This window comes from Candidatus Leptovillus gracilis (assembly GCA_016716065.1).
GTDB lineage: Bacteria > Chloroflexota > Anaerolineae > Promineifilales > Promineifilaceae > Leptovillus > Leptovillus gracilis.
On the sequence record JADJXA010000001.1, the window covers coordinates 519,042 to 634,384 of the forward strand.

The 115,343-nt window shown below is 58.3% G+C and carries 82 protein-coding genes (2 of these 82 cut by a window edge); 40 read left to right on the plus strand and 42 right to left on the minus strand.

All coding sequences use genetic code 11. The annotated features are described in order from the left end of the window. The 6 genes from IPM39_02260 to IPM39_02285 form a co-directional block, all read left to right on the plus strand. Positions 1 to 169, plus strand: the 3' end of a protein-coding gene (locus IPM39_02260; protein ID MBK8984895.1) for a MoxR family ATPase. 782 nt of this gene lie to the left of the window's left edge; the window shows 169 of its 951 coding nt (coding positions 783-951); its start codon lies beyond the left edge, outside the window; the stop codon is at positions 167 to 169. 44 nt (positions 170 to 213) lie between these two features. Further along, positions 214 to 1,677, plus strand: coding sequence for a DUF58 domain-containing protein (locus IPM39_02265; protein ID MBK8984896.1), 1,464 nt, complete (start codon positions 214 to 216; stop codon positions 1,675 to 1,677). Next, positions 1,674 to 3,218: a DUF4129 domain-containing protein gene (locus tag IPM39_02270; GenBank protein ID MBK8984897.1), complete on the plus strand. Its 1,545-nt coding sequence runs from the start codon at positions 1,674 to 1,676 to the stop codon at positions 3,216 to 3,218. The genes IPM39_02265 and IPM39_02270 overlap by 4 nt, the downstream gene beginning before the upstream one ends. 162 nt (positions 3,219 to 3,380) lie before the next feature. Further along, positions 3,381 to 3,749, plus strand: a complete 369-nt coding sequence (locus tag IPM39_02275; GenBank protein MBK8984898.1) for a roadblock/LC7 domain-containing protein — start codon at positions 3,381 to 3,383, stop codon at positions 3,747 to 3,749. A 112-nt stretch (positions 3,750 to 3,861) separates the two neighbouring features. Then, positions 3,862 to 5,535 carry a CTP synthase gene (locus tag IPM39_02280; GenBank protein MBK8984899.1) on the plus strand — a complete coding sequence of 558 codons (1,674 nt, stop codon included), beginning with the start codon at positions 3,862 to 3,864 and terminating at the stop codon, positions 5,533 to 5,535. A 108-nt stretch (positions 5,536 to 5,643) separates the two neighbouring features. Continuing rightward, the gene (locus IPM39_02285) at positions 5,644 to 7,035 is read left to right on the plus strand and encodes a tryptophanase (protein ID MBK8984900.1); all 1,392 of its coding nucleotides are present in this window, start codon (positions 5,644 to 5,646) and stop codon (positions 7,033 to 7,035) included. A 542-nt stretch (positions 7,036 to 7,577) separates the two neighbouring features. On the opposite strand, the gene aroF is transcribed toward IPM39_02285, so the two are convergent. The 4 genes from aroF to IPM39_02305 form a co-directional block, all read right to left on the minus strand. Continuing rightward, positions 7,578 to 8,594 carry a 3-deoxy-7-phosphoheptulonate synthase gene (gene aroF / locus IPM39_02290; protein ID MBK8984901.1) on the minus strand — a complete coding sequence of 339 codons (1,017 nt, stop codon included), beginning with the start codon at positions 8,592 to 8,594 and terminating at the stop codon, positions 7,578 to 7,580. Positions 8,595 to 8,727: 133 nt separating this feature from the next. Beyond that, positions 8,728 to 9,744 (minus strand): hypothetical protein, encoded by a 1,017-nt coding sequence (locus IPM39_02295; GenBank protein ID MBK8984902.1) that lies wholly within the window; start codon positions 9,742 to 9,744, stop codon positions 8,728 to 8,730. 9 nt (positions 9,745 to 9,753) lie between these two features. Beyond that, complete coding sequence (locus tag IPM39_02300) at positions 9,754 to 11,337, minus strand: extracellular solute-binding protein (protein ID MBK8984903.1); 1,584 nt, start codon at positions 11,335 to 11,337, stop codon at positions 9,754 to 9,756. Positions 11,338 to 11,378: 41 nt separating this feature from the next. Beyond that, positions 11,379 to 12,164, minus strand: coding sequence for a type III pantothenate kinase (locus IPM39_02305; protein MBK8984904.1), 786 nt, complete (start codon positions 12,162 to 12,164; stop codon positions 11,379 to 11,381). A 363-nt stretch (positions 12,165 to 12,527) separates the two neighbouring features. Between IPM39_02305 and IPM39_02310 the strand changes: the two genes are divergently transcribed. Together IPM39_02310 and IPM39_02315 are read left to right on the plus strand one after the other, a co-directional pair. Then, positions 12,528 to 13,835 (plus strand): carbohydrate binding domain-containing protein, encoded by a 1,308-nt coding sequence (locus IPM39_02310; protein ID MBK8984905.1) that lies wholly within the window; start codon positions 12,528 to 12,530, stop codon positions 13,833 to 13,835. A 67-nt stretch (positions 13,836 to 13,902) separates the two neighbouring features. Next, entirely contained in the window at positions 13,903 to 14,412 is a 510-nt protein-coding gene (locus IPM39_02315) for a hypothetical protein (protein ID MBK8984906.1), read from the plus strand. A 45-nt stretch (positions 14,413 to 14,457) separates the two neighbouring features. On the opposite strand, the gene IPM39_02320 is transcribed toward IPM39_02315, so the two are convergent. The 7 genes from IPM39_02320 to IPM39_02350 all read right to left on the minus strand — a co-directional run bounded on the left by IPM39_02320 (position 14,458) and on the right by IPM39_02350 (position 30,307). Next, complete coding sequence (locus IPM39_02320) at positions 14,458 to 15,021, minus strand: metalloregulator ArsR/SmtB family transcription factor (GenBank protein ID MBK8984907.1); 564 nt, start codon at positions 15,019 to 15,021, stop codon at positions 14,458 to 14,460. Positions 15,022 to 15,153: 132 nt separating this feature from the next. Beyond that, positions 15,154 to 16,434, minus strand: a complete 1,281-nt coding sequence (locus tag IPM39_02325) for a sugar ABC transporter substrate-binding protein (protein MBK8984908.1) — start codon at positions 16,432 to 16,434, stop codon at positions 15,154 to 15,156. Between the two features lie 751 nt (positions 16,435 to 17,185). Continuing rightward, the gene (locus tag IPM39_02330) at positions 17,186 to 18,013 is read right to left on the minus strand and encodes a carbohydrate ABC transporter permease (protein MBK8984909.1); all 828 of its coding nucleotides are present in this window, start codon (positions 18,011 to 18,013) and stop codon (positions 17,186 to 17,188) included. Beyond that, positions 18,006 to 18,911 (minus strand): sugar ABC transporter permease, encoded by a 906-nt coding sequence (locus tag IPM39_02335; GenBank protein MBK8984910.1) that lies wholly within the window; start codon positions 18,909 to 18,911, stop codon positions 18,006 to 18,008. Before IPM39_02335 ends, IPM39_02330 begins: the two co-directional genes overlap by 8 nt. Positions 18,912 to 19,134: 223 nt before the next feature. Then, positions 19,135 to 23,508, minus strand: a complete 4,374-nt coding sequence (locus IPM39_02340) for a DUF4397 domain-containing protein (GenBank protein MBK8984911.1) — start codon at positions 23,506 to 23,508, stop codon at positions 19,135 to 19,137. Positions 23,509 to 23,831: 323 nt separating this feature from the next. Continuing rightward, positions 23,832 to 24,347 carry a DUF4397 domain-containing protein gene (locus tag IPM39_02345; protein ID MBK8984912.1) on the minus strand — a complete coding sequence of 172 codons (516 nt, stop codon included), beginning with the start codon at positions 24,345 to 24,347 and terminating at the stop codon, positions 23,832 to 23,834. Next, entirely contained in the window at positions 24,296 to 30,307 is a 6,012-nt protein-coding gene (locus IPM39_02350) for a choice-of-anchor J domain-containing protein (GenBank protein ID MBK8984913.1), read from the minus strand. Before IPM39_02350 ends, IPM39_02345 begins: the two co-directional genes overlap by 52 nt. An 825-nt stretch (positions 30,308 to 31,132) precedes the next feature. On the opposite strand from IPM39_02350, the gene IPM39_02355 reads away from it, so the two are divergent. Continuing rightward, on the plus strand, positions 31,133 to 32,680 hold the full coding sequence (locus IPM39_02355; GenBank protein ID MBK8984914.1) for an L-lactate permease: 1,548 nt from the start codon (positions 31,133 to 31,135) through the stop codon (positions 32,678 to 32,680). 21 nt (positions 32,681 to 32,701) lie between these two features. Here IPM39_02355 and IPM39_02360 read toward each other — a convergent pair whose 3' ends face one another. Continuing rightward, positions 32,702 to 33,328: a guanylate kinase gene (locus tag IPM39_02360; GenBank protein ID MBK8984915.1), complete on the minus strand. Its 627-nt coding sequence runs from the start codon at positions 33,326 to 33,328 to the stop codon at positions 32,702 to 32,704. A gap of 203 nt (positions 33,329 to 33,531) precedes the next feature. Between IPM39_02360 and IPM39_02365 the strand changes: the two genes are divergently transcribed. Beyond that, positions 33,532 to 33,903, plus strand: a complete 372-nt coding sequence (locus IPM39_02365; GenBank protein MBK8984916.1) for a zinc ribbon domain-containing protein — start codon at positions 33,532 to 33,534, stop codon at positions 33,901 to 33,903. A 58-nt stretch (positions 33,904 to 33,961) separates the two neighbouring features. Here the strand turns inward: IPM39_02365 and IPM39_02370 are convergent, their stop codons facing one another. The 4 genes from IPM39_02370 to IPM39_02385 all read right to left on the minus strand — a co-directional run bounded on the left by IPM39_02370 (position 33,962) and on the right by IPM39_02385 (position 38,980). Beyond that, complete coding sequence (locus IPM39_02370; protein MBK8984917.1) at positions 33,962 to 34,606, minus strand: dTMP kinase; 645 nt, start codon at positions 34,604 to 34,606, stop codon at positions 33,962 to 33,964. 89 nt (positions 34,607 to 34,695) lie between these two features. Next, on the minus strand, positions 34,696 to 36,432 hold the full coding sequence (locus tag IPM39_02375; protein ID MBK8984918.1) for an AAA family ATPase: 1,737 nt from the start codon (positions 36,430 to 36,432) through the stop codon (positions 34,696 to 34,698). Further along, the gene (locus IPM39_02380) at positions 36,404 to 37,489 is read right to left on the minus strand and encodes a hypothetical protein (GenBank protein MBK8984919.1); all 1,086 of its coding nucleotides are present in this window, start codon (positions 37,487 to 37,489) and stop codon (positions 36,404 to 36,406) included. Before IPM39_02380 ends, IPM39_02375 begins: the two co-directional genes overlap by 29 nt. A gap of 150 nt (positions 37,490 to 37,639) precedes the next feature. After that, positions 37,640 to 38,980, minus strand: coding sequence for a glycoside hydrolase family 1 protein (locus IPM39_02385; GenBank protein ID MBK8984920.1), 1,341 nt, complete (start codon positions 38,978 to 38,980; stop codon positions 37,640 to 37,642). Positions 38,981 to 39,262: 282 nt separating this feature from the next. Between IPM39_02385 and IPM39_02390 the strand changes: the two genes are divergently transcribed. The 6 genes from IPM39_02390 (at position 39,263) to IPM39_02415 (ending at position 48,348) form a co-directional block, all read left to right on the plus strand. Beyond that, a complete protein-coding gene (locus IPM39_02390; GenBank protein MBK8984921.1) occupies positions 39,263 to 39,880 on the plus strand; it encodes a 4-vinyl reductase in 618 nt (205 codons plus the stop codon). 207 nt (positions 39,881 to 40,087) lie between these two features. Next, positions 40,088 to 40,957, plus strand: coding sequence for a response regulator (locus IPM39_02395; GenBank protein ID MBK8984922.1), 870 nt, complete (start codon positions 40,088 to 40,090; stop codon positions 40,955 to 40,957). Positions 40,958 to 41,067: 110 nt separating this feature from the next. Then, positions 41,068 to 45,369: an oligosaccharide flippase family protein gene (locus IPM39_02400; GenBank protein MBK8984923.1), complete on the plus strand. Its 4,302-nt coding sequence runs from the start codon at positions 41,068 to 41,070 to the stop codon at positions 45,367 to 45,369. A gap of 73 nt (positions 45,370 to 45,442) precedes the next feature. Continuing rightward, entirely contained in the window at positions 45,443 to 45,712 is a 270-nt protein-coding gene (locus IPM39_02405; protein ID MBK8984924.1) for a UPF0175 family protein, read from the plus strand. 9 nt (positions 45,713 to 45,721) lie between these two features. Beyond that, positions 45,722 to 46,210: a DUF3368 domain-containing protein gene (locus IPM39_02410; protein ID MBK8984925.1), complete on the plus strand. Its 489-nt coding sequence runs from the start codon at positions 45,722 to 45,724 to the stop codon at positions 46,208 to 46,210. A 20-nt stretch (positions 46,211 to 46,230) separates the two neighbouring features. Further along, positions 46,231 to 48,348, plus strand: coding sequence for a glycosyltransferase family 39 protein (locus tag IPM39_02415; protein MBK8984926.1), 2,118 nt, complete (start codon positions 46,231 to 46,233; stop codon positions 48,346 to 48,348). Positions 48,349 to 48,364: 16 nt separating this feature from the next. Here the strand turns inward: IPM39_02415 and IPM39_02420 are convergent, their stop codons facing one another. From IPM39_02420 to IPM39_02455, 8 genes are all read right to left on the minus strand, one after another. Next, on the minus strand, positions 48,365 to 50,017 hold the full coding sequence (locus IPM39_02420; protein MBK8984927.1) for a Na/Pi cotransporter family protein: 1,653 nt from the start codon (positions 50,015 to 50,017) through the stop codon (positions 48,365 to 48,367). Between the two features lie 341 nt (positions 50,018 to 50,358). Further along, positions 50,359 to 52,725 (minus strand): helicase-associated domain-containing protein, encoded by a 2,367-nt coding sequence (locus IPM39_02425; protein MBK8984928.1) that lies wholly within the window; start codon positions 52,723 to 52,725, stop codon positions 50,359 to 50,361. A gap of 79 nt (positions 52,726 to 52,804) precedes the next feature. Next, positions 52,805 to 55,147, minus strand: coding sequence for a helicase-associated domain-containing protein (locus IPM39_02430; protein MBK8984929.1), 2,343 nt, complete (start codon positions 55,145 to 55,147; stop codon positions 52,805 to 52,807). A gap of 29 nt (positions 55,148 to 55,176) precedes the next feature. Continuing rightward, positions 55,177 to 56,910: a DEAD/DEAH box helicase gene (locus tag IPM39_02435; protein MBK8984930.1), complete on the minus strand. Its 1,734-nt coding sequence runs from the start codon at positions 56,908 to 56,910 to the stop codon at positions 55,177 to 55,179. Positions 56,911 to 57,028: 118 nt separating this feature from the next. Then, complete coding sequence (locus tag IPM39_02440) at positions 57,029 to 58,831, minus strand: hypothetical protein (protein ID MBK8984931.1); 1,803 nt, start codon at positions 58,829 to 58,831, stop codon at positions 57,029 to 57,031. Beyond that, a complete protein-coding gene (locus tag IPM39_02445) occupies positions 58,821 to 60,197 on the minus strand; it encodes a hypothetical protein (GenBank protein ID MBK8984932.1) in 1,377 nt (458 codons plus the stop codon). The genes IPM39_02440 and IPM39_02445 overlap by 11 nt, the downstream gene beginning before the upstream one ends. A 41-nt stretch (positions 60,198 to 60,238) precedes the next feature. Beyond that, positions 60,239 to 62,047, minus strand: a complete 1,809-nt coding sequence (locus tag IPM39_02450) for a hypothetical protein (GenBank protein ID MBK8984933.1) — start codon at positions 62,045 to 62,047, stop codon at positions 60,239 to 60,241. Positions 62,048 to 62,080: 33 nt separating this feature from the next. Further along, positions 62,081 to 63,832 (minus strand): DEAD/DEAH box helicase, encoded by a 1,752-nt coding sequence (locus IPM39_02455; protein ID MBK8984934.1) that lies wholly within the window; start codon positions 63,830 to 63,832, stop codon positions 62,081 to 62,083. A 336-nt stretch (positions 63,833 to 64,168) separates the two neighbouring features. Here IPM39_02455 and IPM39_02460 point away from each other — a divergent pair, with 336 nt between their 5' ends. The 3 genes from IPM39_02460 to IPM39_02470 all read left to right on the plus strand — a co-directional run bounded on the left by IPM39_02460 (position 64,169) and on the right by IPM39_02470 (position 66,545). Then, positions 64,169 to 64,966 (plus strand): glycerophosphodiester phosphodiesterase, encoded by a 798-nt coding sequence (locus IPM39_02460; GenBank protein ID MBK8984935.1) that lies wholly within the window; start codon positions 64,169 to 64,171, stop codon positions 64,964 to 64,966. Between the two features lie 183 nt (positions 64,967 to 65,149). Next, entirely contained in the window at positions 65,150 to 66,142 is a 993-nt protein-coding gene (locus IPM39_02465) for a uroporphyrinogen decarboxylase (GenBank protein ID MBK8984936.1), read from the plus strand. A 34-nt stretch (positions 66,143 to 66,176) separates the two neighbouring features. Next, positions 66,177 to 66,545 carry a response regulator gene (locus IPM39_02470; GenBank protein ID MBK8984937.1) on the plus strand — a complete coding sequence of 123 codons (369 nt, stop codon included), beginning with the start codon at positions 66,177 to 66,179 and terminating at the stop codon, positions 66,543 to 66,545. 6 nt (positions 66,546 to 66,551) lie between these two features. On the opposite strand, the gene queG is transcribed toward IPM39_02470, so the two are convergent. Then, on the minus strand, positions 66,552 to 67,703 hold the full coding sequence (gene queG / locus IPM39_02475) for a tRNA epoxyqueuosine(34) reductase QueG (GenBank protein MBK8984938.1): 1,152 nt from the start codon (positions 67,701 to 67,703) through the stop codon (positions 66,552 to 66,554). 126 nt (positions 67,704 to 67,829) lie between these two features. Between queG and IPM39_02480 the strand changes: the two genes are divergently transcribed. The 7 genes from IPM39_02480 to IPM39_02510 all read left to right on the plus strand — a co-directional run bounded on the left by IPM39_02480 (position 67,830) and on the right by IPM39_02510 (position 75,575). After that, positions 67,830 to 68,174: an STAS domain-containing protein gene (locus IPM39_02480; protein MBK8984939.1), complete on the plus strand. Its 345-nt coding sequence runs from the start codon at positions 67,830 to 67,832 to the stop codon at positions 68,172 to 68,174. A gap of 65 nt (positions 68,175 to 68,239) precedes the next feature. Beyond that, complete coding sequence (locus IPM39_02485) at positions 68,240 to 68,680, plus strand: ATP-binding protein (protein ID MBK8984940.1); 441 nt, start codon at positions 68,240 to 68,242, stop codon at positions 68,678 to 68,680. Between the two features lie 4 nt (positions 68,681 to 68,684). Continuing rightward, the gene (locus tag IPM39_02490; GenBank protein MBK8984941.1) at positions 68,685 to 69,026 is read left to right on the plus strand and encodes an STAS domain-containing protein; all 342 of its coding nucleotides are present in this window, start codon (positions 68,685 to 68,687) and stop codon (positions 69,024 to 69,026) included. 87 nt (positions 69,027 to 69,113) lie between these two features. Continuing rightward, positions 69,114 to 71,558 carry a GAF domain-containing protein gene (locus IPM39_02495; GenBank protein ID MBK8984942.1) on the plus strand — a complete coding sequence of 815 codons (2,445 nt, stop codon included), beginning with the start codon at positions 69,114 to 69,116 and terminating at the stop codon, positions 71,556 to 71,558. Continuing rightward, positions 71,486 to 72,034, plus strand: a complete 549-nt coding sequence (locus IPM39_02500) for a serine/threonine-protein phosphatase (GenBank protein MBK8984943.1) — start codon at positions 71,486 to 71,488, stop codon at positions 72,032 to 72,034. The genes IPM39_02495 and IPM39_02500 overlap by 73 nt, the downstream gene beginning before the upstream one ends. A 250-nt stretch (positions 72,035 to 72,284) precedes the next feature. Then, complete coding sequence (locus IPM39_02505) at positions 72,285 to 73,043, plus strand: TIGR00730 family Rossman fold protein (protein MBK8984944.1); 759 nt, start codon at positions 72,285 to 72,287, stop codon at positions 73,041 to 73,043. A 30-nt stretch (positions 73,044 to 73,073) separates the two neighbouring features. Then, positions 73,074 to 75,575: a serine/threonine protein kinase gene (locus IPM39_02510; protein ID MBK8984945.1), complete on the plus strand. Its 2,502-nt coding sequence runs from the start codon at positions 73,074 to 73,076 to the stop codon at positions 75,573 to 75,575. A gap of 235 nt (positions 75,576 to 75,810) precedes the next feature. Here IPM39_02510 and IPM39_02515 read toward each other — a convergent pair whose 3' ends face one another. After that, positions 75,811 to 76,803 carry a phosphatase PAP2 family protein gene (locus tag IPM39_02515; GenBank protein MBK8984946.1) on the minus strand — a complete coding sequence of 331 codons (993 nt, stop codon included), beginning with the start codon at positions 76,801 to 76,803 and terminating at the stop codon, positions 75,811 to 75,813. Between the two features lie 310 nt (positions 76,804 to 77,113). Here IPM39_02515 and IPM39_02520 point away from each other — a divergent pair, with 310 nt between their 5' ends. Then, positions 77,114 to 77,791, plus strand: coding sequence for a response regulator transcription factor (locus IPM39_02520; protein MBK8984947.1), 678 nt, complete (start codon positions 77,114 to 77,116; stop codon positions 77,789 to 77,791). Between the two features lie 13 nt (positions 77,792 to 77,804). After that, positions 77,805 to 79,268, plus strand: a complete 1,464-nt coding sequence (locus IPM39_02525; GenBank protein ID MBK8984948.1) for a HAMP domain-containing histidine kinase — start codon at positions 77,805 to 77,807, stop codon at positions 79,266 to 79,268. Between the two features lie 50 nt (positions 79,269 to 79,318). Here IPM39_02525 and IPM39_02530 read toward each other — a convergent pair whose 3' ends face one another. Then, complete coding sequence (locus IPM39_02530) at positions 79,319 to 79,741, minus strand: PspC domain-containing protein (GenBank protein MBK8984949.1); 423 nt, start codon at positions 79,739 to 79,741, stop codon at positions 79,319 to 79,321. Between the two features lie 205 nt (positions 79,742 to 79,946). On the opposite strand from IPM39_02530, the gene IPM39_02535 reads away from it, so the two are divergent. The 4 genes from IPM39_02535 to IPM39_02550 all read left to right on the plus strand — a co-directional run bounded on the left by IPM39_02535 (position 79,947) and on the right by IPM39_02550 (position 84,400). Then, complete coding sequence (locus tag IPM39_02535) at positions 79,947 to 80,207, plus strand: hypothetical protein (protein MBK8984950.1); 261 nt, start codon at positions 79,947 to 79,949, stop codon at positions 80,205 to 80,207. Continuing rightward, on the plus strand, positions 80,204 to 81,691 hold the full coding sequence (locus IPM39_02540; protein MBK8984951.1) for a serine hydrolase: 1,488 nt from the start codon (positions 80,204 to 80,206) through the stop codon (positions 81,689 to 81,691). Before IPM39_02535 ends, IPM39_02540 begins: the two co-directional genes overlap by 4 nt. A gap of 109 nt (positions 81,692 to 81,800) precedes the next feature. Beyond that, positions 81,801 to 83,411: a serine hydrolase gene (locus IPM39_02545; GenBank protein ID MBK8984952.1), complete on the plus strand. Its 1,611-nt coding sequence runs from the start codon at positions 81,801 to 81,803 to the stop codon at positions 83,409 to 83,411. 23 nt (positions 83,412 to 83,434) lie between these two features. Then, positions 83,435 to 84,400, plus strand: a complete 966-nt coding sequence (locus IPM39_02550) for an aldo/keto reductase (protein MBK8984953.1) — start codon at positions 83,435 to 83,437, stop codon at positions 84,398 to 84,400. Between the two features lie 304 nt (positions 84,401 to 84,704). Here IPM39_02550 and IPM39_02555 read toward each other — a convergent pair whose 3' ends face one another. The 9 genes from IPM39_02555 to IPM39_02595 form a co-directional block, all read right to left on the minus strand. Beyond that, positions 84,705 to 86,492: a long-chain fatty acid--CoA ligase gene (locus tag IPM39_02555; protein MBK8984954.1), complete on the minus strand. Its 1,788-nt coding sequence runs from the start codon at positions 86,490 to 86,492 to the stop codon at positions 84,705 to 84,707. Between the two features lie 172 nt (positions 86,493 to 86,664). Then, complete coding sequence (locus IPM39_02560; protein MBK8984955.1) at positions 86,665 to 87,714, minus strand: hypothetical protein; 1,050 nt, start codon at positions 87,712 to 87,714, stop codon at positions 86,665 to 86,667. Further along, positions 87,675 to 88,136 (minus strand): hypothetical protein, encoded by a 462-nt coding sequence (locus tag IPM39_02565; protein MBK8984956.1) that lies wholly within the window; start codon positions 88,134 to 88,136, stop codon positions 87,675 to 87,677. Before IPM39_02565 ends, IPM39_02560 begins: the two co-directional genes overlap by 40 nt. 60 nt (positions 88,137 to 88,196) lie before the next feature. After that, the gene (locus IPM39_02570) at positions 88,197 to 90,215 is read right to left on the minus strand and encodes a S9 family peptidase (GenBank protein MBK8984957.1); all 2,019 of its coding nucleotides are present in this window, start codon (positions 90,213 to 90,215) and stop codon (positions 88,197 to 88,199) included. A gap of 82 nt (positions 90,216 to 90,297) precedes the next feature. After that, complete coding sequence (locus IPM39_02575) at positions 90,298 to 91,473, minus strand: MFS transporter (GenBank protein MBK8984958.1); 1,176 nt, start codon at positions 91,471 to 91,473, stop codon at positions 90,298 to 90,300. 37 nt (positions 91,474 to 91,510) lie between these two features. Next, on the minus strand, positions 91,511 to 92,668 hold the full coding sequence (locus IPM39_02580) for a response regulator (protein MBK8984959.1): 1,158 nt from the start codon (positions 92,666 to 92,668) through the stop codon (positions 91,511 to 91,513). A 128-nt stretch (positions 92,669 to 92,796) separates the two neighbouring features. Beyond that, positions 92,797 to 95,787, minus strand: a complete 2,991-nt coding sequence (locus IPM39_02585) for a response regulator (protein ID MBK8984960.1) — start codon at positions 95,785 to 95,787, stop codon at positions 92,797 to 92,799. A 77-nt stretch (positions 95,788 to 95,864) separates the two neighbouring features. Next, positions 95,865 to 96,506, minus strand: coding sequence for a hypothetical protein (locus IPM39_02590; protein ID MBK8984961.1), 642 nt, complete (start codon positions 96,504 to 96,506; stop codon positions 95,865 to 95,867). A 215-nt stretch (positions 96,507 to 96,721) separates the two neighbouring features. Further along, on the minus strand, positions 96,722 to 97,429 hold the full coding sequence (locus IPM39_02595) for a hypothetical protein (protein ID MBK8984962.1): 708 nt from the start codon (positions 97,427 to 97,429) through the stop codon (positions 96,722 to 96,724). A gap of 117 nt (positions 97,430 to 97,546) precedes the next feature. Here IPM39_02595 and IPM39_02600 point away from each other — a divergent pair, with 117 nt between their 5' ends. Together IPM39_02600 and IPM39_02605 are read left to right on the plus strand one after the other, a co-directional pair. After that, positions 97,547 to 98,611 carry an NAD-binding protein gene (locus IPM39_02600; GenBank protein ID MBK8984963.1) on the plus strand — a complete coding sequence of 355 codons (1,065 nt, stop codon included), beginning with the start codon at positions 97,547 to 97,549 and terminating at the stop codon, positions 98,609 to 98,611. A 16-nt stretch (positions 98,612 to 98,627) separates the two neighbouring features. Next, on the plus strand, positions 98,628 to 99,134 hold the full coding sequence (locus IPM39_02605) for a hypothetical protein (protein MBK8984964.1): 507 nt from the start codon (positions 98,628 to 98,630) through the stop codon (positions 99,132 to 99,134). 42 nt (positions 99,135 to 99,176) lie between these two features. Here the strand turns inward: IPM39_02605 and IPM39_02610 are convergent, their stop codons facing one another. The 5 genes from IPM39_02610 to IPM39_02630 all read right to left on the minus strand — a co-directional run bounded on the left by IPM39_02610 (position 99,177) and on the right by IPM39_02630 (position 107,219). Then, positions 99,177 to 100,019 carry a carbohydrate ABC transporter permease gene (locus IPM39_02610; protein MBK8984965.1) on the minus strand — a complete coding sequence of 281 codons (843 nt, stop codon included), beginning with the start codon at positions 100,017 to 100,019 and terminating at the stop codon, positions 99,177 to 99,179. Continuing rightward, the gene (locus IPM39_02615; protein MBK8984966.1) at positions 100,016 to 100,912 is read right to left on the minus strand and encodes a sugar ABC transporter permease; all 897 of its coding nucleotides are present in this window, start codon (positions 100,910 to 100,912) and stop codon (positions 100,016 to 100,018) included. Before IPM39_02615 ends, IPM39_02610 begins: the two co-directional genes overlap by 4 nt. A gap of 85 nt (positions 100,913 to 100,997) precedes the next feature. After that, the gene (locus IPM39_02620) at positions 100,998 to 102,188 is read right to left on the minus strand and encodes a carbohydrate ABC transporter substrate-binding protein (GenBank protein ID MBK8984967.1); all 1,191 of its coding nucleotides are present in this window, start codon (positions 102,186 to 102,188) and stop codon (positions 100,998 to 101,000) included. A 1,585-nt stretch (positions 102,189 to 103,773) separates the two neighbouring features. Then, positions 103,774 to 105,024: a response regulator gene (locus tag IPM39_02625; GenBank protein ID MBK8984968.1), complete on the minus strand. Its 1,251-nt coding sequence runs from the start codon at positions 105,022 to 105,024 to the stop codon at positions 103,774 to 103,776. Next, positions 105,021 to 107,219, minus strand: a complete 2,199-nt coding sequence (locus IPM39_02630; protein ID MBK8984969.1) for a response regulator — start codon at positions 107,217 to 107,219, stop codon at positions 105,021 to 105,023. The genes IPM39_02625 and IPM39_02630 overlap by 4 nt, the downstream gene beginning before the upstream one ends. A 410-nt stretch (positions 107,220 to 107,629) precedes the next feature. Between IPM39_02630 and IPM39_02635 the strand changes: the two genes are divergently transcribed. The 6 genes from IPM39_02635 to IPM39_02660 all read left to right on the plus strand — a co-directional run bounded on the left by IPM39_02635 (position 107,630) and on the right by IPM39_02660 (position 114,825). Continuing rightward, positions 107,630 to 109,894 (plus strand): S8 family serine peptidase, encoded by a 2,265-nt coding sequence (locus IPM39_02635; GenBank protein ID MBK8984970.1) that lies wholly within the window; start codon positions 107,630 to 107,632, stop codon positions 109,892 to 109,894. Between the two features lie 117 nt (positions 109,895 to 110,011). After that, positions 110,012 to 110,908 (plus strand): quinate 5-dehydrogenase, encoded by an 897-nt coding sequence (locus tag IPM39_02640; GenBank protein ID MBK8984971.1) that lies wholly within the window; start codon positions 110,012 to 110,014, stop codon positions 110,906 to 110,908. A 53-nt stretch (positions 110,909 to 110,961) separates the two neighbouring features. Further along, positions 110,962 to 111,735, plus strand: a complete 774-nt coding sequence (locus IPM39_02645; protein ID MBK8984972.1) for a nucleotidyltransferase family protein — start codon at positions 110,962 to 110,964, stop codon at positions 111,733 to 111,735. A gap of 22 nt (positions 111,736 to 111,757) precedes the next feature. Continuing rightward, positions 111,758 to 112,735, plus strand: coding sequence for a deoxynucleoside kinase (locus tag IPM39_02650; GenBank protein ID MBK8984973.1), 978 nt, complete (start codon positions 111,758 to 111,760; stop codon positions 112,733 to 112,735). Between the two features lie 190 nt (positions 112,736 to 112,925). Further along, positions 112,926 to 113,804, plus strand: a complete 879-nt coding sequence (locus tag IPM39_02655; protein MBK8984974.1) for an alpha/beta hydrolase — start codon at positions 112,926 to 112,928, stop codon at positions 113,802 to 113,804. A 262-nt stretch (positions 113,805 to 114,066) separates the two neighbouring features. Then, positions 114,067 to 114,825, plus strand: a complete 759-nt coding sequence (locus IPM39_02660) for a TVP38/TMEM64 family protein (protein ID MBK8984975.1) — start codon at positions 114,067 to 114,069, stop codon at positions 114,823 to 114,825. Between the two features lie 27 nt (positions 114,826 to 114,852). Here the strand turns inward: IPM39_02660 and IPM39_02665 are convergent, their stop codons facing one another. After that, positions 114,853 to 115,343: the final stretch of a G5 domain-containing protein gene (locus IPM39_02665; GenBank protein MBK8984976.1), read on the minus strand. Its footprint extends 655 nt past the window's final position; only the last 491 of its 1,146 coding nucleotides appear in the window; its start codon lies off the right edge, out of view; it ends in the stop codon at positions 114,853 to 114,855.

The following is a 115,343-nucleotide window of genomic DNA, read 5'->3' on the forward strand; positions in this document are numbered from 1 at the left end:
TGGCTTTGTCATCCCCGACGACGTCAAACAGATGGCCCCTCACGTCCTCACCCACCGCCTCATCGTCAACCCACAAACCCGTCTGCGCGGCCGCAGCCCAGAGCAGGTGATCGCCGAAGTCGTGGCCACCGTGCCCGTGCCTGTAGAGGATGGCGCAGGGGACTGGTAGCAGTTTTCAGTTTTCAGTGTTCAGTGTTCAGTGGTCGGTGTGCCATGCAAAACTACGAGACGATTGAACTCATCGCGCGGGAAAACCGGCGCGACGTGCAGAAAAAAGCGCGGCGTAACCTGATGCAGGCGGCAGCTACCGGCCAAAACCTGGATGTGGCCGATTTTGCCAGAGCGCGGGGCATGGTGGTGCGTGAACGAGAAAATTCGATCTTTAGCGACGCCTGGCCGCTGTTGGCGGCCGTTTTTGTATTGATCGGTTTGGCCGCCGGACGTAACCCGGACTGGCTGGCCCTGGGCCTGGCGCTGCTGCTCATCATCGCCGTCAGCTACGTGTGGAAAAACTTGTCGCTGCTGGGCGTCACCTACGAGCGCAGCTTCGACCGTACCCGCGTTTTCCCCGGTGAACCTATCACCATGACCCTGACCGTTGGCAACCACAAACCGCTGCCCCTCGCCTGGCTGCAATTTCAGGATGAGCTGCCCATCGCCCCCGGTGAAACCGACGAAATTGCCCGTCTGGCCAGCGAAATGGCCGGCAAACATGTGTATCAGAATACTTTTTCGCTGCACGGCCGTGAAAAAACCCAGCGCCACACCACCCTCACCTTCCCCCGGCGCGGCTACTACAAACTCGGCCCGGTCACTTACCGCTCTGGCGACATTTTCACCCTGTTCACCCGCGACCAACAGCGCCAATACATAGATACCTTGGTGGTCTATCCGCAAATCTGGCCGCTCAGCGAATTGGGCCTGCCGGCCAAAGAGCCATTTGGCGACGCCCGCGTCCGCCGCAGCCTGTTCACCGACCCCATCAAAACCCAGGGCATCCGCGACTACCAGCCGCAAGACCGCTTCCGCGATGTCCATTGGAAAGCCACCGCCCGACACGGCCGTTTACAAACCAAAGTCTACGACCCGGCCGTGGGCATGACCCTGGCCGTCTTCCTGAACGTGGCGACCTATGCCAAACATTGGATGGGCTATAACCCCGATCTGTTGGAACGGGCCGTCAGCGTGGCCGCCTCCAGCGCCCATTATGGCGTGCAGCAAAAGTGGGCTGTCGGCGTTTATGCGAATGGGACCGTGCCCAATTCTGACCAACCCATCCGCATCTTGCCAGGCCGCAGCCCTGACCAGATCAACCATTTGCTGGAAGGATTGGCCGTCGTCACCGAATTTGCCACCGGTTCCATCGAGAAGATGATCTTGCGCGAAAGCCCCGGTCTGCCCTGGGTGGCAACGGCCGTGTTGGTAACAGCCGTCGTCACCGACGAGATCATGATCACCCTGCTGCGCCTTAAAGAAGCCGGCCGCCGCGTCGTCCTCATCTCCCTGGCCGAAGAGCCGCCGCCAGCGTTTGGCGACATCCTCACCTACCACATCCCGGCCACCGCGCTCGCCTTCCAGACCGGCCAGCCAGCGCGCACAACCACCGAAGCCGCCCTCAGCGCCATCCCTGTGCCGCAGCCAGTGGTGTTAGAGCTGGAAACGGCCGTCCACCCATGACCACGCCCGCCCTTCCCTCAACCGCCTCGGCGGCGCGCCCATCGGCCAGACTCCTGTGGGGCCACACCCACCACGAACTCATCTACATCACCTGGGGCGTAATGGAAATTGCCCTGCTGACGCCCTTTGCCTTCGCCTTGCTGCGCTGGGCGCAGTTCTGGCCGCCCACGCTGCTGGCGCTCTGCCTGCTGCTGCTCATGCTGCTGCCCTTTAATCTGGCCCGGCTGATGAGCGCCCTGGATTGGGACCGCGAACGACAGCGCCGGATTCTGGTGGTGGCCCTGCTAATCACCGTGCTGGTGGCCTGGCGCGCACTGTTTTACCGGCCCGCTTCGCTGCTCGATTGGGCCTGGCTGGGCGAATTTGCCGCCAACCTGGCGGACATCAACAATCGGGGGTGGCTGCGCGATTTGTCGCTGTTTTTGTTGATTGCCCTGGTCTGGTGGCGCGGGCTGCTGCTGGTGGACAAAGATTTCTCCATTGTGGGCGCCGGGCTGCGCCTGCGCGTAGGTGGCTTGATCGTCGCCCCACTGGTGGTCTGGTTTGCCAACGGCCGTCTGCTCTGGAGCATCGTCCCGTTCCTGCTGCTCTTCTTCCTGGCCGGGTTAACGGCCGTCGCCCTCATCCGCGCCGAAGAGGTGGAACAGGCCCGTTCGCGTCGCTCCGCGTCGCTGCACCCACGCTGGTTGACGGCCGTTTTTCTGGCGGCCCTGCTCATCATCCTGGCGGCCGGCCTGCTGGCGCTGTTGGTGGCCGGCGAATCGGCGTTAACGGCCGTGCGCTGGCTGACCACACTGCGGCAGGCGCTGGTCGTTGGCGGCGCAGTCATCGGCAGCACCCTGTTCCACCTGGCGCTGCCCTTTCTGAAACTCATTGGCTGGCTGGTGGAGCTATTGATCGCCTTGCTGGCCCCGTTGATGAGCCAACTGGCAACTCCCACGCCCCGGCCAACCCTCGACCCCCTCATTTTACCGCCCGAAGCGACGCGCATCGTCAACCCCACGGCAATTGGCATCGCCGGACCGAAACTCATCACCGTCTTGCTCATGGTCGCCGTTATCCTGCTGGTGACATTGGCCCTGGGGCGGCTGTACCGTCAGGCAGAACTGGCCGCGCGCAGCAGCGAGCAAACCGACAGCGCCACCCGCCCACCGCAAAATGCCAGTTTGGGCCGTCGGCTGCTGCACCGGTTGGGGCTGCTACGCAATTGGCGCACGGCCGTTTCCATCCGCCGCATCTATGCCCAGTTGTGTCGGGCTGCCGCCGCCAATGGCTACCCCCGCGCCGCCGCCGAAACCCCCTTTGAATACCTGGCGACGCTGGCGCTCGCCTGGCCCAATCACATTTCTGAAAGCCAGCTCATCACCCAGGCTTATGTCAACATCCGCTATGGCGAACTCCCCGAAAACCGCGCCGAGCTAGACGCGATTCAGACAGCCTGGAAACGGCTGGAGGCAACCAAACCGATGGAAACGGCCGTTGCCAATGCCACAACTGTCAACCTGACCAAACGAGTCAAAAGCGACAACAGCAGCGGTTAAAACAGCCTTGTCTGCCCAGACCCGACGCCTCTTTTAGACCTGTCGGGTCTCAAATTGCCGCCCATTCTTCGTTTGACAGCCCTAGATAGTTATGTTATGATTTTTTCGTTCTAACTAACATAAAATCAAGCTGCAAACAAGCGTGACTAAGGAGATTTCAGAATGAGATCCCGTACCGAAATGATGGTTGACCGCCTTCGGGACTTACAAGCAGGAACGCCAGACATCGAAGCCTCAGCAGTTGTCAGTGTTGATGGCTTAATCATGGCCTCCTCACTACCGGCCGATGTGGATGAAGACCGCATCTCGGCCATGTCCGCCGCCATGCTCTCTCTAGGCGACAGAATTTCCAGCGAACTGCGTCGGGGCACACTCAAACGTGTGTTTATTGATGGCAGCGATGGGATCATCGTGTTGATGGCTGTCGGGGAAGACGCCGTATTAACGGTTCTGGCCCGCGCCCAGGCCAAATTAGGTCTTATCTTCCTGGATATGAGCCGGGCCGTGGAGGACCTGACGCGCCTCCTCTAACTGCAAGGGAATTATGCGAAAGCCCTTTTCGCAATAAACGCACAGATCATTTTTGAGCGGAGGGGCATGTCACCCTGGATGACATGCCCCTCCGCTTTTTTTGGGGTGACAAATGGATACAAAGTTTATTTTTTTCACGGGTGGTGTGGTTAGTTCTGTGGGCAAAGGCGTTACGGCGGCAGCCCTGGGACGCTTGTTAAAAGCTCGGGGCCTGAGCGTGGCCGTGCAAAAGTTGGACCCTTACATCAACGTGGACCCCGGTACGATGTCGCCGTATCAGCATGGCGAAGTGTTTGTCACCGACGATGGCGCGGAAACCGACCTGGATTTAGGACATTACGAGCGCTTCATAGACATCAACCTGAATCAGGTGTCCAACGTCACCACCGGGCGGGTATACGCCGAAGTGATTGCCCGCGAGCGGCGCGGCGATTATCTGGGCGGCACGATTCAGGTCATCCCCCACATCACCAACGAAATTAAACGCTGCATCTTCCTGGTGGCCGAAAAGAGCCGGGCGGACGTGGTGTTGGTGGAAGTAGGCGGCACGGTGGGCGACATCGAAAGCCTGCCGTTTATGGAAGCGCTGCGCCAGATGCGCTCCGACGTGGGGCGGCGCAACACGTTATACGTCCATGTCACGTTTTTGCCGTACATTGGGGCCAGCCATGAATTGAAGACCAAACCGACACAGCACAGCGTGCGCGAGCTACGCAGCATCGGCATCCAGCCAGACATGATCATTGCCCGCGCCGACCACCCCATCCCTGAAGACCACATCCGCAAAATCGCCCTGTTTTGCGACGTACCCAAAAAAGCGGTAATTCCGGCCGTCACCAGCGATATCCTTTACGCCATCCCCCTGAAATTAAAGGCCACCAACATGGACAACTATGTGGTGGAACGGCTGAAAATTAGAGACACCAACGAGCCAGACCTGAGCCAATGGGCGGCGCTGATTGACGAAATTCGCTGCCCCAAACCAACGATTCGCGTGGGTATTGTGGGCAAATATGTGGAGCTGCACGACGCCTATATGAGCGTGCGCGAGGCGCTGTACCACGCGGGCATCCCCAACAATCGGCAGGTGGAAATTGAGTGGATTCATTCCGGCGACCTGGAAAAGGGCAAGGGCTGGGAGTTGTTTGATGGATTGGACGGCGTGATTGTGCCCGGCGGATTTGGCGAGCGCGGGATTGAGGGCAAAATTGCCACGGCGCGTTGGGCCAGGGAAAATCGGGTCCCGTACCTGGGTTTGTGTTTGGGGATGCAGGTGATGTGTATTGAGTTTGCCCGCCACATCCTGGGCAGCGATGAACCGAACAGCACCGAATTTGATTCACAAACCGAGCATCCGGTCATCAGCCTGATGCCCGACCAGCATCACCTGAGCGACATGGGCGGCACGATGCGCCTGGGGTCTTATCCCTGCCAGTTGGTGGCAGGCACGCAGGCGGCGGCCGCTTATGGCGAAACCTTGATTCAGGAGCGGCACCGCCACCGGTGGGAGTTTAACAACAGTTACCGGGAACTGCTGCACGACGCGGGCATGGTGTTTAGTGGGCTGTCGCCCGACGGCCGTCTCGTGGAAATCGCCGAACTGCATGACCATCCGTTTATGCTGGGCAGCCAGTTCCACCCAGAATTCAAGAGCCGGCCCAATCGGCCGCACCCACTGTTTAAGAGCTTTATAGAAGCGGCCGTGCGCCGGCAAGAAGCGCGCCAGATGGTTGGCGCTAACGGCCTTGCGCCTGTGATTGAGGAGATTCCGGCAGCAATGGGCTAGAACTTTTTGACAACCCTTTTTGGTTCTGGCTTGTCCAGGTTAAAAGCAGCGAGTTGCGGGGCATCCCACACTCCGCACTCCGAAATCCGAAATTCCCACGGAGGTCCCATGCAGTTCAAAACCATTATCGAACCGTTTCGCATCAAGGCGGTGGAACCCATCCGCCATACCACCCGCGCCGAACGCGAAGCCGCTTTGCGTGCGGCCGGTTATAACCTCTTCCTGCTGCGGGCCGAGGACGTACTCATTGACCTGCTGACCGATTCGGGCACGGGGGCGATGTCGTCGGCCCAGTGGGCCGGCATGATGCTGGGCGATGAGAGTTATGCCGGGGCCAAGTCATTTTATAAATTTGAAACGGCCGTGCGCCACATCACCGGCTTCAAACACGTCATTCCCACCCATCAGGGACGCGCCGCCGAACGCATCTTGTTCGGCTCCAGCCTGAAGCCGGGCGACATCGTGCCCAACAACACCCACTTCGACACCACCCGCGCCAACACCGAATATCGCGGCGCGACCGCGCTGGACATCCCCATCGCCGCAGGGCGTGATCCACAGATCATCCTGCCGTTCAAAGGCAATATAGACCTGGACCGGCTGGAAGAAACCCTGCGCGACAACCCCGGCGGCGTGCCGTTGGCGATGATCACTGTCACCAACAATTCCGGCGGCGGGCAGCCGGTGAGCATGGCCAACATCCGCGCCGCCAGCGAGATTTGCCATCGTCACGGCGTGCCCTTTTTTCTGGATGCCTGCCGCTTTGCCGAAAACGCCTACTTCATCAAGCTGCGTGAGGTAGGCTACGCCGACAAAACGCCGCTGGAAATCGCCCAAGAGATGTTCAGCTATGCCGATGGCTGCACCATGAGCGCCAAAAAAGATGGCATGGCTAACATCGGCGGCTTTCTGGCCCTGAACGACGATGCCCTGGCAGAGAAGTGCAAAAATCTGCTCATCCTCACTGAGGGTTTCCCCACCTACGGCGGTCTGGCCGGCTATGATCTGGAAGCCATCGCTGTTGGGCTGGAAGAGGTGCTGCACGAGGATTATTTGCAATATCGCCTGCGCTCGGTGGCCTATCTGGGCGACATTCTGACAAACGCGGGTGTGCCGATCATGCAGCCGCCTGGCGGCCACGCCATTTACATAGACGCCAAAGGGATGCTGCCCCACATCCCGCAGAGCGAATATCCGGCCTGGGCGCTGTCGCTGGCGCTGTATCTGGAGGGCGGGATTCGCTCGGTGGAAATTGGCTCGGTGATGTTTGGGCAGCAGCCGGACGGCAGCGAAAAGCCGGCGGCGATGGAGTTGGTGCGTCTGGCTTTTCCGCGCCGTGTCTATACGCAGAGCCACGTGGATTATCTGGCCGAAGTGATTTTGTATGTCAATACGCTGAAAGAGCAAATTCGCGGGGTGCGTATGGTGGCTTCGCCGCCGGTGCTGCGCCACTTTTCGGCGCGTCTGGAGCCGGCGCATGGCGCGTTGTTTGCGGCGTAGGCGTGACGGAGTGACAAGGGTGACAAGTGGCAGGGTGACGGGAAGAGGGGTGATGATGGTTGATGGGATTGATTTGGTGGTGGGTGAGAACAATGAGCGGGAGATTCGGCAGCGGGTGACGTTGTTTATCCGGCGGCGGGATGAGTTGTTGGTGATTCGGCGGAATCAGAACGGCCGTTTCTTTTGTGTCATTCCCGGCGGTGGTGTGGAACCGGGCGAAAGCCCGGCGCAGGCTGCCCTGCGCGAAGCGTTGGAAGAAACCAGCCTGGCTGTCACTCTGGGTCCGCAGTTATGGACCCGCCCCTTCAGCACACCATTGGGCAGCGGCGACATGCTGCACCAGATCGAACATGCATACTTGATCACCCAATTTTCGGGCACGCCCAGGCTGGACCTGACCGAGTTCCCGCACCAATCGCCAGACAACCGGTACGAGTTGGCCTGGATTCAGGTGGCAGAGCTGCGGCAAACGGCCGTCTACCCCGGCCCTCTCGATGAATCCGCCCTACGAACCATCTACACCATCGAACACCGAACACTGATCACGGCACTCTACGGTCCACCGCCTCGGCGATGCGCCGCATCTCCCGCACCAGGGCGGCAAACTTCTCCGGCTTCAACGATTGCAGCCCATCAGACAACGCCTCATCCGGGCGCGGATGAACCTCGATAATCACGCCATCAGCGCCAGCGGCAACGGCCGCTTTGGCCGCCGGGGCCACATATTCCCATTTGCCCGTCGCGTGGCTGGGGTCGGCAATCACCGGCAGATGAGACAAATGTTTGGCGACGGCAATGGCATTAATGTCGAAGGTATTGCGCGTATACTTCTCAAAGGTACGAATGCCGCGCTCGCACAACATCACCCGCGTATTGCCATGACTCAGAATATATTCGGCGCACATCAGCCACTCCTCAATGAAGCTGCTCATACCCCGTTTTAGCAAAACCGGATGCTGCGACTTACCCACCGCATGCAGCAGGGCGTAATTTTGCATGTTACGCGCCCCAATCTGCAAAATGTCGGCGTATTCACACACCAGGGGAACCATCGCTGGTTCCATCACTTCAGTGATGATAGGTAAGCCGGTTTCTTCCCGCGCTTCTGCCAGATATTTCAGCCCCTCTTCGCCCATGCCTTGAAAGGCATAGGGGGAAGATCGCGGCTTAAACGCGCCGCCGCGCAGCACATGCGCCCCGGCTTCCTTCACCGCGTGGGCCGTCTCGATGATCTGGCTGCGGCTTTCAACAGAGCAAGGTCCGGCCATGATGATCAAATCTGTGCCGCCAACGCTGTGTTTGCCAAGGGAAAAGGTGGTGTTTTCCGGGTTGAATTCGCGGCTGGCAACTTTGAATGGCTTTAAAACAGGCACAACCCGCTCTACGCCAGGCATCCGCTCAATCTGCTCTTTATCTAGCTGCCGCTCATCGCCAATAACGCCGATGATGGTGCGCTCTTTGCCGTCTGACAGGTGAATCTTAAAGCCCAACGATTCCGCCCGCGCGATCACGGCCGATTTTTCCTTCGTCGTCGCCTGGGCATCCATGATTACAATCATCATTTTTTGGCCTTTGGTTTTTTGATTGACATAACACTCTTTAGCCGCGCTGTCCCTCTACCCCGGCAATTCGCGGAACACTGCCTACTGAACACTGAACACTGAACACTGAACACTGAACACTATGACCCGACTAACCGGCCGCCAACGTCACACTTTGCGTCCAGGACAACATTCTGAGCAAGAACGAATCGGTGACTTCGTTCACCGTTTCCAGGCGATGGGGTTCCTGGCTGCTCTGAAAGAGCGTCGTCAACTCCTCATCCTCGCCGCCCAGGGGATGCCCATTCTGCCGCACGATGACCAACGGCCGTGCTGATAATCTGCCTATATGCCGTGACAGCATAAATGTATAAGGATTCTCATTGGCAAAAATATGGGGCGGCTGCAATCCGGCCTGGGCACGGCCAATGGCAATCACCGCCTGCACCTTGTCTGTGCCCGCGCTCCACAAAAGCGCCAGCCCGGCGCTCATCGGCTGACCGATGACAATGGGCTGGCCGGGCAGCATTTGGATAAAGAGGCGCAAATCTTCCCACAACATTTGCGGCGTCAGGCGCTCCGGCACACTGGCGTGCAGCAAATAGCGCAGCGGGTCCAGGCCATAGACGGCGTACCCATCCTGGGCCAATTGGCGGCACATCTTCTCATCACTCTGGCCAAAATGGCCGTAGGTGGACAGGTAGACCACTGTCGGCGGGACGAGATCCTGCGTCCCAACGGCCGGATAATAATAGGTTTCCATCACCGCGCCAGAACGCAGCGGCCAGACGTTCACCCGCCCTTCGCGGATGGTGGGCGTGCCCAGAAAACCGAAGTTTATTTTGCCAAAACGCTCTTCGGACCAGGCGGCGATGGCGCTGAGGTCCAGTTTGAAGTTGTGGCGACCCAAGACGCCATCACTCTCGCCGGTTCCACGCAGATCGAACACCAGATGGGCAATACGGCCGTCTGGCCCATAAGACTTTACTTCCTGCCGGGCACAGGTAATGACGCTGCTTTTTGTCAGGGGAAATTTGGGGACCCAAACACGCAGCACGCGCAGTTTTTCATCTGTCAGGTTAACTGGTTTGACCAGAATTGCATCCAGATAGAGGTCATCATCGGTGAGAATGCCAAAATTTTCTTCGACGTAGGGAGGCGTGTTCATCAATGATCCTTACTCGTTTTCCGGCGTTGGCTCCAACGTGGGTTCCAGTACAACAGAGAAGGCATAATTGGGCATCAGGTCTACCACCCGGTTGTAAGCCTCAAAAATGGTCTTGTCCACGCTGAAGTAGCCGCTCAACATTTCCTGTAAAACAACGGAAAAGGTCAACTTCTGATACAACATCGCCATCAGGCCGCCCTGCCCCTCACGAAAACCCCAACGCTGCGATTCGGCGATGCCATCCCGCAGTTGCGACACGGTGTCCTGGTCAAAAATATCGGCCAGACTTAGATCGCTGCCGGCCAAAGGAAGCTCAGCCCAGGCGTTGATGAAGCGCTGCGGCTCAGCGGCGGTTCCCAGGCGCATGGGTACTTTGCGCTCCGGCTCTACAGCCAGCCAGGTTTCGTACCCTTCGTTAAACCAGTATTCGGCAAAGGCAACGGCCGTTTCCGGGTCTGCTGCGCTGGTAATTCCCAGGTAGACAATCTCGCCAAACTCTGCGGCCGTCGTCCCACTCCCCCGAATGGCGGTGATGATACCACTATTTTCGGCCAGATGCTCAGGATTTGCCAGACACTCGGGGCAGGTGGGCCGATAGGCGGCGTCCAGCCCGGCCAGCATCGGCAAAATGCGCGGCGAGGCCATGATCATGCCGGTGCGCCCCTCCAGGTAAGCGTTGCGGGCGCTGGTATCGGTTTGTACGCCAATGGGGCTGAATTGATGGACGATGTTGTAATAGAAATTGATGGCTTCCTGGCAGGCCGGCTGCAATAGAAGAACTTCGCCGGCGGCGTCCAGCAGTTGGCAGCCGTTGGCCGCCGCCAGATGCTCAAACGCCTGATGGGTGGTCACCAGATTCGATTCGGTGGGGATGACAAAGCCAGAACGTAAATTCTCGCGGTCGTAAATGGCTTCGGCGGCGGCCAGCATGGCGGCGTAATTGTCGGGGGTGGCCAGACCGCGTTCAGTAAACCAGTCCTGGCGGTAAAGCAAAAGTTGATGGTAGCCGTCGCTGGGCAAAGCGGCCGTTTGCCCGTCTACCTGCACCAGCGCCAAAGCCTCCGGGTTGAACGTGTCGCGGCCGATGCGTTCCAGAGCGGCTTCGGCCGCGGCCGTATTCAACGCGCCGCGCTCGGCCCAGCCAACGGTGTATTCCAGTGGGTGGATGATGATATCGGGCAGGGCATAGCTGTCGGAGACGATGGCTGTTTCTACCAGTTCAGGCAGCAAGCCGGGCGCGACAAAACGCAAGACGACGTCTACCCCGGCGGTCTGGCTAAAGCCGGCGGCGATGGCGCGCACGGCCGTTTCGTGGTCTGGCGAGGTCTCATTGACCCAGACGGTGAGCGCGGGGTTGGGTTGGGCTGGTGGGCGGGTGGCGGCGGTGGGGACAACGGCCGTATCTCCGCCCAAAGAAAGCACCAGCGGTTCCGGCGTCGCCAGTGGCGTTAGCTGGGCCTGGGCGGTGGCCGTAGCCAGGCGCGGCGGATCGCCCATCACCTGGCAAGAAGTCGCCATCAACAGCAGCACAAACAATGAAATCCAAAAGCAGGGCGAGCGTAGGGAAGTGGCAATCGGTGCAAGCAGCGCCATGGGTGGATCATGTTTCCCGTTGGATGGATTGGGGCAGCAGGTCATAAAGTCTCCTTTGTCAGCCGGTCGCTCACCAGCCGCAGGCCGGTCAGCGTCAGCCAGGGGTCCACCGCATCCAGCACCGACAAATGGTTAGCCACCAGGCTGATGTTGCCGCCCGTGCCGATGACCGTGATGGGAACACGGCCGTTATCCGGGTGCTGCTGCCGCAGTCGGGCGACCATCGTGTCTATCATCGCCGCATAGCCGAGGATGAGACCGGATTGTATGGCATGGATGGTATTGCGGCCAATCAGGTGGGGTGGCGCTTCCAGCGGCACACTGCGCAATTGGGCTGCCCGGCTGGCTAAAGCGTCGGCGGCCAACCGCAGGCCGGGGGCAATGACGCCGCCCATGAACAGACCGTCGGCCGTCATCACTTCAAACTTGGTCGCCGTGCCCATATCCACCACAATGGCCGGTCCGGGGAACAGGTGGTAAGCGGCAACCATATTGGCGATGCGGTCCGCGCCCACTTCGGCCGGGTTGTCGTGGCCCATGCGAATGCCGGCGTCTAACTGGTAAGTCAGGTTCAGCGCCTCTACCCCCAGGTAATGTTCGCATACGGCCAGAAAGGTGGCTGTCAGCCAGGGGACCACGCTGCATAAAACCACGCGCTCCACCTGCCCCTCTAGCTGAAACTCGCGCAGCAGCGATTTAAGGGTCAGGCCCAGTTCGTCCAGGGTGATTTCAGCGGCGGTGCGTAAGCGCCATTGTTGGCTCCAGGCACGGCCGTTCCACATCCCCAGGGTAATATTTGTATTGCCAATATCAATTGCCAGTAACATAACTGCTGGATTTTATAGGGCGGGCGGGGGTGGGGCAAGGTTATTCAGGTACGGTTTACAATTGATCGTCCATCGGATACACTCCCATTTGTTGTTCTTGGGGACTGTATGGCATTTTCGGAATAATAAATAAGCCTTCAATGCGAAAATGCCTCAAGCGAATTCCGAAATACATCGAATTTTCACTCGATTATTTCTCGGAATTCGCCTATGAGGTTTGCAGTCGAGGGCAGCGAGCGGCGGATGGCGCCTCCAGAGTTTGAAACCGCTGCTAACAAGAATGAAACACAACCGTGGGAGCGCAGGCGTCTCGCCTGCCGAGGCGGACGGGACGTCCGCACTCCTATTTTCGAGGGAGGGAACATGAAAAGTCAGGTTTTTCGTTGGCTAGGGTTCGTTCTGTTGCTTGCTTTGGTCGGCTGCCGCCCGGCCGCGCCGACGCCCTCGGCGCCGGAATCTGCGGCGCAAATTCCGGCGGCGACAGCCACCGCTGCCCCCACTGACACAGCCACACCGTCACCGACCAATACGGCTGTGCCCACAGAAACGGCCACGCTCAGCGCGACAGCCACCGAAATCCCCACCGACACGGCCACGCCCACCAGCACCGCCACCACTGCGCCAACGATGACCGCAACACGGCCGTTGCCTACCGCCCCGACCACCACCGCCCCGGCCACCACCGCCCCCGTGGCCACCGCGCCGGTGGCCCAGCCCATCGTCTCCGGTCCCATTCCCAGCGGCCCCAATTTGCTCATCAATCCCAGCTTTGAAGAGGGTGGGGCCGGATGGTCTTTCCGTGAATCACCTACCTCGCCATTGAACATATACACGACAAACGGTGACGCGCAGTTTGTCCATTCTGGCAGTCAATCTGCCTTCAATCAGGGAAACAGGACTATTTATCAAACCGTTTCCGGCGTTGCGCCAGGAACAACCTACCGCGCTGGTGTATGGTTAAAATTGTGGTCTAGCAACAACAGCAATCACACAGTCTCGGAAAATCCAGGAGACTTCGCCGCCCGCATCTGTTTGAATACCGTCGGCGACGATGATCCGAAGCTGCCGACAACTATCTGCGCCTTTGGCGTACAACCCTTTGACGTCTGGCAGTTCATTAGCGTGGACGCCGTTGCTCAGGGAGATCGGATCACGGTGGTTTTGCAGAGCTATTTCACCGGACCCAACAGGCCGCGGAATAACGAAGCAATTTGGGACGATGTTGTCTTGGGATTAGCGCCAACTGCGACCACGGCCACCCCGCCGCCGCCCGGACCACCGACTGTGCCCAACCCTGGCCCCTTCACGCCTCAGGGGCTGCGCGATGGAATGGTCCACGCCCGCTCTATGCTGGAGCAGTTGGGTGGTGTGCTGGACCGTCTGTATAACGGAACCGGGGCCACCTGTGCGGACTACAAGAGGTTTTATCGCGGCGTTGTCGAAAGCCCACGTTTCGATGGCATTCCTGGCGAATGGCAGGCCATTTATAACGACTATGTCTTTGCCGTGGAGAACGGCAAAGATACAAACTACCCCATCTACGATCTGTGTGATAAAGGCGGCGGCACTGTCTCCTGGCAAAATTACGGCGCCGCCCGCGCTGGCATCAACGACAGCCTGAACCGCCTGATACCGGCATTGGAAACGGCCAATTTATTGTTAGGCCAATAGCCTATAAAAGAGCCTCAGGGTTGGCCCGCCCTGAGGCTCTTACGCATCAACTGCAAAGGAGAGATTCATGCAGGATTTACGCTTTGAAACGTGGAAAATAGAAGTTGCCATCCCCAATTTTTTGCTGCGGGCTTCATTTCAGCCACGCGGTGATATGATGATTTATCTGAACAATCAGACCTATACCAGCTTTAATTTCACCGAGGTTGAATTACTGCCGTTGGCCGCCGACTACCAGGTAAAGGGCATCAAGCAGCCGCTCTTTAACGTCAATCGCAGTATGATGGAATTTGTTTCGATCCTGGAGGCGGACAAAGCGTCGCAAATTCAACTTTTGCAGTCCAAACGGCGCGTCGTTTTTTACACCAGTTGGTTTGCCGTGCGCGGCGATTTGCATGTGAACAGTGAAGCCCCGGATGAAAGCCTATTGGACGACAAATTTGACTTCTTCATGCTGACCGACGCCACGATTTTTCCGTTACGGCCGTTAAACGCCCCCATCACCCAAAAAGCCCCGGCCGTGGCCTTCAACCGCAAGGCCATTTTGGCCCACCACACGCACAAGTCTCAGACATGATAACGATAGACGGATGAATGGGTGAGCGCTCACCCGTTCATCCGTCTATTCATCAATCCGCCAGTAAACGCCGTTTTCGCGCTGCATCAACCGCTCTTCCACCATGTAGCGCCGCAGCGCCGCATAGTCCAGATGGCGCTGCTTCAGCGTTTCACTGACTTCTTTCTCCGTATACGTTTTACCCTTCTCAAAGTCTTGCAGCAGCCAGCGTAGAATGACCATTAGCTTTTTGCGCTGCGTGGGAATTTGTTTTAAGGTCTGCCCATCCACGTAGGTACGGAACACCTTGCGTTCCCACACATCGCCGCTCTCGTCGTCTACCAGCGTTGCCAGGTTTTTTTGCGAGAAGAGGTCTCGGTTCATGCGCTCTAATACGGCCGTGTCCAGCCGATAAATGCGCGTATTCCCATCCGCCCGCACATCCACCAAACCCAGTTCCTTCATGGCCGCCAGATGATGCGACACAGTCGGCTCACGAAGTTCCAGATATTCAGCCAACTCGCCCACACTGCGCTCCTGGTTCGCCAGCAAACCGAGCATCTTCAGCCGACTCTCGTTGCCCAGCACTTTAAAGAACTGTAACAAGCTCTCAAATTGTTCCTCAGACATGTTTTAATGCCTCCTATTTCGATATTCTTCTAATTAGATGCGCATCTAATTAGAAGAATATCGAAATAGGTGTTGTTTGTCAAGAGGCAAAATGGCAAAACCCGTAACTACGGCTGGATTCATCCCCTATCCTTATCGCGCATGGGTGCCCAAAACAAAATACTCCTCCGTCCGCATCATAGACAACTGCGCCGCTTCTTCGGCCGAAATGTCACCATAAAAGGCAAGCTCAACCTCTTCGCTGGCCGTCCGTTCAATCTCCTCCCAGGTGCTGATCACCGGAACAAGCTGCAAAACCGGGATGGTCTCCAGAAAAACCCGCGACCGCGCCGGTGGCAAACCTGATTCTAAAAAGACCTCAGACTCGGCCACTTCTATCAACGAGGGCACCGTCCGGCCGCTTTGGGCAATGAAAGATTGCCCGGCAACAGAGTTGGCGAACTCAATAAAACGCCAGGCCGCCGCCTTATCTGGCGAAACGGCCGACAAACAGTAAGCGTCACTATGCAAAATGCCAGCCTCGGACTTGCCTGCCGGCAAAGGGGCAATATCCCAACGAAAACTTTGGATCTCCCGGTAGGTGGGTGTACCGCGACGGCTGTTCAAATACATCGCCGTCGTCCCGGCAATAAAGCGGCTTTCGCTGTCCAGCGCCGCTTCCTCCACCCGGCCAGGCGCCACGCCATGCACCTGGCGCAGATCCACAAACCACTGCAAAGCCGCCAACGCCGGCGGGCGGGTAAGCGTAAGGCGAGTCGGCGTGGTCATGCTGTCCACCAGCGGCGCATCATTTTGCCAGACAAAGGGAGCCAGACGGAACAATGAAGGTTCAGTACCCAAACCGTACTGGTCAATTTGCCCATCATCATCCCTGTCCAACGTCAGACGGCGCGCTGTGCTGACAAACGCAGCCCAATCCCAATCATCGGCCGGATAAGGCAGCCCCGCCTCATCAAACAAATCCTGATTGTAATAGACGACCAGGCTGGAGATATTCTGCGGGATGCACATCAACTCACCTTGCCAGGTAAATGCCTCCAGGGTGATAGGGTAAAAGTCGGCCGGGGCAATTATCGGACTTGCGTCCAGGTAAGCGCCGAGCGGCTGCAGCATCCCCTTGGCGGCAAAACTGGCGTAGCGCCGGTAATTCATCAGGCTGATGTCCGGCGGGCTGCCGGCCGCGTACTCCGTCGCCAGACGTTTGCGGTAATCAGTAACGGATGGAACGTGGATCAATTCCACGCGCACATCGCTTTGTGTTTCATGAAAAGCGTCTACCAGGTTGCGGTAAGCCAGGTATTCGGCCGGATCGCCAAAGACCATAAAACGCACCGAGGCGGTCTCTTTCTCCTGGCCGCGGCAGCCGGCGAAAGCGATGAGCAGAAGAAGGCAAAAGATAACTTTGAACTTCATCATCACAACCATTCTCCCTTGAAAATGGGAGCGCGGATGTCCCGTCCGCCCCGGCAGGCGAGACGCCTGCGCTCCCAGGGTTTTCATTCGTGGTGGTGGGTGCAGCCCACGCATGATGTCTCCTGTGAAAATTTCGGATTTCGGGCATGGTTCATCGAGCAAAATATCATCTTTACAAATTTACGCGGGCATTGTCATGCTGAGCGGAGTCTTCGGAGCGAAGCATCCCGCTCCCGCCAGAGGAGGGGGATGCTTCGGGGGATGCTTCGGCGGCCTCAGCACAGGCTCTCAGCATGACACCTCTTCTTGTTAAATTTGTAAAGCACCATTAGCTTTAAATGAACCATGCCGGATTTCGGATTGATGTAGCGCCAGCATCTTGCTGGCGTCGTCGCCTTCCAGGTGGCGTTACGATTTTCATTCGTGGTGGTGGTGCAGCCCACTCATGAAATCTCTTATTAAATAAAGTAGGGGTGTGTTTCATTTCAGTTATGCCTTGTGTAGGGGCGGGATGGCGCGGGTTGCTATTCGCCGCAGCGGACAGCATCTTCTCGCGCCATCTCGCCCTATAAACGCCTGCACCGGGCAAAGAAGAGGGCGAGACAGCGGGCAGCGCGGCATTGGTGATTGGCAAAGATGATGCCCCGCCTGTCCCGCCCCTATCTGCTCAACTCCTTTGAAACACACCCATTGAGAATTGCTGAATTTGTATAGGACCGTTTGCTCAAAATGAACCATGCCAACAACATCTTTATGTTCTCTGCGCCCGGCGAAACGCCGAACGGCTTTGCCGGTTAAAATAAGGCATGAACACCAAAAACAGCGCCACCGGAACGGCCAGAGCAACAACAACCCCAGCCATGAGCAGCGCCCAATCAGAGCGGGACAACTGCTGCAAACTCTGCAAAGCGATAGGCAAAGTGGCATATCGTTCTGAGTTAAGATAGAGCAGTGGGCTGAGAAAATCGCCCCAGTATAACACGAAGGTTAACAGGCCGATGGCTAAGGAGGTGGGCAAGGCAATCGGCAGGGCTACTCGCCACCAGGTTTGCAGAATACCGGCGCCATCCAGTCTGGCCGTCTCATAAATTTCGCGTGGGATACGGCGAAAAGCGCGATAGTACATCAGGATAAAAAAAGGGCTGGTTCCTATCCAGGCAGGCGCCAGCAGCGCCAGCGGCGTATCCAGCCAGCCCAATAACCGGTAGAGCAAAAAACGGGTGGGCCACAGAGCAATTTCCGGCAGCATCAGCAGCGCCAGCAGCAGGATCACCCAGCGCTGCTGGTACCGTTTGGGCAGCAGGGCAATGGCAAAGGCCACCAACGAGGCGGTCAACAAGGTGAGGCCAACGGCCGTCAGCGTGATCCACAGGCTGTTGAAGGTGAGCCGGCCAAGCGGGAAGTAGCTGCTTAACCGGCCAAAATTCGCCAGCGAAGGGGCTGTGGGCAGCAGCGACAGGCTGCGCGGCAGGGGCACCCCCGGTGGGTGCAGCGCCGCGCTAACGACCCAAATCAGTGGCAGCACAAAAAAGAGGGCGACCAGCAGACGGGCAGCCAGGCGGACAATTTGACTAGACAATGAAGGTTTCATCGGTAATGCCAATATCCCAGGCGCGCACAATGTAATAGAGGCCAATGACCAGCAGACCAGTGAGCACGTACAGAACCCACAAACCAGCGCCGGCGACGCCAAAAGCGAGCAGATCGAAGGCCTGTTCGTGAATGAACAAAGGGAGGGTAAAGGTGGCGTAATAAGGGCCGCCGCCGGTGGTCAGGGTGATGGTGACAAAGGCATTTTGCAGCGTCAGGATGATGTCACGAAAGGCCAGCAAGGCCAGGGTGGGGGCCACCAGCGGCAGGGTAATGGTGACGAAGGTGGTCAATGGTCCGGCCCCATCCACTTTTGCCGCGTCGGACACTTCGGCGGGGATGTCTTGCAAGGCAGCCAGACAAACCAGGAATCCTTCGCCGATGGACCAAAACGTCAGCAAAATCAAGGCGGGTTTGGCCCATAGGGGGTCTACAAACCAGGCGGGTGGGGCCAGGCCAACGGCCGTTAACAGCAAATTCACCGGCCCATACAACGGGTTAAAAATCCACAACCCGGCGACGGCAAAAGCGGCCACGGGGATAGTATTGGGCAAATACACCGCCGCCCGAAACCAGCCAATGAACCGGCTTTCACGCTGCATCAGCCGGGCCACCAGCAGCGCGCCAAAGACACGCAGCGGCACAGGCAGGATGATCAGCGCCAGGGCGTTTTGGATGCTCAACCGAAACAGTTCATCGCTGTAAACCAGCATGAAGTTAAGCGTGCCCATCCAGCGCGGCGGAGACAGGCTGTCGTACTGAAAAAAAGCCAGGGCAAAGGAGAGAACGGCTGGCACAAACAACAGCAGCCCCACCCCTACCAGATAACCACCCAATATTAAACGTACACCGGTGTTGTAGCTGAGTAAACGACGGATTGAAGACAAGAGTAGAAATCCTTAAAAGGTGATGATGGGCAGAGAAAAACGGCCGTTTCCGGGGAAACGGCCGTTTTCATTTCAACGTCTGGTACCCGTATTCGGTAATCCGTATGCCGTATTCCGTAGGGCGCGGCCTCTGGCAAATGCCCATGGAAAACGGCTTACGGACTTCAGTTTACGGCTACCAGCCAGAAGCGCATCCCTCTGGCCAACCCACTGTACCCAAAGATTATTTGACAATAATCGGCAGGAACAGTGTGTACTCTTCAAACAACGGCAGGAAGAAACCTTCCACGTCCACCGGCCAGGCAAACACGCCCAACGGCTGGTTGCCGCCGTTACCGGTGGCAAACGCTGTCACGATGTCGCCAGCGGCAAATGTCACCGGCAGCGGATCGATCAGCGTCGTCAGCCCATCGGCCGAGGTGATCTTCAGGTCATACGTGCCCGCATCCAACGGGATGAAGGCCGTCACGTCGCTAAAGTCCACGTCGTCCGCCACAATGGTGCCGTCTTGCAGGCGGATGTCGGCCGTGGCCGCGCCCGCCGCAAACGGCGCCAGGTGGCCCAGGCGCAGGTGGAATTTACCGCCCGCCGGCGCGCTGTTGTCGTCGGCCAGGGCCAGCAGAGCCAGGTCCTGGTTGACGCCATCGCCGATGGCTGCGGCCGAATAATATATGCCCGCCGCCAGGTTCACCGTGCCAGTGATGGCCGCGGTGGCGCTGCTGCCGGGGAAGACAGCCACGTCATACGACCCTTCCGGTAGCTCAATGTAGCTGGTGGAATCGCCGTAGGCGAAGTTGGTCAGGGCTGGGGCGCCGTTGAGCGTGATGGTAACGGCCGTGCCCGGATCCGCCGCAAACGGGGCCAGGTGGGCCACGCGCAGGTAGGTCGGGTCAGCCACCGTCAGCGTCACCGGGACTGTTACCAACGGCGTCACCGGGTCGTTGCTGCTAACGCACAGATTGCCGGTGTAAGTACCTACGGCCAGACCGGTGGAGTCATACGTCACCATGACGTCCGTGCTAGTACCAGCGGCGTTCGTGCCGGAAGCCACATCCAGCGACAGCCAGGGGATGTCCGTGGGACTGTTGCAGATTGGCGCGCCCGCAGTACCTTCGATCACGAAGGGCAGGTCTTGGACCACGGCATTACCGGTGTCAATCAACGCATTCCACGTTGCCGGTGTCGGGTCAAACTGTAAGCCGTTGGCTCCCGGTTTGCCTGTCTGTCCAAGAATGGTCACCGGGGCAGCCCACGGACCGGAGGCCAGCGTGCCGCCCGTCTGCCAGTCCAACCAGTAAGTGCCAGGAGGCAGATAAACCGGAACAGCAGCTGTGTTAGCCATCAACGGCCGTTGGTTATCGGTCAAAGCCGTGTCTAGGGCGCGGTAGATGTTGGTGAAAGCCGAACCGGTCAACAGGTTCGTGGTCGTGTCACCGAACACGATGCTGCTGCCGCCCGCTCCAGGTGGACCATCCCAGATGCGCAAGTTCAAGGCATTGATGGTTGAAGTGGTTGTCGAGCCAGTCTGGTAGGCCAGGAAAGTGATCGTGTCAATGGTCCAACCAGGGCCGGCCGGGACGGTGAAGTCATCGGCCACGCGGAAGCCGCTGGTAACGGCATGACCAAAGCCAAAGGTGCTGTTAAGCAGAGCCGTCTGCAGCGAGCTGGCGTCTGCGCCACCGGCGCCGCCGCCGGGATGGGTTATGAGAGAGCCGTTGTCATAGAGAACGGCCGTTGGCCCACGCCAGATAGCTGTCGGTTCACCGGCTGGAACAACAACCGCCGCCGCCGCCCCCACATCCTCGGTGGCCGGAGCCGGAACCAACGTAAACGCCGGTATCTGAGGCCCCGCAGGAACGGTATTGTCTTCGTCAATTTGCCAGTTCAGGTCACCCGTCCCCTGGTTAGCCACATTGAGCGGCAGCGTCACCTGGGCATCAGCCAATTGCAGGCTGTTCTGCTCGGCCGGGTCTACGGCAATGACCGGGGTCAAGACATTCACGGTGGCCGAGGCGGAAGCCGAAGCCGTGTCCGTGGGCGTCCACAAAATCGCCAACCCATTGCTGAGCACGGCCGAATTGAAGGAATACTGCACGGCCGTCGCGCCGTCCTTATTCAGCCCCACAGTAGCCGAGACGCCAAAGTTGAGCAACGGATCGCCAAAGTCCAGATCGGCGTATTGGAAGAGGATTGCGTTTGTGCCTTCATACAAGATGGCCTGGAACGTTGCGTTACCCGCACCAGGACCGGGAAAATGCGGCCGTTCGTGCCACTGCACGATGAACTGGCGATTCGGCGCCGCGCCAACGGTTTCATAATAGACATTACCCGTCTCGTCATCCAGGTCGTCCCAGAAGGGGAAGATCGTCAGCGGGTGGGCAGCATCGGGCAGCGCCCCATTGGTGACGCCCACATCCCCGGTCGTGGTGGCAAAGCGGATACCGCCATTGTTGCCAACACGCACCATGTCGGAGGTAGCGCCATAGAAAGTGAATTGGAACGGCATGGTGACATTGGCTTCGCCATCATCCGTCAGATTAAGCGGCGCGCCGGTAGCGCTGATGTCCAGGAAGTTATAGGGCGCGGTATCATCAAACGTATAAGACGCATTGGCATTATAGGCGGTCCAGGTGGCGGTGTTCGTCGTCGCTGCCACGATGTTGGTCGTCGCCGTCAGGAAAGCGCTGGCGCCGGGCGTCAACGCATATGAGAAGGCGTTCAGGATCGTGCCCAGTTCTGAGTCGGACAGATCATGCAGGTTCAGCGTGGCTTGACCGTCATTGGTCACTTCATAGCAGTAAGTGACATCCGTGCCGGCCGTCACGGTGATAACGTCCGTCGTGGCGCAAACAGCGGCGTCTGTGCCCACTGTCTTGGCAAGCGTAATGCTGGCGTTCAGGCTGGTTGTACAGTCCGGGTAAGTGAACGAGCCAATGTAGGTACCCCAGCGGGCGTTGCCGGTAATATTTTTACTATACTGCCCCAGATACCAGAATGTCAGCCCATCGGGGTCAATCGTCATACCCGTATAATCGCCCCACCGGTATGGCGGCGTATCAAAAGCGGTGTAAGTGATCTCGCCCGCTTTCAGCAAAGCCTCGGCTTGCAGCGTGCCGGTCGCATCACCGCTCTGCCGCCCGGTATACCAGATGCCGGGGAAGGTGGAGCTGCTAGATTTGGTGTAACCAACCGCCATATCGTCACAATGATTCACGGCCAGATCCGGGAACGTGCGATATTCGCCGTTGCTGGCGTAGACGCCAGCCTGAGTCAGGGTGGGCGCTGCGCCGGTCAGGTCCACCTGATGCCAGCGGACACAATTCACCGTACCTCCGCCTGGGTTACAACCGATGCTGTCGGCAATCCAACCATAGCCGTTGCGGTATTCAAACTCGCGCATACGCAGGTCATTACCCTGGATGCTGCTGCCGCCTGACTGCGGGAAATTAACCGGAAAACCAGCAGCAACACCGCTGGCCGTACACAGGTTATAGGTGGAGACAATTGTGGGGGCGGCCGGGATGTTCCAACGCCAGATGTTGACCGTGCAGCCATCATAGGGGTCGGTGGCAAAATAATGGGTGGAGCCGAGGCTGGGCCACGTACCCTGGTTAAAACCATGCAAGTGCAGCGGTTGGGGCGTGCCTTCATCACCGGTGCTAAAAGTGACGGGAGTCAGAGCGCCACCGGCATACATCACCGCTTTGTCCATCGCCCAAACCCGCCCTTCAAAACCATTGGGAACGGAGCCGCCAAACTGATTGGCCCCGGCGACGATGTAGCTGTCGCCGACGCCGGTATGCGGGTAGTCATGGAACTCACCGCCGACCGGCTGCGCCGGAATGGCGTAGATGTTGTAAGCGCCAAGCGGGCTGCTTGTCTGGCTGACGGCGATGCAATAATGGGTCCCATTGCCATCAGCCGCAATAACCCAGCGATCTGCTTCTTCGTCGTATACGACGTTGGGATCGAAGGGGTTGCTGGCGCAGCCGGTTCCAACAGATGCAAAGAAGCTGGCCAGGGTAGTTGGGCCGGCCAGGGTAACGCCAGTTTTGTCAAAAATTTTCAGGGCCACATTCACCGTAGCCACCAGATGATTCGGACCGGCGGCCATGATGGGATCCGGCGGCACACTGCTGCCGCCGCCACAACATTCGCTCCGATCAATCGCGTCGAAACTGACGCCCAGAACTGGCGCATCAAGTCCTGGTCCGCTCTCAGCGATCTGGATGTCGGCGTCAGGCGACAGCGCCAGGGATTCTTGCTGCCGTTGGGCAACTTCGGCGGCGCTGACGAGATATTCGCTTTCGTCCAGGTCTATTTCGCCGCGCTGCCAACGGTCGTACATATTGTTCGGGTCATAGACGTTGGTGGGAATATCGGCCAGAACAACCGTAACCGGTTCGATGGGTGTATACGCAGCGGCAGCGGCGTCGCTGGCTGCGCTTCCAGAACCTATTGGCGCCAGGCTTTGGCGCAAAGCCTGGTTCCGCGCCGCCGATTCTACCTGAAGTTGGGGAGGGCTGCTGAGAAGCAGGGTTCCGGCGATGAACAAGAGCAAAACGAAGGTAATACGTTTAAAGTGGGTCGGTAACATGCTTTTCTCCTAAAATTGTGGCGTTTATAGCCAATGAAGAGATGCAATCAAACGGGGTTTTTGAGCAGATCAAAAGGGACTTGTATCACCTCCTTGTCTTTGTCGTTGTGAGTGCGTGGGGATTATGGGTATGCTGCCCGGAAGCAGCATATATATCATAATCGGAAACCTCATTTACCACAACCCTTGTTTTGTCACTGGCCCCCATAAAATGATGCGCGCTGTTGTTTGAAAGAAAAACGGCCGTGTCCCAGGACACGGCCGTTTTCTTAATCAACACTTAGCCAGAAGCAGCGCCCCTGGCTAACCTGCTGCCAAACCGATTACTTGAAGATAACCGGCAGGAACAGTGTGTACTCTTCAAACAACGGCAGGAAGAAACCTTCCACGTCCACCGGCCAGGCAAACACGCCCAACGGCTGGTTCGTGCCATCACCGGTAGCAAACGCCGTCACGATATCGCCAGCGGCAAATGTGACCGGCAGCGGATCGATCAACGTCGTCAGCCCATCGGCCGAGGTGATCTTCAGGTCATACGTGCCCGCGTCCAACGGGATGAAGGCCGTCACGTCGCTAAAGTCCACGTCGTCCACCACAATGGTGCCGTCTTGCAGGCGGATGTCGGCCATAGCCATGCCCGCCGCAAACGGCGCCAGGTGGCCCAGGCGCAGGTGGAATTTACCGCCCGCCGGCGCGCTGTTGTCGTCGGCCAGGGCCAGCAGAGCCAGGTCCTGGTTGACGCCATCGCCGATGGCTGCGGCCGAATAATACATGCCCGCCGCCAGGTTCACCGTGCCAGTGATGGCCGCGGTGGCGCTGCTGCCGGGGAAGAGAGCCACGTCATACGACCTTCCGGTAGCTCAATGTAGCTGGTGGAATCGCCGTAGGCGAAGTTGGTCAGGGCTGGGGCGCCGTTGAGCGTGACGGTAACGGCCGTGCCCGGATCCGCCGCAAACGGGGCCAGGTGGGCCACGCGCAGGTAGGTCGGGTCAGCCACCGTCAGCGTCAGCGGAACCGTCACCAATGGCGTCACCGGGTCGTTGCTGCTGATGCACAACGTGCCCGTGTACACGCCCGTCGTCAGGCCAGTGCTGTCGAAGGTTACGCCCAGATCAACATTCGCGCCACCCGCCAGCGTACCGCTGATCGGCGACACAGTCACCCAGGGAATGCTCACCGGGGCATCACAAGTTGTTGGCGCTGCGCTAACGTATTCCACACTGTCTATGCCGATGTAGTCGGAGTTACTGCCGCTGGGACCACCATTGGTCACGAAGTAGCGGAAGGCAAAGCGTCCGGTTGCGCCGTTGGGGACACCGCTCAGTGTTACAGTGAACTGCGTCCACACATTCGGATAGCCAGATGTGGTCAACGTCGGGTTGACTTCCAGCAGCAGCGTGGTGAAGTCACCAATATCGGTCGGCGCTGTGCCAACGTTGGTGCTGGCTCCGGCCGTACTCAGGCGCAGCTCCAGGCGATCTGGGAACGCCGGTGTATCCACCGTGCGCGTCCAGAAGCTGAAGGTATCGCCATTGTTCAGCGTTAGCTCTGGCGTCAGCAGCCAGTTGCTAATGGTGCCCGCGCCAGTCGTGTTGTTGAAGTTAGCGCCAATATAGGCTGTGGCAGCGCCCGCGTGCGCCGGGAAGACCGTGCTGTTGCCCTGGAACCAACCCGTAGTCCCAATCGTCGTGCTGTTGTTTTGCGCGAACCAGCCCGGCAAGTTGGTGATGTCGTCAAACCCTTCGGTAAAGTCACCTAAGAGGGCGTCGCTGGCTGTGGGCGCTGCGCTGGCGGCGGTGTTCGCCCCGCGCTGCCCATTCTGCCCGGCCGCCGGGGCAAACTGCGGGCTGAGGCCCGTCCCAGCTACCACCGGATTCCAGGTGAACGCATCCCAGTTCAAGTCGCTCGACCCGTCATTGGCTATGTTCAACGGCAGCGTCGCCTGGGTATCAGCCAATTGCAGGCTGCTCAGGTCAGCCGGGTCTACGGCAATGGTGGGAGGATCGCCAGCAACCGTCAGCGCCAGAGGCACAACGACCAGGTCGGTCCCGTTGCCGGGGCCAGCGTCTGGGTCGTTGCTGGCAACGCACAGGTTGGCGTTGTAGCTGCCGTCAGCCAGACCGGTGGAGTCCAGAGTCACGGTCACATCAGTCGCATTACCCGGTGTGGTCGTGCCATTGCTCGGCGCAAGGCTGGCCCAGGGAATATCCGCCGGCGCATCGCAAATCGCCGGAGGAGTCACATCCACCAGGCTCAAGTCGTCGTAGTAGATAACCGACGCGCCGCTGGCGAACAGGTCCACCGCGCCAATGCGCACCGCGCCGCCGCCGCTCACCTGCCCGCTCCAGGTACCCTGGTAGAGCAGTTGATTGTTGTAGTAGACAGCGCCGGTGTCAGCGTCGAGGTTAATCTCCAGCCGCAGTTCAACCCACTGTCCCTTGATGAGCGGCAGTGTGCCAGGATTGACGCCACCATCATTCGATACCAGGTTGGTGGCGCTGTCGAACTTCAATTGGGCAGACCAGTTGAGGTTCGAGCCGGCGTCATCATACGAGTTGAGCATGATGAAGTAGGACGCACCGGCGAAATCGGTGGGGATGTACTGCCAGGCAGTGTACACCCACTGTCCACTGGTCTCGTTATACTCGTGTACCAGGTCACTGGTAGTTAGAATAGCCACCGAGTTGGGCGTGCTTTGCGCCTGGGCGCTGCTGATCAGGGCGCCGGCCGTTGGGTCATTGAACCAACCCTTCCAGCCGCCTTGTCCATGCAGTTGGCTGCCGGTGGCGTAACTGTCGAAGTTATCGTCCCAATCGGCCAACGGCGCCAGCGTGGCGTCTTCAAAGATATTCCAGGTCAGGTCTGCCGTACCGGTGTTGCCAATGCTCAGCGCTTGCTGGGTCGTGGTATCGCCCGCCTGCGTGCTGGCAATGGTCAACGGGTCTACGTTGATGTTGGGGACGTCGGTGATGACTTCTACCGTCAGGCTGACCGGCACTTCCACCAACGGTGTGGTTGGGTCGTTGCTGTTGACGCAGAGGATGGCGGTGTAGGTGCCCAGCGCCAGACCGGTGGAGTTGAAGCTGACAGTAACCGGCGAACTACCGCCACCGGCCGTTGTGCCGCCGGTGGGAGCCAGGCTCAACCACGGCACATCGGCCGGGGTGTCGCAAGCCGCATTCGCCGTGCCAAAGCCACGCACCAGCCAGTTACCGGCAAAGTTTGCGCCAAACGAGTCAATAATGCCGAAAGTCGGCAATGGCAGTGTCGGGGGATTGCCCGGTACTGCACCAAAGCCCGCCCAAGAACGCAGTTGGCTGCTAGAAGATTGGTCAATCACCGCCGGGAAGGTACCTGCGGTCACACCGGCCGTGCGGTTGACGACAGCGATGAGGATGTCGCCAGGGCCGTTGAAGGTGACAGGCGCCGCCAGGTTATAAGTGGACCATGTCGTGCCGTTTACCGCCTGCACCGCCTGGCCCGTCAGCGAAGCGCGATGAACAGCGCCGTTAGCCGGGTTACCATCGGCGTCCTCGTAGAGGTAGATGTCTACCAATTCACCCACGTTGATGCCGCCCGTGCTGGCCGGATAGCCAAACATCACGTCTACCTGGTCCAGGACCACGGGGAACTGGCCGGCGCTGGGGGTGAAGCGGTTGAGCCAGAGGAACTGCGAGCCGCCAACACCAATGGCATTTTCGCCACTGCCATCATCAACAGACAAAATGATGGGCGCATCTGGTGCATCGGGCGCGTCTGGGCTTTCGCCGTTCAGTTCCAGGCGAATGGCCAATGGCGCTTCAGCAATGTTCCAGATGAGCGGGGCCGTGCCAATGTTGCCGATGTTCAGCGTCTGGTTGGTGGTTGTATCCGGCGCCTGGGTAGCCGACAGGCTGGTGGGGGCTACGTTAATGTCGGGAACCGCGTTGGTGGGCTTAACTACCACCGGAATGTTGGTGTCGGCCACCGACAATGCACCTGCCGGTTCGCTGTTCACCACCACATCATCAATCCACCAAGTGTGAGCAAAATCGCCACTGTAGCGGAAGGCCAAACAAACTGTCTCCTCAGCATAAGCGCTTAAGTCAAGCGATATGGGCGCGCCACGCCAGATAACAGTTACGCTGGGACCGGGAGTGTCATCAATTTCTGCCACTTCCACGAAATCACCAACGGTTGGATCGCAGCTAGCAGTAGAAATCAAGACACCGCTATATCCATAATCAGCCATCCATTGGCCTGCATCAATAAAGGTCAAGGCGCTTACGCCAGAGTCAAGCGTGATCTGCGGCGTTACCAGCCAACTATCCTGGTTGCCATCGCCCGATCCACCAAAAACGCGGCGCGCGGAGGCTGGTGCGCTGCTGGACTGAGCCGTATCACGTTCCCATGTAGTCGCGCCAGCGCCTGCAAGCTTATACACAGCCCAGCCTGCGGGTGGGAAGGTAGCATCGGTGAACTGCTCGTTCAGCAGTTCAGCCGTCGGCGCAGCAACAGGCGCGGATGGGAACACTGCATCCGTTTCCAGGGCAATGCTGCCAAAGGCAAACACGTTCACCGGCAAAGCGGAAACTTCAGCACTGATGGTCAGGACCTGTTCGGCTCCCGGCGCAATGGTGAAGGTGCTGGGTGTCACGGTGATGTTCAGGCCAGCCGGGCCGGAAACCGTCGCCGTGTAGGTAGCCGAGAAAGGCAGCACGCTCTTCGCCGTGCGCGTCCAGGTGCAGTTAGTGGCGCAGTTGTAGTTCACCACACTCGGCTGGTTCAACGTTTTGGGATCGCCACCGATGGCCGGGTTGGCCGCCAGGTAATTGGCCCCGGTCTCGTTGAAGACCAGGCCGCTGGTGCTGGCCAGCGACAGATCGAGCAAGCCAGAGCCAACATCGAAGGGATCGGCCGGCGTAACGCCGTCTTCCTTCGTCAGGCCGCCTACAGCCGAGGTGGCCATAGCCGACTTAATTTCTGTCGGCGACCAGGTAGGCTGCAAAGCCACCATCAGCGCCGCCGCGCCCGCGCCGTGCGGCGAGGACATGGACGTGCCCTGGTAGAAGCCATATTGCACCACATTGGCGCCATCGGCGGCCACGGCCGCCAGAATGTTTACGCCAGGGGCAATGTAGTCTGGCTTGAGCAGTTCAAACTGGCTGGGGCCGCGCGAGCTAAAGCCAGCGACGATGTCTTCCCAGGCATTATCCACCAGATAGCTGGTAGCCGCGTTCACGCGGGCTGTCGCCGTGGGGTTGGCAATGATGTAATCACGCAGCGCAATGCCACCATCCAGCGTCAGCATGAAAGCCGGGGGTGTACCGGTCAGGCCGCCACCCATGCTGATGGGCGGGCCACCAACGCTGTTGAAGACTACCACGCCGGTGGCGCCGGCGTTGGCGGCATTGGTCACCTTTACCAAAAAGGTGCAGCCACCGCGTTGAATCAGGGCCAGAGCGCCGTTGAAATAACCAGGCGCAAAAGCGGTGCAGCCATCGTTGTTGGCCGGGTCATAGCGGATGGGTCCAGTCACATCGGTCGGGATGGAGGTGAATTCGCCGGGCACGGCCGCCAGCCCTTGCAGTGCTGCGGGCGTGGTCGGGCCGGTCACATCCAGGGTGTTGGCGACGACACGGTTGATGGTGCTGGCGGCAACGGCCGCATTCCACGGACCGGTCTTGGCCACTGTGCTGGCGCCGGGGCCAGCATTACCGGCTGAGGCGGAAACGAAGATACCGGCGTTGCTGGCATCCAGGAAAGCGATGTCCACCGGATCGTTCCAGGGGCTGTCGCTGCCGGAGATAGAGTAGTTCAGCACATCTACCTGGTCGTTGGCAATGGCCGAGTTCACCGCGGCTACGCTGGCGGTGCCAGGGCAGCTGGGGTTGCAGACCTTGTAGGCCACGATGTTGGCGCGGGGGGCAACACCCTGAATGCTGATGTCGTAGCTGGATGTCCCCACATCGAAGATAGCATCGTGACGATTGCCGCCGGAGGTGCTGGCGGTGTGGCTGCCATGCCCATCTAAATCTTCAGGGGAACCGCCCACCGGGTTGAGGCCGTAGGCGGCAATCAGCTTGCTGTTGCAGAAGCTGGGATTGGCAACGCACCAGCCGTTGTAAACACCAGCGCCGTAGGGATTGGTATGGCTGTAGGCATCACCATCGGTGGCGGCAAACGCCGGGTGCTGCGAATTGATGCCGGAGTCAATGACGCCGATGACCACGCCTTCACCACGAGTAGCGACGCCAGAACCCGTGTCGCCATTCCAAACAGCCGGCGCACCGATATGAAGGGGGCCAACGTCGGTGGTGAGTTCACGCAAGGTGTCGCCGTAAACAGCCAGAACACCGGGCAGCGCCGCCAGACGCGCCGCTTCCTGGTGGTCTACGCGCACGGCTACACCGTTCAGAGCGGCGGTGTAATCAAACGCAACCTCAATCGAACGGCCCAGAGTCTGCTCCGCGCTGGCGGCAAAGGCGCTGTGCTGTTGGCTGAGGTAATCGGTATAAGCTTTGGACGCGGGCGAATTGGCGTCCAGCCGGCGCGCGCCGGTGGCTTGCGGGCTGGTGGCTTCCAGGCCAGCAATGCCGCCTGTGTAGCTGGCCAGAGATGGCTCGCTAAATTGAACGATATACAGCCCTGTTTCACTGACGCCATACAAATTATCTACGGTTCTTTCGGCGGACAGTTGGGCCGTAGGCAGCGCCGTACCGCTGCCTTGCGTGTCGGCCAATGCAGTGTAGGCGACAGCAAATGAAGCTATTAGTATCATCACCGTCAAAATCGTGAAAAATCGCGATTTGCTTCTCATGAATTTTTTCCCTTTCCTATTGTTTTGGTTGCCTATCAGCCAATTGAGGTATGTGAATGACATGCGGACAGGCTTTTGTAAACCAATTCACTTGGTCGCCGGGTCAAACTGACCGGGCTTGACTATTCAGGTACAACAGCAACGGATCAACCCATATAGTCTCCTCCTTAATGAGATATGGCTCAGCTTGTTTTCGATGTTTAACCAGTTATCTACCACTTAAATACAGGCTTCTGTATTGGCGACAAACGGCTAGTAGCCGTAAACCGTAATCCATATCCCGTTTTCCGTTGGCATTTGTCAGAGGTAGCGGCCTACGGAATAACGGTCACAAAGTGGTCGTGCAACGACATTGCGGATTACCGAATACGTACACTAGAAACCCGGTCCACCAACAAGAATAAGCGATCAGAGGAAAATCAAATAGATAACGATTGTTTTCCGGTCTACTGCCCGAAAAAGCTTCGCCTGACATCACGAGATTGCAGTTAGGGCTACCTCGAAAGAAAAAGAAACATTGGAGAAAATACCTGATTGAGAATTTTGCTAAATCTCTGTGTCATGATAGGGTTTGTGTTGGAGTCTAAAACCCAATTTGTTTGGGGATTGAAAGACACTGCATAAAAAGTTGAATTTTAGAAACATCCATGCCTGCGTCTTCTTGAAATGCGCGTGGTGAAAGGTTGACACTGTGTCAACTGCTTATCTGACTAGTTGATTTTAAGCCTTTTGCCGTTCATCGTCAAATCAAATTGTCTGAAAATACAGGTAACGGAGGAGCAGAAATCAGGCATCAATCACCCTGTTGGACTGTAATGCTTTGTTATGGACCTACCATTTCTCACAATCCCTAACGTTTTAGCGGCGGCGGCGCCGATTCTGGTTGTGTTGTATTTGATGGTTGGACGCCACTGGCCTGGGGAGCGGGCGGGGGTGGTGGGTTGGGTTACGGCCGTTTGCCTCAGTCTGCTCTTTTTTGGGGCCAATCTGCCCCTGCTGTGGGTGGCCGTCGGCCGCGCCGTGCTGCTGTCGTTGTTCGTGTTGTACATTATCTGGATGGCTTTGCTGCTGTACCACACGGTGAATGAAGCGGGGGCCATCGAGGCCATCGGCCGTGAGCTGCCGTTGTTAACCCAGGATAAAGCGGCGCAGGCGCTGCTGTTGGCCTGGATTTTTGGCTCTTTTTTGCAGGGCGCGTCTGGTTATGGCGTGCCGGCGGCGGTGGTTGCGCCGCTGCTGCTGGCGTTGGGGTTTGGCGCCACCGAAGCGGTGACGATGGCTCTGATCGGCCACGCCTGGGCGGTGACGTTCGGCTCGCTGGGGTCGTCGTTTTTGTCGTTGGTGGCGGCCACAGGGCTGCCGGGCGAGGAATTGGCCGGGCCGACGGCCGTGATGCTGGCCGTGTGCTGCCTGGGCAGCGGCTTGAGTGTGTTGTGGCTGGCGGGTGGCTCTACGGCCGTGCGCCAGCGCGGCCTCTTTTTGTTGGGCATGACGGCCGTGATGGCCGGGACACAGTGGGCGGCCGCCCGCGCCGGGTTGTGGACGCTGGCCGCATTTGGGGCCGGTTTGGCCGGGTTGGTGGCGGCTATCTTCCTTTTTACGCGTCGGCGGCCGGCGCAAACGGCGGGTTTTCAGGCCCGGCGGTTTGCCGCCGCCTTTGCGCCTTACGCCATTTTAATTGGGGTGGTGCTGATTGGGCAGTTTGTGTTGGGCGATTTTTTGGGTCAGGTGCAGATCAACGCCTGGTTTCCGGGCGTGACGACTGATTTTGGCTGGCAAACGGCCGCCGGACCAGGCCGTTCGATTGACCTGTTTGGACATGGCGGGGCGCTGCTGCTGTATGCCAGCCTGCTGGCTTTTGCCTGGTTTCGCTGGCGGGGAGTGTTTCCGGCAGCCGATGGCCGACTGCGGGTGTATGACGGCCGTACCATGCTGCGCCGCACCTGGCGCGGTTCATTGAAGCCAACGGTGGGCATCTTCACGCTGGTGGCCATGGCCACGGTGATGCAGCACGCCGGGATGACCCAACTGTTAGCCGTCGCCCTCAGCAGCGTCGCCGGGCCGGTTTACCCGCTGGTTAGCCCGTTTATCGGCGCGTTGGGGGCGTTTATGACCGGCAGCAATACCAACAGCAATGTGGTTTTTGGCGAATTACAACGGCAAACGGCCGTTACCCTGGGTTTGCCCGTGCCCATCATTCTGGCGGCGCAGACAGCCGGTGGGGCTGTCGGCAGCACCTTTGCCCCGGCCAAAGTGATTGTGGGATGCAGCACCGCGCCGGGCGCTGATGACGGCCGTGTGCTGCGTTTGACGGCCGTTTATGGGCTGGGCATCATTCTGGCTGTCGCCCTGGTCGCCTGGCTGTTGGCCTGATGATTGGCGATTCGTTGGCCGCTACAAAACCACTGGCGACTGCTGCACCCGGCAGTGATGGGCCTCGATAATGCTCAAAATCTGCTGCACGGCGCGCTCCTGCCCCCCCTCGGCATTGACGACAAAGTAATCAAATTCATCGGTGCGCTTCATTTCCTGGCGCGCTGTGGCAATCCGCAGGCTCAACCCCTCGCCCGTTTCCGATTTGCGCTCGCGCAAGCGCCGCTCCAACTCATCTTCCGATTCCGACATCAGGAAGACGTGGACGACGTTGGGCACCAGCTTGCGAATAGTAGCCGCGCCCTGCACGTCTACGCGCATAATCACGTCGCGGCCGCTGGTCAGGGCATCGCGTATCTGCTGCTTGGGAATTCCTTTATAGTCGTTATAAACGATGGCGTACTCCAGCAGTTCGTTCTCTTCGATCATGCGGGCAAATTCATCGTTGGACACAAAAAAATAATCCTGCCCATGCACTTCCCCAGGACGTGGCGGGCGGGTCGTGGCCGTTACCACAAAATAGAAGTTGTCCGGCCGCCGATCAATCAACTGCCGGGCGATGGTATCTTTGCCCACCCCGGAAGGCCCCGAAATGACCATGAGTACCGGATAGCTGGGTCTTTGATAGAGGTTCTCTTCGGGAATCATAGTTGCACCTGTTTTCGACGAAAGTATAATGTTTTGCAGTCTGGCGCGATTTGCCACCACTTCTGGCAGCGCAACACGATTAGGCAAACCGCGCTGCACTGGTGACAGCAAAAAACGCCGATGTCCAGTAATATGTTGCATCTGTGGCGCACTTTTGGGAGTGCGCTACAGCATTAACCTCGAAGAGTCAATGAAGGGATATTATGCCTGTTTATGAATTTCGCTGCCAGGATTGCCGCCGGCCGGTGCGCCTGGCTTTTACCTTTGCTGAATACGGCACGGTCCAACCCACCTGTCCCCACTGCCACAGCAGCAACCTCAAACGGCGCATCGGCCGTATCGCCGTCGCCAAATCGGAAGACGCGCGGCTGGATTCGATGATGGACGACAGCGCGTTGGCCGGCCTGGATGAGGAAGACCCGCAGGCTATCGGCCGTTTCATGCGTAAAATGAGCCGGGAGATGGGCGAGGACATGGGTGACGAGTTTAACGAGGTGGTGGATCGACTGGAAAGCGGCGAGTCGCCGGAAGCCATCGAATCTGCCCTGCCAGATTTGGGTGGCGATCTTGCGTAAGCCGTGTTCCGTGTTCCGTAAGTCGTTAGACAACTGTATACGGATTACGGATTACGGATTACGGATTACGGATTACGGCCAAAAGCGGCTGACGTAAACGCGACAACACGGCCGTACACAATTCCCCACTTACTTCCTCTACCGAACGGTTGGCGTCAACTGTTAGCCAACGCGACGGCTCGGCGGCGGCCATCGTGTGGTAGCCCTGCCGCACCCGCTGATGAAAGCTGACCGCCTCCAGGTCCAGACGGTTCATCTCCTCACCGCCCACCTGGCGGCGGGCCAGGCCGCGTTCCACGTCTATATCCAGCAAAATCGTCAGGTCAGGTTGCAGGCCACCGGTGGCAATGTGAGTCAGGCTGTGCAGGTCGGCCAGAGGCAGGCCACGGCCGTAGCCCTGGTAGGCGATGGTGCTGTCGGCAAAGCGGTCGCATAAGACCACCTGCCCGGCGGCCAGAGCCGGCCGAATCAGTTCAGCCACGTGTTGGGCGCGGGAAGCGGCATAGAGCAGAACTTCGGTGACGGCCGTCATCTCCCCATTAGCCACATCATGCAAACAGGCGCGAATCTGGTCGCCGATGCGCGTGCCACCCGGCTCGCGGGTTTGCCGCACAACAAAGCCTTGCCCGCGCAAAAACGCGGCCAACAGCCCAATCTGGCTCGATTTGCCGCTGCCTTCTGGTCCTTCGAGGGTGATGAACATATGGTGGTGGGGAGTCAGTGTTCAGTGTTCAGTGTTCAGTGTTCAGTGTTCAGTAAACTGAAAACTGAACACTGAACACTGATTACTGCTCACGGATTACGTCGTTCGTTGAAAATACGCACAAAGCGCTGCGGCTCTTTGCCGTAGCTGTGCGACACCAGGTTGGCCTGGCGGGCCATCTGGTGCTGGTAGCGGCGCACGGCCGAATTGACCGGCGTCAGGTCCACCGAGTTTTGGCCGGTCAGCACCTGTTGGATGGCCCGCTCGGCTTCAGACACGGCCGTGTCGAACGGGTCCTCTGGCTTCATTTCCAGGTCCAGGGCCTGGACCAAAAAGCTCTCCATTTGGGCTACCGTGTTGGCCCGCAGCACATACACCGGAATGCGCAGGTGTTCCGCCTGGCTGACCAGTTTGCGCTGCTTACGGTAATAGCTTTTGAGGGTCAAAAAAACGTCGGCCTCGGCCAGACTTTCCACGATGTCTACGCGGGTTTTGAGCTGCTTGGCCGCCTGATACAGCCGGTTACGGGCAATGCCAAAGACGTAGACGTTTAACCCCTGACGTTCCGTGGGGGGTTGTTCGACCACCATATCGGCGGGGGCGGCGTCCAGACGGATACGGCCGTTGCTGCCATTGTACGGTTTAGGCGGCGGCTCGCTGCTGCGGCTTCTGGGCGGTCCCGGCAAAGTACGGCCGTCTCGCGCCCCCTCACGCGGGCTGCGTGGGTCACGGTCCATACGCGGTTCGCGCTCGGCGCGCGGGTCACGGTCCAGGCGCGAGTCGCGCCGCCCCGTCACCGCCGAAGAGGTCACCAGCATCGTCTGCTGCTCGCGGTGGATCGCCCCCTGCTCGTCGCGGGAGAGCATGTCCACGTCAAAAGGCTGGCCGCGCAGCATCGCATCCACAGAAGTCGTCACGTCGCGGTGAACCAACAGTTCGCGGCGGCTCTGAATTTCGATGAGTACGTCGAAGGTGGGCGGCGCGCGCCGCTCCAGCACCGTTTTTTGCGTGCCGCGCCGTCGCGCTTCCTCGTCGGACAGGGTGACGCTTTCAATGCCGCCGACCAGGTCAGACAACGTGGGATTGAGCAGCAGATTTTCCAGGCTGTTGCCGTGGGCTGTGCCGATCAACTGCACGCCGCGCTCGTTGATGGTGCGCGCCGCTTCCGCTTCCCGTTCCCGGCCGATTTCATCAATGACGATGACTTCCGGGTTGTGGTTTTCCACCGCCTCGATCATCGTCTCGTGTTGGTGAGAGGGTTTGGGGACCTGCATCCGCCGGGCGCGGCCCACGGCCGGATGAGGAATATCACCATCGCCGCCAATCTCGTTGGAAGTGTCCACGATGACCACCCGTTTTTGTTCGGCCAGGACGCGGGCCATTTCGCGCAGCATGGTGGTTTTGCCCACGCCGGGGCGGCCCAACAGCAAGATGCTGTGCCCTTCGGCGACAATGTCGGCGATGATGTCTATGGTTCCATAGACAGCGCGGCCAATACGGCAGGTGAGGCCGACCACCAACCCGCGCCGGTTGCGAATGCCGGAGATGCGGTGCAGGGTGCGGGCGATGCCGGTGCGGTTGTCATCGTCGAAATTGCCGATACTGGCGACGACGCCATCAATCTCTACCTGGGTGATTTCTTTGGAATTGAGCAGATATTCGCCATCTACATAGCGCGCCGTCGGGATGCGGCCTAAATCCATGACGATTTCTAACAATTCGTCGAGTCGTCCGATTTCTTCAACTTTGTGGCGGACCCGTAAGGGTAAAATCGTAAGCAGGGCTTCTAAATCTTCTCTAGCTTGTGTGTGTTCGTGTTCTGTCATGAACGCTTGTTTTTCCGTTGTGCTTTGGGCGCTGGTAGGGCTGCACCATAGGCGCTGATGGCGCTGAGGCGTGGATACCTTGCGCTTCCATAACGGCCGTTGGCTCGACCAACGACTTTCGCTGTTGTTTGACCGTATGCTTTACCATGACGGCCTGGCTGCCCCATAAGCTAAACCCGGCGCGGTTCAACGCACCTTGCAACCAGCTCTGATAGCGGCGCACACAGCAAAAAACCGGGCAAGAAACGGCCGGTTTTGCCAATTGCAGCGCCGCCGTGACAATCTCGTCCACCCGCGATTCGGCGTGGGGGTGAATAAACAGGCGCAGCCAGGATGCCAATGGGCCTTTTTGTATGTGGATAAAGGCAGTTAGTTCATCTTCTTCACGTAAAATCCAGCTCTCGCCGCTGCTCAACGGCGGCAGCGGCTCGACCATTTGCACCAGTCTGGGGACGGTATTGGCGTACAAAATTTGAATATCCCAATCATCGGCCGGTTGGCGCGGCGTCAGCAGCGTGGCCGGCGCGACACTGCGGCTGTTCACATCTTCCACTACCCAAATGTCCTGGCGCGTGTAGACGGCAAAACCGGCGCGGCGCAGAATAGGCAGTTCACTGCCGATTTCGCTGACCTCGGCGACCAGACTTTGTATGCCCCGGTAGCCCACTTCGACGACTGCCTGGTCTAACAAAGCCAGCCAACCCGTTTCGTTGAGAATGGGTTCAGCGATACGGCCGTTGCGCTTATCGGCATCTGGTGATGGGGAAACGGCCGTGTCCCCACCATTGGCCTCCAGCGCATACATCGGCGTCGTGCCCATAAAAAAAATGTGCGCGTGGGGCGACTCTTCACGGACTTGCAGTTGGATAAATCCAGATGCTTCCCGGCCAGACGACCGCCAGACAAACGTTGGATAATCGCCGCTGACCATACTAACCAGGGCATCCCGCACCGGATGGGAATGATTGGTAAGCGCGGACTCCGTATGCAGCGAAACCGCATAGTCGCTCAATCGGTGAACCAGCGTCAGATCCCGCAGCGTAAATGGACGTATCATAGCTCAAGTTTAACTATCGCCAGAAAGCAAATCAAGTTACAGATTAGGATTATACAACAAACGTTAAGATACAAGGGACCGACGGCTAAGATGTCCGCTATTTGGGCGATGTGGTCCTTGCATGGTAGATGGTAGACCAGGCTGGTTTTGTCAGGCTTGCAAAACCGGCGACTGGCCGGGGAACAAAACGTCCATCAGCTCCGGCGCATAGCGCGCCGCCATGGCGCTGTTGATGCTGTTGCTCTGGCAGATTTCCTGGTATAGATGGGCGCTGGGCCGCCAGCGGCGGGCCTGGGTGTCCGGGTCCATCTCGATGAGGCCAAAGCGCTGGGTCCAGCCGTTGTGCCATTCAAAATTGTCTAGCAGGCTCCAATGGTAATAGCCCATCACCGGGAAACAAAAGCTGATGGCGCGCCACACTTCGCGCAGGTGTGTCAGGATGAAAGACGGCCGTAACCGGTCTGCTTGGTCCGGCAGCCCATTTTCGGTGATGTAAATGGGCTTGTTATAGCGGGTAGCCCGTTTGATCATCTGGTATAGGCCGGCCGGATATACCTCGCCATACGCGCCATCACTCACCACTGCGTCGTCGCCCCAATCACGTACAATCAGATCTTTGCCCGGCGGGAATTTAACGCGGAAGCGGGTGTAATAGTTGATACCCACAAAGTCGAAGGAGTCTGCCAGGTGGGGGATGCGGCCGCGGCCAAACGGCCGTTTCAACTGCCCGCTTACCAGACTATCCAGCCACAAATCGTTAAAAACGCTGTCGGCGCGTTTCGCCATCCAGTTATCCAGCCGGCTGCCATCCAGCCGCGGCGCAAACACCTGCATACTTTTGGCAATGCCCACCTGCGCCGCCGGGTATTTGTCCTTGATGGTGTGGTAGGCGGCCGCGTGGCAGTGCATCATGTGGCGTACTGCCTGAAAGCCAGGGCCAATTCCCTGTTTACGCGGCGCAGGAAAATCACCGGTCAGGTAGCGGGCAAACATGTATACCATCGGTTCATTGAAGGTGATCCACTTGGGAACCAGGTCGCCCAGGGCGTCTACCACTTTGGCGGCGTAACGCTGGAAATAGTCCACCACCACGTCCACGTTAAAGTCTCCTTTTTCCACCAGCCAGAGCGGGTTGCTGAAATGGTGCAGGGCGACCATTGGCTCAATGCCCCTGTCGCGCATGGCGCTGAGCATGTCGCGGTAGCGGTCCAGAGCGGCCGTATTAAAGACGCTGGGTTCCGGCTCCACCCGGCTCCACTCAATGGAGATGCGCTGGGCGTTGATGCCAATCTCGGCGGCGGCGTCCAGGTCGGCTTCGGCGTTTTGCCACCAGTTACAGGCCAGGCCAGATTGGTGGTGGTGCAGGATACGGCCGTCTGCCTGTTCCCAGGCCCACCAATCGTTGTTGGTATTGTTGCCCTCGACTTGATGAGAGGAAACGGCCGTGCCCCAACGAAAGTCAGGTGGAAAAATCATTTGTGCCTGCGCCATGCCCATATGCTCCTTATTCACCGCCAACGGCAGACCCAACCCATGCGCCCACCACTCTACCGTTCGCCATTATAACAGAATCCCCCACCACCTCAGTCGCTTTGACAAGGCAAAATCGCTGTGGTATCTTTCGCAGCCAGGGATACTCAACATTACCTTATTCCTAAATTGCCCTTCTGAAGCCCAATAACTGTTGGTGAATTGATACGCAGTTGCTATACTTATGTCATTCTACCACCTGAAAAGCAGTGTCTGGAGGTTGTTGTGAGAGACTTAGTTCCCATGAGTGGTTATTATTACCCCAATAAGATGGCGCGTATCTTATTGATTTCCATGGAAGAGGTAATGGGTCGCAATGGCTTAAATGCCCTGCTCAACTTAGTGGAAATGCGCCAGTTCATTACTGATCTACCACCTGACAATCTGGAACGAGAGTTTGATTTTGCCTACATCTCCAATTTGAATCGCGGGCTGGAAGATATTTATGGTCCACGTGGTGGTCGGGGTTTGGCCTTACGCGGCGGCCGGGCCATCTTTTCGCGTGGCCTCAAAACCTTCGGTGCGTTGGCCGGCGTCGGCGACCTGGCTTTTAAAGTCCTGCCCCTACAAACCAAACTCAGAATCGGCATTCCGGCCGTTGCCCGCATTTTTACCCAATTCAGCGACCAGACCAGCCGCTTTGAGGAATTTGATGACCACTTCCTCTACTATATTGACCGTTGTTCGATGTGCTGGGGAGTGCAAGCCGATCACCCAGCCTGCCATATTGCCGTCGGTATCCTTCAGGAAACCCTGCGGTGGATCAGCGGTGGGCTGGAATTTCGCGTCAACCCCGTGGAATGTATTGCCATGGGCGCAAAGACCGGCGTTATCCGCATAGACAAAGAGCCGATAAAATAGACGGCCTATTATCCGTAGGCCGAAGTCCGTATCCCGTTTTCCGTTGGCATTTGCCAGAGGTGGCGCCTACGGATTACCGATGACGGATTACCGCTTACGGGTACTACCAATCAGTGAGATTCCAGGAGCAGCGGTTCTGGCTGCTGTTCCGACACAGAATCCTTTTCGTTCTGGTTTGTTCTCGTCAAAACCCAAGGAAGTATTCAAGTGGCTGACGGACTAAATGAGAAGCAGCAAAAAATCTTCATTGTTGAAGACGATGTGGATTTAGCGGAAATGTTAAGCGCCTACTTTCGGGCGCAGGGCTATCTGGTAAGCAATGCGATGCGCGGCGAGGATGCTATTGCCTCCATCAGCGCCGATGTGCCCGACGTGGTTGTGCTGGACATTCGCTTACCCGATATTGATGGCTATGAAGTGTGCCGCCGGATGCGTCATGCGCGCCGTACCCAAAATATCCCTGTTATCTTCTTAACCGAAAAACGTGAGCGTGAAGACAAACTGGCCGGTTTGGAATTAGGCGCGGTTGATTATATTACCAAGCCATTTGATATTCAGGAACTGCGGCTGCGGGTACGCAATTCACTGCGCCGGGCGCGCTTGAGCACGCTGCTCAACCCGGTCACCGGGCTGCCGGAGGGGCAGTTGGTGGTCGAGCGCCTGGAACAGATGGTCCGCCAGCCAGATTGGGGCATTATCCTGGCCGGTATTCATGGTCTGGATAAATTCCGGGACCGGTATGGCTTTGTGGCCGCCGACGATGTTTCGCGGGCGGTGACGCTGATGATCACCAATGCGGTGCAGGAAAGCGGCGGCAACGATTTTGTCGGCCATACGGACAACGGCGATTTTGTGGTGATTACCACGTCCGACCGCTGCAAAAAGGTGGCGGAACGCTGCCTGGTGCGTTTGCAGCCCTCTATTCAATACTTTTACCCGGCTTTGGAGCGCCAACGCTTGCATGAAATGCCGGAATCGGAGCGGTTGATGGTACGGGTGAACAGCGTCTCGTCGCGCGAACATCGGTTTACCGACATGGAATCGTTGTTTGTTTCGTTGCAGGAACGTGTGGGATAAGTTGTGAAGGCCCGGCGGCTTTCAGATACAATTCCGTATGGTCGGCTTTACCGGCTCATCAATTTAGAAAGGTAATCAGGGCTAGGAATAGCCCTGATTTTGTTTGTGGCATGAAACGTTTAAGCGCCTATACGGCCGATTTCCTGATTCTGGCGGGTTTTTTGCTGCTGCCACTGCTGCTGTATGGCAGTGTTACGTTAGGCGGGCGCACCATGCTGCCGGCCGACAATCTGTTCCAATGGGCGCCCTGGTCGGCTGCCGCTGCTGCTTTGGGCGCCGAAGTGCCGCAGAACCACCTCATCACCGACCTGATCATCCAGAATTACCCTTGGAAGCGCTTTGTCCTCACTTCTTTGCAGAGCGGGGAAATTCCGCTGTGGAATCCCAATTTGTTTGCCGGCGCGCCCTTTTTGGCGGCCGGGCAGCATTCGGCCTATTACCCGCTTGGTCTGTTGTTCCTGATTATGCCATTGGCGAAGGCGTATGGTTGGTTTGCGCTGAGCCAGTTGTGGCTGGCCGGGGCGTTGATGTATGTGTTTGGGCGCATTTTGCACATGCGGCGGGGCAGCGCGGCGTTGGCCGGGTTGGTGTATCAGGGGGCGGGGTTTATGGTGATCAGCACGGCCGTTTTCCCCATGATTATCGCCGCGGCGGTGTGGCTGCCGCTGCTGCTGGGCTGCATCGAAAAGATCGTTCAAGATGTCCGATTTAAAATTGTCTGGTTAACTATCGGCGCGGTGGCGCTGGGGATACAAATCTTCGCCGGGCATGTGGAGATTACCTATTACACCCTCTTGTTGATGGCCTTGTACGCGGCGTGGCGTATGGCGTATGCCGTGTTCCGTAAACCGTATGCCGTAGGCCGTGAGCGCGACGGGGAACCAACGGAACACGGACCACGGAACACGGAACACGGTTTACGCCACACCCTCCTCAAACCAGCCATTTGGTTATCGGGCATGGTCCTCATCGGCCTGCTGCTGGGGGCGGTGCAGTTGGTTCCCCTGTTTGAAGTGGGACAAATGAACTTCCGCGAAGGGTCGGCTTCTTTTGCCGAAGTGCGCAGTTGGGCCTTCCCGGCGCGCCGTATTCTGACGCTGGCCTTGCCCAATTTCTTCGGCAATCCAGCTTACCACAGCTACCAAGATGTTTTCAGCGGCGAGCAGGTGGCTTACACTGCCGATTATTACGGCAATCCACGCGCCCACAACGAATGGGGCTTTAAGAATTATGTCGAAGGGGCAATTTATTTAGGGATTTTGCCGTTGTTCCTGATGATTTTGGGATTTCGGATTTCGGATTTCGGATTTCGCAATACGGATCACGGATTACGGTTCAGGGAACGGAAAAGCCAGACAATCTTTTTTGCCGGCATCAGCTTTTTTTCGCTGGCGTTTATTTTTGGCACGCCGTTGTATGGATTGTTGTATTATGGGCTGCCGTTTATCAATCAGTTGCACACGCCGTTTCGCTGGATTTTCCCGCTGACTTTGTGCGTGGCAGCGCTGGCCGGGTTTGGCGCCGACCATCTGGCGGCGACGCGCCGTTGGTCGGGTTGGGAGGATTGGCGGGCTTCGCGGCAGCCAGCAGGCGCGGTGGAAACGGCCGTGCTTCTCTTTACCAGTGATGTGTCTGTGGCCCGATGGAAACGGCCGTTCTTCCTCTGGGGAACGCCCGGATTGATCACTGCTCTGGCCGCGGGGGCGTTTTGGGGTGGGCTGCTACTGCTTGGCGGTCTGTGGGCGTCTAAATTGTTCTACCCGCAAATTGAGCCATTTGTGGAACACATCTTCCTGGGCCTGGCCCTGGCAGCCAACGGCTTCGACAGCGCCCGCGCCTTTTACAGCTTCGAATACCGTCAATTCTTCACCCTGGGGCTGATGCTTATCGCCAGCGGGACGGTGCTGCGCGTGAGCCGCTGCCCCATTTACGTGCCCGTCCCCGGCGTGGGCAAACGGCCGTTATGGGAACTCTTAGCCGCCATCATTATCGTGCTGGATTTGTTCCTGGCGAATTGGGGCTTTCACGCCGCCGTCGATCCCGCTTTGTTGGACTACAAACCGCAAATGGTGCAGTGGCTGGAACAGCAGCCCGGCTTATGGCGCATTACCAGCTTCAATCCCAGCGGCGACATCCCGTTTAACGCCAATTCCGGCTGGCTGTACGATTTTCAGGATATTCGCGGCTACGATTCGATCATTCCCAAGCAGTACACGGAATTTATGGCGGCCATCGAGCCGCAAGGGGCGCTGCCCTACAATCGCATCCAGCCGATTGCCACCTGGGAGGCGCTCAATTCGCCGCTGCTGAGTGTGTTGGGCGTGAAGTACGTCATCACCAGCGAGCAGATAGACCTACCGCAGTTCGTCCTGGCCTGGGAAGGGGAAGGGGTGCGGGTGTATGAGAACACGGCCGTTGCCCCCCGCGCCTACACCCTACCCCTCAGCAGCCTGCTGCTGGCCGATGACGCCCTGGCCGCCCTGCGCACCTACGACCCGCGCCAATTCGCCGTGGTGGAGACTGGAGATTGGAGATTGGAGATTGGTGATCTCCAATCCGAAATCCGAAATCCGAAATCCGAAATCTACACCCCCGCCACCATAGACGCCTACGGGATCAATGAGGTGACGGTAACGGCCGTTACCGCCACCCCCACCATCCTCATCCTCAACGACAGTTACTTCCCCGGCTGGAAAGCCTTTGTACGCCCGGCCGGAACCGGGGAAGATCAAGAGCAGCAGGTAGATATTTTTCGCGTCAACGGCAATTTTCGCGGCGTGGTGCTGCCAGAAGCAGGCCAATGGACAGTCCGCTACAAGTACAGCCCCACCAGCTTCCAATTGGGTGGTTTGGGCAGCTTCATGGGGGTGATCCTGCTGCTGTTTGTCGGCCTGGTCTGGGGCTGGCGCATCATGGTTAAACCCGATGCCCAAATGACCACCACCCGCAGCCTGGCGAAAAACAGCATGGCCCCCATGGCCCTCAACCTGTTCAACAAGGGCATTGATTTTGTCTACGCCATGTTCTACCTGCGGGTGCTGGGGCCGGCCAACGCCGGCAGCTTTGCCACAGCCATCGCCGCCGCCGGTATCTTTGAGATCGTCGCCAACTTTGGGCTGGACATTTTGCTGGTGCGCGAGGTGTCGCAAGATCGCCAGCGCGCCAGCAGCTATCTGCTCAACACTTCAATTTTGCGCGTGCTGGCCGCATTTGTGGCGGCCGCGCCGGTGGCGGCGCTGGTCCTGGGAGCCAACCTGTTTAGCAATCCGTTCACCCCGGCCGAAATTGCCGCGATCATCTTTATCATGCTCGGTATGCTTTTTTCCGGTATGTCCAAAGGGGTGACGGGTCTGTTTTACGTCTACGAAAAGGCGGAAATCCCGGCAGCCATGACCACCCTGACAACGATTTTGCGCGTCGGGCTGGGCGTGGCGGTGCTGCTGCTCGGTTTTGGCTTTGTGGGCTTAGCGGCCGTGTCCATCGCCATCAACATTGTCACGCTGACTATTTTGGCGATCCTGGCGCGGCGTAATTTTGCGCTACCGGGTCCCTGGCGCGTGGATTGGGGCTTGCAGCGGCGTATGGTGCGCCTGGGCTGGCCGTTGATGCTCATCCATCTGCTGCAAACCATCTTCATCTCGATTGACGTATACTTGCTGCGGGTGATGTTGGACAACGGCGATGAGGTGGTGGGCTGGTATAACAGCGCCTATAAATGGTTCAACGCCCTGCAAATTGTGCCGTCGTTTTTCACATTGGCGCTGTTTCCCATCATCTCGCGCGAGATTCAGCGTTCGCTGGACGCAGCGCGACGCATGTACAGCCTGTCGCTGAAACTGATGCTGCTGCTGGCGCTGCCCATCGCCGCCTCAATCACCTTTTTGGCTGAACTTCTCGTGCGCATCGTCGGCGGGGCGGAATTTTTGCCGCACGGGGCGATTGCGCTGCAAATTGTGATTTGGGCCATTCCTATCGGCTGGTTGAACAGCGTGACCAATTACGTGCTCATTGCTTTGGGTCTGGAGCGGATGCAGCCGCGGGCATTTTCGGCAGCGGTGGCTTTTAACGTGATTACCAATTTCCTATTTATCCCGTATTTTACCTATCAGGCGGCCGGGGTGACGACGATTTTGTCGGAGGTGGTGTTGATGGGGGTGTTTGCCTACTATTTGCGGCAGCGGATGCCGGGTGTGGATTGGGTAGGCTTGTTGGCGAAACCGTTGGGGTTAACGGCCGTTGTTGTCATCGTCATGGCCCTCGGTTCGCGGCTGCACCCGGTGGTTGGTGTGGTCCTGGGGTTGGTCGTCTACGCCGTCGGCCTGCCCCTCCTCCGCATCGTCGGCGAGGATGAGCGGCAAGTTTTGCGGGCTATCTTGCCGGCGTCCATTGCGCGGCGGTTACGACTGGTTTAAGATAGAACTTGATTGTGGTGTTCAAGGGTAATGGATAGGTTTGTTGGTTTGTTCGTTTGTTGGAGGCGCGTTTATGGCCGACACCGTGTTAGAAATTAAGGTATCGTCGCCGTTGTTGCAATTAGGAATCAATCGGGAAGAAGTGCAGCGCCGGGTCAACGAGTGGCTGGTATTGTCCCTATTCACCGAGGAGCGAATTTCTTCCGGCAAAGCGGCTCGCCTGCTGCACATGAGCCGCGTGGAGTTTTTGGCCCTGCTTCGCCAACGGAGCATTGCTTTTATTGATTATTCCGAAGACGAGTTAGGCGAAGAATTTGCTGCGGTTAACAAGCTGACCCTCTAAAATACCCCCGTGATTGTCGTTTCCAACACAACGCCCTTGATTGGTATGGCCGTAACGGGTCACTTTGACCTGTTACGGCAAATGTTTGGTCGTGTCACCATTGCTCAAGCCGTATTTGATGAAACTGTTGTGTATGGGCGTGACGAAGGCGGCGCTAAAGCCGAAGTCTTGGAAGCGGATTGGTTAGACATTGTTCCGGTGCGTGACCGATTGGCGGTTGATGTGTTGCTGGATGAGTTGGACCTGGGCGAAGCAGAAACCATCGTTTTAGCTCGTCAGATAGGGGCTGATTGGGTGTTGATGGATGAAAAAAAGGGCCGTCGTAAACTTAATGAACTGCGATTAAACAAGATCGGCACTGTCGGACTTTTGCTCAAAGCGAAGGAACTTGGTTTGCTGCCGCACATCAAATCGGATTTAGCGTTGTTGCGGGAACGTGGATTTAGCATCAGCCAGCCCGTCATCGAAGCTGTTCTGCGCCAGGCTGGGGAACAGTAAGCTATCTGCCGTAACACAAAATGACATCCCCCACTCCGAAATCCGAAATCCGAAATCCGAAATCTGCCCTCTGGCCCATGACGGCCGTTCTCCTCATCGCCGCCGCCCTGCGTTTCATCGGCGTTGTCCACCAATCGCCGCCCGGCCTGGCCCACGACGAAGTGGCTAACTGGTTGATCAGCCGCCTGATTTTGTCGGGTGAACACGCCATCTACATCACCCGCGCCTACGGCCACGAGGCCGGTTTCCATTACTGGCAAACCCTCATGGTCGCCCTGATCGGCGACAATCCCCTGGCGCTGCACGTCGCCTCGGCCTACATGGGCGTGTTAGGCGTGGCGGTGGCTTTTGCCCTGGCGCGTCAATTGTTTGGCTGGCGGGTGGGGCTGATGGCGGCGGGGATAACGGCAGTTCTCTTCTGGCCGGTGTTTTACGGCCGTCTGGCCCTGCGCGCCATCTCCCTGCCCGTCTTTTCTGGCCTCTCTGCCTATTTTTGGTGGCGAGCGTGGCGAGAGGGAGATAGGGAGACAAGGAGAGAGGGAGACAAGGAGACAAGGAGAGAGGGAGACAAGGAGACAAGGAGACAAGGAGACTCCCGGTCTCCCGGTCTCCCGGTCTCCCCGTCTCCCCCTCTCCCCCTCTTCCTCCTATCTGGGTTATTCGCCGGACTTAGCTTGCACACCTATCTGGCAGCGCGAGCGGCGCCGATTTTTTATGGGCTGTTTGTACTTTATCTGGCGCTGTTTCATTGGCCGGAATTGAAGGCGCGCTGGCGGGGGGTGGCGCTGTTTGCGGTGGTGTTTACGGCCGTTGTCGCTCCGTTAGCCTGGTTCTTATGGCAAAATCCGGGGGCAGAGTTTCGTGTGGCCGAAGTGGCTGCGCCGCTCAACGCGCTGCGCGCCGGCGATGTTGGCCCGGTGCTGCAAAACGCCTTGAAGATTGCCGGCATGTTTGGACTGACTGGCGTGGCTATTTGGCGCGAGGGCATTCCCGGCCAGCCGGTGTTTGGGCCGCTGTTAGCGCTCTGTTTTTATGGCGGGGTGCTGTTGAGTGCCTGGCGCTGGCGGGATGCGCGTTATGCTTTTTTGTTGTTGTGGGCGGGTACGGCCGTTTTGCCCAGCGTCGTCACCATCAACGCCCCCAGCACGATCCGAATTGTTAACATATTACCCGTTCTGGGGCTGTTCCCGGCCCTGTTTATACACAATTTACCCCTCTTATCCACCGTTTATCCCAGGTTATCCACAGGCGCGGCCAGATTTCGCCCAGTTTTGTTAACAATTTTGTTCGCCTTTTATGTCGGCCGGACGGCATGGTCCATCTTTGTCATCTGGTCCAATGGGGGCGATATTCCCTTTGTGTGGCAGGCGGCGCTGCGCGAAACGGCCGTTGCCCTCGACGGTGATTTTGACATAACGGCCGCTGCCATCGGCGGTTGGTCGCCCGACACGCTGGACGGGCCAACCATGGCCCTCTATCTGCGCCGCAGCGATTTGCCCTTGAGCCATTTTGGCGTTCAGGCCGGTGAGGACATAATCTATACGTTACTTATCCCCAACCGTGCGCCCACCGGCGTGCCCGGCAGCGCAGCGGGCGACGCCCGCCACGTCTTTCACCCGACGGCGCTGCCGCTGCATCCCCATTGGCAAAGCCAACTAAAGGCCTGGGGCGCGGCCACGCAAACCAACAAAAGCTTCACCCAGCACGTCTTGCCGGGCGCACCGATTATCCAACCCCAATTCCCGGCCGCCGTCACTTTTGGCGTCCAGCTCCGCTTCCTGGGCCACGACCTGAACCCGGACTGCTCGCCAACCCCTTCGCCCTGCCTGATCACCTACTGGCAGGTCAGCAGCCCCATCACCCAGCCCTTGCGCCTGTTCATTCACGCCCTGGACGAGAGCGGCGAGATAGTCGCCGAAGATTACCGCTGGGACACTGCCGAACCGCAGCAGTTGTGGCAGCCTCATTGGCAGCCGGGCGACCTGATCATGCAGATTCATCCACTGCCGCTGGACAACGCGGCGCAGCTGCGCCTGGGCCTGTTCGACCCCTATTCTTGCGCACCCGGGCCATGCCAAAACGTGCCGACAGAGACGGGGGAGAAATTTATTCTACTTGGCGCGAAAAAGAATTCCTGAGTCCACCGACCCATTGTCAATTGTCAACGGCCTCGGGTTCCTCGTAAACGGCCGTTTCCAATGTCTCTGCCAGGGCTGGCGACCCGGCCAGGTGGTGGAACGCGCGCCAGGTATGGTAGCCGATCCGGTCTACCCAGCGCATAGATTCTAGCTGCCGCTGTGCTTCATCAGGTTGGATGAGGCCGGCGGCCGTTTCTTCCAGACGGGTGGCGCGCTGCGCGCGTCGGCTTTTTGCCTGGCGCGACGACGCTTTTTTCAGGTGGCGGATCAGGTCTTTCGCTTCGCCTGTGGGGGTTTGCAGCCAGGAAACGGCCGTCGCCAACTCATCCGCCAACTGCTGCGCCGCTGTCTGGGCGTCCGCCCCATAAATCGGCGATTCTGACTCCAGGCACGCCTCGATCAACCGGTCCACGTGGTCGCCGGCGTGCAGCAGCGCCAGCCGCCGGTCAAACACAGCCTCCCGGCCGCCGCCAAAACGAATCTTCCCTAGAAACTGGCTGGTCTCGCTCATCGCCGCCTGCGCCGCCCACAATTGCTCCCTCATCTGGCGGGTCTGCGCCCCCTGGCGCAGCAGGCCGATGGCCTCTGTCATGGTCAACGTTGTGATCTCCTGCAGGGCGCGGGCGGCCGCCTCCACGGCCACATGTGGCAGGTTCAGCAGCGATTTGTCCAGGTGGCGCGTCAGCCTCGGTCCCCGCTCCGGCACAAGCCGGACAACGTAGCGGCCAAATTGCGCCACGAATGGCAGGAAGATAATCGCCCCCAGCAGGTTAAAGATAGTGTGGAAGATAGCCAGGGCCACCGAGGGGTCGGCTGTGTCGCGTAGGCTGCTGAGAAAAACGGACAATGCCAGCAGGTAACGGGCGAAAATGAAGGCGAGAACGGCCGTTACCAGGTTAAACAAGATATGGGCGACGGCCGTGCGCTGGGCGGCGATCGTCGCGCCAATGGCGGCCAGGACCGCCTTCACCGTCGTGCCCAGATTTTGCCCGATGACCAGGTAGGCTGCTTGCTCCAGGCCGATGGCCCCGCTGTGCAGCGCCGTTAGCGACAGGGCAATGGCCGCGCTGGACGATTGCAGCAGCACCGTCATCAGCGCCCCAAGCAGCACCAGGGCGATGTGGTCCAGCAGCGTCTTCTGCGACAATCCGGACATATCAATGTTTTGGGCCAGCCCTCCCATGCCCTCCTGCAAAAACTCGATGCCCACAAAAATGAGGCCGAAGCCGACCAGCGCCATGCCGAATTGGGCGCGACGGCCGTTGCCCAACAACCACAGCACCGCCCCCACGCCAATAAATGGCAGGGCAATCGTGCCCACATTCAACTTAAAACCGAGCAGCGCCACAATCCAACCGGTACTGGTTGTGCCCACATTCGCCCCAATAATCACCCCGATGGCCGAGGTGAAGGCGAGCAGCCCGGCGCTGACAAAGCCGATGGTCGTGATCGTGGTGGCGCTGGACGATTGCAGCAGCGCCGTCAACCCCACGCCGAAGAGGAAGGCGGCCGGCGTCGTCCTCGTCCAGCGCTCCAGGACGTTTTGCAAACTGCCCCCGGCTGCCGCCTTCAGGCCGTCGGACATCAAAATCATGCCCGTCAGAAACAGGCCGACGCCGCCCATCAAATAGGGCAGCACGGAGAACAGGGTCGGGGCAGAATCATTCATCAGGTCTTTCACCGCTCAGAGCCTATGAATTCATTCATAAGCTGCTGATACGTAACTGCTTACCACAGAGACACGGAGGGCACAGGGATTGACCCTGTAAAAACTTCAGGTTCTCCATGGTGAAATCCCAGAGGTAACCGTTTACCTTCCCGGAGGCTGAAGCCAGCGAATTTATGCCTGTCTTGTCAGCCTTTGGGAGGATTTGCCAGGGGGAGTGAACGGGTACTCCCAGAGAGGCTTCGCAGTTACGAGAAACAGATGTTGGATAACTTGCCCATCTATAAGTTCAACTTCTCCGCCGCAGTTGGACTTTTGGACGGGCATAAAGTCTCGTTGCCGTATTAGTGGGCGACGACTTTTACACCTAAGCGCGCTAGAATGGCTTGCACGGCCGTTACCTGTCCCCCCGCCACCACTGCCAGCGCCCGATCACCGGCGGCAAAGGGTTGCAGCAGCTCTTTTAGTTCCGGCAGTTCGCGCAGTTCGGCCAGCGTCTCCTGGTCGCGGAACTCAAACAGGGTCATCGTGCCCACCGTCGCCGAGCCGTAATAGCCGCCCCAGGCGCGTATTTGCGCCACCAGGCTTTTGGGCAGCCGCCCCCGGTTTAACTTGCCCAACTCATCCACGATGCTTTGCGCCTTCTTTTTGCTGCCGCCGGCGCGGCCCACGCTTTGCGCGGTAAGCTGCCAACCGTCCTCTGTTTTGATGGCAAAGCGGGCTAGACGCCCATGCAGGTGCAGGCTGGGCACGGCGTGAACGGGTTGGATACGGCCGTCTTCCCCCACCACCACGCTCTTGTCGGCCGCTTCCGGATTGGCCCCGGATACGGCCGGCAGCAGACCGATTTCTTGCAAGGCGCTGACCAGTCTGGCCTGCTGTTTACTTTTAACCAAAGCCACCTGATTGCCCACCGGGCGCGCCAGCAGCTTGCCGGTTTCTCCCTCATTGAGCAGCCGTTCCAGCAGCGTTTCGTCGGCCGCTTGCAGCAGGGTGACGTTGCGCCGGAAGACAATGCGGTCGTGGTGGGCGGCCCATTCGTCCAGCGAGCGGCGGATGTTTTGCGGCAGGTCGTTGGGCGAGGCGGTTTCCAGGAAGCGCTGCACTTCGGCCACCGAGTAGCCCATCTGCTGCGCGGCGTAGACAGACTGGCGGGAGAGGTGGTATTCAAACGCGCCCCGGTCTACTTTTTGCCGTTCGGCGAACAGATCGAGCTGCGCCAGCACGTTCAGCGGTACCGGCCCCATCGCCAAAATCTGAAAATTGGGCTGGATGATGACCTGACCGGTAAGGGCGGCGTCGTTGGGGAGGGGTGTGCTGCGCAAAACGGCCGTGCCCAGGGCCGTCAGCCGGTAGGCGTGCCACTTCACGGGGTTGGCGAGCGGGTTGTTGAAGCCCAGTTCCACCAATCCCAACTGCAACAGGAAATTGGCGGTTGCCTCAGCCACAAACATTTGCTCCAGCTTATCCATTTCGGTCATCGCCTGGGCGCGATTGCCGTAGTAGTAACTTTGTCGCCCGGTCAATTGCTGGCGCAGGGCAAAAAGAAACCCACTGTTCCGCTCTTGCAGGCGATCTAAAACCTCATCCGGTTCATTCCAGGTATTGGCCGGTAGTTCGGCCAACACCTGGAGCAGTAGTTGGCAAGCCTGGCGCGGGTTTGCGCCATATTCATAAAGGGTTTGCCGGTTAGTGAAACGGAAGGGCAGGCGGATATTGCGCCAGGCTGCGAGAACGGCCGTTACCTGTTCAACCGTCGTTTTCTGCCAGAAATCGGGGACAGCATGGCCGCTTTTTACGTTTGTCGTTAATGACCCGTTTTGCGACTTAACCAGTTTCAACTCTTCCAATATCTGGCGCAGCAAATAGAGGCGGCTGGTTTCATCTTCTTGTTTCACGCTGTCCAGGGTAGGATCGGGCGTCAGCAAAACGGAGTTGAGCTGTTTCAGTCCCCGTTTGCCCACCAGCCCCGATTGGATCATGTCTATGGGATGGCGGCGCACGGTGTCCCAATAGAGATACAGATCACGCAGAAACAACTGCGGGTCGCCGTGCAAAACGTGGGCCGGCTGCCACTGGTTGACTTCCACGGGAATCGGTTGTGGCTCCGGCAAGCAGCGGCGCACAAAAGCCGGAACGTACAACGTGTCGCCAGGATGGAGTTGTAATTTGTAATTTGCGCCGCTGGTGGCGTATTCGGTCCCATCGCTAAAGAGCAGCCCATGTAGGGTCAGGCGAGCCATCACATCTTCAAAAATGGTGGATTTGGCGTTGTTGGCGCTGCCAATGTGGGGAACGATACTGCCGTAGATAGAACGCCCGCGTGTGTACCAATAATCTTGTTTCTTTGGTTCCGGTGCTGGCGGCGCTTCGGTAGCCAACCCGGCGCGGATCAATTCTCGCGCCAACACGCGGCTGGAGACTTTGCCATTGTGCAGCAGCAGCCGGTTCAATACGTCGCGCTCCGTTTTGGTTAATTTTTGGTAGGCGGCCTCGATGCGTTCTGGCTTAAAAAACTCCTGCGCCATAAGCGCCAGCAGTTCGCTCTTGGGAAGTTTTTTGCCGGTTGTGTTCGGCAGCTGCGCCGCGCGGGCCATCTCCCAGAGGGTGTTGCTGTTGTAACTGTCCAGAAGCGCAGCAATCTCTTTATTCATCGCTGCCTGGTCGAATGGTTGTTTAGTCAAGTAATCAAACATCCGCTTAATTGCCATTTGAACATCCTGGTGTAGAGGGTAGAGGGTAGAGGGTAGAGATAGAGTGCGTCTTGGAGTTACTTCTTATCTCTACCCTCTATCTCTCCACTCTGTCCGTTTGTTTGGGCGTGTAGCCTGCTTTTTCCAGTTCGGCCACCAGCACGTCCACAGCGTTGGTGGGGATGATGACCAGGGAGGGCGAGATTTCGGCGACCATGTGTTTTTCCAGGGAGGTGGCCGCTTTCATTTCGGCCAGGGCGTATTCGTCGCCAAATTCGATGACGGTGACATGTTCGTACAGGCGCACCTGCCCGTAAGCCTGCCACCAGCCGGTTAACTGGCGCTGGATGGCGTCGGGCATGGGGACGGGCAGCCATTGTTGCCAGCCGTCTAAAAGCTGGTCCAGAGTTTGGCCGCTCTCAAATATCTGATGAATGGCGGCGCTGGACAGCCGATAGACAAAGCGGGTCGGCGTGGTTTCTTCCAGTTTGGCGAGATTGTCCAGGTAGTTGTGGGTTTGGGCGCTAACGGCCGTTGGCTGCACAATGATCACGTCACCTTCAATGGAAACGGCGTCGGCGGCGGATGCTGAGGAGACGGCCGCTGCCGTCTGTTCAACCACCGCACCTATCAGCGGCACAGCTTCCGTCTTATCGAAATACAAATCGCCCAGGCTATGCAGCCGGAAAGCGACCAGTTGGCCGTATTCTACGCTGACATCGGCCAGACCCAGCCAATGCAGCGGCCCCTGAATGACGTGTTGGATGAAAGCGCCCTGGGCTGTGTTCCAGTCGGCTTTGTTGGTGGCGGTGTCCAGGAAACGGCCGTTAAGGGCCAAATACCAATCCGGCTTTATATTGCCGCTGGATCGGGGTTTGTTCCAGCCCCAGGAATTGAAGTTGGGCCAGAAGGAATGCAGCAAATCGGTCACCTCGCGCAGGCTGAACCAACGGTCGCCGGGCAGGCAGGCCAATAGATGCAGCACCTGGGCGCGAAAGAGAGACAGCATGTTGACCATTTCTTGCGGCTGCAAGATCGTATAATAGCCGCTGCGACGACGTTTGACTTGTATAGACGGCCGTTCTGCCAACATTAGCCACATCTCGCTCCAGGGCACAGCCATCGAGAAATAGGTCCGCACCAAAATGGCCCACTGCGCCGCTTCGTCGCGCTGCAAAAACTGCTCTTTCATCTGTCGCCATACCGTTACCGGGCTGCCTGGTTGTAACAGGCCGGCCGCCAGCAGCAGGTGATAGAGAAAGTTTAGCTGCGTCTCGCCCCCGGCCAGCGGCGCCAGGCGGATGATGTTTTCATCGAGCAGCGCCGGTTGGGGCGGCGGCACGGTGAAGCTTTGTTCGGGGTCGTAGCCTTTGAGTTTGTTGGCCTGCTGCGCCTGGGCAATTTCTTCCGGCAGATAATCCCATTCACGTAAAAATTGGTGGAATTTTTCCTGGCGGGGGCGAGGCATAGGTGGGCGCAGCGGTGGGCTGCTTTGTTCCAGGAGCAGGAGGATTTGGTGGAGGCGCTGCAGAAACAGCCCTGCCTGCCCCATTTGCACGCCGCTCTCCGTGTGTTCCGGCAGGGTCACTTCTGGGATACGGTCGGCCAGCAAGGGGGGCAGTATACGCTGGAGGCTTGTAGGAACAAAAGGGAGGTGCGGCGGGTATGAATTGATCACGTGCCCAGGGATAGCTAAACTCGTGCGGCATAACGCTTGTGCATACACGTCGGCGGCGGCATTGAATTGGGTTAGCGGTCCCCACAACTGCGCCAGAGCTGCCAGATGGGCTGTCTGGTGAGTAATGCTCGGATGCAGGACAGCCAGCGCGTCGTAAACCTGGCGATGTTCGCTGTCCAGGCTGTGCAGGATTTTAAGGGCGATGCCCGGCTGAGTGATCTGTTGGGCAATTTGTTGGATGATCTCTTCTTTGCGTGTACCGCTGATGCCCAACCCCTGCCGTTTGGCTAATTGGCGCAACTCCTGAACTTTGTGGCTATAGTCTAGCCAGGTATGCAGATTTTGCTGGTATTGCTGCTGGCGGTTGGCGTAGGGTGTGGTGAGCCAGGCCGGTTTTTGTTTGGGAACGGCCGTTGCCGGCGGGGCAATGGCAAAGGTCTCAATGACGCTGTTGGCCGGCCTGGGCGCAGGCTGTTCACCGGCAAAACTACCTGGGGACTCCAGCCACAGCAGCAAGACCGCACCAACATGCTTGCAGTAGCCACCCCAATCGTAGGGGCAGCTGCATACCGCGTGGATACCATCTTCGGCCACGTCAATTTCTACGGTGTAAGATTTGCTGCCCCGGACTTGGGCGTGCAAGGTATGGCCGCTGCGCACCCCCTGACTCACCCGACTCATATAACTCCTGGCTTTTTTCAGGGGATTGTTGTTTACAACCTGCTTAATGTCTTTTTCAGTTAATGATTCTAATGTTGCCATACGCGAGGAATTCCAGACCGTAAGGGTTTTCAGAGACCCTTACGGTCTAAGACTGCCGGTTCATAATCCGCCACTTCATCTTCGTAGAGGATGGTGTATTGGTAGCCCTGTTCCGTCAGGAAAAGCTGGCGGTTGGCGCTGTACTGTTGGTCTACCGTGTCTTTGGTGACGATGGTGTAAAAATGAGCCATCTGGTCATCGTGGGGGCGCAAAATACGGCCGAGCCGCTGCGCCTCTTCCTGGCGGCTGCCAAACATGCCGCTGATCTGCACCATCACGTTGGCGTTGGGCAGGTCTACGGCAAAATTTCCCACTTTCGACACAATCAATACCGGGATTTCGCCCGTTTTGAACTTGGCGTACAGTTCCCGCCGCTGCTTCACGCTGGTTTTGCCGGTAATCAGCGGCGCGTTGTAGCGGCGGCACACTTTGTCTAGCTGGTCCAGGTACATGCCGATAATCAGTACCTGGTCGCGGCGGTGTTTGATGAGCAGTTCGTCTAAAATTTTGAATTTGTCTTTGTTTTCGGCGGCGATGCGGTATTTGTCGCGGTCTTCGGCGATGGCATATTCCAGGCGCGTTTCGTGGGGCAAGGGTATGCGCACCTCCACCACGTCGGCGGTGGCGATCCAACCCTGGCGCTCCAAATCTTTCCAGGGCACGTCATACTTTTTGGGGCCGATGAGCGAAAAGACGTCTTCCTGGCGGCCGTCTTCCCGTACCAGCGTCGCCGTCAGGCCCAAGCGCCGCCGCGCCTGCAATTCGGCCGTGATGCTAAAGACCGGGGCGGGCAGCAAATGCACCTCGTCGTAAATAATCAGCCCCCAGTTGTGATCGTTGAACAGGCTGAAATGGGGGTACTGCTCCTGATAAGGGGCCGTTTTTTCCACGCCGCGCTTGCGGTAGGTCATCGTCTGGTAGGTGGAAATGGTGATGGGGCGGATTTCCTTGCGTTGGCCGGAATATTCGCCCACCAACTCCGGCGTCAGGGTGGTTTTGTCCAGCAGTTCGTCAATCCACTGCCGCACCGACACCGTGTTAGGCGTGAGGATGAGCGTACTGCACTGCATCTCGTTCATCACCGACAGGCCGACGATGGTTTTGCCCGCGCCGCAGGGCAGCACAATCACGCCGGAGCCGCCATGGTCGGCGCCATCGGCATAAAAGACAGCGCCGGCTTCTTGCTGGTAATGGCGCAGGGCAAACGGCTTGCCACTGTTGGTCAGCAGGGGCACATCAAAATGCACCACATCGCCAGAGACGTACCCGGCCAAATCTTCCGCCGGGTAGCCGATGTTGACCAGCGCTTGTTTGATGTGGCCGCGCCGCCCCGGATTGACACGCAGGGTGTTGGCGTCTTCCTGGGTGATAATATAGGGTTGTAACTCTTTGCGCCGCTGGAGTTCCAGGATGAGAGGCACATCGGTGGAGCTGAGCAGCAGGTCTTCGTCGCGGCGGGTGAGGCGGACACGGCCGTAGCGCCCGATGTACTCCCGAATATCCACCTCTACGTTGCCGGGCAGGGGATACTTACTGTAACGCCCTAAGCCTGTGATGATGGCGTCGGCCGCCATGCCGGAAGAGGCGGCGTTCCACAACGAGAGCGGGGAAATGCGGTAGGTGTGGATGTATTCCGGGCTTTTTTCCAACTCGGCGAAGCGTGACAGCACATCGCGCGCTTCCTGATAGAGCGCGTTGTTCACTTCCAGCAGGACGCTTTTATCCCCCTGGACGATGATGGGGTTCTGAGGATTATATTGCATACGTGTTTAACCGTTTCTGTTTGAAACGCCTGATTATGCAAGGTCTGGCAAAGTCTGGCAAGTCGTATTCATGAAAGCGAGAGAAAGAGGGGAGGTCACTCTCGCTCTGGCTCTCGCTCTAGCTGTTCTTGTCAGCGGCGGCGATTTTCAGGGTGTACTGCTGGCGTAGGGCGTCCAGGGCAGCGTCTACCTGGGGCTGGTATGGACGGCCGTAGGTGATGGCTAAACGGGTGGGGTCGGCGGTGAAGAGGCAGCGTTGGGCCACCAGGGCGGCGCGCAGCTGCTCAAAGGTTTCGGCGGAGGGGGCGGTTAGCTGGATGATCGTTTCGCGCTGTAAGGTTAAGGTGGGTTTGGGCGGCGGTTTGAGCCGCTCTTTGACCTCTTTTTGTTGGGGGAAGCGGGTTTGGGCGGCCGGGGGCAGCAAGGTCAGGGCATTCTCGCCATGGTGGATGGCGATAGGAACCTGTTCTGCCTGGGAAAGCATATCAAATACTTTACTGGGCCGGCGGATAAGGCGTAAAGTAGGCGAGATGTGGGCCACAATCAGGTCGTCTAGTTCGGGCAGCCGGGCGTTCCCTTCCAGCAGCGCCAGATCGCTGTAGAGGGTGAAGGTGTTGGCCTGCCCGGACCATTCTTCCAGCTCGATGGCGACGTTGCGAGGCAGCGGAGCCTGCACCAACTCTGTCAGGAGGGCCAGGATGTTTAGCTGTTCGTTGGCGGCGAGGACGCTTTTGACGAGGGTTTTGTCGAGTTTGAGGATGCTGACGTTGTCGGTGGTGAGGCGTTGGGTGAACGGCCGTAACTGTTCCAGGACGCTCGCCGGATAAAAGGGGGCTTCTACGTGAATCTCGAAGGTGGGCAGCACGGTGACGGTGGGGGTGATGGGGGTGTTGGTGATGAATTGGCGGAAACGGCCGTTTAGCCGAAACGCTGCCAACGTCCCCATCTCTGGAAAGTCTCCTTTATATGGGTTGGGGTCATAGGCCACGTCTATGTAGCCCAATGTCAACGGGATGCCTTCCAGGAACCGTTCCACATACCGCCCTTCCACCCGCTGGAAACCATCCGGCGCATCGTCTGGAATAGGCTCGCGGTTGTGACCATAATAATCCTGGCTGCTGCTTGTTTCATAGAAATTGCCATACCGGGCCAATGTCTGTGGACGATTCCATTGATTGGTTTTGGGCAAATCGGCCGCCGGCGGAATTAAAAAGTAGGGATACTGCTGCTGTAAATAGCCAATCAGCGAAGCGGTGGTATACCATTGACCCACTGCCAGATGGGCCAGCAGCCCAAAAAGGAAATGGCGTATCTGCACAAAATCAAGCAGCGGCATAACGCCGGTAGCTGAACCCCATATGGGAAAAGTTCCGAGTTCACTTTGGAGCTGCCGGTCGTAGAACTCGCGGTATTTTTTATCGTTGCACAGCACGGCAAACAACCGCTTTTCCTGTTCTAACAAAGGCAGATCCAGAAACGCCTGGTACACATCCGCCCGAAAGGTGATGTAATTATCGGGGAAAGAGGGTTCTACGCTGCTGTAACCGGCATATTGGCCTTTGGTATCATAAGAGGTAAAGCCAAGTTGCAGACACAAACTGTCTATGGCATCCAGCCAATCTGAATACCCTTCTTTCTCCACATCAGCGGCGCAGTCGGGGTGGCTCATGACCTTGGCCAGGCGGCGAGCTTCGGTTTTGGGTATCTGGTTGCTGCGGTGGGCGCGTTTTATTTCCCGGCCGCGAATGTATTCGACAAAAGCGTGGATGTCGCGCCGGATGTCGTAGGGGTTGCTGTAGACGCGCAGGCCATCCGGTGTACGCGTTTCCAGGCGTGGGGGCGCTGCGGGCGGCAGGTTCCGGTGGCGCGCGGCCGATGGACGAGCTTCTGGTTTGGGGGCGGGTTGAGGTTTACGCTTCATAATATTTGATGACGTGGCCGGCCTGCTCGACAATCCGTTTGACCTTGTTGATAGCTTTGGGCGGGAAGGCAACATATTCGTCCGCCAAGACGATGAATTCATCGCTTTTTAGGCCGCGCTCTAACTGCACGCGCAAGGTGAGATCGGTGACGCAGGCGATCATGAGATTGCTGTGGACGATTTGTTTGCCCCACCGTTTTTGGGCGGTTTGCCAGGTTGTGGCAAAGGCGGGCGCGTGTTGGATGAGCCATTGCACCAGGGGCGCGCTGCGCAGCGAGAGGGCCTCTCCGGTACGAACCAGGTTGGGCACGGCGTAGAGTTCGTCTGTGAGGGTGAAGTGGGCCATCTGGTTAAGCTGCTCCAGGGCCAGGTAGGGGATGGTGTGCAGGTTGACGCGCACGGTGTGGTCGTTGATCACTGTCAGGTAATCGTCGGGGGCAAGGGCGGTTTCGTCGGTGGGGTCCAGGTCGGCCAGGCGATAGTGGTAACGGCCGTTTTCCCCCTGCCGCGCCAGATACCCCCACTGCCAGCCCAAATGACACACCTCTTCGCTTTGGGCCGGGTAGCCGATGAACAGGCTCAGCGGCGCGTCGAGCTGGTCCGGGGCGATCCATTCATCTGGGGGCAGCAGCCGCAGCCAATAGGTCAGGGCGTCCAGCAGGGGAATATCCTGGGATGGCGTAGGGGGGAATTTTTCTTTGGGGCGTTTTGGCAGGAGGGTGCGCCAGGCTGCTTTTTGCCATTCGGTCAGGTCGGCGGCGCGAAACGGCCGTACGTCTGTGAGAAGACGGCCGTTTTCCAGCGTCAGTGTATAGCCCAGCAAGGTTGAACCGGGCGCTTTGCTCTGCCCCAACAAAGCCACCAGTTTGGCTCGGGGCACATCCCGCTGCACGTCTCCCGGACCCGCCAGCTGCGCCGTCTTCAGCGGAGAGGGCAGGTAGGGCAAAAACTCCGGCGGAAGGACAAAGCGCCACTGCGCCATTTTTGTCTCACCGCCCAACACATCTTGCCCCATGATCAGCAATCCCCGGCGCACCAGCCTATCGCGCACTTCCTTAAACACAGGCTGATAACGCTGGCTGTAAGTCCAGTAGCCGGCGGAGCGCCCAGAAGGATACAGGCGTTCAAACAGGTTAATCGCCGCCGCTTCCTGGCGCAGATGCAGGAAGTGCAGCATCACCACTTCGTCCGGGGTTAATTTGGCCATGGCCTGCGCCACGCCAACGGGGGACAGGTAGTAGTTTTCCAATGCGGCGCGGGAAGACAATTCGGTGGCGGTGAAGCCACGCGCTTTGCCGATGGCGTTGATATCAGCCTGACTGAGCAGGTCGTGGCACATTTGACGCAGGTAGGTGGTGGTACTCATGGGTAAATGATTCTAATGGTTTGCAGAGCGTGAATCAAGGGTTATTTCCAATAGAGGCGGGCAAAGGTGTCTCGGGCTTCGGTTAATGCCGCTTCGTTTTTCCACAGGCCAAATAAATCGTATTTGGCTACGCGGTAAGGTTCTCTGGTCAGCGACGACAGGCGGTTGTAAGCGATCTTTTGTGGCGGCAGGTCATATTCTTCAGCAAAAGCGAGGAGTTCGTCGCGGATTTGCTTTTCGATGTACTGGAGTTCAAACGGCCGTATCACCACCCCGCTCGCCGGACACGCTTCCCCTTTTTCGCATTCGCAATTGCGCAAAATGCCGCCTTCACCGGGCGTCAGTTTCCAGGTGCGGACGGCGATTTCTCGCTCTCGTTTGCCCAGCATAAAAGCAGTGACCGCGTTATGGTGCAGCACCACCTCCATGAGCAGCGGTTTTGGCCCGCCTTTGACTGGCCGGGTTGGCTTTGGTGCGGCTTTGGGCGCGGGTTTTGTCTTTGGGGGCGGGGTTTTGGCGCGGCTTTGGGGGCGCGGCGGGGGCAGGGCTGGCTCTTTGACCGGCGGCGCGGTTTTGGCGGCTGGGTTCAGGGGACGGCCGTTATCCGCGTGGCATAGTCCACGATGGCTCTGGCAGGTGTAGCGGCCGCAGTCTGGGCAGAGAATGCGGCTGTGCTGGCAGAGCGGCTGCTGGCATACGTCGCACACGCCCACCTCGTCGGCGCAATCCTGGCAGAAGACGCGCTTGCAATCTATGCAGGCGGGGGCCAGGCAGTTTTCGTGGGCCAGGTGGCCGTTGTGGCACAGGTAGACGCGCTGGCCGGGCTGCCCGCAGACGTGGCAGTGCAGTGGCTCTAATTGGCGTCGCAGAGGGTCCCACACCGCATGGGCGCCAATCGAAGTGGTGCGGTTGGCGATTTGCGTCGGTTGGCTGAGTTTGGCCTGCTGGATGATGAGCAGGTTGAGGAGGGTAAGGTTGATGCGTATCTGGTAGCGTTCATCCAGATCGGCTAATTTGTGGGCGCGTTCGGTTTGCACGGCCGTCAGCTTGTCTTGCAGCGCGGCGCGGCGGTCGGCGGAGGCGCTTTTTAGGCGGGTTTGCAGGTCTTTTTCCAGGCTGGCGTAGTAATCGCCGAGGCGGGCTTCGTCGAGCTGGCGGAAGCGCGTGACGCGCTTTTGCAGGGCGTCGAGGTCGGTCTGCATTTCTTGGAGAACGGCCGTTTGCGCTCGTTCCAGCAAAGCGGCCAGGGTTTTCTCGTCCAATGGCGTCTTGAGAGGCGGGCCACCTTTGGGCTGCCAGCGGATGGGGGCGTCGGGCAGGGAATGGAGGATGGCGTCGGGAGCAGCAGCCGTTGCCTGGCTTTCGATGGCGGCGGCGTTGGCGACGCGGCTGCCGGTATGGGCGTCCATCAATACCGAGACTACTCGCTCTTGTTTGTCGTCGGTCAGAATGGCGGCTTTAAAATTGAAGCGGATGTAGGTGCTGCGGACGCGGGCGACGGTGGAGCGCTTTTGCCGTTCAACCCGCGCATTCAGGATCACCCAGCTGTCGGCGGCCAGGTCGTCCAGAGCGGTTTTGTCCAGGCGCAGGTCGTTGATGGTGAGGGTGGTAGAGGCAGAACGGCCGTTGACTTCCTGCACCATCTGTTCCACCAGGGGGTGGTTGTAACCCAGTTGGGTCACATCCTCCCGTTCGGTGTCGTTGAAGGCCAATTGCACATAGGGGTCAACCTGCCAGCGCTGGGCCACCTTCTCCGGCAGCAGCACCTCATAGACGCGGAAAGCTGGCGGCTCTATCAGGCTGCCCACTTCTTCTAAATAACCTAAAACAAAAGTTTCTAGTTCGCTCATACGGATTGACGATTGACGATTGACGATTGACGATTACGCCGTGAAGTCCTCGCCGAAGAGGGTTTCGTCGAAGGTTTGGATACGGCGCATGGTTTCGCGGGCGGCGAGGAGGCGGTTGCCGAGGTCGTCCATGCTGCTTTCCAGGCCGGTTTCATCGGCGCTGTTGAGCCATACTTCCAACAGCATCTCCTCGAAGTCTTGCTCCTGGGTCAGGTAGCCTAAAATCATCTCCATTTCGCCGATGACCAGTTCAAACATGTTCAGCTTGCGGTCTAAAATATTGAGCAGGTAATCTTCGATAGTCCCCTGGGCCGAGAGGTTGAAAATCTCTACCTGTCGGTTTTGCCCGACGCGATGAATGCGGCCAACGCGCTGTTCGATGCGCTGCGGGTTCCAGGGCAGGTCGAAGTTGACCATGATGTGGCAGAATTGCAGGTTGCGCCCTTCGCCGGCCGCTTCAGTGGAAAGCAGGACGCGCCCGTCTGTTTCAAAGCGGCGAATGGCTTCATCTTTTTGCTGGATGGTGAGGCCGCCGTGGTAGGGAATGAATTCGATGCCAACGGCCGTTAACCGTTCCGCCAGCGCCTCCAATGTCGCCTGAAAATGGGTAAAAACGAGCACGCGATCTTGTCCGGCGCCTTGCAGAATTTTCAGCAGCGCGTCGGCTTTGGCCCAATCGGTGACGGCGGCGGCTTCGTCGGCCAGGGCCAGCAGGCGTTTTTTGTGTGTTTTCCAGGCGGGTTGTTCGGCCATTTTGCGCAGGGTGTGGGTAACAGCCATGGCGCTGCTGCCAATCTCGCGCTGCAAAATCCCCAGCGTCAGCTTGCGCGCGCCACTGTCGCGCCCCTCTTGCAACGTCTGACGCACAAAATTGCTCACATTCTGGTAAAGGCTTTGCTCCGCCGGGGAGAGCGACAGGCGGATGGTGTGTGCCCGGCGCGGCGGCAGTTTTACATTCACCTGGCCGCGGCTGTGGCGGATCATCACATCGGCCATCAATTCGCGCAGCAGGCCGCGATTCTTGGGCGAGTGGGGGTCGCCCTTCACCACAAACTGGCGGCGGAATTCTTGCGGCGTGCTGAGTTGGCCTGGTTTCAGGATGGTTATGAGGTTATACAGCTCTTCCAGCCGGTTCTCTACCGGCGTGGCCGTGAGCATAAGGATGAAGCGTTTTTGCAGGTCGTTGACAAATTTCCAGGTGACGCTGCTGCGGTTTTTCAGGTGGTGGGCTTCATCCACGATGACCAGATCATAGGTGAGACTGGTGATGATGTCGCGGTTGCCGGTGTGGCGGGCGGCGGCGATGGAGGCGATGACGCGGGGAAATCTGACCCAGGCGTCGTCGCCGGCGGCGCGGAAGGCTTCGTCGGTGTTGGTGACGAAGTCGCGCAGGCCGAATTTTTGCGCCAGCTCTTCACGCCACTGCTGCACCAGGCCGGGCGGGGTGAGGATGAGGATGCGTTCGACCATCTGGCGCATGAGGTATTCTTTGATAACCAGGCCGGCCTCGATGGTTTTGCCCAGGCCGACTTCGTCGCATAACATGCCGCGCCCGCGAAAGCGGCGCAGGGCGGCCTGGGCGGCTTTAATTTGGTAGGAAAAAGGATCAAAGTGCAGGCTGTCCAGGCAGATGAGTTCGTCGAAGCCGCCGATGAGCAGCATGTGGGCGGCGGCGAGCTGCAGGCGATAGGCCTGGGGGGTGGTGAATTGGCGGTGGGCAACGGCCGTTAATACTGCTTCGGCCCCCGGTTGCAGGTGTATCGTTGGATTGATGCTGTTTTTCATGCGAACTGATTATAGCGAAGTACAGGCAAACTTGCTTTTAACACGGTATGGCATGGTTTATTTTGAGCGAAATCTCCTTTACCAAAATTTTGCAGTTTGTCAGGCCGTTTCTTTACCCGCCCCCAATTCTCGTTGACAGTAATTTCCAATAAACCACCACAAAAACAGACAAACCTATTCACATCCTCGAAAACTCAAGTACAATGGTCGTTGAGCAGCAAGAGCCACCCATCGTGTTGCCTTTTTGCCACTTGCTGGACCAATACAACTGGCGCGAAACCGTTTTGGTTTCCAGAATACTCCGGCGATTTACACGTCGTTACACTGAAAACTTACTTGTCCCCAACCCCAACCCACCCTTTCGCCCAAAACGGCCGTCCCATCATCCTGGGGCATCGCGGCGCGGCCGGGCACTGCCCGGAAAACACCATGCGCTCCTTTCAACTGGCGGCCAGTTGGGGCGTGGATGGGCTGGAATTAGACGTTCACCAGACGGCCGATGGCGTGTTGGTGGTCTGCCACGATGAATTTGTCGAGCGTACCACCAACGGCCGTGGCCTGATCAAAGAAAAGACCCTGGTCGAACTGCAAATGTTGGACGCCGGCTACCATTGGAGCCAGGATGGCGGCCACACCTTCCCGTTTCGCGGCCAGGGGCTGACCATTCCCACGCTGGAGGAGGTGTTTATCGCCTTCCCCCACCTGTGGATTAACATTGACATGAAGCAGAAAGAGCCATCGCTGGTACAGCCGTTTGCCGACCTCATCCGCCAACACCACATGCAGCGCCAGATCATGGTTGGCTCTTTCCATACCCAGACCGTGCATGAATTTCGCCGCGCCCTGCCTGAAGCGGCCAGCGTGGCGACCTTGGGCGAGACGCGCACTCTTTTGATGTTAAGCAGTCTGGGTTTGGGGCGATTGTTCCGCAGCCCGGCCAAAGCGGTGCAGCCATCAGAGTATTACGGCCGTTGGCCGATCATCACGCCCCGGTTTGTTAAGGCGGCGCACCAGAACGACACGGCCGTTCACGTCTGGACCGTCAACGAGGTCAGCGACATGCAGCGGCTTATCGCCTGGGGCGTGGATGGGCTGATCAGCGATTATCCCGACCGCGCTCTGAACCTGTTGTAGCCCAATTTGGAAAAAGATGTGGTTTCAAATGAATTGCAAAAGTGAGGCAGAGAACACGGATTTACAGGATTTGCGGATAAGTATGGTCGAGAAGTAAATCCGTCAATCCTGCCAATCTGCTGTCTCTCTAACTGAAACACACCCTTTGGAAATTGCCTTACACTTTAAGGAGAATCGAACCTCATGACCGAATGGAGTAAACGCCGCCGTTTAGAAGCCGCCATTGGCGGCGAAAAACCAGATCGCCCGCCTGTCGCCCTGTGGCGACACTGGCCCGGCGATGACCAAGACCCGCACGCCCTGGCGGCCGCCCATCTAAAATGGCAGCAAGATTATGATTGGGACCTACTGAAGATCGGCCCGTCCAGCACCTATTCCGTGGAGGATTGGGGCGTGCAAACCCGGTGGGTCGGTCACATCGAAGGGACCCGCGAGTATACGCGCCGGACAATTCACCAGCCGGACGATTGGGCCTCCCTCTCCCCACTGGAGCCGAACGCGCCTAATCTGGCAGCGCAGATCGAGTCGCTGCGGATGGTGGGCGAAGCAGTGGGCGAGACAGTGCCCTTTATTGCCACCATATTCTCGCCGCTGTCGCAGGCCAAACATCTGGCCGGCGACCCGCTGATGCTGAGCCATATGCGCCGCGACCCAGACGCCTTCCACCAGGGTTTGGCGACCATCACCGAAAGCACGCTGCGGTTTATCGAGGCGGCCAAAGGCGCGGGCATTGCCGGCATTTTCCTGGCGGTGCAGCACGCCCGCTATCCGTTGATGAGCCGCGTCGAGTTTATGGAGTTTGGCCGGCCGTATGATTTGCAGGTGTTAACGGCCGTCAGCGACCTCTGGTGCAATATGGTTCACCTGCATGGCGCCGAGGTGATGTTTGATCTGGTGGCCGATTACCCGGCGCAGTTCCTCAACTGGCACGACCGCGAGACGGGCATCACGTTGGGGCAAGGGCTGGCGCAAATTCAGGGCGCGGCCAGCGGCGGCGTGGACCAGTGGTCGCTACATCAGGACGCGCCTTCCAGCGCGTTGGCCGAAGCTGAAGACGCACTGAACCAGACAGACGGCCGTCGCCTGTTGTTGGGGACCGGCTGTGTTATCATGGTGACAACGCCTACGCAAAATATCCGCGCCCTCCGTGAATTGGCGTCGTCGTACAAGCCTTGATAGCATCGTAGTGGAAGCACGGGGAGAAGTATGTATGAGTTCAACGATTTTGGTTGTAGATGATGAGCAAGCCACCCGCGAAATTTTGCAGATTATTCTGGAAATGGAAGGGTTTACGGTTTTCACCGCCGAAGATGGGTTGGACGCGCTGGCTAAAATCGCCGCGCAGCCGCCGGATTTGATTATTTTGGATGTGATGATGCCCAATATGGATGGCCTGACATTGTGCCAACGGCTGCGGGTGCAGCCGGAGACGGCCGGTATTCCTATTGTTATGTTGAGTGGAAATTCCCAGGACAAGGCCATTGCCGCCGGGTTAAACGCCGGCGCCAACGCCTTTTTGAGCAAGCCGGTGGAGATGCAAACACTGCTGGCGCAGATGCGCCATTTTTTGGTTGGGTAGTATCCATCACCCAACCAGCAGCATTTCTTGCCGGACCTCTTCATCGGGTTCTAGGGTCAGGGCGTGGGCAACGGCCGTTATCCCCCGTTCATCCCCTATCTGGCCCAGGGCCCAGGCGGCGTGGCCGCGAATGAGGGGTTCCGGGTCGGCCAGCAGGGGGATGAGAGCGGGGAGGGCCGCTGTGCTGCCCCAATTGCCCGCCGCCACGCACGCATTGCGTAACAGTCGCCGCCGCTTAATCCGCCGGATGGGGCTGTGGGCAAATCGCGCGGCAAACGCCGCCTCGTCCAGCGCCAACATCGCCAGCAGGGGCGGCGCGGCCGAATCCCACCACCCAGGCTCCACCCCCCAAGCCGCAGGCGGGCGGGCAAAACGGTTAAATGGGCACACATCCTGGCAAATGTCGCAACCATAAAGCCAATTGCCCAGCAACGGCCGTAACTCACGCGGAATCCACCCCTTCAATTCAATAGTCAGGTAAGAGATGCAGAGCCGCGCATCCAGCACATAAGGCTCTGGGAAGGCATTGGTCGGGCAGGCATCCAGGCAGCGGTGGCACTTGCCACAGGAAGGCATATCGGATGTCGGATTATGGATTTCGGATAGGGGTGGCGCAGCGGCCAGGGGAAAGGTGGTGAGCAGTTCGCCCAGGAAAAACCAGGAGCCGCGTCGGGGCTGGATGAGCATGGTATTTTTGCCGGTAAAGCCCAAACCGGCCGTTTCGCCATGATCGCGCTCCAGGATGGCCCCGGTATCCACATACACCCGGTTTACCACATCACCGCCGCCCGCCAGGCGCAGCCAGTCAGCCAGGGCTTCGAGGCGGGGTGTCATCACATCGTGGTAATCTACACCCCAGGCGTAGTTGGCGATGCGACCGCGGCTGGGGTCTTGGGCAACGAATGCTGGCAGCCGCTGCGTAAAATAGCCCAGGCTCACACACACAATGGCCTGCACTCCTGGCAAAATCACCTGCAAATCTTGCCGCCGGGCCACCCGGTCCGGCCGCGCCATATAGCCCATTTCTCCCTGGAATCCTCGCTCCAACCAGTGCAAATAAGCTGCCAACCGCCGACCCGGCGCAGCCGGGATCACCCCCACGCTGTCAAACCCCAGCTCCCTGGCCTTCGCCTTCAATCCATCCACCAAGCCAATCATTCCCCCATTGTAACAATGAACTCCCAACTACCAACCATCAACTCCCAACTACCAACTACCAACTATTTTTCTTATGGTATAATCCCCTCATAATACCCGTTCCCTGCACATAAGGAGGAAGGCATTGTGAGCGAATCTGATATCAATATCTCTGTGGAAACGCATAAGCGCGTAGCTGTGTTAACGGTAGGCGGCCGTATAGACAGCAGCAACGCCGCCCAACTAGACAACACCCTGAAACAACTCCTCGAAGAAAACAACAATATCGTCGTGGAACTATCAGGCGTTGAATACATGAGCAGCGCCGGGTTACGCGCCATCGTCGCTGCCTTGCGCGAAGCCAAGAAAAAGCGCGGCGATGTGCGGCTGGCAGCCCCTTCACAGCGCGTGAACGAGGTTTTTTCTCTGGCCGGTTTAACCGTTCTATTCCAAACCTACGACGACCTGACGGCCGCCGTGGGCAGCTTCTAACCTATTGAGACCCTGGTGGTAGTCGGAAGTCACTGAACACTGAACAAGGTCTCACCCCAACGTTTATGGGCCAACAACACGTCCTCAAGGTTCGTGGTCTTTACAACAACGTCCGGCAAATTTGCGACTTCATTCTGCAGGGCGCAAAACTGTCTGGCCTGGCTGACGGGGCCACGTTTCACATAGAGTTAGCCTGCGACGAAGCCTGCACCAATATCATCGAACACGCCTATGAAGGCGAAGATAGAGGGGACATCGAAGTGAGTTGGCGGGTAAATGGCAATGATTTTGTGATCACCTTTCATGATCACGGCCGTTCCTTCGACCCCGCCAACGTCCCCACACCAGCCATCTCCGAACTCTCTGAAATCCCCGAACCAGAAAACCTGAAAGTGGGCGGTCTGGGCATCCATTTTATGCGCACGTTGATGGACGACATACAGTACATGTTTGATCAGCAAAAAGGCAACACCCTCATCATGATCAAACAGATCAATCACGAGTAAGCGGATGAACATCAGTCAACAACAGTTAGCCAACAGCATCTGGCAAGTTGAAGTTCGTGGCCGGCTGGATCAAAGCCAGACGCCCCACCTGAATGATACACTCATCAAACTACTCAATGAAGAGCAGTACCACCTCATCGTCAACCTGAGTGACGTAAGCTACATCAACAGCGGCGGTTTGCGCTGCCTGGTCAGCGCCTGGCGCAAAGCGCGCGCCCAAAACGGCAACCTCATCTTGTTTGGCCTGAATGATCGCATCTGTGAAATCTTCACTATGATTGGTTTCGACAAAGTATTCCAGATTTACCCAACCCAGGAAGAAGCACTGTCGGCCATGTTGATTTAGGCGGGAATAGTTGGTTGGTTGGTTTGTTATCCTACCAACTAACCAATTAACCAACCTTTGACCCTCGCACATCTGGCTCTAATGGACATGTCATCCTACGTTTTACAGGCAATGGGCGGTCTATCCGGGCCATCGCTGACTTTATTTGTTGTCATCGTCGCCATGACGCTGCTGGGACTCATTGGCGTGCGCCGTTATCGCTCGCGCCAGGCGCTGATGCAGCGTGTGGCCGAATTGGAGGCGCTAAGCGCCGCCGGCCGTTCCATCGTCGCTGCCGAACTGGACCTGATGAGCCTGTGCGTGTTGATCGCCCAGGAATGCGGCCAGGTCATTGACAACAGCAACTTCCAGATTGGCCTGTTCGACGACCATTTTTACGAGATATTATTTTGGATGGTTGACGGCCGTCCTCAAGACACCCCCCGCATCTTCGATCTCAGCGACGAAGGTGGCATCGTCGGTTGGGTGCGGCAGTCTGCCCTCCCTTTGCTGGTGCGCGACTTTCAAAAAGAAATGCCGCGCCTGCCGGCCAGGCCCCGCTACATCACCGATACGCCGCCTCGCTCGGCCATCTTCCTGCCCCTCATCAGCGGTGAAGAAGTGATCGGCGTGATCACTGCGCAAAGTTTACGGCCGTCCCACTTCAGCGAAGAGGATTTGCGCCGCCTGATGATCCTCACCAACCAGGCTGCCGCGGCCATCGCCCATGCCCGCCTGTTCGACCAACAGCGGCAGCGCGCCGCCCAACTAGAGCTGGTAGGCAAGATCGCCCGTGATGTAACCGGCGCCTATGAACTACGCGAAATGTTCGAGAAAATTGTTCAGGCCACCCAAAAAACCTTCAACTTTCATCTGGTCAACATTTTCAGCGTAGACCCGCAAACCGGCGAGGCGGTTATTGAGGCCAGCAGCAACCCCCAGATCGCCAATCTGGACGCTCGCTTGCAACCGGGGCAGGGCATCATCGGCACGGCCGTTGCCCAGCGCCAGACCATCGTCGCCAACAACACCGACGAAGACCCCCGCTACCTGCCAGAAATCAACCAGACAACGGCCGTTCCCCCCACCAAAGCGGAAATCGCCATCCCCTTGCTCGCCGAAGAGCAGGTGATTGGCGTGTTGGATGTGCAAAGTCCGTCGGTCAACGCCTTCACCCACAACGAACAGGTGGTGCTGGCCGCCCTGGCCGCCGAAATCGCCATCGCCATTGAAAAAACGCGCCAGTTAAGCTGGCAGCGCGAACAGGCGTGGCTGACGGCCGCCCAATTGCAAGTGGCCGAAACTGTCGGGCGCAGCGGCGAGCTGGCGGAAATTGTGACGGCCGTTACCCGCATCACCCCCATGCTGCTCGGCCTCTCCTTTTGCGCGGTCCTGTTGTGGGACAAAGAGCAGCAGGCTTATCACGGCGGCGACGTGTTTGGCGCGTCGCGCCAGTTTGGCAGTTGGTTTGCCCAACTCTGGCTGCAAGTTGGCGATTGGGGGGCGTTGGATGCTGTCCACATCGGCCGCGAACCGCTGACGACCACCTCGCCGCCGCCCTGGCCGCGTAAGCTGTTGGGCAAAAAAGAGCAGAACGGCCCCCTGACGCTGACGCTGCTGCCGCTGCATACCGCCAGCGACATATTGGGCATCATGATCATCAGCGATCTGCAAGCGTCCAGCCCGGCAAACGCCTTTTCCCGCCGCTCTGAGCTGCTGCAAATCATCCTCGACACGTCGGCGCGGGCCATCGAAAGCGCCTGCCTGCGCATTGCCCAACAGGAAGAGGCATGGGTCAACGCCGCCCTGCTGCAAACGGCCGAAGCCGTCAACAGCCTGTTCGACCTGAACGAAATCCTGGATACCATCGTGCGCCTGGTTCCCATGTTGGTGGGCGTGGAATCGGCCGTCGTCCTGATCTGGGACCCGGATCGCGAAGCGTTCCGCCCTGGCCCCAGCTATGGCATCTCAGAGATGAGCCTGGGGCTGCTGTCTACGCTGGAATTGGAGCAGAACGAATTTCTGACCACCCATACGCAGGCCGGTACCCTGACACCCCACGCTCCTTATTACACCTTTCCCCTGGCTCCCTGGCTGGCGAAGGTGTTGGGTTCGTCCCACGCCCACGCCTTTCCGTTGAACGCGCGCGGCCAACTGGTCGGCGCGCTGGTGGTGGGCGTGACACAGGCCAGGGAACGGAACCTTTCGCTGCGGCGTATCAGCATTTTGAGCGGAATTGCCCATCAGGCGGCAACGGCCGTTGTCAACAACCAGCTTTACGAACTGGCAGCCGAACGCACTCGGCTGGAGCAGGAACTCAACGTTGCCCGCGAAATCCAGGCCAGTTTGCTGCCCTATGGCAGCCCCAACATCCCCGGCTGCCAGGTCGCCAGCTTTGGTTGGCCGCCCGCCAGGTCAGCGGCGATTTCTACGATTTTATCCGTCTGGAGAACGACCAGTGGGGGATTATCGTCGCCGATGTGGCCGATAAAGGTGTACCGGCAGCGTTGTTCATGGCTCTCAGCCGCACCATTTTACGCACGGTGGCCCTAAACCGGCAGCAAAACCCGGCGCAGGTGCTGATGCGCGCCAACGAAATTTTGGACAACGAGGCGCAGTCGGACTTGTTTGTGACAGTGTTTTATGGCGTCTGGGATGCCAAAACACGGACCCTGACGTATGCCAATGGCGGCCATAACCCACCTTTGTTGTTGAATCGGAACGGCCGTTTTCAACTTCTTAACGGCGTTGGGATGGCCCTGGGTGTTTTGCCCCAAATAACCATCCAACAGCAGTGCATCCATGTGCAGGGCGGCGACACGCTCATCTTCTATACCGATGGCGTCACCGAAGCCATGAACGAAGATTATGATGAATTCGGTTTGGAGCGGCTGCGCATAGCAGCGGCGAACCATCGGAAAAAATCGGCCGCCGACACCGTGCAGGCCATCACCCAGGCCATTCGCCACCATGCTGGCGACACGCCCCAATCCGACGACATTACTCTGGTGGTGATGAAAACCATCTAACATAACTACTAACCGCGGAGGCGCGGAGAACGCAGAGATTTCTCTGGATACACCTCCGCGCTCTCCGCGGTTTAATCCAGACAGGTTTAGTAGTTGCCACCTAACAATAAAAAGCTGACGAGCATTTATACACCCCTTTGGGATTGCACCACGGAGAACACAGAGGATTTACAGGTTTAATCTCCGTGCCTCCGTGGTGGATAGTTACCCTGACGACTCATCAACCTGTCAGGGTTCCGATGGATGATACATGAAAAAAGTGACCCAAGATAAACAACTGCTAACCGCGCCAGCGGCCGACCCCACCCAATTTACCCGCAGCGACACCTGGCGGGTGATGCGCATCATGGGCGAATTTGTCGCCGGGTTCGATGCCCTGGCCGGTTTAGGCCCGGCCATCACCTTGTTTGGCTCGGCGCGTATCGCGCCCGGCCATCCGCTGTATCAGGCGGCCGTAGCCACGGCTCGCTGCCTGGGCGAGGCCGGATTTAACATTATCACCGGCGGCGGACCGGGTATTATGGCCGCCGGGAATGAGGGCGCGCAAGCGGCCGGCGTTACGTCTGTTGGCCTGAACATCGAACTGCCTTTCGAGCAGCAGCTCAACCCGCACGTGGATGTGGCCGTTGATTTCCATTACTTTTTTGTGCGCAAAACGATGCTGGTAAAGTACGCGCAGGGTTTTGTGATTTTCCCCGGCGGTTTTGGTACGCTGGACGAATTGTTTGAATCGCTGACCCTTATCCAGACTGGTAAGGTGGAAAACTTCCCGGTGATTTTGTATGACAGCGCTTACTGGCGCGGCTTGTTGGATTGGCTGAAAGAGATGGTGCTGGGCAACGGCCGTATCTCCCCACCAGACCTCAGCCTGCTCATCCTGGCCGATTCGCCCGCGGAAGTGTGCGCCCATATTCTACGCTGCACCCAGGAGGGACAAGAGCGGCAGCGCCAGGAGCAGGCGGCCCGCGAAGTAACCCGCCAGGTGTATGAGCTTGACGATGGGTCCTGAGCTTGCCGAAGGATTGACGATTGGGGCACTATGAAACCAGAAAAAATCGGCCGTTACGACATTCAAGAAGAAATCGGGCGCGGGGGCATGGCGACCGTCTACCGTGCCTATGATCCGCGCTTTGAACGTCACGTCGCCGTGAAGCTGCTGCCGCGCCAATTTATGCATGACCCCGAATTTCGGGCGCGCTTTAATCGGGAGGCCAAAACCATCGCCGCATTGGAACACCCAGCCATCGTGCCGGTGTATGACTATGGCGAAGATGATGGCGTGTTGTATCTGGTGATGCGCTATATGCCCGGCGGATCGCTGGCCGACCGGTTGGAAGATGGGCCGCTGTCCATCGAAGAATCGGCTGAAATTTTGCAGCGTCTCGGCTCCGCTCTGGACCGCGCCCACAGCGAGGGCATTATCCACCGCGACCTGAAACCCAGCAATATATTGTTTGACCAGTACGGCGATGCTTTTCTGGCCGATTTTGGCATTGTGCGCGTCACCACGTCCGATTCTAACCTGACGGCCAGCGGCAGCCTGGTGGGCACACCCACCTATATGAGTCCAGAGCAGGTGTATGGCGACAAGGAGTTAGACGGCCGTTCCGACATCTATGCGCTCGGCGTTATCCTCTTCCAAATGCTCACCGGCCAGCTTCCCTACGAGGCCGATACCCCGGCCAAAATGATGATGAAACACGTCCTGGAGCCGGTCCCGCAAATCCTCAAAAACCGGCCGGATCTGCCGCCGGAAGCGGAACTGGTTGTCAGCCGGGCGTTGGCCAAAGAGCGCGACGACCGCTTTGCCAATGCCGCTGACCTGAACGCCGCCCTGAGTACGCTGACGCAAAAAAACAAAACGGCCGTTGAAGTTCAGGCACAGTTGGCAACCATGCAAGCGGCCATCGCCCCAGAGTTGGCGGAAAAAAGCGCGCCGGCCAGCGGCACGGCCGTAGATGAACCACCGCCAGAACTGGCCGACGCTGTGGCCGCCGAGGTTTTACGCCAGTCGGCTGACCTGCTGCCGCCCAAAAGCGCCGCCGTTCCTCCCATCACCCCGCCCTACAACCCGGAGCGCACCTTTCCCGTGTGGGCGGCAGTGATGAGCGGCGCGCTGTTTTTGTTGTGTCTTTGCCTGGCTGGGGTGGTGGGACTGCTTGTGAGCAACCGGGACGAGATTCTGGCGGACCTGAACCCCACGCTGGCGGCCGTTTTTGAGGGCACGGCGACGGCCGTTGGTTTCCCCTTGTTGGACCCCGCCGAAGCCGCCGCCGCAACCACCAGGGCCGAATTGGCCGCCACCCGTGAGCAAATTGCCGCAGCAGCGACGGTGACGGCCGCTGCCAATACGCCCACCACCGCACCGGCCAACAGCAGCAGCGCCAATGGGCTGGCGGCCACCCGCGATACTTTGGCGGCCACCCGCGACAGTCTGGCAGCTACCCGCGCCGCCGCGGCTACCCGCGCCGCCGTGGGCACACCCACTGGCAACGACCCCCAGGCTACGCGCGCCAGCCTGGAAGCGACGCGCCTGGCCCTCACCGGAACCAACAGCCTGCCGGCCGTCTATGGTCCACGCTCCGGCGCCCTGGCCCACGAATTGGACAACACCATTGAATCGGTTTATGCCAGCGTGAATCTGCGCAATTTTGTCGCCCAGGCCAGCGTGATCAATCCCTACGACGCGGCCGATAATGGCTGGGATTTTGGCCTGATTTTCCGGCAAACGGCCGTAGACGAAGAACTCCGCCTGGTGGTAGGCTCCGATGGCAAATGGAGCCTGAACAATCGCGCTGGCGACACAGACGACTTCATCCAGGAAGGCAACGTCAGTCAATATCTGGAATTAGCGGCAAACGGCCGTAACCACATCCGCCTCATCGCCACCGAAGACATCGGTTACTTCTTCCTCAACGACCAGTTCATAGACACTCTCGACCTCTCTACCCGTACCGATTTGGGCAACCTGGCCCTGGGAACCGGCTTCTACAGCAGCAATGAACAAGCCGGGGCCACCACACGCTATGAATCCTTTGGCGTGTGGGGCTACGTGCCTACCTATGGCCCCACCAGCGGCGAATTGACCCACGTGCTGGACAACTACATCAAAATGCAGGCTGCCAACGTCGAACTGCGTAACTTTGTGGCTGAGGTGGAATTTAGCAATCCCTACGACGCGGCGACCGGCGGTTGGGATTGGGGCTTTGCTTTCCGCGAAGTGGAGCAAGAATACTGGCTTATTATCTCTTCCGATGGCGAGTGGAACCTGGTGGATCGGCGTCCTGACGATGATTATTTTTTAGAGGATGGGGTTGTGAAAAACCTGGCAGTAGACGAAGAGGCAAGCAACACCCTGACCTTAATTGCCTATGACCAGACCGGCGTATTCTTTCTCAACGGCCAATACATCACCGCCCTTTACCTGGGCGACCGCCTGGATGCGGGTGACGTGGCCGTTGTCGCCGCCTTTTTCGAGGGCAACGAAATCGCCGATACTACCACCGGCTACGAGAACTTCACCATCTGGCCGCTCCCCTGAAATGGGAGCGCGGACGTCCCGTCCGCCCCGGCAGGCGAGACGCCTGCGCTCCCAGAGTTTTCATTCGTAGTGGTGGTGCAGCCCACTCATGAAGTCTCCCCTGAAAATACAGGCCTTGCCGCCAGTTGACTGACAAAATTTACATTCAGCTCAATTGACAACAGATTGGCAGGATTGACGGATTGTTTTCTCGCCCCCCTATCCGCAAATCCTGGGAATCCCTGTCCTGCATACGTCAGGCGATGGTCAAATCAATGCCGCGATCCGGATCGGCCTGGGCCAGCTTAAGGCGCACAAACACCAGCGGCGCGTAATAGGTGATCCAGATGCCGATGACAAAATAGCGGAAAACGCGCAGGGGAAGGGCCAGCCACAAGGGGTCGCTGGGGAAGATGAGGTCTAAACCAACGCGGATGCCCATAGCAACGGCCATGCCAAACAGGTAACGGCCGATACGCAAATACCAACGGCCGTCGCTGCGAAAGCGAATCCGGCTGCCTTCCAACAAAAGACCGACGCCAGCGCCCAACAGCACACCAACGGCCGTTGCCATGCCCTCCATACCGGCCAATTCGGCCACAGGGATATAAGCCGCCCAGGGCACACTCAGGTCTGGCGCGCCAATGAGCAGCCGGATGATGATGTAAACGGCCGTGAATGCCACCGGAACCATCAGCGCCACCATCAGCTTAAAACCTAAAATGCGCCGGCTAAATGCTCTGGCCGCATACTGCTGCCAAAACACAAAGCCCAACAGCACCAGCCCACTCACCAAAAAGCCAACCACCGTGTCATGAATAAAATGCGAACCCAGGTAAATGCGGCTCAAGGCCATCAGAATAATCATCACCACCGCCACCACCCAGGCCCACCAGCGCCGAATCCACCCGGCGATGAACAAATAGGTCAGCGTCGCCAACTGCACATGGCCGCTGGGCACGCCATAGCTGGACTCTTCCCACAACATCAAGTCAGGGTCAAACCAGAACGGCCGTGGGCCTCTTAAGCCATGCTTTAACACTGGATTAAAAGCATTTGTTAATAAAAATAAATAGGCAAATAACGCGCCCACTGGTTTGTTAATAGACCAGTAAATCAATGGAAACAAAGCCAGATAAAATTCTTCCAATCCCAGGGTGCTAATGAACGTAAAAAAGCCGGCAAGCTGCGGATAATTTTCTTGCAGCCAACGGGTTACATTTAGCCCCATCTCTAAAAGTGGGTCCATGTGCGTCCTCCTGCCACGATATAGTTTTATTGTCGCCAAATAGTCAGGACTTTACATAAGCGCCACACCACAAAACGATGATTGGATGTGTGTACGTCCTACTCTTCCCATGTAGATTGTAGCCGCGCATGTTCCATCACGTCAACCAGCGTCAGCAATTGGATTTATTACCGCCCAACGCGCGATAACCAGAGGCGACATTTGTTTTCGCTGAGAGTTTGGCCCGTAATGCCGTCTAGTTGGTTCCCGGCGGTTGCGCCCTGAGCGGGGCGGTTTATAATCTATTGATGAACCTGACTGGAGGGTGTTTATGTCTGCAAGAATTTTAGTCGTTGAAGATGAAGATCGTATTCGCCAATTTTTACAACGTGGCCTGACATTTGAAGGCTACCGCGTAGATGCTGCCGCCGATGGGCAAACTGGCCTGGAACTGGCGCGGGAAAATCCGCCCGACCTGGTGCTGCTAGACCTGATGTTGCCCGGCATGAATGGGCTGGAAGTTTGCCGCCGTATCCGCGCTGCCAGCGAAGTCCCCATTCTGATGCTCACCGCCAAAGAGACCATCGAAGACCGCGTCGTTGGCCTGGATGCCGGCGCCGACGATTACCTGGTAAAACCATTTGCTTTTGACGAATTGGTAGCCCGCGTGCGCGCCCTGCTGCGCCGGGCGCAGCCCACCAAGCCCCAGGTCTACCGCTTTGCCGACCTGGAGTTAGACACCGGCACGCGCCAGGGCAAACGGGGCGAGCGCAACTTTGACCTGACGGCCAAAGAGTATGAACTGCTGGAGTTGTTCATGCGCCACCCGCGCCAGGTCCTCACCCGTGAAGTCATTTTCGACCGCGTTTGGAACTATGACTTTGGCGGCGAAAGCAACATCATCGAAGTTTACGTGCGTTATTTGCGCCAAAAAACCGAGACCGACGGCCAGACCCGTCTCATTCATACGGTGCGTGGCATCGGTTACGTTTTGCGCGAAGAAGCCTGATACAGATACACCCTTGTCCATCCAAAACCGCCTTCTCCTGATCTATACGATCATCTTTTCTGGCGCCTTTGTCCTGTTTGCGATGATCGTTTATTTTCTGCCCAGCAACCGGATTCTGGCGGAAGTGGATTCGGGCCTGCAAGCCCTGAGCGCGGAGATCGTAAGCGCCAGCCTGATAACCGATAGGCTGGGAAACCTCCTGGTGGCTATCCCCAATGACCTGGCAACCTTTGAGACTGCTTCTACCTTTTTGCTTATTACTGATAAGCAGGGAACCGTTGTGGCGCAGTCCAATAATCTAGCGGGATTTGATGACTTGCTGGACCCGGACACGCTGGGCGATGAGCCGATCTTCAGCCTGAGCCAACGGGACAACACGTCGCTGCGCGTTTTTACGAGACCGTTATATCTGAATAACAACCCTGATCTGGGCATTGTTGGCTATTTGCAGGTAGCGCGCCTGTTAAATACCTACACCAGTTTTAACCGGCTGTTGGCTGTGGCGCTGCTGGTTGGGTTTGCGGCGGCCACCGGCTCGTTGTTCCTGGCGGTTTGGCTGACGCCAGGCTTGTTCCGGCCGTTGGACGATATTGCCACCGTCGCCAACCAGATTTCCCGCGCCGATGACCTGAGCCTGCGCGTGCCTCATTCTGACCGCATTGACGAGATTGGGGTATTGGCCCGCGCCCTGAACGAGACGTTGGAGCGCCTGGAACGGCTTTTCCAGACGCAGCAGCGGCTCATGGCCGACGTGTCGCATGAACTGCGAACTCCGTTGACGGCTATTCGCGGCAACGTGGATTTGATGCGGCGCATGGGGGATGGCGATCCGGAATCGTTAGAGATTATCCAGGAAGAAGTGGACCGCCTGACCCGGCTGGTGGGCGACCTGACATTGCTGGCGCGCGCCGATGCCGGCGGTCTGCCGCTAACCCTGAAACCGGTTGAATTGGATAATTTGCTGTTTGAGGTGTACCGACAGGTCAGTCTGCTGGGTAAGCCGGTGGATGTGGTTGTTACTGAGGTGGATCAGGTCTGCGTGAATGGCGACCCGGACAGATTGAAGCAGCTGCTGCTGAATCTGGTAGAGAACGGCATGAAATACACACCCAAAGGTGGCCGGGTGACGGTAAACCTGTCGCAAGCCGACGGTTGGGCGCAAATGACGGTTAGCGATAATGGCGTGGGCATTCCGCCCGAAGATTTACCGTTTATTTTTGATCGTTTTTACCGGGTGGATAAGGCGCGTAACCGGTCGCAGGGTGGCTCTGGATTGGGTCTGGCGATTGCCAAATGGGTGGCGCAGGCGCATGGTGGGGACATCTACGTGGACAGTGAAGTGAATATGGGCACGACGTTTACGGTGGCGCTGCCTGTGTTGGAAAAAGTTAACAAAGTGGAGGAAGTGCGGGCGGAAAACGGCCGTACCCTTTCCAGTTTACGTCTGCTTGGCTCCTCCCGTCGCAAAGAAAAATAGGGCGAATGAAAGGAACTTCCCCTCCCATTCGCCCTGCCGGCCCCGTGAGCTTATCCACGACGGCGAATTAACAAGAGGACGCCCAGGCCGATAAGGAACAGCGGCCAAAACGCTCCGGCCAGCCAACCCGTCCAACCCAACTGCTGCAACAAAAAGAACGCCCCCAGCATGATAAAAACCATGCCAACGGTAGCCGGACGGCCGTACCGGTTGGCCCCCTCGCTGACTGTTTGTTTCAGCTCTTTGATGTTATCTTGCAGCACCTCGGCGTCAGACGCATCGGCCGTTGCTTCACGCGGCATCACCACCCATAAGATGAGGTATAAGGGGAAGCCAATGCCGCTGGCGACGAACAACGCGACAAAAGCCAGACGCACCAGCACCGGATCTATGTCCAGGTAAGCAGCCAGACCGCCGCAGATACCGGCGACCATCTTATCGCTTTCACTGCGCGTTAATTTGTTTTGAGACATGATAAACCTCCAATACATCTTGTAACTTAAACGCCATTTCTGGCGCTGTTGTGGCACTATACGGGAGTAAAATTTGAAAGTTGCGCCGCCTATGTTCCGCTGACAGTTTGCCGCCAACTACATGAGAGTCCCCTGAACCACGCCCGGCATGGCTGACGACCCGACCTATTTTTGCTATACTGGCTTGTTGAGGTTTAGAGTTTGTATGTCATTTTCTTTTTTGTGGAAACAACGCGCTGCGCGCCTGATGGCCTGGCCGGCGCTGCAATGGTTGATGCGCCGAGGCATGGCTATTGTGGGCCACTTTGTGGCCCACAAACGTCCGGTTGGCGTTGGTATGGTGGCGCTGGATGAAGACGGCCGTATTCTGCTGCTGCACCCTGTAGTCCACCCATGCTTCCCCTGGGGGCTGCCCGGCGGTTGGCTCAACCGCCGCGAATCTCCCCAGGCAAACACACCCCTATGAACAAGAACTCATCACCCGGACTAGGGCAATGGATCACCGTCTCACTGCTGCTGGCGGTGACCCTTTTCCTCCTGGTTAAACTATACCAATACGCCGGCGCGCGCGGCTATTACCCCACCGGCCTCACCGTCGCCGGCATCAATGTGGGCGGTATGACCCGCGACGAGGCCGGCGACATTTTGAACAACCGGTATCTGGACGCTCCCGTTCTCATCTACCACAATGCCGATTCTTTTGAAATAAGCCCCACCCGCACCGAATTTACGCTGGACCTGGAAGCGATGCTCAGTCAGGCTGATTATCAGCGCTTCCAGCAAGATTTTTGGGCCGGATTTTGGGGCTTTTTGTGGGGACGGCCGGTGGAAGTGGAACCCGTGCCCCTCTATGCGACCCATAACCGGGAAGCCCTGCGCGAGCTGCTTAAGGACATTGCCGGCCTTACAGACAAACCGGCGCAGCCGCCGCAGCCCGTGCCCACCAGCCTCAGCTTTCAGTATGGCGAATCTGGCACCAGTACCAACATCGAAGCCAGCTTCGACGATGTGGAAGCGGCGCTTTACCGGCCATCCAGCCGCGAAGCCCATCTGGTTGTTGAACCGTTGCAGCCCAAACGGCCGGAAATCAACCTGCTCACCCGCCTGCTCGTCAATTACATGCAAGAGTATGAACAAACCACCGGTGGGGCGGCGGCCATTTTCATTTACGACCTTAAAACAGGCGAGGAAGTGTCCATCAACGCCGACATGCCCTTGTCTGGCCTGGACATCTTGCGCATACCGATTGTTCTGGAACTGTATCGTCAATTGGACAACGTGCCCACGCTGGCCCAGCGCCAGCTTATCTCCGATACATTAATTGTTCAGCCAGACCCCGCCAGCGCCAATCAGTTACTCGCCATTATCGCCGGAACCGACGACCCTTACCTGGGAGCCAGCAAGGTGACGGAATTGATGCAGCGCCTGGGTTTGGTAAACACATATCTGCTCACCCCCTTTGCGGCGGATCCGCGGGCGGGGCAACGGCCGTTATCCACCCCCGCCAACTCCACCGAAATCCTACGCGCCAATCCTGATCTTTACCGCCAGTTCACCGCCGAAGACATCGGCATGTTATTGGCCCACCTCTATTACTGCGCCCAGGGGCAGGGCGGCGCATTTTCCGCCCTGTTCCAAGACGAAATCAGCCAGGACGAATGCCAGCAAATGCTCGATTACATGGCGCAAAATCGCATTGAAAGCCTGCTGGAGAGCGGCGTTCCGCCCACCGTGCCCGTCGCCCACCGTCATGGCTGGATTAGCGATACTCACGGCGACGCCGGCATCGTCTTTTCGCCCGGCGGCGATTATGTTATCGTCGAACTGCTGTATAAACCCAACTGGTTGGAATGGGAGGTCAGTTCGCCACTGCTGGCGAATATCTCCCGCGCCGCCTACAATTTCTTTAACTTCGATAATCCTTATCTGACAGATGCGCGAGCCAACTAGTACCAGTAATCGGTGTTCCGTAATCGGTATTCCGTAGGGCGCTGCCTCTGGCAAATGCCAACGGAAAACGGACTTCGGTTTACGGCTACCAGGCGCGCCCCAAACCACCATGTTAAAAAAGCTGCAACGATTTTTATTTCTGCTGCTCCTCTTGGTAAGTGGGCTGTACCTGCTTTATCAGGCATTCTTGTATATGCAGGGCCGCGAAAACATGCCTCCCGGCATGGTAATGGCTGGCGTAAACGTGGGCAAACTGACGGCCGAGGAAACGGCCGTTGCCCTACAAGACCACTACTACACCCCCATCCGCCTCAGCTATCGCCAGGAAATTGTGGAGTTGGAACCGCAGATGGCTGGTTTTACCCTGGACATGGACGCGATGATGGCCGAAGCCGAGGCTTATGTCAGCCAGCAAGATATGTGGCAGGGGTATTTGCGCTTCCTGGTGGGGCGCACCATGGAACCCATCACCATTGAGCTGCAAGCCACCCACGACCGGGCGGCCCTGCAGGAACGCCTGCAAACCGTAGCCGCTTTCCTGGACAAACCGGCCCAACCACCCCAACTCAATACAACCACCGGGACCTACGAGATGGGCAAGCCGGGCTACGCCACCAATGTGGCCGCCAGTTTGCCGGCCATCGAACAAGCTCTCTACGAGCCACAAAACCGCCAGGTGGAACTGGTCGTCGAAGACCAGGAAGCGCCAGGATTCGACATCTCGTTTCTGCAAAACAACATCCAAAAGCAAGTAGATGCCTTCAGCGGCGTTAGCAGTGTGTTTATCATGGATTTACAGACAGGCGAGGAAATCTCGATCAATGGCGACATCGCCATTTCCGGCCTGAGCATCCTGAAAATCGCCATTTTTTTGGAAGCGTATCGCGCGTTGGATGGCCCACCCAACGACTATGTGCAGGGGCTTTTTTACGATACGGCCGTGCAGTCCAGCAACTTTGGCGCCAACCTGCTGCTCCATGAAATCGCCGGAGAATACAACACCTACAAAGGGGCAGACATCCTCACCGCCTCCATGAAACGCCTCGGTCTGGTCAATACCTTCATGGCCGTGCCCTACGACGCCGCAGCTCCCACTACTCGTCCGACCACTTACGTCACCCCGGCCAACTCCCGCACGGATTTACTCATGATCCCCGACACAGCCATGCAGACCACCGCCGAAGAAATCGGCTCGCTGCTTTCGATGCTCTACTACTGCGCCAAAGGCGGCGGCGCGTTGATGGCTGTGTACCCCGGCGAGGTGACAGCCCAGGAATGCCAGGCCATTCTAGACCTGATGGTCCTCAACGAAGAAGGCAACCTGATCCGCTTCGGCGTGCCCGAAAACGTGCCCGTCTCCCACAAGCATGGTTGGGACCTGGTGACGCACGGCGACGCCGGCATTGTTTTCTCCCCTGGCGGCGATTATGTGATTGTGGAATACCTTTCGCTGGGAGCTGGTAACACCGGCAACTGGTTGGACCACGAAATCAGCTTCCCGATTTTGCGCGAGATTTCGCGGGCGGTTTACAATTACTTTAACTACGAAAACCCTAACCTGGAAGACCCGATTGACCGTTCACTGCGTGAAGCGGCCGTCCGTGAAGCCGCCGAAGCCGCCGCTGCCCAGGCCGCCGAAGAACAACCCGACGCCGAAGCAACGGCCGTGCCCGATCCCAACGCCGCTATAGACCCACCGGCGGCGCAAACCAACAATTAACCCCATCACAAAGAGGTGACTTCATGGAATATCGTCGTTTGGGCCGCACCGGCCTCAAAGTATCCACTATCTGCCTGGGAACCATGCAATTTGGCTGGTCCACCGACGCATCCGGCGCTTTTGCCATATTGGACGAGGCCATTACTCAGGGCATCAACTTCATAGACACGGCCGACGTTTATTCCCGTTGGGTAGATGGCAACGACGGCGGCGTCAGCGAGCAGATTATTGGCGATTGGCTGCGCCAGAGCAGCGTCCGCCGCCAGGATGTGATTCTGGCGACCAAAGTGCGCGGCCGCATGGGCGATGGCCCTAACGACGAAGGCTTGTCGCGCCAACACATCCTCAACGCCGCCGCCGACAGCCTGCGACGGCTGCAAACCGACTACATAGACCTGTACCAGGTCCATTGGCCCGACGAGGAAACGCCGCTGGACGAAACCCTCCAGGCGCTTACCGACCTGGTGCGTGATGGCAAGGTCCGTTACATTGGCTGCTCCAACTACCCCGCCTGGCTGCTGACCAAATCTTTGTGGATCAGCGACGTGAAGAACCTGGCCCGTTTCGACAGTTTGCAGCCCCATTACAGCCTGGTCCACCGCGCCGAATTTGAACGGGAATTGCAGCCGTTATGCCTGGATCAGGGCATTGGCGTCATCCCCTACAGCCCGCTGGCCGGCGGCTTCCTCACCGGCAAATATCGCCGGGACACGCCGCTGCCGCAGTCGGTGCGCGCCGGTGGGGTGCAGTCGCGGTACATGAATGAACAGGGATTTACGGCCGTAGACAAACTGGCTGAATCAGGCGCCGCCCACAATGCCACGGTGGCCCAAATGGCGATTGCCTGGGTGTTGGCCAACCCGGCCGTCACCTCGGCGATTATCGGAGCCAATTCCATTGCCCAACTGGTAGATACGCTGGGGGGCACGGTCGTTGCCCTTCACCCGGACGAAAAAGCGGCTTTAGACGCCACTACCGCCTGGAAATAGATCACCTGATAAGTGTGTCCAGAGAAATCTTCGCCCAATTTGTAGAATGATTTTCCGGATTACGGCGTAAATTTGTAAAAAAGGGCATGGTTCATCAAGCGAAACATCTTCTTTACAAATTTACGCTGAATTGTCATGCTGAGCGGAGTCTTCGGAGCGAAGCATCCCGCTCCCAGCAGAGGAGGGGGATGCTTCGGGGGACCTCAGCATGACGCGCTTTCTTGCCAAATTTGTAAAGCACATATCGCCTGGAATAAATCATGCCTAAAAAAGATGTTCTGCTCAATGAACCAAGCCCCGATGGCTAATCGGCGGGATACATGCTTTCGATGTGCGCCGCGTATTTTTGGGCGACGACCTTGCGTTTGATTTTCTGCGTAGGCGTCAGTTCGCCGGTTTCCTGGGAGAAGGAGGCGGGCAGCAGCGTGAAGGCTTTGACCCGCTCATAATTCGCCAGCTCTTGTGACGCGGCCTCGATACGCTGGCGGTAAAAGGCGATAACGTCTGGATGCTGCACCAGATCAGACACGGCCGTAAAGGCGATGCCTTGCGCCTGGGCGTACTGCTCCAAAGCGACAAAGTTGGGCACAACCAGGGCGCTGATGAATTTGCGCCGGTCGCCAATGGCGATGAACTGCTCGATGTAATGGTCTTTGGCAAGGGCCGTTTCAATCCGCTGCGGCGCAATGTTCTTCCCCCCCGACGTAATAATTAAATCCTTGATGCGGTCGGTGATGCGCAAAAAGCCGTCAGCGTCAAATTCACCCACGTCGCCGGTGCGGAACCAGCCATCCACAAACGCTTCGGCCGTGGCTTCTGGTTTGTTGTAATAGCCCTGCGTCACGCTGGGGCTTTTGACCAAAATCTCGCCATCCACGCCAAATTTCACCTGGCAGTCGGGAATGGGCCGGCCGCCTGTGCCAAATTTGAACGCTTTGGGCGTGTTAAATGTCACCATCGGCGACGTTTCCGTCAGCCCATACCCCTCACAGACCAACAGCCCGGCGGCAAAGAAAAATTCCTCAATCTCCCGCGCCAGCGGCGCGCCGCCGGCCGAAAAGAAATTCTTGGAGCCTCCCACCACGTCCCGAACCTTACTCAGGACCAGGCGGTCGGCCAGACGATGCTGCGCCGCCAGCCAGACGCCCACCGGCCGGTTATCCTTCAGCCGGTACTGATAGTCGCTGCCTACGCGGATGGCCCAATGAAACAATCTCTTCTTGACGGCCGAGCCTCGTTCCAAACCGGCGTAAGCGGCGGCATAGATTTTCTCGTAGAGGCGCGGCACGCTGACCATGACGGTGGGGCGCACCTCTTGCATTGTCTCAATCACCGCTTTGGGATTCGCCAGATAGTAGTTGACGGCGCCGGTTTTGAAGATGAAATAGGACCAGGTTCGCTCGTAGACGTGCGTCAGCGGCAGGAAGCACAGCGAGCGGTCGCCGGGACCAACAGTAAACTGCCCATCCATGGCCTTAAATTGATGGTAGATATTGGCGTGGGTGAGCATCACGCCCTTTGGTTCGCCGGTAGTGCCGGAGGTGTAGATGATGGTCGCCAGATCGTCGGCGGAGGCGGCGGACAATCGGGCTTCAATCTCCGGGCTGCTGGCTGGATCGGCGCCAAGCTGCAAAAATTGGCTGAAATGCAAGGAACGTTCACCTTGCAGTTTGGTGGTTTCGTCAAAGGAGATGATGGTTTGCAGGCTGGGTGAACGCTCGATGATGGCTTGAACTTTGTCGTAATGTTCCTGCCCACCGGTGAAGAGAATGGTGATGGCCGCTTCGTCTATGATGTAGGCGGCCTGGTGTTTGGTGTTGGTGGCGTAAATCGGCACACAAACGCCGCCCACGCTGAGAATGCCAAAATCGGCCAAGGCCCATTCTGGCCGGTTTTCGGCGAAAATACCGATGCGTGCGCCGGGCTGCACGCCCAGAGCCAGCAAGGCGCGGGCGATGGTATTTGTGGTTTCGCCCATCGTCTGATAGCTGATGGTTTGCCATTGCCCCCCTTGTTGGTAACGCATGGCGGGTTCGGCGGCGTAGGTTTGCGCACTTTGGCGTATGACAACAGCCAGGTGTTGGTTGTCCATATTTTCTCCTTTGGCGAAGGACCAAGTCTTATGCGGGAGTATGGCAGAAATGGCGAGATTGCATAGTGACAAACGTCATATCATGGGGGAAGAAAAACGGCCGTCTCCTGTCCGGGAACGGCCGTTAAGCGTCGTCGTCCACCACATCAGGCAGCGAAAACCGCAGCGGCCATCACTCTGGGGCTTTGGGAACCACAAATGCCGCCTGCTTGTCGGCGTCTTTTTCGTATTCCTTCTTTTGATTGCCCGTCCAGCTTTCAAAGCCGATGGCCCCGGATTCTTTCTCATTTTTGTCTTCTTCGGCGTTGTAAAAGACGAGGTAGGTCAACTGCTTCAAGGCGATAAAATCGGCCGACCGGTCCAGGGAGATGGTGCGATAAAAACGGCCGCGCCAGGTTCCGCTGTTCAGGTAAAGGACATCACGGCCCTCTACCACATCCAGCGGGCGCATCACTGGCATATGGGTGTGCCCGTACACCACAAAGCGGGTGGCGCTGTCCGGCCGTTTCCATTCTTCTTCATAAAAAGCGCCCTTTGTATAGCTGTCTACTGGGTCCTCGCTCATGCGCCGTTCAATGCTGGGCAGCAGCAGGCGCAGCAGCCTGTTGGAATCGGTCACGCGGGTCAACATTTCAATGACTTCGTTGAAGGGCGTGCGGCTAAAGAAGCGCAGCAGTTCGTCTACGCGGGTATTTGGGTTGCGCCAGTTCTTAACAAATTCCAGGTCGAACAGGTTATTGACGACAGTGTCCAGGGTTTTGTCCAGTGCTTCTAACACTGTGGGGTCATCCACCTGCCTCATTTTGGAGTAGAACCATTCCATCATGCGGCCTAACGGCCGTACATTGTCAATATCCTGCATCGCCATTACTAGCTCATCGCTGACAGTCGGGTATTCCGCTTGCAGCAGCCGCAGCGTGTGCGGCAAATTGACGGCAAACTCGGTGGCGATCACATCGCCAATGGGAACCTGCAAATGGTCTTCGCGGCCGTAGTTGGGCGAGCCGTTGTAATTGTAAACGTCATACTGATGGCCGTGCCGGGCAAATACGCCATAGGCGCTGTCCCTAAATTCATAGGGATACCACCATTCCATGCCATCCAAAATTTGCACCGTGTTGCCGTTCACCGTCAGGCCCAACATCTTGCGCAGTTCGTCACGCAGAGAGGGGTAGAGGTTGATCAGGCGGTCGTGGTTGCCCACCACAAAAATAATCTGCACCGGTATCGCGCGCCCCACCTCATCGTGGATGATTTTGTGGAAGTTGCGGAAAATTCAAACGTGGCCCAATTCTGGTAGAGGATGCTGTTTTTCGGCACATCGGCGCGGCGGTCGGAGTCCGGGAAGCGGCCCAAAATGTCCAGGCAGCGCCGCTCTGTGCGGCTGCCCAGGCGCGGGTTGGGAATGTCGCGCAGGGCGTTGGCCCCCCACGGCCGATCTTCAGGCGCTTCCTCGAACCATTGTTCGGAACGGATCAGGTCCGGGATATCGCCCAACAGCAAGAGCTTCATCTCGGTGGCCTTGTTTTTCCGGGCCAGCGAGATGATCTTGGAAATGAACACCTGCTCGAAGGCTTTGGCCGGCAGGTTGTGGTCGCCGGCGGTGGCGTCTACAAAATGTAAATCGCTGATGACGACTAGCATGGGAACCTCGCTTGAAAATAGAGGCGTCAAATCTTAAAGATTTGACACCTCTAAACCAGTTCATTTCAGATATTTCTCAAACCAGCGCAGGATGTGGTTCAGGCGGACGATGCGGCGGTCGGTGCGGCCGACGCGGGAGAGGCCGTGCGGTTCGTCGGGGAACAGCACCAGTTCGGTGTCTACGCCCAGCCGTTTCAGGGCCACAAAAACTTGTTCCCCTTGCTCCTGGGCGACGCGGTAATCGGCCTGACTGTGGATGACGAGGGTAGGCGTCTGGGCATTGCCGATGTATTTCATGGGCGACAGCCGCCAATACTGTTCCAGGTTGTCGAAGGGGGGTTTGTCCTGGCCGATGGTCTGTTGGAAGGCCCAGTTGAAATCGCTGGACCCCCACATGCTGACCAGGTTATTCACGCTGCGTTGGGTAACGGCCGCTTTAAACCGCTGCGTGCGCCCAATGATCATGCTGGTCATGTAGCCGCCGTAGCTGCCACCGGTGACGCCCATGCGGTTGACGTCTATGTAGGACTGCCCGGCCATGTAGTCGGTCCAGGCCATCACGTCGTCATAATCTACCGTGCCCCAATTGTGCCAGATGGCCTTGCTGTGTTCATCGCCATACCCCTGCCCGCCGCGTGGGTTGCTGAAATAAACCACGTAGCCGTGGGCGGCCAGGAAGAAAAATTCGTGCATGAAGGCGTTGCCATACTGCACCTGCGGCCCGCCGTGAATTTGCAGGATGGATGGGTAAGTCTGCGCCGGGTCGAAATCGGGCGGGAACAAAATCCAGCCGTGCAGGTCGTAGCCATCATACGCTTTGAACCACACTTCTTCGATCTGGCCCAGGTGCAGCCGTTTGAGCCAGTTCTCGTTGAAGCGGCTGAGTTGGCGGGAACGGCCGTTTTCCCTATCCCAGACATACAGTTCACCCGGCCGGGTCATGGTGTTAAGTACGTAGGCCATTTTCTGCTGGGCGGCGTCCCAGGTGTAAGGGCCAAGCTGGCCGGGATCGGGCAGCAGCCGTTCGATGGCCGGTTGGCCGTCCAGCGTGGCGCGGTAGAGGGCGGTGTCGCCGTGGCGCGAAGCCTGGAAGAAGATAGATTGGCCGTCGTTGGCCCAGGTGGGTGGCATTTGCACGCCGCCGGCCATGTCGCCGCTGGTCACATCTACGCAGTGCAAGTCGGCGGCGGCGGTGAGGTTGCGCGCCGGTGCGCCGTCCACGTCGGAGCCAACGATCCAAAGGCTTACGTTGCGCCACCATTGGCCTTCGCCGTCCACACCCAGGTAGGCCAGGGCACGGCCGTCTGGCGAATAAGCCAGCGCGCCCAACGGTCCGACCGGGGTGGGGATGAGCCGCATCTCGCCCCCCTCGGCCGGGATGACATACACGTCGTCGCGGTCGGGCGTCTGGTCGGGGTCGGGCTGGCGGTTGGAGGTAAAGGCGATGAAACGGCCGTCTGGCGACCAGACCGGGTTCACTTCGTCATGGTTCTCGCTGTCGGTTAGTTGGGTGGCTTTGCCATTTTGGGCATCAATGGTCCAGATGTGCCAGCGCTCGTCGGGCAGGTAGCCTTCGCCGTCCATCTTAAAAAAGGTGCGGCTGGTCACGTGGCGGGCGACGACGCCTAATTTTTTCTTTTGCTCATCGCTCTCCCGTTCCAGGGCGGCTTTGTCCGGTTTGCGGAAGGTGCACAACAGGCGACGGCCGTCGGGCGACCAATCCAGGCTGCCAAACTGCCCTTTCAGGCTGGTTAACGGCCGGGCCTCGCCGCCGTTCACCGGGATGAGATACACCTGCATCTGCCTTTCATTCTGGCGATTGGAGAGGAAAGCAATGGTACGGCCGTCGGGCGACCAGCGCGGCGATGTATCTACCTGGTCGCCATAGGTGAACTGCTGCGGGCGACCCGGTCCGGTGGGGGCCAACCACAAATTGCTGAATTTCTTTTCGGTTTTGGGGTCAATGCGCTGCACGGCGGTGATGACGGCACGGCCGTCAGGGGCAATGCGCGCATCGGTGATCAGGTTGAAACGGTACAAATCTTCGGCGGTCAAATGACGTTTGGGTTTTGTGGGCATACATTCCTCCAATGGGATTCGATAATCATCTAACACCGCAATGGTAACGCATGAATGGCCTGTCTGGCAAACAACAAAGGCGTCAGGGCGGGTTCAGCCAGCCACGCGCCAGCGCCAACAGCATCAGGGCAATGGCCGCAAGGGTAAACGTGGCCGTGCCGCCAAACATCACCATACCGCCCCAGCGATCAAACACGTAGCCGGTGATGGCGCTGCTAAACAACGGGGCCAGCCCCACAAAACAGGCGCCCATGATCGCCTGGGCGGTGGATTTCCAGGCGTCGGGCGTGCGCTGGTTGATGAGGTGAACAATGGTTACAAAAAACAGACCATACCCCACCCCCTTCAGCGTGGAGACGGCCAACAAAGCGTTGGGGGTGCGCGAAAGGGCGAATCCATAGACGGACACGGCAATAACCACCATCGCCAGCAGCAGCGTCCAGGGGGCGCCCAGACGGCGCATGATACGGGCGCTGCTCAGCATGATCGGCACTTCGGCCAGCGCCGACAGACCAAACATCCACCCGACGCTGCTGCGCGAACCACCCAGTTCGGTCATAAAAATGCCGCCAAAGATAAAGGTCGAAATTAACGAGACGCCAGTTAGGAAGGCGACGACAAACAACGTTAACAGGCCTGGCTCGCGCAGCAGCAGCCAGGCGGAACCGGCTGGCTGGCGGTCGCCGACCGGTTTTTCTTCCAGGTACATGATGAGCAAAACACAGGGAACGGCCGTTGCCGCCGCCACCCAAAACATCGGCGCGTAGCCCAACTGCTGCCAGGCCAGGCCACAAATGATCGAGACCAACGCAAATCCCAAAGAACCCCACAGGCGCATCGCCCCGAAACTGAGGTGATGGGTGACGGCCATTTCGGCCACCAGGCCATCGCCAATCGGGCTGGTTGGGCTGCGAAAAATCGCCAACAAAGCCATCACCGGGAAAAAGCCAAAGAAGCTTTGCGGCCAGCGCAGCAGCAGCAGCGCCACAATCCAGCCAATCAGGGATATTTGCAGCAAGCGCAAACGCCAGCCGCGTCTGTCGGCCAGCGCCGAAAGGAAAGGCCCCAAAATGAGCGCCGCCAGGGGATTAAACACGGCCAATATGCCAACTTCTAATCCGCTCAGGCCGCGTGTGTCGGACAGGTAGACGTTTAGAAAGGGGTCGTAAACGGCAACAAAACTCCAATAGAACCAATAAAAGAGAGAACCCAGACTCGCAGGAGCCAGGGAAAGCCCATAGAAGCGGCGTGCAGACATTAATTCGTTTGCTCCAAAAGGGGGGATAAAAGTGACTTTAGGGTTGGTCCGATTGTGGCAGAGTAAAAAAGAAGGTACTCCCCTGGCCGGGTTTGCTTTCTACGCCGACGCTGCCGCCTAATTTTTGGATGATTCGCTGGACGACCGACAGGCCCAGCCCATGACCTTCAACCTTGCGCGGTTCCAGTCGTTCAAACGGCGTAAACAGCCGCCGGACATCGGCGGCGGAAATTCCCCCGCCGTTATCGCGCACCCAAAAACGGATGAGGTTATCGGGCTGGATGGTTGCGCCGAGTTCCAAACAGGGGGGACGGCCGCCATATTTGACGCCATTGCTGATGTAGTTGGCCCACACTTCTTCAACCCAGGGGGCATAACCAACGGCCGTCGGCCATTGCTCCGGGTATCTGATTTCTACCTGGTTGGTTTCGATGAGAAAGTCCAGCCGTTTGCATGTTTCGCGGATAATTCTTTGCATGTCCAGCGGCGCCACCACCACTTGTTGTTGGCGAATACCGGCCAATAGGAGCAGCTCTTCAATGATGCGGTTCATCTTCATGCCCGATTCCAAGATGCGCTCCAGATGGTGGCGGCCGCGATCTTCCATTTCGTCGCTGAAATACTTCTGTACCAGTTCGGTGTAACCGACAATCGCCGCCAGCGGGTTTTTCAGGTCGTGGGCGACGGTGTGGGCAAAGGCGTCTAGTTCCTCGTTGCGGGCTTGTAATTCGGCGGTGTATTCTTGCAGACGTTGGCGCTCGATTTCTAGCTGCCGCAAATTGGCGTATTCCTGGCCGCGCAGCCGTTTTTTCTCCAGGGCAGCGTTCAGGCGGGCATTGAACAAGATGGGGTTGAACGGTTTGATAAGGTAATCTTCGGCCCCCATTTCGATGCAGCGCACGGCGTTGTCCAATTCGTCCTGCGCGGAAATGACGATGACCGGCAGGTTGATGAGCCAGTTGTGGTCTTTCATTGCCTGCAACACCTGGAAGCCGTTCATTTCGGGCATCACGATGTCTAGCAGCATGAGGTCGTAACGGCCGTTCATCACCGCGTCTAGCGCTTCACGGCCGTTGCCCGCCTCTGTGGTCGCATGCCCTTGCTGCTGCAAGACGTGGGCCATTTTCAGCCGATTCAGGCGATTGTCATCAACGATGAGGATGTGTCCTTGCGGCTTTTCAGGCATAATCGTCATTTTTTCAGACCGATATTCAGTTTTCAGCCCGTGTTTTCCAGAGATAACGCTGACTCAAAACTGGTCACTGAATACTGGTCACTGAATACTGGTCACTGACTACTAATTACGATTACTGATTACGATAACTACTGCTGCCCTGTCTCCAGGGCTTGCAGAGCGGCGGCGGCCGGTTGATAAGCGGCGTCAATTTTTTCGATCAGATCCAGACTTTGCGTCAGGTGACCGGATTTTGCCATAGTTTCCAATTCTCGGCATAAATTGACCAGGGCTGTCGCGCCAAACTCGGCGCTGTTGCCTCTGAGGCTGTGGGCAGCCATGCGCAAGGCCGCGGCGTCATGGCGCACAGCCGCCTGGCGAAGGCGGTCAATCAGAATGGGGGCGTCGTGCAGGTATACATGGATCATCTCGGCCATGAATTTGGCGTCGCCGCCAATAGACTGGTTCAGATTCGCCAGGGCAGCGGGATTGAGCACGGCCGTTTCCTCTGGTGTATGTCTGGCGGCGACGGCCGTATCTTCGTCCGGCCGGGGTGGGCAGGCCAGCAGCACCGTCACCAACGCTTCCAGGCGCAGCGGCTTCCCCAGATAGTCATTCATGCCGGCCGCCAGACAGGCCGCTTGTTCTTCGGCCGTTGTATTGGCGGTCAGGGCGACAATGCGCGGTTGGCGGTCGGCGGGCAGCCGGCGGCGAATGGCTTGCGTGGCCTCCAGTCCATCCATTTCTGGCATCTGCACATCCATCAAAACGAGATCATACGGCCGTTGGCGCAGCCGGGCGACCACCTGTAACCCATTTTCCGCCAAATCTGGGGCATAACCCAGGCGCTGCAAGACGGTCATCATCAATTTCTGATTGCTCGGCGTGTCTTCGGCCAACAATATGTGCAGGGGATGGCGGCGGCCCATGTTTGGGTCGAACTGCGCTTCGGTTGGCGCGGATGACCGCTGCTCCGCCGCAAAGCCACCTGTGAACAAATCGGTGAGGACAGCATGTAGCTGTTGGTAATTCACCGGGCGGCTCAGGGCGGCAGCCCATACCTTGCTGCCGCTAAAGGGCTGCGGCCGACCAGCCGGGTACAACAACACCAGCGGCGGCGTTTGTACATCCATCGCCTGCCTGACCTGCTGCGCCACAGCCAGACCATCGCTGCCGGGCAGAGAGTGGGCGATCAGGAGCGCGTCGAACTCTGTGCTCGGCGTCAGCAGCGCCAATGCTTCGTCCGGCCGGCTTACGTGGGCGACCTGCATCTCCCACTTTTTAAGCTGCAAGGCCAGAAAACGCGCCCCGACGCTGTCTATATCCAGAAGCAAAATCCGTTTGGCGGCTAACTGTGGCTGTTTTGTCTGCAAGTAGGCTGGCAGGGGGGCAGTGGCGCTGCGAGCGGTGATGGTAAATGTAAATGTAGACCCCTTGCCCACCGCGCTGCTGGCGGAAATTGCGCCGCCCATCATTTTACACAGCCGCTGGCTGATGACCAGACCCAGGCCGGTGCCGCCATAGCGCCGGGTCGTGGAGGCGTCTCCCTGGCTGAAGGCTTGAAACAGCCGTTCCAACTGCTTCGGGGCAATGCCAATGCCGCTGTCTTGGACTACAAATTGCAAGATACAGCGGTTATTTTGCCGCGCCGAGGCGGTAATGCGCACTACAATTTCGCCGCGCTCGGTGAATTTGATGGCGTTGTTGAGCAGGTTGAGCAGTATCTGGCGCAGACGGACGCTGTCGCCGACGATGGTGTGGGGCACGCTGTTATCTACGTGGCAGGCCAGTTCCAAATTCTTCTGCGCTGCCGATACAGATACAATGTCCAGGGTGGTATTGACACAGGCGCGTATATCAAACGGCCGTGCTTCCAATGTCATTTTATTGGCTTCAATCTTAGAAAAATCCAGGATGTCGTTGATGATTGCCAGCAGCGCTTCGCCGCTGCTCTGGATGATGCCGGTAAATTCGCGCTGTTCTGGCGTCAGCGGCGTGTCTTGCAACTGCGTCGTCATGCCAATGACGCTGTTCATGGGGGTGCGGATTTCATGGCTCATGGTTGCCAGGAAGTCGCTTTTGGCCCGATTGGCTGCCTCGGCGGCAGCGCGGGCCTCTTGCGCTTTTTGGGTGGCAGCGGCCAGTTCGGCCGTGCGCTGCTCTACTTTTTGCTCCAGCGTGCGGCTGTACTCTTCCACACTGCGATACAGGCGCACGTTTTGGATGGCGATGGCCGCAAAATCGGCGATGGTTTTCAGAATGCGCTCGTCTCGTTCGCTGAAAGGCTGGGCCTCTTCGGGATGGATAACGCCTAATACGCCCAGCACGCCGCCGCCTTGCATGATGGGCACGTAGAGCAAGGCTGTTGGCGTTTCGGCGGGATCGAGGGAGGCGTACAGCGTCTGCCCGGTCTGGACAACCCTGGCAACCAGCGATTCGTCGGGGTCTGGTTCGCGCAGCAGGTCTAGTTTGGCGTCGTCAAAGCCGAAGGAGGCTTCCAGGAAGAGGCGGTCGGTGTTGTTATCTACCAGCCAGATGCCGGTTTCAACGGCCGTTGTCAGTGAAATAGCCGCTTCGGTCACCTGGTGCAGCACTTCGTCCAGGTCTAGCTGGGAAGTGATGGCCTGAGCAATTTGCGCCAGGATATTGGCCAGGTCGGGTCGTTTGTCCAGGATGGCCGTCTCGAACAGGGGGCGGTCGTCTATGTGCAGCACCACTTGCAGGTGGCCCAGGGTGATGATGTCATCGTTGAGCAGGCGTTCCGGGCTGCGGCCAATGGTACGGCCGTTGCGCAAAGTGCCGTTGGTGCTGTCCAGGTCCACAATGAACAGGTTGGAGGGCGTGGGGCGCAAGATGGCGTGTCGGCGGGAAACGCCCAGGTTCACGGCGTCGAACTGGTTCAGGTCTATCACTTGTCGCTGGTCGGGATCGCGCCCCAGGATGACTTCGTCGTTGATTTCCAGGCCAATTTCCTGCGTAGGGTCGGCGAGCAGGCTGAGGCGGATGCGCCAGGTGGCCCGTTTGCGGGCTTCTGAGGTATCTATTTGATGAGGGACACGTTGGTAGGTGATATTGACCGGCGGCGAAATCTGGCGGTTATGGAAGACGGCCGTCCGGACCTTTTTGTATGGAAGTTGCATGGTTAAGTCTCTGCCATAAAAGTTCAAGAAGTTTCCTGGCGCTAGATGTAGGACGGTACGGCCGTTTGCGCCATTGGTTAACTCCACTCCTCCAACAGCTCGGCAAGACCGGCGGCTACTTCATCACGCGGCAAATTACCGGCCAAGAGTTCCTGATCACTTTTTTGCTGCAAGCGCCGATAAAAGGCAATGCCCGTCTCGATTGGGCTCGTACTGGTAGGGGCTACCTCTCGCCAGGTAAAGATCATATCCTCAGCCTGGGCATACGCCCCCAGTTGTTCATAATACATCAATAAAGCGGCGTAGGTGGCCTCTGGCCAGATAATGTCTTCGACTTTGGCCCGCAGCGATTCCAGGGTGGGGATGATGGGCGGCAAATCTATCTGTGGGTGGCGCGTTTGCACGGCCAGGAGCAGTTGCAACGCCTTCAGATAGCGGCGATACGCCTGCTCATCCTGCGCTTGCAAACTGCACAAATCACCCTCCTGGCCCAAAACGGTGACGACGGTGAGGCAGTTCTCAATCCAGCCGAGTTCGTCGCGCAGAGATAGCTGGGCAACCAGGTCCTGGCTGTCCAGGCGCAGCAGCGCCTCGCTGCTCAGGCCGGTTGTGCGGCGCAGGGAGCCATTGGTGACAGCGACAGCCTCGGCATAGTCGCGGGTCTGACGAAGTTTGCCTATCTGACTGAGAACGGCCGTCGCCTCTTCAATCAGGCGCATAAAATAATCTCGACGGTACATATATCTGACAACGTGACCAGGTGACATCTGACAAGGTGACAATACTGTCAGATTATGACCTTTGTGAGTAGAGAATACATACTATGGTATGTCATGTCTGGTAAGTTGCAAAAATATTCCGTGTTCCGTGTTCCGTAATCCGTGTTTTGTGGGGCGCTGCCATTGACAAGTGGCAATGGGATATGGATTTCGGTTTACGGCTGCCAGCTTATACCCCAGTCTTGGCGGATGGCGCTGAGGATGTGGATGGCCTGCTGGATGCGGGCCTGGTTGGCCGGTTTGTTGGGCCACAGACTGGCCCCGGAAGGATGGGGCAGGGGGACGACCCAACGGCCGTTGCCATCTTTGGCCGGGTTAAACGCTGGCAGCCACTCACCCTGGGTCAGGTCAAAATTGACCGGATTTTGCAAGGCGGCCGGCGCAAAGTAAACGGCCGTGCCGATTACCTCCTCCAGCCGGGCGCTGGCCGGGTAAAGCAGCTTAATCGCCAGCCCGCCCACCAGGATAAGCAGCCTGGGTCGCACCAGCGTGATCTCTTGCTCCAAAAAGGGGCGGCAGAGCGACTGTTCGGCTCGACTGGGCACGCGGTCCCCTTTGCCGGCCTTGTCTTTGCCAGGGTAACATTTGGTAACGGCCGTCATATACTGTCTGTCGCGGAACGCATCTTCGGCCCAACCGGCCTGAGCCAGCCATTGAAACAAGCGCCGTCCGCTGCCGGCGTTAAACGGCCGTTTGGCCGTCACCTCCGTCACCCCCGGCGCCTGGCCGATGAGCATGACCTGGGCAACGGCCGTGCCGCGAAAAATGGCGCCGGGGGTAATGGCGTGCCCCGCTTCCAGGCAGCGGGTGCAGCCGCGCATGGCGGCGTGCAGTTCCGTCAACGTGGCATAGGTCGTTGTCATGGCGTCATTGTAGCTGAGGCGAGGCAAATGGGTTATGGGTAAATGATACTGACAAAGCAAAAAAGTCGGGCGGCGTCATTTTCGCCAGACCGCTGCATTCCGTCGTAAAATAGCGGCATGAAAAAAAAAGGCCGATTCCGTCGTCAGCTTCGCGCCCAACTGCGTGATATTCGCGTCTTGTTGGGGGAATCCGGCGGCTCTATGCTGCTGTTTGTATTGGTGGTCTTAGGCGGGGCAGCCGCTTTCCATCTGCTTTACACCTTTCCGGTCGGTGCAGAACGGGCCGGAGAATCCCCCAGGTATACGGAGGCGGTTTACGCCACCTTTTCCCTGATCTTTTTCGAGACGCTGCTGCCCTTTCCCGAAGAGTGGTATTTGCAGGCGCTCTTTTTTATTATTCCGGTCGTCGGACTGGTGGTCGTGGCCGATGGGGTGCTGCGCTTCAGCACGGCGCTCATCAACAAACAGGCGCGCGGGCAAAAATGGCAGGTGGCAATGGCTTCAACGTATAGTGACCATATCATTGTGTGCGGCGCGGGCAAGATTGGCTATCGGGTGACAGAAGAGCTGCTGAAATACGGCCGTGATGTCGTAGCGATAGAAATGGATGAGAACGGCCGTTTCGTCGAAAAAGTGCGCGCCCTCGGCGTGCCGCTGCTGATTGGCGACGCCCGCCGCTCAGAGAACATTATCAAAGCGGGCATCCAACGCGCCGACGCGATCATCCCCTGCACCGACAATGAACTGGCAAATCTGGACATCGCTCTGGACGCCCGTGAAATCAACCCCAACATCAAGGTGGTCCTGCGCATGTTCGACAGCGACCTGGCCCGGCGCGTGGAAAAGGGGTTTGGCATCCACACCGCCTTCAGCGGTTCGGCGCTGGCGGCGCCCATCTTCGCCGCCGCCGCCATGCGCCTGGACATCAAGCACTCTTTCTACGTTGGCGAAGAGCTGCTGAACCTGAGCGAAATGACTGTCCGCCCCAATTCGCCGCTGGCTGGCTGGACCGTGAACCAACTGCAACACACCTACAACTTGTCGGTGGTCTTCCACCGCGGCAGCGCCCAAGACGATATGCACCCAGACCCGGAGCAAAAGTTATGCGTCGGCGACTTCTTCCTGGTGCTGGCGTCGCTAGACGTATTGCGGCAGATCAAGAAATTAAATGGCGACATTTGAAGCCTGAGACCAGCTTATGAACATCGTACCTTTCATACCCATCGTGGTTGGAACGGCCTTGCTGCTTGTGGGCTATCGCTATTTTTGGTTGATAGTGGCTGGGGTTGGCTTTTTGGTTGGCCTGAACATGGGCAGCCTGTCGGCTGGCGGGCAGATCACCACGTCGGCCATTGTGCTGGGGTTGTTTTTGGGGGTGATTGGAGGATTTACGGCCGTTTTCATCACCGCCATCGCCCTCAACATCATCGCCTTTTTTCTGGGCGGTATTCTGATGGTGCAGTTATTTACCAGCCTGAATTGGAGCGCTGGCTCTACCCTGGCTACCTTCATCCTGGGGGGAGTGGTTGGTCTGCTGATCGCCATCATCGGCAAGGATTACGCCAAAATGCTCATCTCGGCCGTCACCGGCGCGGCGATCATCATCACTGCCCTGCCAGTGGACCAGGCGACAACCTCCTTTCTCCTCCTCGGCCTAGTTCTCGCCGGGGTTGTCGCCCAAATCATCGTCAAAAACCGCTGGTAACGGCCGTCAGTCGCCACTCGTTAACACCTGACGGCTGCCCAACTACCCCTTCAACGCCCCAGACATCAGGCCGCGCAAGAAATAGCGACCCAAGAAGACATAAATGATCAGCGTCGGAATCGCCGCCACCAGCGAAGCGGCCATTTGCACATTCCAGGCGATAATCTGGCTGCCGGCCAGGTTATTCAGGGCCACAGTAATCGGCCAGTTTTCCGGGCTGGTTAATACCACCGCAAACAAAAAATCATTCCAGGCGGCCGTAAACTGCCAGATGAGTACCACCACAAACGCCGGGGCTGAGACCGGCAGAAAAACATGGTAATAGGTCTCCAACAAGCCGGCCCCATCTATGCGCGCCGCCTCCACCATCTCTTTTGGCACGGTGATGTAATAGCTGCGAAACGTCAACGTGGTAATCGGAATGCCATAGATGATGTGGGTCAGCGCCAGACCAGGAATGCTGCCATACAAACCGGTGGTGCGCATAAACTGCACCAGCGGAATCAAAATGCTCTGGTACGGGATGAACATGCCGAACAGCAGCAGCGGAAATACAAAGTCCGCCCCCGGAAAGCGCCAGCGAGTGAGGATAAAGCCGTTGATCGAACCCAACATGGCTGAGATAACGGCCGTAGGAATCACCAAACGCAAACTATTCCACAAATGGGGCGCCAACTGGTTATAAGCAGCCACAAAATTGTCCAAAGCCAGCCCAGACGGCAGATTCCACATCGTCTTCAGGCTGACTTCATCGAAGCTCTTGAACCCGGTCACCAGCATCACATACATCGGCAGCAGGTAAAAGAGCGACATGATCAACAACAACACGTACAGCCAGGCGCGCGTCGGCGGCCGGCGTGGTTTGTCAGCGACTCGCGCCGTCATGTAGTGGACTCCTCTCGCAGCGTTTGGTACAGGTAAGGGATCACCAACACCGCCACACTCAGTAACAACATAATCCCGATGGCCGCGCCACGGCCGTAAAATTGCCCATCAAACGTTGTCGTCCACATATACACCGATGGCACATCCAAAGCCACCTGCTTGCCGGCTACGGCAATAATCAGGTCAAACACCTTCAACGAGATATGGCCCAAAATAATCATGGCGCTCAACGTCACCGGCCACAACAGCGGCAAAACAATCCGCCGGTAAATGTAAAATTCCGACGCGCCATCCACCCGCGCCGCTTCGCGCAGCGATTCCGGTATCGCCCGCAGGCCGCCCAGATACAAAGCCATGGTATACCCAGACATTTGCCAGATGGCCGGGATGGCGATGGCCGCGATACCCCAATTTGGCGTGGTATGCCACTTGTTGATCAAAAAATCCAATCCCAGCGAATCAAACAATAGATTCAGGCCGCTCATACGTGAACCCATCGCCGGATTCATCAGCCAGCGCCAGACCACGCCGGTCACGATAAACGAAATAGCCATCGGAAACAGGAACAGGCTGCGGAAAAAATTCTCACCACGCAGCCCCTGATCTAGCAAAATCGCCAGCCCCAGCCCCAAAAAGAGACAGCCACCGACAAACAACGTGGTAAATATAATCGTATTGCGAATATCTATGTGAAAACGTGGGTCTCGCAGCAAGCCAATATAATTTTGCAGGCCAATAAATTCATAATTAGGCAGCAAGCCAATCCAATCGCTGACTGACACCCTGACAGACCAGGCAATGAAGCCATAGATGAACACCATGACCGCCAGGATGGACGGCGAGACCAGAGCTATTGCCAGGATGGTATCTTTGTCGAACCTTTTGCGAACCATCTCTAAACGAGCCATAAGGCATCCTTACAAAAAGGGGCGAGTACAAGCAAACCCTGTACTCGCCCCGATAAGCGTTTACGTCAGTTTATTGGCAAGGACCTGAAGCAGAACAGGCATTCACCAGCGCCGTCTGGAAAGTGGTTACATCGCCACTGCCCAGGAACAGACCCAGAGCCGTGTCAATCTCCGATTTCCAACTGTCGTTGGCGACAACGCCGTGCGTCAGGCTGCCGACCACAACGTCGTTGGCCCAATCATCCATCGCCGATTGCAGGTATTCGCCGTACAGGGCACGGTCGCCATCGCTGCGGGCGGGGATGGAGCCTTTGACCGGGTTGAAGGCGTCTTGCCCTTCCAGAGAACCGGCGACCGTCAGCCAGGCAATGGCGGCGTCACGATGGGGCGCGCCCAGCGGCAGCACAAAGCTGTCGGAGAGAAATTGGAAGTTACCGGCCGTTCCCGGCACAGGCGCCCAGATGTAATCGGTGTTGGGGGCTTTGCCCAGTTCACGGAAGAAGCCTTCTTGCCAGTCGCCCATCACGTTGAAGGCGGCGTCGCCATCAATGACAATCTGCCCGGCGTCTTGCCAGCTCAGGGCGGAGGCGTCGCTGTTGGTGTAGGTCAGAATCTTGGCGAAGTCATTTAACGCCTGCATGACCTCGGGGCTGGCCCAATCGCCGCTGCCGTCCCACAAATCATTGTAGGCGTCAGGCCCCATGGAAGCCAGGAGAATCGTCTCAAAGAGGTGCAGGGCGGTCCACTGCTCGCCCATCGCCAGGGGGGCGTCCATGCCGGCCGCTTGCAGGGCATCCATCGCGGTAAACCATTCGTCCAGGGTCGTGGGCATTGCGATGCTGTTGTCGGCCAGGATGGTGGGGTTGGCCCACAACACGTTGGCGCGGTGGATGTTCACTGGCACAGAGTAGATGTTGCCATCTTGCGAGATCAATGGGATAAGGGTGGCGGGCATCACAGCCAGCCAGCCATTCTCTTCGTAGAGGAAGTTCAATGGTTCCAACTGCCCGGCGGCGACGTAGGTGCCGATGAGTTCTTGCCCGGCGTGGCCTTGCCAGCTATCGGGGGCGTCGCCCGCCTGGAGGCGGGTGGCTAACACAGCGCGGGCGTTGGTGCCTGCGCCGCCGGCGACGGCCGCATTCAAGAATTCCACGTTGGGGTATTGTTCGGCAAAGACTTTAATCATCGCTTCCAGGCCGGCCGCTTCGCCGCCGCCGGTCCACCAGGAGAAGACTTCCACCGGGCCAGAAACGTCGGCCATTGGCGCTTCGGCCGGAGCGGAATCCAGGGCTTGTTGGTTGGAAGCGGCAGCAGCGGCCGTGAGGGCCTTTTGCAGGGAGTCCACGTTGCCACCGGCCAGGTACAGGCCCAGAGCCGTGTCAATCTCCGATTTCCAACTGTCGTTGGCGACAACGCCGTGCGTCAGGCTGCCGACGACTGTGTCGCTGGCCCAATCATCCATCGCCGATTGCAGGTATTCGCCGTACAGGGCGCGGTCGCCATCGCTGCGGGCGGGGATGGAGCCTTTGACTGGATTGAAGGCGTCTTGCCCTTCCAGGGAACCGGCGACCGTCAGCCAGGCAATGGCGGCGTCACGATGGGGCGCGCCCACCGGCAGCACGAAGCTGTCGGAGAGGAACTGGAAGTTGCCATCAGTTCCGGGCACGGCCGACCAGACGTAATCTACATTGGGGGCTTTGCCGAGTTCACGGAAGAAGCCTTCTTGCCAGTCGCCCATCACGTTGAAGGCGGCGTCGCCGTCTACAACCAGTTGACCGGCGTCTTGCCAGCTCAGGGCGGAGGCGTCGCTGTTGGTGTAGCTGAGGGCTTTTTCGTAGTTAGCCAGGGCCGCGGCGACTGCCGGACTGTTCCAATCGCCACCGCTCCAGAGCGCGTTGTAGGCGTCCGGCCCCAGGGAGGCCAGGAGGATGGTCTCGAAGAGGTGCATGGCGGTCCACTGCTCGCCCATCGCCAGCGGGGCGTCTATGCCGTTGGCTTGCAGAATGTCCATGGCGGCGAACCATTCGTCCAGGGTCGTGGGCATTGCGATGCCGTTGTCGGCCAGGATGGTGGGGTTGGCCCACAACACGTTGGCGCGGTGGATGTTCACCGGCACAGAGTAGATGTTGCCATTTTGCGAGATCAGCGGGATGAGGGTGGCGGGCATCACTTCCAACCAACCATTCTCTTCGTAGAGGAAGTTCAACGGTTCCAACTGCCCGGCGGCGACGTAAGTGCCGATGAGTTCTTGGCCGGCGTGGCCTTGCCAGCTATCGGGGGCGTCGCCCGCCTGGAGGCGGGTGGCTAACACAGCGCGGGCGTTGGTTCCCGCGCCACCGGCGACGGCCGCATTGACAAATTCGATGTTGGGGTATTCGGCTTTGAAGACTTCGATCATCGCTTCCAGGCCGGCCGCTTCACCACCGCCGGTCCACCAGGAAAAGACTTCGACCATGCTGGCGCTGTCGGCTGGGGACTCGGCTGGCGCTTCGGCTGGCGCTTCGGCGGGGGCAGAGGTGGCGGCGGGCACGGCCGTTGGCGCGGCGGTTGTGCCGCCACAGGCAGCCAACAGCATAGCCAACATAACCAACAATACAACGGGTAAATAATGGGACTTCTTCATATCTGTATTCTCCTCGTTAGTTAGACATGAACCACAATTCGCAACCCTAACACAATTTGCAGGGCTGTTCATGCCACTATAGCGAGAATGTGGCTTTAAGACAACGGCCGTTGTGACATATGTGGGACAAACTTATGCCATTTCTTGGGTAGATTGCACAAGAGGGGTTACGTGTTCCGTAATCCGTGTTCGGTAATCCGCGTTCCGTCTACGGTTTACGCTCCTACACCACACCCAGTTCTTGCAGCGTCGCCAGAATGGCGTCGCGGCTGATGGGTTTGGCGTGGAAGCGGGTCGCGCCGAGGGAATAGGCCAGGTCGGGGTCGTTGAAGACGGAGCAGACAATGATGGGGATGGTGGCGGTCAGCGGCTGGCTGCGCAAAATTTGCAGAATCTCCCAACCGCTGGCGCCGGGCATCATTACGTCTAAAATGATGGCGTCGGGCAAGAGTTCCTGGGCCAGTTTCAGCCCTTCGGGGCCGCTGGTGGAGGTGACGACGCGGCAGGCGTGGCCGGTGAGGTAACGGCCAAGCAGTTCCACCAATCCTTCGTTGTCGTCTACCACCAGGATGAGGGTGTCGTGGCCGGTGAGGGTAATGACGATGGCCTGACGGCCGTTTATCCCCACCTCCTGCCGTATTGTCCAGCCCAGGCGGGCGGCCAACTGCTCGATCACATCATCCACGATGGAGGCGACCCCTGACTGAACTGGCGCGTAGGCCAATGTCAGGAGAACCTGCCCCTGGCGCACAGTCAGGCGCAGGTCGGGCGACCCGGCGCGGGCGACGCTGAGGATGCGGCTGAACAGGCTGACGAATATCTGCTGGGCAACGGCCGTATCCACCGACACCACCACCGCTTCATCCGGCAGCGTAACCGTCAGCGCGAAACCGTGCAGCTCGGCCAGCGGCGCGACCGCCTTCAGCGCTTCTTGCAGCAGGCCGCGCACATCCAACGGCTGCAAATGCGTCTCCAGGCGCGACATTTCCGCGGCCACCGACGACAATTCCCGCGCCGAAGCCAACTCCGGCGCCGCCGCAGGCGTATCCGGGGCGACGGCCGTCCAGGGCGTTTGTTCGGTACGGCGGCTCCACAAGATGGCCGCTACACTCTCTTCGCCGCGGCGCAGCGAGCGGTGCGCCTGCCGCGCCGATAAGCCCAACCGGTTGGCGGCGTCTTGCACCGTAATGCCCTCGATGTAACGCAGCTGCAGCAAATTATATAGGCGCGTATCCGACGCCAACGACGAGGAATGCGGACCAGGGCTGATGGTTTCGATGGCCGTGATCAGTTCGCGGCGCAGGTGGTGGCCGAGGGTCTGGTTGGCCTGTGGCCGCGCCGGGGCAAAGGCGGCCGCCAGCGGCAGCCGCTGCAAAAAGGTGAAATCATACAGGTGTTCCAACGCCTGTTTCACCTGGTCCACAAAGTCTTCAGGCGGAATGATTGGATTAGGCGATATGTCTATCTGATTCATACAGGTTCTTCCACGACCGGCGAGGGTTTTAGGCCCGCCAGCGCCGATTTAAGCAGGTGCAGCGTCTCGGCCGGATGCCAGGGCGCGGCCTGGGCAATTCTGATCTGGTTGCCATACTGGGCCAGCGATTCTTCAATATAGCTGGTGGCAGTGAGCAGGATGACGGGCACGGCCGTTAACTCTGGCCTGTTTTGCATGGTTTCTAAGACGGCAAAACCATCCACCTCCGGCATCATCAGGTCCAAAATTACCAGGTCGGGCGGCGATTGGGCCATCGCCAGCAGCCCGCTGCGCCCTTCATAGGCGATGCGGATAGCAAAACGGCCGTTATGCGCCCCCAAACTGCGCTCCACTAACTGGCAAATGCCGGGGTTGTCATCAATCACCAACACATCGCGCACGGCCGTTCCATTCTCTTCCAACCTGTCTATCTCCATCAGCAACTGCTGAAAGTTTATCGGTTTGGTCAGGCAGGCGCGCGCGCCCAACGCGGTGGCCATCCACGCCTGGCTGGGCAGGGAGCATTCGACGATGGGGATAGTCAGCCCGGCCGTCAGGGCCGGGTCGGGCTGCTGTCCCGGCGGCACGTTCACCAGCACCGCCAGCGGATGTCGTTCGGCCACCAGCGCCGCCAGATTGGCCGGGTCATCTACTGGAAGCACCTCGTAGGCGTCCAGGTGGCGGGCTACCAGGCTGCGCACCTGCGGGTCTGGCTCTACCAACAGCAGGCAGGGATGGATGGATCGGGACTGCGGTTCTGCAGCGCGGGTGCGGTACAAATGGGCGTGTGGTTGCGCCAGGGGGTCCAGAGGCAAGGTAAAGGCAAAGGTGGAGCCGCCGCCGGCGGCGCTTTCGACCCAGATACGGCCGTCGTGGGCTTCCACAAAACGCTGGCATATAGCCAGACCCAACCCCGCGCCGCCGTGACTGCGGCTGAGGGAATAATCTACCTGGTAGAATTCGGTGAAGATGTCGCCTAACTGGTCGGCGGGGATGCCTGGCCCGGTGTCTTGGACGCGCACGAGGATATGGTTGGGTTCGGCGACGGCCGTTAGCGTCACGCTGCCGACGGCGGTGAAGCGATGGGCGTTGTTGAGCAAATTCAGCAAGACCTGGCGAATGCGCGTCTGATCTATGGCGATTGGGGGCAAATCGGGTGGCACAACCACCTGCAAAATCACCGCGTCTGATTTTTCAAACAGGTTGCCGACGATGGCCGCCGCTTCGTGCAGCAGCGCCGCCAGGTCGGTTGGCTCTTTTTTCAGGGTAAAGCCGACCATTTCAAAGCGCGAGAGGTCCAAAATGTCGTCTATCATCTCCAGCAGGTGGCGGCTGTTGCGGTAAATCTGGTACACGTCGCGCATGAGGGGCGGCGGCAGGAGCGGCCCATACACCTCCGGCGACAGGTACATCACCTCGCTAAAGCCCAAAATGATGCTCAGGGGCGTGCGTAATTCGTGGCTGATGTTGGCGGCGAACTGCTCTTTGAGCTGGCGGGCGTGCTGCGCCTCTTTGTGGGCGATCATGAGTTCATACTCGGTGCGTTCGCGGATGTCGTTGACGATGCGCAGCGATTTGACCATGGAGCGCAGTTCGGCTTGTTGATTGCGGGTGGTCGCCAGCAGCGCCTTGCTCTGCTCGTTCATCTGCCAGACCCAATCGAGGCTGGTGTAGAGGATGCGCATCGCCAGCACGGCGATGGCGACGGCCAGGACGAGCAGGCTGAGGAAGGGGGTCAGGTCGTAGGCGCGCAGCCCGGCGCGGGAAAGATAAACGGCCAGTGCGCCAACGGCAACGGCCGTGCCCAATTCCCCATTCCGCACCAACATAGAGGTGGCAAACACCAGCAGCAGCCCGGTGTAAGGAATCCAGGGCATAGGAAACAGCCACATACCGAGCAGGAGAACGGCCGTCATCCCCCCGGCTAAGAGCCGCCGCCCCCAAACCGGATACTCGCCGCGCAGCCACAACACCAACAACCCCACCGCGGACATGCTCAACCAAAACAACACCATATCCACCGGAAAAGGAACTGGCGAGTCATAAAACAGCACCATCAGTTGGGCCACAGCCAACAGCAAAATTGTCAGCCGCAGCGTCAGTTGGCCGCGCAAATCTTCCAGATTCAGGCGCAGGCTTTCCTGCCGCATGTGGGCGGCGGCGTCGTTTTTGGCAATGGGAACAAAATCGTCCATTCTCTGTTTATACCGCAATCAACGGGGATCGCGTAGAGGCAGGGCGTGATCTTTGCCGTTGACGATGATGGGCACGGCCGTTTGTCTCGCTTTTTTGGAGGAGTTAACATGGGCGACGGCGCACCACGATGAATGAAAACCCTGGGAGCGCAGGCGTCTCGCCTGCCGGGGCGGACGGGACGTCCGCGCTCCCATTTTCGAAGGAGACATTGCGCCTAGTGTTGGGCGAGACGGCGTGGAGAAAACGGCCGTCTATTTTCCCCGCGTATCGCCCGCGCCGTCACGGCGTGGGTTACTTATTGCACAACGACGCGCCCCTGGCTACAATGCCTGCCAACCTGCTACCACAATCATCCCGCCTGGGGACGGAGATGACGTGGAGCGAAAACTATAAGAAGGGGAATTGAATCATGAAACGAAGCGCTTCTGTACTGTTCTTGCTGACGTTGGTTGTGCTGCTGTTGGGCTTGGTGGCCTTGCGACCAGGCGTGACTCAGGCGGCCGCCTGGCAAGACAAGGTAGACCCCTGGGTATTGGCAACGGCCGCTGCCCAGCCACAGACTGAATTTCTCGTCTATCTAACCGAACAGGCCGATCTCAGCGGCGCGGCGGCGCTGCGCAGCAAAGAGGCCAAAGGGCAGTATGTGGTGGACCAGTTAACGGCCGTTGCCGCCCAAACCCAACCCGCCCTCATCCAATTTTTAGACGCCGCCGGCGCCGAATACCAACCGTTCTGGATCGCCAACATGCTTTGGGTGCGCGGCGACCAGGCCCTCATCGAAAGCCTGGCCCTGCGCCTGGACGTGGCCCACCTGTACGCCAACCCTACCGTCCACAGCGTAGACCCTACCCCCCTGACCCAACAAGAAATAGAAAGCATCGCCGCCATTGAATGGGGCATCACCCTGGTCAACGCCGACGACGTGTGGGCGGCAGGGTACACCGGGCAAACCATCGTCATTGGTGGGCAAGATACCGGCTACGATTGGGACCACCCCGCCCTCATCGGCAAATATCGCGGTTGGAACGGCTCCGCGGCCAACCACAACTACAACTGGCACGACGCCATCCACGTCGGCGGCAGCAGCTGCGGCGCGGATTCGCCGTTCCCTTGTGACGATAACGGCCACGGCACGCACACCATGGGCACGATGGTCGGCGACGACGGCGGCGCTAACCAGATCGGCATGGCTCCCGGCGCAACCTGGATTGGCTGTCGCAACATGAACGCTGGCGACGGCACACCGGCTACCTACGCCGAATGTTACCAATGGTTCATCGCCCCCACCGACCTGAGCAACCAAAACCCCGACACCAGCAAAGCGCCCCATGTCATCAACAATTCCTGGGGCTGCCCGGTCAGCGAAGGCTGCACCGATCCTAATGTGCTGCTGACGGTGGTCAACAATGTGCGCGCCGCCGGGATTGTGACGGTCCATTCGGCCGGTAACAGCGGCTCCAGTTGCAGCACCATAGATACCCCGGCAGCCATCTACGACAGTTCCTTCACCGTGGGGGCGACCAACAGCAGCGACACCATCGCCAGTTTTAGCAGCCGCGGCCCGGTGTTGGTGGATGGCAGCGGTCGCGCCAAACCAGATATTTCCGCACCCGGCGTTAGCATCCGTTCCAGTCTGCCTGGCACGGGCTACGGCAGCCTCAGCGGCACGAGCATGGCCGGGCCGCACGTGGCCGGTATGGTGGCCCTGCTGCTGTCGGCGCGGCCAGACCTGGCCGGGCAGGTGGATGCGATTGAGGCGGTGATTATGGCAACGGCCGTTCCTCGCACTACCGCCCAAAACTGTGGCAGCATACCTGGCAGCCAGGTCCCCAACAACACCTACGGCTGGGGCCGCATAGATGTTTTGGCAGCCTACAACGCCCTGCAAAGCCAGGATCAGGAACTCTTCCTGCTCAAAGAGGTCTCCCAGGCCGAAGTTTTGCCCGGCGATGTGTTGACCTACACCCTGACCATCACCCAAACCGGCCCGCAGCCAGGCGTCAACAACCTGGTGTTGACCGATACGCTGCCCACCGGCGTGACCTTCATCACCGCCACCCTGCCGTTTAGCCAAACCGGTGAGGTGATTGGCTGGGACCGGGCCAGTCTGACCGGGCAGGATGTCTGGAGCGTAGAACTGGTGGTAGCGGTTCCGCTGACGACGACGCTGACGGCCGTACACAACGAAACCTATGGCGTGGTGGGCGATGGGGTCACGGCCGTTTCTGGTCCCACCGTCAGCACCCTCATCCAGACACCCCCACCGCCGCAGCTTTACCTGAACAAAGAAGTATCGGCGGCCATTGTTGATCCTGGTGACACCCTGACTTATACCCTGACGGTGACGCAGAGCAGCGTCTTTACCGATGTCGCCAACCTGGTCCTCACCGACACATTGCCCGTCGGCGTCACCTTTATCACTGCCACCTTGCCCTTCACCCAGGATGGCGAGACGATTATCTGGGACCGGGCCAGTCTGGCCGCCGGCGATGTTTGGGCGGTAGAACTGGTGGTGGAAGTGCCGCTGCTCACGGAGTATACGGCCGTTCACAACGAGATGTATGGCGTGGTGGGCGATGGGGTAACGGCCGTTTCCGGCCCCACTGTCAGCAGCCTCATCGCCCCCTGGTTCAAGTTGTACGTGCCCGCGGTTTATTTCGAGGTCAGCGAATAGCACAGAGGACAGGCAGACAAGAAGAATGGGAGACAGGGAGACACGGAGATTGCTTCAAGGCTATTCTCCGTGTTTTCCGTGCCTCCGTGGTGCAGCTTGCACAAATGGAGGAGCAGCATGAAACGGGCGGTCAGCGTTAGTTTAGGTAGTTCCGAACGGGACAAAAAGGTAGAAATCGAGCTGTTTGGTGAAAAAGTTATCATTGAACGGCAGGGTACAGACGGTGACGTAGACAAAGCCATCGCTCGCTTTACTGAGTTAGACGGCCAGGTAGACGCTTTTGGCGTGGGCGGCATAGATTTGTGGGTACAAATGGGCGAAAAACGGTACCCCATCCACGACGCGCAAAAGCTGGTGAAAAATGTGCGCCAGACGCCGGTGGTAGATGGCAGCGGCCTGAAAAACACCCTGGAACGCATGGTGGTACAAACGCTCATCGCCGAGTTGGGGCCGCAGTACGCCACCGGCAAGGCCCTCATCACCGTCGGCGTAGACCGCTATGGCATGACATTGGCCTTTTTTGAGAACAACTACCAGGTGGTCTGCGGCGACCTCATGTTTGCCCTGGGCATCGCCATCCCGGTGCGCTCGCTGAAACAGCTTCACCTGCTGGCGAAGTTGTTGATCCCCATCGCCACCCGCCTGCCGCTGAAAATGCTCTACCCCACCGGCGAAAAACAAGACGAGATTGTGCCCAAGTTCACCAAGTATTACGATTGGGCGACCGTGATTGCCGGTGACTGCCACTACATTCGGCGGCATATGCCGGACAATCTGGCCGGTAAGGTGATTGTGACCAACACCACCACGCAAAAAGATATGGACCTGTTCCGGCAGCGGGGCGTGACGCATGTATTGACAACAACGCCGCAGTTAGACGGCCGTTCCTTTGGCACAAATATGATGGAAGCGGCACTCACGGCCGTTGCCAACAAAAATCGCCCCCTCACCCACGCCGAACTTGCCGACATGCTCAAACAATTGGACATGAAACCGGCCGTGCATACGTTGTAAGCAAGACCCCAGGTTTTTTCGACACCCCTGAGGTTTATTTCTGGAGGAATGAAATGGACTGCGTTATCATCGCTGGCGGGCTGGCGGCCCCCGAAGACCCCATGTACGCCCTGACCCAGGGCAAACCCAAAGCGCTGCTGCCTATGGGCGACCGCACCATGCTGGAGCGCGTCGTAGACGCCATGCACAACGCCAAATCGGTAGACGACGTCGCGGTTATTGGCCTGGGCAGCGACATGGGCATGACATTTCAGCGCCCCGTCTACCATCTGCCCGACCACGGCAGCCTGGTGGGCAACATCATTGCCGGACTAACTTGGGCGCGGCAGCGACGGCCCGGCGTAACGGCCGTACTCGGCGCTTCAGCCGATGTGCCCCTGCTCACCGGCCCGATGGTAGATGAGTTGGTGGCGATGTGCCAACCTTTCGACGCCGGTCTGTATTACACCTACGCCACGCGGGAAATTATGGAAAAGCGCTTCCCCCACTCCAACCGCACCTTTGTCAAGCTGAAGGGCATGGAGATTTCCGGCGGCGACATCGGCATCATGAACCCGGCGACCATTGACAACAACGAGGAGTTGTTTGATGCCCTGGCGAATGCCCGCAAACATGCCTGGAAAATTGCCCGCGTGGTGGGCTTTGGCCTGCTGCTGAAATTTTTATTCCGTCGCTTGGGGATAAAAGAGATCGAGGAAGAAGGCCGCCGCGTGCTGGGCGTGCCCATCCGAGCCGTCAGCCTGCCATATGCAGAGATGGCGATGGACGCCGACAAACCGCACCAGGTGGAAATGCTGCGGGCAGAACTAGAAAAGCTGCACCGGTGAACACGAACGAGGAACGCAACCCATGAACTCCAACTACATCGCCATCGAAGGCGTCATTGGCGTGGGCAAAACCACCCTGGCGCGGCTGTTGCAGCCCCGTTTCGACGCTTCCGTCTTGCTGGAAGTGTTTGAGGAAAACCCGTTCCTGGCCGAATTTTACGGCGACCGGGAGCGTTACGCCTTCCAGACGCAAATTTTTTTTCTCCTCAGCCGCTATCACCAACAGCATCAGGCCGTGCCCGAAGCGCTGCGGCGCGGCGCGCTCATCTCTGACTATACCTTTGCCAAAGATGAGCTGTTTGCCTGGTTGAATTTGAAGGACGACGAGCTGGCGATGTACGGCCGTGTTCATGCCGCCCTGGGTGAGAAAATCCCCAAACCCACTCTCATCGTCTATTTGCAGGCCGACCATGACCTGCTGATGCGCCGCATCACCTTGCGTGACCGCCCCTACGAACGCAACATGGACCCCGGCTACATCCGCGAACTAACGGCCGCTTACGAGGCCTGGCTCTCCAACCTGCAAGACATCCCCGTGCTGACCATCAACACCAACGACCTGGACTTTTTGGCCCGCGAGGAGGACCTGGCCTACGTGGAGAGCATCATTCGCGCTGCGCTGGCGCAACAGCCCACGGCTGCCGCCGTCAGCGAAGCGCGCCAGACGGTGCTAAACGGCGGCGGGTTATCCGCCTATCAGCAGTTCCATCGGCAGTTAGACGCCGGTGCGGGTTTGGACCCGGACCTGTTTTTTAATTATGTACTGCTGATGGAAGAAGCGGGGCAAATTGCCGGGGAACTGGTGAAGGTGTGGGGCGAAGGGCAGCGGTTGATGGCCGACGGCCGTTCTGCCGCCGAAGCCTATCAAGACGCCCTGGCCCGCCATCGCGCCGGTCTACGCAGCGAACTGGCTGAACTGCTGGCCTACACCCTCAAACTCGCCAACTACGCCGGCATAGACCTGGAACAGGCGTACCTGGAAAAGATAAAAAACGCGTAACGATACAGCCAGTCGAGAGCTGAACCTGTATAGTTATACGGCCCCAGAGCCTACGGCCGTAGGCCCTGGGGCCACCACCCCCGATTGGACGGATTACAAAAAATAGGGAAAATTATGCGCCACTTTGATGGGCGGGTTTAGGACACGGCTTCGGCGCGGCTTGGCCCCCCAATTGCAGCGGAGATAAACATTGCAGAAAACAAAATGGCATCCTTATGAACTGATTTACCAGGGGTATCACACCGTCAGCGGCACATTGCGCGTCACACAAGGCGTTTTGAGTCCGCGGCTGCACAATCGGCGCGACATCTTTGTCTATTTACCGCCCTCCTATGCCTACAGCCAACGGCATTACCCCGTCCTCTACATGCACGACGGCCAAAACCTATTCGATAACGCCCGCAGCTTTGCCGGTGAATGGCGCGTGGATGAGACGATGGAACGCATGGGCCACGAGCGTCACCTGGAAGCCATCGTCGTGGGCATTCCCAACATGGGCCACCAACGCATGGATGAATACAGCCCCTTCTACCACCCCGGTTTCGGCGGCGGCAAAGGCGATGAGTACCTGGGGTTTATTGTCCACACCCTCAAGCCGCTCATTGACCAGGATTTCCGCACCCTGCCGGGCAAGCCGTACACCGGCATCATGGGGTCTTCGATGGGAGGGTTGATCAGCCTCTATGCTTTTTTCCACCATGCCGACGTGTTTGGTTTTGCCGGGGTGATGAGTCCGTCCTTGTGGTTTGCTAATTATGCTATGTTGGAGTATGTGGAAACGGCCGTATTCAACCCCGGCCGCTTATATATGGATGCCGGCACACGCGAATATGGCGACGCCAACATGGAAACGACAAAACCCCGCGCCGATTCCCGCCACTATTATGCCAGCGTGCGCCGCCTCAAGCGCATTCTGGTGAGCAAAGGCTACCGGCCGCAGCGTGACCTGCTGCACGTCGAAGAAAAGTGGGCCGCCCACAACGAAGCCGCCTGGGAACGACGCCTGCCCGTAGCCATCGAATTTTTCCTGCGTGGCAACGGCGTTTCATCGCCCACCAACGAGTCCTAGTACAGCCGGGCGTAAGTCTTTAGCATATTTACCCTCTCCCCAACCCTCTCCCTGTGGGAGAGGGAGCGGATTTCCCCTCCCAGTGGGAGGGGATTAAGGGGAGGGAATTTAGATGAACTTTGCGCCCTTTGCTTAACTGCCAGAACCATTTGGACAATCGTTCGTATCTATACAGCAGGAACGCAGCGGCCCCGCAGCGCTACACAGACAATGCCGACCCGGCAAACGTAGTAGGGCGGTTTTCACCAAAGCGAAGTATGATATGCAAACATTTTGGCAAAAATTTGACCGCTTGTTTCTTCTGCCGTCTTCTCCTATCGGGCGCAGTTCGGCTAAGCCATTGGCAGCTAACTCCTTCTTCCGCCGCTTCGGCTTTCTTATTATTCTCCTGGCCCTGTTGGCAGGGGTTTTGCTCTGGCAAATACGCGAATCGGTGTGGACCTTACTCTCATTGGTCGGCGACCAGGAAGCCGTCAGCGCTTATTTGCGCAGCTACGGCGCTTGGGGGCCGCTGATCCTGGCTGTGGCCCAACTGGTGCAGGTATTTGTGGTTGTCATTCCCGGCCACGTATTCCTGATAGCTGCCGGTTATGTCTACGGTTTTGTGCCGGGTCTCGTTTTGAACCTGGTATACATTGTGGTGGCCAGCCAGTTGGCGTTTGCTCTGGCGCGATGGGCGGGACGGCCGTTAGTTGAACACCTGGTAGATAAAAAAACTCTGGACCGCTGGTATCGCGTCGGCGAAAAACAAGGATTCCTCTTCTTCACAATTGCCTTTGTGATGCCCGTCTTCCCCACCGACGCCATGAACTTTGTGGGCGGTCTATCCGGTATTTCTGGGATGAAATTCCTGGCTGCCAACATATTGGGGCGGCTGCCCAGCGCCATTATGTTGACGATGATTGGCGCTTATGGCCTGGAATTTGGTCCCAAGACCTGGTTCACTATTGGCGGCCTGGCGGTGGTAGTGCTGATCATCGGCCGCATCATTGTGGCGCGCATCGAAGCGCGGCACATGTGATTGGTGATTGGTGATTTTCGACCCTGTTTATGGCAGCACGGCCGGTAAAATATAGTTGATGTCTTCCGGTGGCGGCACGGGTGTCAGGTAATACACGTCCACATAGCCAGACCAGGCCGCAAAATTGTCTTCATCCCAGCCCAGGTCAATCCACCGGCCGCGCACCCCGCCGCCGGTATCTCCGGCCACGGCCACGCCATATCCCGGCACAAACACCTGCGAGCGAAACGGCACAATGTTGCGGTCAATGGCGACCACGCCTTTACCGGCCGGCAGACCGCTGGCCGTAAGGCCATAACTTGGATCGTCTGGTTCTTTGCCGGAACTGGCGGCCGTGTAGGAGGTGACGCGCATTCGCACAACCCGCCAATATTCACGCGGTCCCTGCTCTGTTTGCACCACCCCCAGGCTGATTTTTGTGCCATACCCCACCACTTCATTGACCGGTTCATGAACCACCCATTGGCTGTCAACTTCCCGGCTCACTTCGACGCCGTTTTCGTAACGGACGCGGGCGC

Coding starts and splice junctions, on each gene's coding strand:
- IPM39_02640 (MBK8984971.1), top strand. CDS start 110,012: ATGAAACGGGCGGTCAGCGTTAGTTTAGGTAGTTCCGAACGGGACAAA.
- IPM39_02590 (MBK8984961.1), bottom strand. CDS start 96,506: ATGCGCCTGATTGAAGAGGCGACGGCCGTTCTCAGTCAGATAGGCAAA.
- IPM39_02515 (MBK8984946.1), bottom strand. CDS start 76,803: ATGGACCCACTTTTAGAGATGGGGCTAAATGTAACCCGTTGGCTGCAA.
- IPM39_02595 (MBK8984962.1), bottom strand. CDS start 97,429: ATGACAACGACCTATGCCACGTTGACGGAACTGCACGCCGCCATGCGC.
- IPM39_02350 (MBK8984913.1), bottom strand. CDS start 30,307: ATGAGAAGCAAATCGCGATTTTTCACGATTTTGACGGTGATGATACTA.
- IPM39_02275 (MBK8984898.1), top strand. CDS start 3,381: ATGAGATCCCGTACCGAAATGATGGTTGACCGCCTTCGGGACTTACAA.
- IPM39_02660 (MBK8984975.1), top strand. CDS start 114,067: ATGCAAACATTTTGGCAAAAATTTGACCGCTTGTTTCTTCTGCCGTCT.
- IPM39_02645 (MBK8984972.1), top strand. CDS start 110,962: ATGGACTGCGTTATCATCGCTGGCGGGCTGGCGGCCCCCGAAGACCCC.
- IPM39_02455 (MBK8984934.1), bottom strand. CDS start 63,832: ATGAAAAACAGCATCAATCCAACGATACACCTGCAACCGGGGGCCGAA.
- IPM39_02520 (MBK8984947.1), top strand. CDS start 77,114: ATGTCTGCAAGAATTTTAGTCGTTGAAGATGAAGATCGTATTCGCCAA.
- IPM39_02505 (MBK8984944.1), top strand. CDS start 72,285: ATGAAAAAAGTGACCCAAGATAAACAACTGCTAACCGCGCCAGCGGCC.
- IPM39_02570 (MBK8984957.1), bottom strand. CDS start 90,215: ATGCCCACAAAACCCAAACGTCATTTGACCGCCGAAGATTTGTACCGT.
- IPM39_02620 (MBK8984967.1), bottom strand. CDS start 102,188: ATGGCCGACGTTTCTGGCCCGGTGGAAGTCTTCTCCTGGTGGACCGGC.
- IPM39_02600 (MBK8984963.1), top strand. CDS start 97,547: ATGAAAAAAAAAGGCCGATTCCGTCGTCAGCTTCGCGCCCAACTGCGT.
- IPM39_02390 (MBK8984921.1), top strand. CDS start 39,263: ATGAGTGGTTATTATTACCCCAATAAGATGGCGCGTATCTTATTGATT.
- IPM39_02265 (MBK8984896.1), top strand. CDS start 214: ATGCAAAACTACGAGACGATTGAACTCATCGCGCGGGAAAACCGGCGC.
- IPM39_02380 (MBK8984919.1), bottom strand. CDS start 37,489: ATGATACGTCCATTTACGCTGCGGGATCTGACGCTGGTTCACCGATTG.
- IPM39_02580 (MBK8984959.1), bottom strand. CDS start 92,668: ATGACGATTATGCCTGAAAAGCCGCAAGGACACATCCTCATCGTTGAT.
- IPM39_02430 (MBK8984929.1), bottom strand. CDS start 55,147: ATGGCAACATTAGAATCATTAACTGAAAAAGACATTAAGCAGGTTGTA.
- IPM39_02270 (MBK8984897.1), top strand. CDS start 1,674: ATGACCACGCCCGCCCTTCCCTCAACCGCCTCGGCGGCGCGCCCATCG.
- IPM39_02355 (MBK8984914.1), top strand. CDS start 31,133: ATGGACCTACCATTTCTCACAATCCCTAACGTTTTAGCGGCGGCGGCG.
- IPM39_02615 (MBK8984966.1), bottom strand. CDS start 100,912: ATGGTTCGCAAAAGGTTCGACAAAGATACCATCCTGGCAATAGCTCTG.
- IPM39_02295 (MBK8984902.1), bottom strand. CDS start 9,744: ATGAACACGCCTCCCTACGTCGAAGAAAATTTTGGCATTCTCACCGAT.
- IPM39_02370 (MBK8984917.1), bottom strand. CDS start 34,606: ATGTTCATCACCCTCGAAGGACCAGAAGGCAGCGGCAAATCGAGCCAG.
- IPM39_02610 (MBK8984965.1), bottom strand. CDS start 100,019: ATGACGGCGCGAGTCGCTGACAAACCACGCCGGCCGCCGACGCGCGCC.
- IPM39_02575 (MBK8984958.1), bottom strand. CDS start 91,473: ATGTCTGCACGCCGCTTCTATGGGCTTTCCCTGGCTCCTGCGAGTCTG.
- IPM39_02320 (MBK8984907.1), bottom strand. CDS start 15,021: ATGTCTGAGGAACAATTTGAGAGCTTGTTACAGTTCTTTAAAGTGCTG.
- IPM39_02450 (MBK8984933.1), bottom strand. CDS start 62,047: ATGAGCGAACTAGAAACTTTTGTTTTAGGTTATTTAGAAGAAGTGGGC.
- IPM39_02445 (MBK8984932.1), bottom strand. CDS start 60,197: ATGAGTACCACCACCTACCTGCGTCAAATGTGCCACGACCTGCTCAGT.
- IPM39_02400 (MBK8984923.1), top strand. CDS start 41,068: ATGAAACGTTTAAGCGCCTATACGGCCGATTTCCTGATTCTGGCGGGT.
- IPM39_02630 (MBK8984969.1), bottom strand. CDS start 107,219: ATGGACGATTTTGTTCCCATTGCCAAAAACGACGCCGCCGCCCACATG.
- IPM39_02310 (MBK8984905.1), top strand. CDS start 12,528: ATGAAAAGTCAGGTTTTTCGTTGGCTAGGGTTCGTTCTGTTGCTTGCT.
- IPM39_02530 (MBK8984949.1), bottom strand. CDS start 79,741: ATGTCTCAAAACAAATTAACGCGCAGTGAAAGCGATAAGATGGTCGCC.
- IPM39_02545 (MBK8984952.1), top strand. CDS start 81,801: ATGTTAAAAAAGCTGCAACGATTTTTATTTCTGCTGCTCCTCTTGGTA.
- IPM39_02305 (MBK8984904.1), bottom strand. CDS start 12,164: ATGTTACTGGCAATTGATATTGGCAATACAAATATTACCCTGGGGATG.
- IPM39_02385 (MBK8984920.1), bottom strand. CDS start 38,980: ATGGCGCAGGCACAAATGATTTTTCCACCTGACTTTCGTTGGGGCACG.
- IPM39_02440 (MBK8984931.1), bottom strand. CDS start 58,831: ATGAAGCGTAAACCTCAACCCGCCCCCAAACCAGAAGCTCGTCCATCG.
- IPM39_02555 (MBK8984954.1), bottom strand. CDS start 86,492: ATGGACAACCAACACCTGGCTGTTGTCATACGCCAAAGTGCGCAAACC.
- IPM39_02365 (MBK8984916.1), top strand. CDS start 33,532: ATGCCTGTTTATGAATTTCGCTGCCAGGATTGCCGCCGGCCGGTGCGC.
- IPM39_02465 (MBK8984936.1), top strand. CDS start 65,150: ATGACCGAATGGAGTAAACGCCGCCGTTTAGAAGCCGCCATTGGCGGC.
- IPM39_02325 (MBK8984908.1), bottom strand. CDS start 16,434: ATGAAGTTCAAAGTTATCTTTTGCCTTCTTCTGCTCATCGCTTTCGCC.
- IPM39_02300 (MBK8984903.1), bottom strand. CDS start 11,337: ATGGCGCTGCTTGCACCGATTGCCACTTCCCTACGCTCGCCCTGCTTT.
- IPM39_02625 (MBK8984968.1), bottom strand. CDS start 105,024: ATGAATCAGATAGACATATCGCCTAATCCAATCATTCCGCCTGAAGAC.
- IPM39_02420 (MBK8984927.1), bottom strand. CDS start 50,017: ATGAATGATTCTGCCCCGACCCTGTTCTCCGTGCTGCCCTATTTGATG.
- aroF (MBK8984901.1), bottom strand. CDS start 8,594: ATGATTGTAATCATGGATGCCCAGGCGACGACGAAGGAAAAATCGGCC.
- IPM39_02605 (MBK8984964.1), top strand. CDS start 98,628: ATGAACATCGTACCTTTCATACCCATCGTGGTTGGAACGGCCTTGCTG.
- IPM39_02510 (MBK8984945.1), top strand. CDS start 73,074: ATGAAACCAGAAAAAATCGGCCGTTACGACATTCAAGAAGAAATCGGG.
- IPM39_02565 (MBK8984956.1), bottom strand. CDS start 88,136: ATGCTAGTCGTCATCAGCGATTTACATTTTGTAGACGCCACCGCCGGC.
- IPM39_02315 (MBK8984906.1), top strand. CDS start 13,903: ATGCAGGATTTACGCTTTGAAACGTGGAAAATAGAAGTTGCCATCCCC.
- queG (MBK8984938.1), bottom strand. CDS start 67,703: ATGATTGGCTTGGTGGATGGATTGAAGGCGAAGGCCAGGGAGCTGGGG.
- IPM39_02425 (MBK8984928.1), bottom strand. CDS start 52,725: ATGGCAATTAAGCGGATGTTTGATTACTTGACTAAACAACCATTCGAC.
- IPM39_02535 (MBK8984950.1), top strand. CDS start 79,947: ATGTCATTTTCTTTTTTGTGGAAACAACGCGCTGCGCGCCTGATGGCC.
- IPM39_02375 (MBK8984918.1), bottom strand. CDS start 36,432: ATGACAGAACACGAACACACACAAGCTAGAGAAGATTTAGAAGCCCTG.
- IPM39_02415 (MBK8984926.1), top strand. CDS start 46,231: ATGACATCCCCCACTCCGAAATCCGAAATCCGAAATCCGAAATCTGCC.
- IPM39_02280 (MBK8984899.1), top strand. CDS start 3,862: ATGGATACAAAGTTTATTTTTTTCACGGGTGGTGTGGTTAGTTCTGTG.
- IPM39_02470 (MBK8984937.1), top strand. CDS start 66,177: ATGAGTTCAACGATTTTGGTTGTAGATGATGAGCAAGCCACCCGCGAA.
- IPM39_02585 (MBK8984960.1), bottom strand. CDS start 95,787: ATGCAACTTCCATACAAAAAGGTCCGGACGGCCGTCTTCCATAACCGC.
- IPM39_02495 (MBK8984942.1), top strand. CDS start 69,114: ATGTCATCCTACGTTTTACAGGCAATGGGCGGTCTATCCGGGCCATCG.
- IPM39_02285 (MBK8984900.1), top strand. CDS start 5,644: ATGCAGTTCAAAACCATTATCGAACCGTTTCGCATCAAGGCGGTGGAA.
- IPM39_02550 (MBK8984953.1), top strand. CDS start 83,435: ATGGAATATCGTCGTTTGGGCCGCACCGGCCTCAAAGTATCCACTATC.
- IPM39_02405 (MBK8984924.1), top strand. CDS start 45,443: ATGGCCGACACCGTGTTAGAAATTAAGGTATCGTCGCCGTTGTTGCAA.
- IPM39_02540 (MBK8984951.1), top strand. CDS start 80,204: ATGAACAAGAACTCATCACCCGGACTAGGGCAATGGATCACCGTCTCA.
- IPM39_02635 (MBK8984970.1), top strand. CDS start 107,630: ATGAAACGAAGCGCTTCTGTACTGTTCTTGCTGACGTTGGTTGTGCTG.
- IPM39_02490 (MBK8984941.1), top strand. CDS start 68,685: ATGAACATCAGTCAACAACAGTTAGCCAACAGCATCTGGCAAGTTGAA.
- IPM39_02650 (MBK8984973.1), top strand. CDS start 111,758: ATGAACTCCAACTACATCGCCATCGAAGGCGTCATTGGCGTGGGCAAA.
- IPM39_02485 (MBK8984940.1), top strand. CDS start 68,240: ATGGGCCAACAACACGTCCTCAAGGTTCGTGGTCTTTACAACAACGTC.
- IPM39_02340 (MBK8984911.1), bottom strand. CDS start 23,508: ATGTTACCGACCCACTTTAAACGTATTACCTTCGTTTTGCTCTTGTTC.
- IPM39_02435 (MBK8984930.1), bottom strand. CDS start 56,910: ATGCAATATAATCCTCAGAACCCCATCATCGTCCAGGGGGATAAAAGC.
- IPM39_02360 (MBK8984915.1), bottom strand. CDS start 33,328: ATGATTCCCGAAGAGAACCTCTATCAAAGACCCAGCTATCCGGTACTC.